112 protein-coding genes and 1 pseudogene are annotated in these 112286 nt (G+C 60.1%); 65 read left to right on the top strand and 48 right to left on the bottom strand.

Translation table 11 applies throughout. The annotated features are described in order from the left end of the window. Nucleotides 1-182 precede the first annotated feature (182 nt). The 6 genes from KGB29_RS23700 to KGB29_RS23675 all read left to right on the top strand — a co-directional run bounded on the left by KGB29_RS23700 (nucleotide 183) and on the right by KGB29_RS23675 (nucleotide 8026). Complete coding sequence (locus tag KGB29_RS23700; RefSeq protein WP_178081865.1) at nucleotides 183-932, top strand: FadR/GntR family transcriptional regulator; 750 nt, start codon at nucleotides 183-185, stop codon at nucleotides 930-932. Between the two features lie 432 nt (nucleotides 933-1364). Then, nucleotides 1365-2276, top strand: a complete 912-nt coding sequence (gene kdgD / locus KGB29_RS23695; protein WP_057716441.1) for a 5-dehydro-4-deoxyglucarate dehydratase — start codon at nucleotides 1365-1367, stop codon at nucleotides 2274-2276. Between the two features lie 61 nt (nucleotides 2277-2337). Further along, entirely contained in the window at nucleotides 2338-3783 is a 1446-nt protein-coding gene (locus tag KGB29_RS23690; RefSeq protein ID WP_150812819.1) for an aldehyde dehydrogenase family protein, read from the top strand. Nucleotides 3784-3971: 188 nt separating this feature from the next. Next, nucleotides 3972-5333, top strand: coding sequence for an MFS transporter (locus KGB29_RS23685; protein ID WP_102669068.1), 1362 nt, complete (start codon nucleotides 3972-3974; stop codon nucleotides 5331-5333). An 11-nt stretch (nucleotides 5334-5344) separates the two neighbouring features. Then, nucleotides 5345-6898 carry a galactarate dehydratase gene (gene garD, locus KGB29_RS23680; protein WP_057716438.1) on the top strand — a complete coding sequence of 518 codons (1554 nt, stop codon included), beginning with the start codon at nucleotides 5345-5347 and terminating at the stop codon, nucleotides 6896-6898. A gap of 186 nt (nucleotides 6899-7084) precedes the next feature. Then, a complete protein-coding gene (locus tag KGB29_RS23675; protein WP_150812817.1) occupies nucleotides 7085-8026 on the top strand; it encodes an AEC family transporter in 942 nt (313 codons plus the stop codon). 157 nt (nucleotides 8027-8183) lie between these two features. On the opposite strand, the gene KGB29_RS23670 is transcribed toward KGB29_RS23675, so the two are convergent. From KGB29_RS23670 to gatC, 6 genes are all read right to left on the bottom strand, one after another. Further along, nucleotides 8184-8564, bottom strand: coding sequence for a carboxymuconolactone decarboxylase family protein (locus tag KGB29_RS23670; RefSeq protein WP_046040018.1), 381 nt, complete (start codon nucleotides 8562-8564; stop codon nucleotides 8184-8186). Then, on the bottom strand, nucleotides 8561-9622 hold the full coding sequence (locus KGB29_RS23665) for a calcium/sodium antiporter (RefSeq protein ID WP_150812816.1): 1062 nt from the start codon (nucleotides 9620-9622) through the stop codon (nucleotides 8561-8563). The genes KGB29_RS23670 and KGB29_RS23665 overlap by 4 nt, the downstream gene beginning before the upstream one ends. Nucleotides 9623-9672: 50 nt before the next feature. Continuing rightward, on the bottom strand, nucleotides 9673-10047 hold the full coding sequence (locus KGB29_RS23660; RefSeq protein WP_154861579.1) for a septal ring lytic transglycosylase RlpA family protein: 375 nt from the start codon (nucleotides 10045-10047) through the stop codon (nucleotides 9673-9675). A 149-nt stretch (nucleotides 10048-10196) separates the two neighbouring features. Further along, nucleotides 10197-11642 (bottom strand): Asp-tRNA(Asn)/Glu-tRNA(Gln) amidotransferase subunit GatB, encoded by a 1446-nt coding sequence (gene gatB, locus KGB29_RS23655; protein ID WP_090453075.1) that lies wholly within the window; start codon nucleotides 11640-11642, stop codon nucleotides 10197-10199. A 10-nt stretch (nucleotides 11643-11652) separates the two neighbouring features. After that, complete coding sequence (gatA, locus tag KGB29_RS23650; protein ID WP_057398872.1) at nucleotides 11653-13104, bottom strand: Asp-tRNA(Asn)/Glu-tRNA(Gln) amidotransferase subunit GatA; 1452 nt, start codon at nucleotides 13102-13104, stop codon at nucleotides 11653-11655. 17 nt (nucleotides 13105-13121) lie between these two features. Beyond that, nucleotides 13122-13409, bottom strand: coding sequence for an Asp-tRNA(Asn)/Glu-tRNA(Gln) amidotransferase subunit GatC (gene gatC / locus KGB29_RS23645; RefSeq protein WP_007901429.1), 288 nt, complete (start codon nucleotides 13407-13409; stop codon nucleotides 13122-13124). 211 nt (nucleotides 13410-13620) lie between these two features. Here gatC and mreB point away from each other — a divergent pair, with 211 nt between their 5' ends. The 8 genes from mreB (at nucleotide 13621) to tldD (ending at nucleotide 24930) form a co-directional block, all read left to right on the top strand. Then, nucleotides 13621-14658 carry a rod shape-determining protein MreB gene (gene mreB, locus KGB29_RS23640; RefSeq protein ID WP_002555108.1) on the top strand — a complete coding sequence of 346 codons (1038 nt, stop codon included), beginning with the start codon at nucleotides 13621-13623 and terminating at the stop codon, nucleotides 14656-14658. 143 nt (nucleotides 14659-14801) lie between these two features. Then, on the top strand, nucleotides 14802-15923 hold the full coding sequence (gene mreC / locus KGB29_RS23635) for a rod shape-determining protein MreC (protein ID WP_154910436.1): 1122 nt from the start codon (nucleotides 14802-14804) through the stop codon (nucleotides 15921-15923). Then, the gene (gene mreD, locus KGB29_RS23630; protein ID WP_007970244.1) at nucleotides 15923-16414 is read left to right on the top strand and encodes a rod shape-determining protein MreD; all 492 of its coding nucleotides are present in this window, start codon (nucleotides 15923-15925) and stop codon (nucleotides 16412-16414) included. Before mreC ends, mreD begins: the two co-directional genes overlap by 1 nt. A 32-nt stretch (nucleotides 16415-16446) precedes the next feature. Then, a complete protein-coding gene (locus KGB29_RS23625) occupies nucleotides 16447-17055 on the top strand; it encodes a Maf family protein (RefSeq protein ID WP_150812812.1) in 609 nt (202 codons plus the stop codon). Nucleotides 17056-17100: 45 nt separating this feature from the next. Then, nucleotides 17101-18558, top strand: coding sequence for a ribonuclease G (gene rng, locus KGB29_RS23620; RefSeq protein ID WP_090453080.1), 1458 nt, complete (start codon nucleotides 17101-17103; stop codon nucleotides 18556-18558). A gap of 75 nt (nucleotides 18559-18633) precedes the next feature. Then, the gene (locus tag KGB29_RS23615; protein ID WP_154910435.1) at nucleotides 18634-22437 is read left to right on the top strand and encodes a YhdP family protein; all 3804 of its coding nucleotides are present in this window, start codon (nucleotides 18634-18636) and stop codon (nucleotides 22435-22437) included. A 183-nt stretch (nucleotides 22438-22620) separates the two neighbouring features. Continuing rightward, nucleotides 22621-23475, top strand: a complete 855-nt coding sequence (locus KGB29_RS23610; protein WP_154910434.1) for a carbon-nitrogen hydrolase family protein — start codon at nucleotides 22621-22623, stop codon at nucleotides 23473-23475. A gap of 12 nt (nucleotides 23476-23487) precedes the next feature. Beyond that, complete coding sequence (tldD, locus tag KGB29_RS23605; RefSeq protein WP_102669080.1) at nucleotides 23488-24930, top strand: metalloprotease TldD; 1443 nt, start codon at nucleotides 23488-23490, stop codon at nucleotides 24928-24930. A 48-nt stretch (nucleotides 24931-24978) separates the two neighbouring features. Here tldD and yjgA read toward each other — a convergent pair whose 3' ends face one another. Further along, complete coding sequence (gene yjgA, locus KGB29_RS23600) at nucleotides 24979-25503, bottom strand: ribosome biogenesis factor YjgA (protein WP_057716427.1); 525 nt, start codon at nucleotides 25501-25503, stop codon at nucleotides 24979-24981. A 108-nt stretch (nucleotides 25504-25611) separates the two neighbouring features. Here yjgA and pmbA point away from each other — a divergent pair, with 108 nt between their 5' ends. The 6 genes from pmbA to KGB29_RS23570 all read left to right on the top strand — a co-directional run bounded on the left by pmbA (nucleotide 25612) and on the right by KGB29_RS23570 (nucleotide 30965). Further along, nucleotides 25612-26958, top strand: a complete 1347-nt coding sequence (gene pmbA, locus KGB29_RS23595; protein WP_057716426.1) for a metalloprotease PmbA — start codon at nucleotides 25612-25614, stop codon at nucleotides 26956-26958. Nucleotides 26959-27205: 247 nt separating this feature from the next. Then, the gene (locus KGB29_RS23590) at nucleotides 27206-27601 is read left to right on the top strand and encodes a FagA protein (protein ID WP_090453084.1); all 396 of its coding nucleotides are present in this window, start codon (nucleotides 27206-27208) and stop codon (nucleotides 27599-27601) included. Next, nucleotides 27594-28970 carry a class II fumarate hydratase gene (locus KGB29_RS23585; protein WP_150812808.1) on the top strand — a complete coding sequence of 459 codons (1377 nt, stop codon included), beginning with the start codon at nucleotides 27594-27596 and terminating at the stop codon, nucleotides 28968-28970. Before KGB29_RS23590 ends, KGB29_RS23585 begins: the two co-directional genes overlap by 8 nt. A 27-nt stretch (nucleotides 28971-28997) precedes the next feature. Next, the gene (locus tag KGB29_RS23580) at nucleotides 28998-29426 is read left to right on the top strand and encodes a hypothetical protein (RefSeq protein ID WP_154861584.1); all 429 of its coding nucleotides are present in this window, start codon (nucleotides 28998-29000) and stop codon (nucleotides 29424-29426) included. Between the two features lie 2 nt (nucleotides 29427-29428). Next, nucleotides 29429-30040 carry a superoxide dismutase gene (locus KGB29_RS23575; protein WP_154861585.1) on the top strand — a complete coding sequence of 204 codons (612 nt, stop codon included), beginning with the start codon at nucleotides 29429-29431 and terminating at the stop codon, nucleotides 30038-30040. A gap of 31 nt (nucleotides 30041-30071) precedes the next feature. Next, nucleotides 30072-30965 carry a ZIP family metal transporter gene (locus KGB29_RS23570; RefSeq protein WP_154861586.1) on the top strand — a complete coding sequence of 298 codons (894 nt, stop codon included), beginning with the start codon at nucleotides 30072-30074 and terminating at the stop codon, nucleotides 30963-30965. 28 nt (nucleotides 30966-30993) lie between these two features. Here KGB29_RS23570 and KGB29_RS23565 read toward each other — a convergent pair whose 3' ends face one another. The 10 genes from KGB29_RS23565 to KGB29_RS23520 all read right to left on the bottom strand — a co-directional run bounded on the left by KGB29_RS23565 (nucleotide 30994) and on the right by KGB29_RS23520 (nucleotide 38080). Next, nucleotides 30994-31266, bottom strand: a complete 273-nt coding sequence (locus tag KGB29_RS23565; RefSeq protein ID WP_057716420.1) for an HPr family phosphocarrier protein — start codon at nucleotides 31264-31266, stop codon at nucleotides 30994-30996. 15 nt (nucleotides 31267-31281) lie between these two features. Further along, nucleotides 31282-32139: an RNase adapter RapZ gene (gene rapZ / locus KGB29_RS23560; protein WP_057716419.1), complete on the bottom strand. Its 858-nt coding sequence runs from the start codon at nucleotides 32137-32139 to the stop codon at nucleotides 31282-31284. A gap of 2 nt (nucleotides 32140-32141) precedes the next feature. Then, a complete protein-coding gene (gene ptsN / locus KGB29_RS23555; RefSeq protein ID WP_008046148.1) occupies nucleotides 32142-32606 on the bottom strand; it encodes a PTS IIA-like nitrogen regulatory protein PtsN in 465 nt (154 codons plus the stop codon). 12 nt (nucleotides 32607-32618) lie between these two features. Then, nucleotides 32619-32927 (bottom strand): ribosome hibernation-promoting factor, HPF/YfiA family, encoded by a 309-nt coding sequence (gene hpf, locus KGB29_RS23550; protein ID WP_007941242.1) that lies wholly within the window; start codon nucleotides 32925-32927, stop codon nucleotides 32619-32621. Nucleotides 32928-33001: 74 nt separating this feature from the next. Beyond that, nucleotides 33002-34495: an RNA polymerase factor sigma-54 gene (locus KGB29_RS23545; protein ID WP_015093497.1), complete on the bottom strand. Its 1494-nt coding sequence runs from the start codon at nucleotides 34493-34495 to the stop codon at nucleotides 33002-33004. 246 nt (nucleotides 34496-34741) lie between these two features. After that, the gene (lptB, locus tag KGB29_RS23540) at nucleotides 34742-35467 is read right to left on the bottom strand and encodes an LPS export ABC transporter ATP-binding protein (protein WP_008054366.1); all 726 of its coding nucleotides are present in this window, start codon (nucleotides 35465-35467) and stop codon (nucleotides 34742-34744) included. Continuing rightward, nucleotides 35467-36015: a lipopolysaccharide transport periplasmic protein LptA gene (lptA, locus tag KGB29_RS23535; RefSeq protein WP_057716418.1), complete on the bottom strand. Its 549-nt coding sequence runs from the start codon at nucleotides 36013-36015 to the stop codon at nucleotides 35467-35469. The genes lptB and lptA overlap by 1 nt, the downstream gene beginning before the upstream one ends. Next, complete coding sequence (gene lptC / locus KGB29_RS23530; RefSeq protein ID WP_154910433.1) at nucleotides 36002-36574, bottom strand: LPS export ABC transporter periplasmic protein LptC; 573 nt, start codon at nucleotides 36572-36574, stop codon at nucleotides 36002-36004. The genes lptA and lptC overlap by 14 nt, the downstream gene beginning before the upstream one ends. Nucleotides 36575-36581: 7 nt before the next feature. Continuing rightward, on the bottom strand, nucleotides 36582-37106 hold the full coding sequence (locus KGB29_RS23525; RefSeq protein ID WP_008018712.1) for a KdsC family phosphatase: 525 nt from the start codon (nucleotides 37104-37106) through the stop codon (nucleotides 36582-36584). Further along, a complete protein-coding gene (locus tag KGB29_RS23520) occupies nucleotides 37106-38080 on the bottom strand; it encodes a KpsF/GutQ family sugar-phosphate isomerase (protein WP_057716416.1) in 975 nt (324 codons plus the stop codon). Before KGB29_RS23520 ends, KGB29_RS23525 begins: the two co-directional genes overlap by 1 nt. Before the next feature lie 275 nt (nucleotides 38081-38355). On the opposite strand from KGB29_RS23520, the gene KGB29_RS23515 reads away from it, so the two are divergent. The 10 genes from KGB29_RS23515 (at nucleotide 38356) to hisC (ending at nucleotide 46317) form a co-directional block, all read left to right on the top strand. Next, the gene (locus tag KGB29_RS23515; protein ID WP_007986707.1) at nucleotides 38356-39165 is read left to right on the top strand and encodes an ATP-binding cassette domain-containing protein; all 810 of its coding nucleotides are present in this window, start codon (nucleotides 38356-38358) and stop codon (nucleotides 39163-39165) included. Then, the gene (gene mlaE / locus KGB29_RS23510; RefSeq protein ID WP_223616493.1) at nucleotides 39165-39962 is read left to right on the top strand and encodes a lipid asymmetry maintenance ABC transporter permease subunit MlaE; all 798 of its coding nucleotides are present in this window, start codon (nucleotides 39165-39167) and stop codon (nucleotides 39960-39962) included. Before KGB29_RS23515 ends, mlaE begins: the two co-directional genes overlap by 1 nt. After that, nucleotides 39962-40429 (top strand): outer membrane lipid asymmetry maintenance protein MlaD, encoded by a 468-nt coding sequence (gene mlaD / locus KGB29_RS23505; RefSeq protein ID WP_007970271.1) that lies wholly within the window; start codon nucleotides 39962-39964, stop codon nucleotides 40427-40429. Before mlaE ends, mlaD begins: the two co-directional genes overlap by 1 nt. 11 nt (nucleotides 40430-40440) lie before the next feature. Beyond that, on the top strand, nucleotides 40441-41094 hold the full coding sequence (locus KGB29_RS23500) for a phospholipid-binding protein MlaC (RefSeq protein ID WP_150812804.1): 654 nt from the start codon (nucleotides 40441-40443) through the stop codon (nucleotides 41092-41094). Further along, entirely contained in the window at nucleotides 41091-41396 is a 306-nt protein-coding gene (locus tag KGB29_RS23495) for a lipid asymmetry maintenance protein MlaB (protein WP_057716413.1), read from the top strand. The genes KGB29_RS23500 and KGB29_RS23495 overlap by 4 nt, the downstream gene beginning before the upstream one ends. Before the next feature lie 114 nt (nucleotides 41397-41510). Further along, on the top strand, nucleotides 41511-41750 hold the full coding sequence (locus KGB29_RS23490) for a BolA family protein (RefSeq protein ID WP_020796650.1): 240 nt from the start codon (nucleotides 41511-41513) through the stop codon (nucleotides 41748-41750). Between the two features lie 22 nt (nucleotides 41751-41772). Next, entirely contained in the window at nucleotides 41773-43038 is a 1266-nt protein-coding gene (murA, locus tag KGB29_RS23485) for a UDP-N-acetylglucosamine 1-carboxyvinyltransferase (protein ID WP_056728381.1), read from the top strand. 125 nt (nucleotides 43039-43163) lie between these two features. Next, nucleotides 43164-43799 carry an ATP phosphoribosyltransferase gene (gene hisG / locus KGB29_RS23480; protein WP_008018703.1) on the top strand — a complete coding sequence of 212 codons (636 nt, stop codon included), beginning with the start codon at nucleotides 43164-43166 and terminating at the stop codon, nucleotides 43797-43799. A 125-nt stretch (nucleotides 43800-43924) separates the two neighbouring features. Continuing rightward, entirely contained in the window at nucleotides 43925-45262 is a 1338-nt protein-coding gene (hisD, locus tag KGB29_RS23475) for a histidinol dehydrogenase (protein WP_057716412.1), read from the top strand. Between the two features lie 2 nt (nucleotides 45263-45264). Then, nucleotides 45265-46317, top strand: a complete 1053-nt coding sequence (hisC, locus tag KGB29_RS23470) for a histidinol-phosphate transaminase (RefSeq protein WP_154861588.1) — start codon at nucleotides 45265-45267, stop codon at nucleotides 46315-46317. Nucleotides 46318-46454: 137 nt separating this feature from the next. On the opposite strand, the gene algW is transcribed toward hisC, so the two are convergent. Beyond that, complete coding sequence (gene algW / locus KGB29_RS23465; RefSeq protein WP_150812803.1) at nucleotides 46455-47615, bottom strand: Do family serine endopeptidase AlgW; 1161 nt, start codon at nucleotides 47613-47615, stop codon at nucleotides 46455-46457. A 103-nt stretch (nucleotides 47616-47718) separates the two neighbouring features. Here algW and KGB29_RS23460 point away from each other — a divergent pair, with 103 nt between their 5' ends. The 3 genes from KGB29_RS23460 (at nucleotide 47719) to cysN (ending at nucleotide 51562) form a co-directional block, all read left to right on the top strand. Further along, nucleotides 47719-48477: a Nif3-like dinuclear metal center hexameric protein gene (locus KGB29_RS23460; RefSeq protein WP_102669093.1), complete on the top strand. Its 759-nt coding sequence runs from the start codon at nucleotides 47719-47721 to the stop codon at nucleotides 48475-48477. 259 nt (nucleotides 48478-48736) lie between these two features. After that, a complete protein-coding gene (cysD, locus tag KGB29_RS23455) occupies nucleotides 48737-49654 on the top strand; it encodes a sulfate adenylyltransferase subunit CysD (RefSeq protein WP_008046199.1) in 918 nt (305 codons plus the stop codon). Between the two features lie 9 nt (nucleotides 49655-49663). Further along, the gene (gene cysN / locus KGB29_RS23450) at nucleotides 49664-51562 is read left to right on the top strand and encodes a sulfate adenylyltransferase subunit CysN (RefSeq protein ID WP_102669094.1); all 1899 of its coding nucleotides are present in this window, start codon (nucleotides 49664-49666) and stop codon (nucleotides 51560-51562) included. Nucleotides 51563-51728: 166 nt separating this feature from the next. Here the strand turns inward: cysN and KGB29_RS23445 are convergent, their stop codons facing one another. Genes KGB29_RS23445 through KGB29_RS23435 form a run of 3 tightly spaced genes read right to left on the bottom strand, consistent with a single transcriptional unit; the run spans nucleotide 51729 to nucleotide 55121 of the window. After that, nucleotides 51729-52634, bottom strand: a complete 906-nt coding sequence (locus tag KGB29_RS23445; protein ID WP_150812802.1) for an acyltransferase — start codon at nucleotides 52632-52634, stop codon at nucleotides 51729-51731. Then, complete coding sequence (pta, locus tag KGB29_RS23440; RefSeq protein WP_154861596.1) at nucleotides 52635-54734, bottom strand: phosphate acetyltransferase; 2100 nt, start codon at nucleotides 54732-54734, stop codon at nucleotides 52635-52637. A 60-nt stretch (nucleotides 54735-54794) separates the two neighbouring features. Further along, nucleotides 54795-55121, bottom strand: a complete 327-nt coding sequence (locus tag KGB29_RS23435) for a DUF3565 domain-containing protein (RefSeq protein ID WP_057716672.1) — start codon at nucleotides 55119-55121, stop codon at nucleotides 54795-54797. On the opposite strand from KGB29_RS23435, the gene KGB29_RS23430 reads away from it, so the two are divergent. The 3 genes from KGB29_RS23430 (at nucleotide 55090) to KGB29_RS23420 (ending at nucleotide 57475) form a co-directional block, all read left to right on the top strand. Continuing rightward, nucleotides 55090-55575 carry a peptidylprolyl isomerase gene (locus KGB29_RS23430; protein WP_007942189.1) on the top strand — a complete coding sequence of 162 codons (486 nt, stop codon included), beginning with the start codon at nucleotides 55090-55092 and terminating at the stop codon, nucleotides 55573-55575. The genes KGB29_RS23435 and KGB29_RS23430 overlap by 32 nt on opposite strands. A gap of 122 nt (nucleotides 55576-55697) precedes the next feature. Continuing rightward, nucleotides 55698-56180 carry a glutathione peroxidase gene (locus KGB29_RS23425; RefSeq protein ID WP_150812800.1) on the top strand — a complete coding sequence of 161 codons (483 nt, stop codon included), beginning with the start codon at nucleotides 55698-55700 and terminating at the stop codon, nucleotides 56178-56180. A gap of 191 nt (nucleotides 56181-56371) precedes the next feature. Continuing rightward, on the top strand, nucleotides 56372-57475 hold the full coding sequence (locus KGB29_RS23420) for an NADH:flavin oxidoreductase (RefSeq protein ID WP_223616492.1): 1104 nt from the start codon (nucleotides 56372-56374) through the stop codon (nucleotides 57473-57475). A 119-nt stretch (nucleotides 57476-57594) separates the two neighbouring features. Here KGB29_RS23420 and KGB29_RS23415 read toward each other — a convergent pair whose 3' ends face one another. Both KGB29_RS23415 and cysZ read right to left on the bottom strand, forming a co-directional pair. After that, nucleotides 57595-58794, bottom strand: a complete 1200-nt coding sequence (locus KGB29_RS23415) for a glycosyltransferase family 4 protein (RefSeq protein ID WP_150812798.1) — start codon at nucleotides 58792-58794, stop codon at nucleotides 57595-57597. Nucleotides 58795-58830: 36 nt separating this feature from the next. Then, the gene (cysZ, locus tag KGB29_RS23410; RefSeq protein ID WP_102669099.1) at nucleotides 58831-59583 is read right to left on the bottom strand and encodes a sulfate transporter CysZ; all 753 of its coding nucleotides are present in this window, start codon (nucleotides 59581-59583) and stop codon (nucleotides 58831-58833) included. A gap of 314 nt (nucleotides 59584-59897) precedes the next feature. Between cysZ and trxB the strand changes: the two genes are divergently transcribed. Continuing rightward, the gene (gene trxB, locus KGB29_RS23405; RefSeq protein WP_057716403.1) at nucleotides 59898-60854 is read left to right on the top strand and encodes a thioredoxin-disulfide reductase; all 957 of its coding nucleotides are present in this window, start codon (nucleotides 59898-59900) and stop codon (nucleotides 60852-60854) included. Nucleotides 60855-61036: 182 nt separating this feature from the next. On the opposite strand, the gene KGB29_RS23400 is transcribed toward trxB, so the two are convergent. The 7 genes from KGB29_RS23400 to KGB29_RS23365 form a co-directional block, all read right to left on the bottom strand. Continuing rightward, the gene (locus KGB29_RS23400) at nucleotides 61037-62287 is read right to left on the bottom strand and encodes an aspartate aminotransferase family protein (RefSeq protein WP_150812797.1); all 1251 of its coding nucleotides are present in this window, start codon (nucleotides 62285-62287) and stop codon (nucleotides 61037-61039) included. A 248-nt stretch (nucleotides 62288-62535) separates the two neighbouring features. Continuing rightward, on the bottom strand, nucleotides 62536-62874 hold the full coding sequence (locus KGB29_RS23390) for a HopJ type III effector protein (RefSeq protein WP_150812796.1): 339 nt from the start codon (nucleotides 62872-62874) through the stop codon (nucleotides 62536-62538). After that, entirely contained in the window at nucleotides 62867-63163 is a 297-nt protein-coding gene (locus KGB29_RS23385; protein WP_046040093.1) for a DUF1244 domain-containing protein, read from the bottom strand. Before KGB29_RS23385 ends, KGB29_RS23390 begins: the two co-directional genes overlap by 8 nt. A 97-nt stretch (nucleotides 63164-63260) precedes the next feature. Continuing rightward, the gene (gene folX / locus KGB29_RS23380) at nucleotides 63261-63632 is read right to left on the bottom strand and encodes a dihydroneopterin triphosphate 2'-epimerase (protein ID WP_007970304.1); all 372 of its coding nucleotides are present in this window, start codon (nucleotides 63630-63632) and stop codon (nucleotides 63261-63263) included. Nucleotides 63633-63634: 2 nt separating this feature from the next. Beyond that, on the bottom strand, nucleotides 63635-64195 hold the full coding sequence (folE, locus tag KGB29_RS23375) for a GTP cyclohydrolase I FolE (protein WP_154910431.1): 561 nt from the start codon (nucleotides 64193-64195) through the stop codon (nucleotides 63635-63637). Between the two features lie 19 nt (nucleotides 64196-64214). Further along, nucleotides 64215-64925 carry a dihydromonapterin reductase gene (gene folM, locus KGB29_RS23370; protein ID WP_154861603.1) on the bottom strand — a complete coding sequence of 237 codons (711 nt, stop codon included), beginning with the start codon at nucleotides 64923-64925 and terminating at the stop codon, nucleotides 64215-64217. A gap of 174 nt (nucleotides 64926-65099) precedes the next feature. After that, nucleotides 65100-65669, bottom strand: coding sequence for an antibiotic biosynthesis monooxygenase (locus KGB29_RS23365; protein WP_154910429.1), 570 nt, complete (start codon nucleotides 65667-65669; stop codon nucleotides 65100-65102). Between the two features lie 223 nt (nucleotides 65670-65892). On the opposite strand from KGB29_RS23365, the gene KGB29_RS23360 reads away from it, so the two are divergent. Beyond that, nucleotides 65893-66852, top strand: a complete 960-nt coding sequence (locus tag KGB29_RS23360; protein ID WP_154910428.1) for a MerR family transcriptional regulator — start codon at nucleotides 65893-65895, stop codon at nucleotides 66850-66852. A gap of 3 nt (nucleotides 66853-66855) precedes the next feature. On the opposite strand, the gene KGB29_RS23355 is transcribed toward KGB29_RS23360, so the two are convergent. After that, nucleotides 66856-67461 (bottom strand): hypothetical protein, encoded by a 606-nt coding sequence (locus KGB29_RS23355; RefSeq protein ID WP_150812791.1) that lies wholly within the window; start codon nucleotides 67459-67461, stop codon nucleotides 66856-66858. 54 nt (nucleotides 67462-67515) lie between these two features. Further along, nucleotides 67516-67992, bottom strand: a complete 477-nt coding sequence (locus KGB29_RS23350; protein WP_150812790.1) for a PAS domain-containing protein — start codon at nucleotides 67990-67992, stop codon at nucleotides 67516-67518. 101 nt (nucleotides 67993-68093) lie between these two features. Here KGB29_RS23350 and KGB29_RS23345 point away from each other — a divergent pair, with 101 nt between their 5' ends. The 4 genes from KGB29_RS23345 to KGB29_RS23330 all read left to right on the top strand — a co-directional run bounded on the left by KGB29_RS23345 (nucleotide 68094) and on the right by KGB29_RS23330 (nucleotide 71637). Continuing rightward, nucleotides 68094-68549, top strand: coding sequence for a flavodoxin (locus tag KGB29_RS23345; RefSeq protein ID WP_150812789.1), 456 nt, complete (start codon nucleotides 68094-68096; stop codon nucleotides 68547-68549). Nucleotides 68550-68740: 191 nt separating this feature from the next. Next, nucleotides 68741-69523 carry a class II aldolase/adducin family protein gene (locus tag KGB29_RS23340; RefSeq protein ID WP_150812788.1) on the top strand — a complete coding sequence of 261 codons (783 nt, stop codon included), beginning with the start codon at nucleotides 68741-68743 and terminating at the stop codon, nucleotides 69521-69523. Next, entirely contained in the window at nucleotides 69523-70425 is a 903-nt protein-coding gene (locus KGB29_RS23335; RefSeq protein ID WP_057716393.1) for an alpha/beta fold hydrolase, read from the top strand. The genes KGB29_RS23340 and KGB29_RS23335 overlap by 1 nt, the downstream gene beginning before the upstream one ends. Before the next feature lie 300 nt (nucleotides 70426-70725). Next, complete coding sequence (locus KGB29_RS23330) at nucleotides 70726-71637, top strand: SDR family oxidoreductase (RefSeq protein WP_057716392.1); 912 nt, start codon at nucleotides 70726-70728, stop codon at nucleotides 71635-71637. A gap of 74 nt (nucleotides 71638-71711) precedes the next feature. On the opposite strand, the gene KGB29_RS23325 is transcribed toward KGB29_RS23330, so the two are convergent. Further along, nucleotides 71712-72482: an N-acetylmuramoyl-L-alanine amidase gene (locus KGB29_RS23325; protein ID WP_154910426.1), complete on the bottom strand. Its 771-nt coding sequence runs from the start codon at nucleotides 72480-72482 to the stop codon at nucleotides 71712-71714. A gap of 582 nt (nucleotides 72483-73064) precedes the next feature. Between KGB29_RS23325 and KGB29_RS23320 the strand changes: the two genes are divergently transcribed. The 4 genes from KGB29_RS23320 to KGB29_RS23305 all read left to right on the top strand — a co-directional run bounded on the left by KGB29_RS23320 (nucleotide 73065) and on the right by KGB29_RS23305 (nucleotide 79801). Next, on the top strand, nucleotides 73065-74858 hold the full coding sequence (locus KGB29_RS23320; protein ID WP_102669112.1) for a DUF1302 domain-containing protein: 1794 nt from the start codon (nucleotides 73065-73067) through the stop codon (nucleotides 74856-74858). 23 nt (nucleotides 74859-74881) lie between these two features. Next, nucleotides 74882-76252 (top strand): DUF1329 domain-containing protein, encoded by a 1371-nt coding sequence (locus KGB29_RS23315; protein WP_154910425.1) that lies wholly within the window; start codon nucleotides 74882-74884, stop codon nucleotides 76250-76252. A 141-nt stretch (nucleotides 76253-76393) separates the two neighbouring features. Continuing rightward, entirely contained in the window at nucleotides 76394-78940 is a 2547-nt protein-coding gene (locus tag KGB29_RS23310) for a LuxR C-terminal-related transcriptional regulator (RefSeq protein WP_154861611.1), read from the top strand. Between the two features lie 171 nt (nucleotides 78941-79111). Beyond that, nucleotides 79112-79801: a hypothetical protein gene (locus KGB29_RS23305; RefSeq protein WP_154910424.1), complete on the top strand. Its 690-nt coding sequence runs from the start codon at nucleotides 79112-79114 to the stop codon at nucleotides 79799-79801. 3 nt (nucleotides 79802-79804) lie between these two features. Here the strand turns inward: KGB29_RS23305 and KGB29_RS23300 are convergent, their stop codons facing one another. Further along, nucleotides 79805-80590 (bottom strand): IclR family transcriptional regulator, encoded by a 786-nt coding sequence (locus KGB29_RS23300; protein ID WP_090453134.1) that lies wholly within the window; start codon nucleotides 80588-80590, stop codon nucleotides 79805-79807. Nucleotides 80591-80755: 165 nt separating this feature from the next. Here KGB29_RS23300 and hmgA point away from each other — a divergent pair, with 165 nt between their 5' ends. The 3 genes from hmgA to maiA are packed head-to-tail and all read left to right on the top strand — an operon-like array spanning nucleotide 80756 to nucleotide 84016. After that, nucleotides 80756-82060, top strand: coding sequence for a homogentisate 1,2-dioxygenase (hmgA, locus tag KGB29_RS23295; protein WP_150812784.1), 1305 nt, complete (start codon nucleotides 80756-80758; stop codon nucleotides 82058-82060). 3 nt (nucleotides 82061-82063) lie between these two features. Beyond that, nucleotides 82064-83368 (top strand): fumarylacetoacetase, encoded by a 1305-nt coding sequence (fahA, locus tag KGB29_RS23290; protein ID WP_154861614.1) that lies wholly within the window; start codon nucleotides 82064-82066, stop codon nucleotides 83366-83368. A gap of 12 nt (nucleotides 83369-83380) precedes the next feature. Further along, nucleotides 83381-84016 carry a maleylacetoacetate isomerase gene (gene maiA, locus KGB29_RS23285; protein WP_150812782.1) on the top strand — a complete coding sequence of 212 codons (636 nt, stop codon included), beginning with the start codon at nucleotides 83381-83383 and terminating at the stop codon, nucleotides 84014-84016. Between the two features lie 120 nt (nucleotides 84017-84136). Here maiA and KGB29_RS23280 read toward each other — a convergent pair whose 3' ends face one another. Then, nucleotides 84137-84940, bottom strand: coding sequence for a SirB1 family protein (locus KGB29_RS23280; protein WP_150812781.1), 804 nt, complete (start codon nucleotides 84938-84940; stop codon nucleotides 84137-84139). 183 nt (nucleotides 84941-85123) lie between these two features. Between KGB29_RS23280 and KGB29_RS23275 the strand changes: the two genes are divergently transcribed. Continuing rightward, the gene (locus tag KGB29_RS23275) at nucleotides 85124-86143 is read left to right on the top strand and encodes a Glu/Leu/Phe/Val dehydrogenase family protein (RefSeq protein ID WP_057716381.1); all 1020 of its coding nucleotides are present in this window, start codon (nucleotides 85124-85126) and stop codon (nucleotides 86141-86143) included. Nucleotides 86144-86331: 188 nt separating this feature from the next. Here the strand turns inward: KGB29_RS23275 and KGB29_RS23270 are convergent. Further along, nucleotides 86332-86571 (bottom strand): annotated as a pseudogene (locus KGB29_RS23270) (YebG family protein); the annotation flags it as partial. Between the two features lie 276 nt (nucleotides 86572-86847). Between KGB29_RS23270 and KGB29_RS23265 the strand changes: the two are divergent. Then, entirely contained in the window at nucleotides 86848-87348 is a 501-nt protein-coding gene (locus KGB29_RS23265; protein ID WP_150812780.1) for a phosphate-starvation-inducible protein PsiE, read from the top strand. Here the strand turns inward: KGB29_RS23265 and KGB29_RS23260 are convergent. Together KGB29_RS23260 and KGB29_RS23255 are read right to left on the bottom strand one after the other, a co-directional pair. After that, nucleotides 87345-87659, bottom strand: a complete 315-nt coding sequence (locus KGB29_RS23260; RefSeq protein WP_102669120.1) for a DUF3509 domain-containing protein — start codon at nucleotides 87657-87659, stop codon at nucleotides 87345-87347. The two genes, KGB29_RS23265 and KGB29_RS23260, sit on opposite strands and share 4 nt — an antisense overlap. Nucleotides 87660-87969: 310 nt before the next feature. Continuing rightward, entirely contained in the window at nucleotides 87970-89346 is a 1377-nt protein-coding gene (locus tag KGB29_RS23255; protein WP_057716377.1) for an L-serine ammonia-lyase, read from the bottom strand. Nucleotides 89347-89481: 135 nt separating this feature from the next. Here KGB29_RS23255 and KGB29_RS23250 point away from each other — a divergent pair, with 135 nt between their 5' ends. From KGB29_RS23250 to KGB29_RS23230, 5 genes are all read left to right on the top strand, one after another. Continuing rightward, complete coding sequence (locus KGB29_RS23250) at nucleotides 89482-90429, top strand: LysR substrate-binding domain-containing protein (protein ID WP_057716376.1); 948 nt, start codon at nucleotides 89482-89484, stop codon at nucleotides 90427-90429. Between the two features lie 214 nt (nucleotides 90430-90643). After that, nucleotides 90644-91051 carry an HPF/RaiA family ribosome-associated protein gene (locus tag KGB29_RS23245; protein WP_057716375.1) on the top strand — a complete coding sequence of 136 codons (408 nt, stop codon included), beginning with the start codon at nucleotides 90644-90646 and terminating at the stop codon, nucleotides 91049-91051. 223 nt (nucleotides 91052-91274) lie between these two features. Then, a complete protein-coding gene (locus KGB29_RS23240) occupies nucleotides 91275-91853 on the top strand; it encodes an RNA polymerase sigma factor (RefSeq protein ID WP_154861615.1) in 579 nt (192 codons plus the stop codon). Further along, entirely contained in the window at nucleotides 91850-92839 is a 990-nt protein-coding gene (locus KGB29_RS23235) for a FecR family protein (RefSeq protein WP_154861617.1), read from the top strand. Before KGB29_RS23240 ends, KGB29_RS23235 begins: the two co-directional genes overlap by 4 nt. 238 nt (nucleotides 92840-93077) lie before the next feature. Beyond that, the gene (locus KGB29_RS23230) at nucleotides 93078-95507 is read left to right on the top strand and encodes a TonB-dependent siderophore receptor (RefSeq protein ID WP_154946584.1); all 2430 of its coding nucleotides are present in this window, start codon (nucleotides 93078-93080) and stop codon (nucleotides 95505-95507) included. Between the two features lie 142 nt (nucleotides 95508-95649). On the opposite strand, the gene KGB29_RS23225 is transcribed toward KGB29_RS23230, so the two are convergent. Next, nucleotides 95650-96525, bottom strand: coding sequence for a helix-turn-helix domain-containing protein (locus tag KGB29_RS23225; protein ID WP_154861621.1), 876 nt, complete (start codon nucleotides 96523-96525; stop codon nucleotides 95650-95652). A 151-nt stretch (nucleotides 96526-96676) separates the two neighbouring features. On the opposite strand from KGB29_RS23225, the gene KGB29_RS23220 reads away from it, so the two are divergent. Then, entirely contained in the window at nucleotides 96677-97579 is a 903-nt protein-coding gene (locus KGB29_RS23220; protein WP_057716370.1) for a DMT family transporter, read from the top strand. Nucleotides 97580-97606: 27 nt separating this feature from the next. On the opposite strand, the gene KGB29_RS23215 is transcribed toward KGB29_RS23220, so the two are convergent. Continuing rightward, the gene (locus KGB29_RS23215; protein ID WP_150815342.1) at nucleotides 97607-98116 is read right to left on the bottom strand and encodes a DUF2165 domain-containing protein; all 510 of its coding nucleotides are present in this window, start codon (nucleotides 98114-98116) and stop codon (nucleotides 97607-97609) included. Nucleotides 98117-98303: 187 nt separating this feature from the next. Next, nucleotides 98304-99278, bottom strand: a complete 975-nt coding sequence (locus tag KGB29_RS23210) for a 2-hydroxyacid dehydrogenase (RefSeq protein ID WP_102669128.1) — start codon at nucleotides 99276-99278, stop codon at nucleotides 98304-98306. A gap of 195 nt (nucleotides 99279-99473) precedes the next feature. On the opposite strand from KGB29_RS23210, the gene KGB29_RS23205 reads away from it, so the two are divergent. After that, complete coding sequence (locus tag KGB29_RS23205; protein ID WP_090453154.1) at nucleotides 99474-99731, top strand: hypothetical protein; 258 nt, start codon at nucleotides 99474-99476, stop codon at nucleotides 99729-99731. Between the two features lie 128 nt (nucleotides 99732-99859). On the opposite strand, the gene KGB29_RS23200 is transcribed toward KGB29_RS23205, so the two are convergent. From KGB29_RS23200 to norR, 5 genes are all read right to left on the bottom strand, one after another. Beyond that, a complete protein-coding gene (locus KGB29_RS23200) occupies nucleotides 99860-100609 on the bottom strand; it encodes a YkgJ family cysteine cluster protein (protein WP_150815343.1) in 750 nt (249 codons plus the stop codon). A gap of 83 nt (nucleotides 100610-100692) precedes the next feature. Next, complete coding sequence (locus tag KGB29_RS23195) at nucleotides 100693-101019, bottom strand: hypothetical protein (protein ID WP_150815344.1); 327 nt, start codon at nucleotides 101017-101019, stop codon at nucleotides 100693-100695. A gap of 139 nt (nucleotides 101020-101158) precedes the next feature. Beyond that, nucleotides 101159-101617, bottom strand: coding sequence for a GNAT family N-acetyltransferase (locus KGB29_RS23190; protein ID WP_174245533.1), 459 nt, complete (start codon nucleotides 101615-101617; stop codon nucleotides 101159-101161). Between the two features lie 27 nt (nucleotides 101618-101644). Then, nucleotides 101645-102547: a chemotaxis protein CheV gene (locus KGB29_RS23185; RefSeq protein WP_150815168.1), complete on the bottom strand. Its 903-nt coding sequence runs from the start codon at nucleotides 102545-102547 to the stop codon at nucleotides 101645-101647. 196 nt (nucleotides 102548-102743) lie between these two features. Further along, complete coding sequence (gene norR / locus KGB29_RS23180; RefSeq protein WP_150815167.1) at nucleotides 102744-104294, bottom strand: nitric oxide reductase transcriptional regulator NorR; 1551 nt, start codon at nucleotides 104292-104294, stop codon at nucleotides 102744-102746. 156 nt (nucleotides 104295-104450) lie between these two features. On the opposite strand from norR, the gene hmpA reads away from it, so the two are divergent. Together hmpA and KGB29_RS23170 are read left to right on the top strand one after the other, a co-directional pair. After that, nucleotides 104451-105632 (top strand): NO-inducible flavohemoprotein, encoded by a 1182-nt coding sequence (gene hmpA, locus KGB29_RS23175; RefSeq protein ID WP_150815166.1) that lies wholly within the window; start codon nucleotides 104451-104453, stop codon nucleotides 105630-105632. Nucleotides 105633-105917: 285 nt separating this feature from the next. After that, nucleotides 105918-106427: a disulfide bond formation protein B gene (locus KGB29_RS23170; protein ID WP_102669134.1), complete on the top strand. Its 510-nt coding sequence runs from the start codon at nucleotides 105918-105920 to the stop codon at nucleotides 106425-106427. Between the two features lie 551 nt (nucleotides 106428-106978). Here the strand turns inward: KGB29_RS23170 and KGB29_RS23165 are convergent. After that, on the bottom strand, nucleotides 106979-107239 hold the full coding sequence (locus tag KGB29_RS23165) for a hypothetical protein (protein ID WP_102669135.1): 261 nt from the start codon (nucleotides 107237-107239) through the stop codon (nucleotides 106979-106981). Nucleotides 107240-107266: 27 nt separating this feature from the next. Here KGB29_RS23165 and cyoA point away from each other — a divergent pair, with 27 nt between their 5' ends. From cyoA to cyoE, 5 genes are read left to right on the top strand one after another with little or no spacing between them, the layout of a single operon-like run. Continuing rightward, entirely contained in the window at nucleotides 107267-108211 is a 945-nt protein-coding gene (gene cyoA / locus KGB29_RS23160; RefSeq protein ID WP_057716359.1) for a ubiquinol oxidase subunit II, read from the top strand. A 3-nt stretch (nucleotides 108212-108214) separates the two neighbouring features. After that, nucleotides 108215-110245 (top strand): cytochrome o ubiquinol oxidase subunit I, encoded by a 2031-nt coding sequence (cyoB, locus tag KGB29_RS23155; RefSeq protein ID WP_015093557.1) that lies wholly within the window; start codon nucleotides 108215-108217, stop codon nucleotides 110243-110245. Between the two features lie 3 nt (nucleotides 110246-110248). Further along, nucleotides 110249-110869 carry a cytochrome o ubiquinol oxidase subunit III gene (locus KGB29_RS23150; protein WP_030128695.1) on the top strand — a complete coding sequence of 207 codons (621 nt, stop codon included), beginning with the start codon at nucleotides 110249-110251 and terminating at the stop codon, nucleotides 110867-110869. Continuing rightward, on the top strand, nucleotides 110870-111211 hold the full coding sequence (gene cyoD / locus KGB29_RS23145) for a cytochrome o ubiquinol oxidase subunit IV (protein WP_090453161.1): 342 nt from the start codon (nucleotides 110870-110872) through the stop codon (nucleotides 111209-111211). An 11-nt stretch (nucleotides 111212-111222) separates the two neighbouring features. Beyond that, nucleotides 111223-112110, top strand: coding sequence for a heme o synthase (cyoE, locus tag KGB29_RS23140; RefSeq protein ID WP_057716357.1), 888 nt, complete (start codon nucleotides 111223-111225; stop codon nucleotides 112108-112110). Here the strand turns inward: cyoE and KGB29_RS23135 are convergent. Further along, nucleotides 112107-112286 (bottom strand): hypothetical protein (locus tag KGB29_RS23135; protein ID WP_223473837.1); only part of this gene is annotated, 180 nt, incomplete at its 5' end. The two genes, cyoE and KGB29_RS23135, sit on opposite strands and share 4 nt — an antisense overlap.

Genomic DNA, 112286 nt, shown 5'->3' with positions numbered 1-112286 from the left:
ATTCCTTGTAGGAGCGAACTCGCTCGCGATGGACTTGAAAACGCCGCGTTGATCCAGGAAGCACGCGTTATCGTTAACCTCCATCGCGAGCAGGCTCGCTCCTACAGGGTAAGGTGATCGTACAACCGCGTTGCGCTATGATGCGCTTTCAGCCGCCGATTTTTTCGAGACAGATGTTCACCATGGAAAACCCGAACGACGTACCACGCCTCCCACGCAAGCGCCGCAGCCTCGCTCAGGAACTGGTGACGGTGCTGTCGGAGCAGATCCGCGACGGTCATCTCAAGCGTGGCGACAAGTTGCCCACCGAGTCGGCCATCATGGATGCCCATGGTGTCAGCCGCACGGTGGTGCGCGAGGCGATTTCCCGTTTGCAGGCGGCAGGGCAAGTGGAAACCCGCCACGGTATCGGCACCTTCGTGCTCGACACGCCGAGCCCGAGCGGTTTCCGTATCGACCCGGCGACTGTGGTAACCCTGCGAGATGTGCTGGCGATCCTGGAACTGCGCATCAGTCTGGAAGTGGAGTCTGCCGGGCTGGCGGCGCAACGTCGCAGTCCGGAACAACTGGCCAACATGCGCGCCGCCCTCGATGCGTTGAATGAAAGTGCCGCTCACGCCAGTGACGCCGTGGCTTCGGACTTCGCCTTCCACCTCGAAATCGCGCTGTCCACCGGCAACCGCTACTTCACCGACATCATGACCCACCTGGGTACCAGCATCATTCCGCGCACACGGCTGAACTCCGCGCGCCTGGCCCATGACGACCAGCAGCACTACATGAGTCGCCTGAGCCGTGAGCACGAAGAAATCTACGACGCCATTGCCCGTCAGGATTCCGATGCGGCGCGGGCCGCCATGCGTTTGCACCTGACCAACAGCCGTGAGCGGTTGCGTCATGCCCATGAAGAGGCTGAGGCGCAGCGGGGCTGAGTGTTCTGATTCCAGTCCTGTATTGGCTGACAGATTGCCTTCGCGAGCAAGCCCGCTCCCACAATTGATCTGCGTCGTTCACAAATAGTGAGTTCGCAGAAATTCGAATGTGGGAGCGGGCTTGCTCGCGAAGGGGCCGCAAGCCGTTCCACAAAACCTTCAGTTAGCCTCTCTTTTACTTATCCCCCCCCACCCGCTTATATCTTCCGACAACGTATCTCCTGAGCACCTGTTTTTCGAGGTGTGATCCTCCCTGTTCTCCTCCACGGAAACTCAATCAAACAAGGTCTAAACACATTCTTGTCCAACAATTTTCACCCCCAGCGATGAAATGCAGTTGACGGTTGTATTTTAAGTTGTACGATGACCTACAACTTCAGCGCAGGCTGAACGGTTTTCTCACACAACGTCGCAATCCAGGGTGTTCGAATAATGAATCCACAAGAACTGAAGTCCATCCTCTCTTCCGGTCTGCTGTCTTTCCCGGTTACCGATTTCAATGCTCAGGGCGACTTCAATCGCGCGGGTTACATCAAGCGCCTGGAATGGCTGGCCCCATACGGCGCCTCGGCTCTGTTCGCCGCAGGCGGCACCGGTGAGTTCTTCTCTCTGGCGGCCAGCGAATATTCGCAAATCATCAAGACTGCGGTCGACACTTGCGCCACCAGCGTGCCAATCCTGGCCGGTGTCGGCGGTTCGACCCGCCAGGCTATCGAATACGCACAGGAAGCCGAGCGTCTGGGCGCCAAAGGTCTGCTGCTGCTGCCGCACTACCTGACCGAAGCCAGCCAAGACGGCGTTGCCGCCCACGTTGAAGCCGTGTGCAAGTCGGTCAACATCGGCGTGGTGGTCTACAACCGTAACGTCTGCCGCCTGACCGCGCCGCTGCTGGAACGTCTGGCCGAGCGCTGCCCGAACCTGATCGGCTACAAGGATGGCCTGGGTGATATCGAGTTGATGGTGTCGATCCGTCGCCGCCTCGGTGATCGCTTCAGCTACCTGGGTGGCTTGCCGACCGCCGAAGTCTACGCCGCGGCCTACAAGGCACTGGGCGTGCCGGTCTACTCCTCGGCGGTGTTCAACTTCATTCCGAAAACCGCGATGGACTTCTACCACGCGATCGCTCGCGAAGATCACGCCACCGTCGGCAAGATCATCGACGACTTCTTCCTGCCGTACCTGGACATCCGTAACCGCAAAGCCGGTTATGCCGTAAGCATCGTCAAGGCCGGGGCAAAAATTGCCGGCTACGACGCAGGTCCTGTGCGTGCACCGCTGACCGATCTGACCGGCGAAGAGTACGAAATGCTCGCCGCGCTGATCGACAAGCAGGGTGCGCAGTAACACATCCGTTCAAGTAAGGCCGCTGAGCAATCAGCGGCCTTTTGCGTGAGGAGATCTCAAAGTGGCAGATGCAAAGCGTTTCGATAACTACATCAACGGCGAATGGGTTGCCGGTGGCGATTATTCGACCAACATCAACCCGTCCGAACTGACCGACGCCATTGGCGACTACGCCAAGGCTGATCTGGCTCAGGTCCACGCTGCCATCGACGCCGCCCGTGCCGCGTTCCCGGCCTGGTCCACGTCCGGCATTCAGGCGCGTCACGATTCCCTGGATAAAGTCGGCACTGAGATCCTCGCCCGTCGCGAAGAACTCGGCACCCTGCTGGCCCGGGAAGAGGGCAAGACCCTGCCTGAAGCCATCGGCGAAGTGACCCGCGCCGGCAATATCTTCAAGTTCTTCGCCGGCGAGTGCCTGCGCCTGTCCGGCGACTACCTGCCGTCGGTGCGTCCGGGCGTCAACGTTGAAGTCACTCGCGAAGCTTTGGGCGTGGTCGGTCTGATCACCCCGTGGAACTTCCCGATCGCCATCCCGGCATGGAAAATCGCCCCGGCCCTGGCCTACGGCAACTGCGTCGTGCTGAAACCCGCAGACCTGGTTCCAGGTTGCGCCTGGGCCCTGGCCGAAATCATCTCCCGCGCAGGCTTCCCGGCCGGTGTATTCAACCTGGTGATGGGCAGCGGTCGCGTGGTGGGCGATGCGCTGGTTCACAGTCCGAAAGTCGACGGCATCAGCTTCACAGGTTCCGTGGGCGTGGGTCGTCAGATCGCTGTCAGCTGTGTATCGCGCCAGGCCAAAGTCCAGTTGGAAATGGGCGGCAAGAACCCGCAGATCATTCTCGACGACGCCGACCTCAAGCAAGCGGTCGAGTTGTCAGTGCAGAGCGCGTTCTACTCCACCGGCCAGCGTTGCACGGCTTCCAGCCGCTTTATCGTCACCGCCGGGATTCACGACCAGTTCGTCGAAGCCATGGCCGAGCGCATGAAGTCGATCAAGGTCGGCCATGCATTGAAGGCGGGTACCGATATCGGTCCGGTGGTCTCGCAAGCGCAACTCGAGCAGGACATGAAGTACATCGACATCGGCCAGTCCGAAGGTGCGCGTCTGGTCAGCGGCGGTGGTCTGGTGACGTGCGACACCGAGGGTTACTTCCTTGCGCCAACCCTGTTTGCCGACAGCGAAGCTTCGATGCGCATCAGCCAGGAAGAGATCTTCGGCCCAGTGGCCAACATCGTCCGCGTCGCCGATTACGAAGCCGCGCTGGCCATGGCCAACGACACCGAGTTCGGGCTGTCGGCGGGCATTGCCACCACCTCGCTGAAGTACGCCAACCACTTCAAACGCCACTCCCAGGCCGGGATGGTGATGGTCAACCTGCCGACCGCCGGTGTGGATTACCACGTTCCGTTCGGTGGGCGTAAAGGTTCATCCTATGGATCACGTGAGCAAGGTCGCTATGCGCAAGAGTTCTACACGGTCGTGAAGACCAGCTACATCGGTTCGTAACAAGAAACACCGCGGCATTGGCAACGATACCGCGCCCCCTGTAGGAGCGAGCTCTGCTCGCGATGGTCTCGAGATCGCGAAGTTCAGCCTGATGCCCAGCGTCATCGTTGACGACCATCGCGAGCAGGCTCGCTCCTACAGAACACCGTTATTACCCGCATAAAAATAATCAGTGGGAGTACATCTACATGCAACCGACCCAGAAGCCGACTCACGTCCGCTATTTGATCCTGCTCATGCTGTTTCTGGTGACCACAATCAACTACGCCGACCGGGCTACCATCGCAATCGCTGGCTCCAGCCTGCAAAAAGACCTCGGCATCGACGCCGTGACCCTCGGCTACATCTTCTCCGCATTCGGTTGGGCCTATGTGGCCGGGCAAATCCCCGGCGGCTGGCTACTGGACCGTTTCGGCTCGAAAAAAATCTACGCATTGAGCATCTTCACCTGGTCGCTGTTCACCGTGCTGCAAGGCTTCGTCGGTGAGTTCGGCATGTCCACGGCGGTGGTTGCGCTGTTCATGCTGCGCTTCCTGGTGGGCCTGGCTGAAGCGCCGTCCTTCCCTGGTAACGCCCGAATCGTTGCGGCGTGGTTCCCGACTGCTGAACGCGGTACGGCCTCGGCGATCTTCAACTCGGCGCAATACTTCGCCACCGTGCTGTTCGCTCCGCTGATGGGCTGGATCGTCTATTCCTTCGGCTGGGAGCACGTGTTCATCGTCATGGGTATCCTGGGCATCATCTTCTCGCTGGTCTGGCTGAAAGTGATCTACAGCCCGCGCGAACACCCACGGATCAACGATGCTGAGTTCAAGCACATCTCCGAAAACGGCGGCATGGTCGACATGGACCAGAAGGGCAAGAAGTCCGACGGTCCGAAGTGGGATTACATCCGCCAGTTACTGACCAACCGCATGATGCTCGGCGTGTACCTGGGCCAGTACTGCATCAACGGCATCACTTACTTCTTCCTGACCTGGTTCCCGGTGTACTTGGTGCAGGAGCGCGGCATGACCATCCTCAAGGCCGGTTTCATCGCGTCCTTGCCGGCAATCTGCGGCTTCATCGGTGGTGTGCTCGGCGGGGTGATTTCCGATTACCTGTTGCGCAAGGGCCATTCCCTGACCTTCGCCCGCAAGGCACCGATCATCGCTGGCCTGCTGGTTTCCAGCAGCATCGTGGCGTGCAACTACGTGGACGTAGAATGGATGGTCGTCGGCTTCATGGCCCTGGCGTTCTTCGGCAAAGGCGTCGGCGCACTGGGCTGGGCCGTGGTGTCCGACACGTCGCCGAAGCAGATCGCCGGTCTGAGCGGTGGCCTGTTCAACACCTTCGGTAACATTGCTTCGATCACCACTCCAATCGTGATCGGTTACATCATCAGCTCCACCGGTTCATTCAAGTGGGCGTTGGTGTTCGTCGGTTGCAACGCACTGGTTGCGGTGTTCAGCTACCTGGTGATCGTGGGCCCGATCAAGCGCGTGGTGCTCAAAGAGCCACCAGCGAACGGTACTGAAGCCCCAGGCAAATTGTCTCAAGCGCATTCCTGAGGAGCGGCGTCATGCAGTTGATTGAACATTCCGACTCGCCGCGCTACATCCGCCTGCACGAGCGGGACAACGTAGTGATTGTGGTCAATGATCAGGGCGTACCGGCCGGCACCGAGTTTGCGGACGGTCTGGTTACCGTGGATTTCGTGCCGCAGAGCCACAAGGTCACCCTGGAAGACATTCCCGAAGGTGGCCAGGTGATTCGTTATGGCCAGGTCATTGGTTATGCCTTGCAGCCGATTCCCCGAGGCAGTTGGGTCAAGGAAGATCAACTGCGCATGCCGACCGCGCCACCGCTGGACAGCCTGCCGCTGTCCACCGACGTGCCGGCCGCGCAGGCACCGCTGGAGGGCTTCACTTTCGAGGGTTATCGCAACGCCGACGGCACCGTCGGCACGCGCAACATTCTCGGCATCACTACCACCGTGCAGTGCGTGACCGGAGTACTGGATCATGCGGTCAAGCGCATCAAGGACGAGTTGCTGCCCAAGTACCCGCACGTCGATGATGTGGTGGCGCTGACCCACAGCTACGGCTGTGGCGTGGCCATCACCGCCACCGACGCGTACATCCCGATCCGCACCGTGCGCAACCTGGCACGCAACCCGAACCTGGGTGGCGAAGCCTTGGTGATCAGCCTGGGCTGCGAGAAATTGCAGGCCGGGCAAGTGATGCACGAGAACGACAGCTCGGTGGATTTGAGCGAGCCATGGCTGTACCGCTTGCAGGATTCCAGTCACGGCTTCACCGAGATGATCGAGCAGATCATGGAACTGGCCGAGACGCGCTTGAAGAAGCTCGATCAACGTCGTCGGGAAACCGTGCCGGCATCCGAGTTGATCCTGGGCATGCAATGCGGTGGCAGTGATGCGTTCTCCGGCATCACCGCCAACCCGGCGCTCGGATATGCCTCGGACCTGCTGCTGCGGGCCGGTGCGACGGTGATGTTCTCCGAAGTCACCGAAGTGCGCGATGCGATTTATCTGCTGACCTCCCGCGCGGAAAACCAGGACGTCGCTCAGGAACTGGTGCGGGAAATGGACTGGTACGACCGCTACCTGGCCAAGGGCGAGGCGGATCGCAGCGCCAACACCACGCCGGGCAACAAGAAGGGCGGGTTGTCGAACATTGTCGAGAAATCCCTGGGATCGATCGTCAAGTCCGGCAGCAGCGCGATCAACGGCGTGCTTGGCCCTGGCGAGCGATTCAAGCGCAAAGGCCTGATCTTCTGCGCGACCCCGGCCAGCGACTTTGTCTGCGGGACCTTGCAGTTGGCGGCGGGGATGAACCTGCACGTGTTCACCACCGGTCGTGGCACGCCTTACGGTCTGGCCATGGCGCCGGTGGTGAAGGTCTCTACCCGGACCGAACTGGCGCAACGCTGGCCGGACCTGATCGACATCGACGCAGGGCGCATTGCCACCGGCCGCGCGTCCATCGAAGATCTTGGCTGGGAGTTGTTCCACTACTATCTGGACGTGGCGAGCGGCAAGAAGCAGACGTGGGCCGAGCAGCACAAACTGCATAACGACATCACCCTGTTCAATCCGGCGCCGATCACTTAAGACCGAGTCGCCTGCTTCGCGAGCAAGCCCGCTCCCACACTGGATTTTCGCCGTGCACAGGTTTTGTGTTCGACACTGATCAAATGTGGGAGCGGGCTTGCTCACGAAGGCGATCCAGCAGGCGCCGAAGTCTTCAGTGGCTTATCATTAGCCCCCTAACGACGCCCACCCCAAGGTCCTCCCGGCATGCTGGCAATTTTCCTCGAAACCCTGAACATCACCGCGCCGGTGTTCGTCATGCTGTTTCTGGGGGTGCTGCTCAAGCGCATCGACTGGATCAACGACAATTTCATCCACACCGCGTCAGCATTGGTGTTCAACGTCACCATGCCGGCGTTGCTGTTTTTGGGCATCCTGCATGCCGACTTGCACGCGGCGTTGCAGCCTGCGCTGCTGATCTATTTTTCCCTTGCGACCCTGGTGTGTTTTGCCATCGCCTGGGTTTGGGCGATCTGGAAGTGCCCGCGGGAAGATCGGGGGATCTACACCCAAGGTGCCTTTCGCGGTAACAACGGGGTCATTGGCCTGGCGCTAGCGGCAAGCATGTACGGCGACTACGGGATTTCCCTCGGAGCGATCCTGGCGGCGCTGGTGATCTTGTTCTACAACACCCTTTCGACCATTGTGCTGGCGGTGTACAGCCCGGTGATCAAGTCCGATCCGTGGAGCATCTGCAAAAGCGTGTTCAGCAATCCGCTGATCATCAGCGTGATTGCGGCTGCACCATTCGCCTATTTCAAGATCGGCTTGCCCGGCTGGCTGGAAACCTCCGGCCAGTACCTGGCGCAAACCACGTTGCCGCTGGCGCTGATCTGCATCGGCGGCACGCTGTCGCTGGCGGCGCTGCGCAAAAGCGGTTCGATGGCGTTCAGTTCGAGCCTGGTGAAAATGCTCGGTCTGCCGATCCTGGCGACACTCGGTGCGTGGCTCTGGGGCTTCCGTGGTGCGGAGCTGGGGATTCTGTTTTTGTACTTCGGCAGCCCGACAGCGGCGGCCAGTTTCGTCATGGCCCGGGCGGCGGATGGCAATCATGAACTCGCGGCCGCCATCATCGTGATCACCACGTTGATGGCGGCGGTGACCACCAATATCGGGATCTTTTTGTTGCAGTGGGGTGGGTGGATTTAGCTTCCGGATTGTCGCTGCGCTTTAGGGCCTCATCGCGAGCAAGCTCGCTCCCACAGGTTTCTTTGTTGTTGATCAAATTCTATTCACACCGAAGACCCCCTGTGGGAGCGAGCTTGCTCGCGATGGCGCCAGATCAGGCAGCCTGAATTTCTTTGATTCACTCTGGCTTCTGGTAACTGTCGATCACTTCCTGCGCCGCCCGAAACGCATCGATCGCCGCCGGCACACCGGCATACACCGCGCAATGCAGCAGCGCTTCGCGAATTTCATCCACAGTGCAGCCGTTGTTCAGCGCACCGCGTACGTGACCTTTCAGCTCCTGCGGGCACTTGAGTGCGGTCAGGGCGGCAAGGGTGATCAGGCTGCGGGTTTTCAGCGGCAGACCTTCGCGATTCCACACGCCGCCCCAGGCGTGTTCATTGACGAAGTCCTGCAGCGGCTGGGTGAACTCGGTGGCGTTGCCCAGTGCGCGGTCGACGAAGGCGTCGCCCATCACTTGGCGGCGGACTTCAACGCCGGGTTTTTTATTCTCGGTCATGGGGCTTCCTTCTTATGGTGTTGGCGACGCCAGGCGCGTAGTGACGTGAACAGCAAAAACGCTACCAGCGCCGGCAGGACGAATAACAGCATCAAGTGTTCCAGCTTGCCGGCCAGTGGCATGCCGGTGGTGAACGACACCACGTGCAGCCCATACGCCAGGTACAAACCCAGAAACAGCAGACCTTCGGCGCGGGTCACCCGATAGCCGGAGTAGAACACCGGCAGGCACAGCGCCGCGATGCCGAGCATCACCGGCAGGTCGAAATCCAGGGCGTTGGGCGACACCGACAGCGGTGACGGTGCCACGAGCGCCGTAAAGCCGAGCACGCCCAAGAGGTTGAACAGGTTGCTGCCAATCACGTTGCCCACGGCAATATCGCGTTCGCCGCGTATAGCCGCGATCAACGAAGTGGCGAGCTCAGGCAGTGAGGTGCTGACGGCGACGATGGTCAGGCCGATGATCCGCTCCGACAGCCCAAGGTCGGTAGCGACCGCAACGGCTGCCCCCAGCAGCAAGTGTCCGGCGTACACCAGCATCGCCAGTCCGGCGACGATCATCAGCAGGCTGCTCAGCCATGACGCCTGGCCGTTGTGATCATGGCTCGATACCGGGCGTGCCGAGTGTCGCGACTGACGCAGTAACAAGCCCAGGTAAATCGCCAGCGCCGTCAGCAACATCACGCCGTCGGCCCGGGTCAGTTCTTCATTCCAGGCGAGTACGAACACCAACAGGCTGGCGCCGATCATCAACGGAATATCCAGGCGCACCAATTGTCGGGAAACCCGCAGCGGAATGATCAGCGCAGACAACCCGAGGGTGACGAGGATGTTGAAAATGCTGCTGCCGATCACACTGCCGACGGCGATGTCGGCATTGTGCGCCAGGGTCGCTTGCAGGCTGACCGCCATCTGCGGTGCGCTGCTGCCGAGGGCGACGATGGTCAGGCCGATGATCAGCGGTCGTACGTGCAACCGCGCGGCGATGCGTACGGCGGCGCGCACCATCAATTCGGCGCCGACAATCAGCAGGAGCAATCCGCTGAGCAATTCGATCACGCTGATCAGGGGTAAATCGGCTAATCCGAAAATGGTCGGGGCTCCATCGGTCAGTCGTCGAGGGCTTGCACGCGAACCCGCGCGGTGCCGCTGCGCAGCATGCCCAGGCGCTCGGCGGCTTCCTTGGACAGGTCGATCAGGCGGCCCCGGGTGTGCGGCCCGCGATCATTGATGCGCACCACGCAGGATTTGTCGTTATTCAGATTGGTGACCTTCACCCGTGTACCGAAGGGTAGCTGGCGATGGGCGGCGGTCATGGAATTCATGTTGAAACGCTCGCCGTTGGCGGTGCGTTTGCCTTGGTGTTTGGCGCCGTAGTACGAAGCCACGCCGGTTTTGTCGTAGCCATGCGGATCGACGGTGTCGGTGCTGGCGCAACCGGCCAGGAACGAGAGGAGGGCGCAGGCGCCGAGCAGACGTTTCATTTGGGTGTTCCAAAAAACAAATGTGGGAGCGGGCTTGCTCGCGAATGCATTCTGACAGTCAACATTGAATTGAGTGCCGAACCGCATTCGCGAGCAAGCCCGCTCCCACAGGGGAATGGAGCCAGTGAGTCGGGCTGGCTCCATTCTCATCAGCCTTCGAGCTTGCTTTTGAGCAGTTCGTTGACCTGTTGCGGGTTGGCCTTGCCTTTGGAGGCTTTCATGGCCTGACCGACGAAGAAGCCGAACATCTTGCCGCGCTTGGCTTCGTCTGCCGCGCGGTATTGTTCGACCTGCTCGGCGTTGGCCGCGAGCATTTCGTCCAGCACCGCCGAGATGGCGCCGGTGTCGGTCACTTGCTTGAGGCCGCGCTTGTCGATGATCTCGTCTGCGCTGCCTTCGCCGTTGGCCATCGCTTCAAACACCACTTTGGCGATCTTGCCGGAGATAGTGTTGTCCTTGATGCGCAGCAGCATGCCGCCCAGAAGCTCGGCGGAAACCGGCGACTCTTCGATGTCCAGGCCTTGCTTGTTGAGCAGGCTGCCCAACTCGACCATCACCCAGTTCGCCGCCAGTTTGGCGTCGCCGCCGATGCTCGCGACTTTCTCGAAGTAATCGGCTTGCTCGCGGCTGGTGGCCAGTACGCTGGCGTCGTAGACCGACAGACCGAACTGCTCCTGGAAGCGCTCGCGCTTTTGCGGTGGCAATTCCGGCAGGGTGGCGCGCACGTCGTCGAGGAACGAGTTTTCGATGACCACCGGCAACAGGTCCGGATCGGGGAAGTAACGGTAGTCGTTGGCTTCCTCTTTGCTGCGCATTGGACGGGTCTCGTCCTTGTTCGGGTCGTACAGGCGGGTCTGCTGGATCACCTTGCCGCCGTCTTCGATCAATTCGATCTGACGCTGGATTTCGCTGTTGATCGCCTTCTCGATGAAGCGGAACGAGTTGACGTTCTTGATCTCGCAGCGGGTGCCGAACTCGGCCTGGCCTTTCGGACGGATCGAGACGTTGCAGTCGCAACGCAGCGAACCTTCGGCCATGTTGCCGTCGCAAATCCCTAAGTAACGCACCAGGGCGTGGATCGCCTTGACGTAGGCCACGGCTTCCTTGGCGCTGCGCATGTCCGGCTCGGAGACGATTTCCAGCAGCGGTGTGCCGGCACGGTTCAGGTCGATGCCGGTGGCGCCGCTGAATTCTTCGTGCAGGCTCTTGCCGGCGTCTTCTTCCAGGTGCGCGCGGGTGATGCCGACACGTTTGACCGTGCCGTCCTCGAGGGCGATGTCCAGGTGGCCCTTGCCGACGATCGGCAGCTCCATCTGGCTGATCTGGTAGCCCTTGGGCAAATCCGGGTAGAAGTAGTTTTTACGGGCGAACACGTTGTGCTGGCCGATCTCGGCGTCAATCGCCAGACCGAACATCACCGCCATGCGTACCGCTTCCTGGTTCAGCACCGGCAATACGCCCGGCATGCCCAGGTCTACCAGGCTGGCCTGGGTGTTCGGCTCGGAACCGAAGGTGGTGGAACTACCGGAAAAGATTTTCGACCGGGTGGTGAGCTGGGTATGAATCTCCAGCCCGATCACGACTTCCCATTGCATGTGTGTCTCCTCAGAAGCCGGTTGGGGTGCGGGTGTGCCAGTCAGTGTTCAACTGATACTGGTGGGCAACGTTCAACAGGCGACCTTCCTGGAAATACGGAGCGAGCAATTGCACGCCGACCGGCAGGCCGTCGACAAAACCGGCCGGCATCGACAGGCCGGGCAGGCCTGCGAGGTTGGCGGTGATGGTGTAGACGTCTTCCAGGTACGCAGCGACCGGGTCGCTGTTCTTGGCGCCAAGCTTCCAGGCCGGGTTCGGCGTGGTTGGGCCGAGGATGATGTCGACCTCATTGAAGGCGGCCATGAAGTCGTTCTTGATCAGGCGACGAATCTTCTGCGCCTTCAGGTAGTAGGCGTCGTAGTAACCGGCGGACAGGGCGTAGGCACCGACCATGATCCGGCGTTGCACTTCTGTCCCGAAACCTTCGCCACGGGAGCGCTTGTACAGGTCTTCCAGGTTTTTCGGGTCTGCGCAACGGTAGCCGAAACGTACGCCGTCGAAACGCGACAGGTTGGAGGACGCTTCCGCCGGGGCGATCACGTAGTACGCAGGAATCGCGTGCTGCATGTTCGGCAGACTGATTTCCTTGACCACGGCGCCGAGCTTTTTCAGCTCTTCGACGCTGGCCATGACCAGGTCGGCAATGCGCGGGTCGAGACCGGCGCTGAAGTACTCTTTCGGCACACCGATACGCAGGCCTTGCAGCGAGCCGTTGAGGCTGGCGCTGTAGTCCGGCACGGGCTCATCGATGCTGGTGGAGTCGTTCGGATCGAAGCCGGCCATACCTTGCAACAAAATCGCGCAGTCTTCGGCAGTGCGCGCCAACGGGCCACCCTGATCGAGGCTGGAGGCGTAGGCAATCATGCCCCAGCGCGATACGCGACCGTACGTCGGTTTCAGGCCAGTGAGGTTGGTCAATGCGGCCGGCTGACGAATGGAGCCGCCAGTGTCGGTGCCGGTGGCCGCAGGCAACAGACGAGCGGCAACCGCCGCCGCCGAACCGCCGGACGAACCGCCCGGTACGTGTTCCAGGTTCCACGGGTTCTTCACCGCGCCGTAGTAGCTCGACTCGTTGGCCGAACCCATGGCGAATTCGTCCATGTTGGTCTTGCCCAGGGTCACGGCGCCGGCAGCGGCCAGCTTGGCGACGACAGTGGCGTCGTACGGCGCCTTGAAGTTGTCGAGCATCTTCGAGCCGCAGCTGGTGCGAATGCCCTGGGTGCAGAACAGGTCCTTGTGGGCGATCGGCGCGCCGAGCAGGGCGCCGCTCTCACCATTGGCGCGGCGTGCATCAGCGGCTTTCGCCTGCGTGAGCGCCAGGTCCTCGGTGAGGCTGATGAAACTGTTGAGCTGCGGATCAAGCTGGGCGATGCGCGCCAGCAGGACCTTGGTCAGCTCTTCGGAGGAAAACTTTTTATCGGCGAGTCCGCGGGCGATCTCGGCCAGAGTCAATTGATGCATTGCAGGCTCTTTCCCTATTAGTCGATGACTTTCGGAACCAGGTACAGGCCGTTTTCGACCGCTGGTGCGATGGACTGGTAGGCCTCGCGGTGATTGGTCTCGGTCACGACGTCTGCGCGCAGGCGCTGGCTGGCTTCCAGTGGGTGGGCCAGCGGTTCGATACCATCGGTATTGACCGCCTGCATTTCGTCGACCAGCCCGAGAATGCTGTTAAGGGCCGAAGTGATGTGTGGAAGATCGGCATCATTGAGGCCAAGGCAGGCCAGATGAGCGATTTTTTCCACGTCGGAGCGTTCAAGCGCCATTGGGATTCTCCAGTGGAAAACAAAACGGACGGCGTCCGTGTGTTAGATTGTCGGAACACTACCGCACTTCTACGGTCATAAGGCCGCGATTGTGGGGCTTGGTGCACAGAAAAGCGGCCAATTTAACATATTGGCGCCTTGCCCAAAATCCCTGTCGTTGTTAGAGTTTGCCGCACTTTTTTACCCACGCGTTGCCTAGGGTCCCTTTCCCATGTTCAAGAAACTGCGTGGCATGTTTTCCAGCGATCTTTCCATTGACCTGGGCACTGCCAACACCCTTATTTACGTGCGCGAGCGCGGTATCGTCCTGAATGAGCCCTCCGTTGTGGCCATTCGGACACACGGTAACCAGAAAAGTGTCGTTGCTGTCGGCACCGAAGCCAAGCGCATGCTGGGTCGTACGCCGGGCAACATTGCTGCCATTCGTCCGATGAAAGACGGTGTGATCGCCGACTTCAGCGTGTGCGAAAAAATGCTGCAGTACTTCATCAACAAGGTTCACGAAAACAGCTTCCTGCAGCCTAGCCCACGCGTGTTGATCTGCGTTCCATGCAAATCCACCCAGGTTGAGCGTCGTGCCATCCGTGAGTCGGCCCTTGGCGCCGGTGCCCGTGAAGTGTTCCTGATCGAAGAGCCAATGGCCGCTGCGATCGGTGCCGGCCTGCCGGTTGAAGAAGCTCGCGGTTCGATGGTCGTGGATATCGGTGGCGGTACCACTGAAATCGCGCTGATCTCCCTGAACGGTGTGGTTTACGCCGAATCCGTACGTGTGGGCGGCGACCGCTTCGACGAAGCGATCATCACCTACGTACGTCGCAACTACGGCAGCCTGATCGGTGAATCCACCGCCGAGCGCATCAAGCAGGAAATCGGTACCGCGTATCCGGGCGGCGAAGTTCGCGAAGTCGACGTTCGCGGCCGTAACCTGGCCGAAGGCGTTCCACGCGCATTCACCCTGAACTCCAACGAAGTGCTGGAAGCTCTGCAAGAGTCCCTGGCAACCATCGTTCAGGCCGTGAAAAGCGCCCTGGAGCAATCGCCTCCGGAGCTGGCTTCCGATATCGCCGAACGTGGCCTGGTACTGACCGGTGGTGGCGCCTTGCTGCGTGACCTGGACAAATTGCTGGCCCAGGAAACCGGTCTGCCGGTGATCGTTGCCGAAGACCCGCTGACCTGCGTTGCTCGCGGCGGTGGCCGTGCATTGGAAATGATGGATAAACACACCATGGACCTGCTTTCCAGCGAATAAGTCGCCGGGTTGCCTCTATGCTGTTGAGCGCGCAGGCGGCACTTTGCAGTGCTGCCTGTTCGCGTTTATCTTCTGTCAGTCTGCATCCAGGCCGGATTGCTGCCGTATGAATAAACAGAACATTTGCCTGGGAGGAGCGGCTTATTAAACCGCTTTTCACCAAGGGCCCTTCACTTGGCGTGCGCCTGTTGGTGCTGGTCGTGCTATCGGTCGCGCTGATGGTGGTCGATGCCCGTTTCAGTCTGCTCAAGCCTGCACGCAGCCAGATGTCGCTGGTGCTGATGGACGCCTACTGGATCACCGACCTGCCCGGACGGCTGTGGGAAGGCGTTGCCAGTCAGTTTGGCAGCCGGACCGAGCTCGTCGCCGAAAACGAAAAACTCAAGACCGAGAACCTGCTGTTGCAGGGGCGCATGCAGAAGCTTGCCGCCCTGACCGAGCAGAACGTCCGGCTGCGCGAGTTGCTCAACTCTTCGGCCCTGGTCAACGAGAAGGTCGAAGTGGCCGAGTTGATCGGCATGGACCCCAACCCCTTCACCCATCGCATCATCATCAATAAAGGTGAGCGCGATGGCGTGGTCCTCGGTCAGCCGGTACTCGATGCCCGTGGCCTGATGGGGCAGGTGGTCGAGTTGATGCCCTACACCTCCCGCGTCTTGCTGCTGACCGATACCACCCACAGCATTCCAGTGCAGGTGAACCGTAACGGTTTGCGGGCGATTGCCAGCGGCACCGGTAACCCGGAACGTCTCGAGTTGCGGCATGTGGCCGATACCGCCGACATCAAGGAGGGCGACCTGCTGGTCAGCTCCGGCCTCGGTCAGCGTTTCCCGGCGGGTTATCCGGTGGCGACGGTCAAGGAAGTGATTCACGATTCCGGCCAACCGTTTGCCATTGTCCGCGCCGTTCCGACCGCCGCCTTGAACCGTAGCCGTTACCTGTTGCTGGTGTTCAGCGACAACCGGACTGCCGAAGAGCGCGTCAACGCTGCCGCCCAGGCCCAGGAAAGTCTGGATGCGCAGGGCGGTGGGCCGATCATTCCGTCGACGGTTCCGAAACCGGTCAGCCCCGCGGTCCCCGCTGCACCGGCCGCCGCACCGGCGATTCCTGCGACGGCGGCGCCTGCGGCCACCGCGCCAGCCAAGCCAACCACCACGCCAGCCAAGCCTGCGGTGGCTAAACCGGCGACGGCGCAACCCGCTGCCGCGAAGCCTGCCGCCAAACCGCCAGTGTCCGCGCCGGCCACTCCAGTGGGGAGAGAATAATGGGTGGTGTGAAAGCATCCCGAAACGGCTGGATAGTCTGGCTGACGTTCGCCGTCGGTCTGCTGTTGAGCGTTTCGCCTCTGCCGCAATTCATGGAAATCCTGCGCCCGCTGTGGCTGGCCTTGTTGCTGGCATTCTGGGCGTTGAACCTGCCGCAGACCGTCGGGATGGTGACGGCGTTTTGCCTGGGGCTGGCTGAAGACGTGCTCTACGGTACCTTGCTGGGTCAGAATGCCTTGATCCTGACGCTCATCACCTATCTGGTGCTGGCGCTGCAGCAACGCCTGCGGATGTTCCCGATGTGGCAGCAGAGCCTGGTGATCCTGGTGATCTTCGGACTCGCCCAGCTAGTACAGCTATGGCTCAGTGCCTTGACCGGCAATCGTCAGCCGACGTTGGCGCTGGTGCTGCCGGCACTGGTCAGTGCGCTGCTCTGGCCCTGGATCAGTTTCGGTTTGCGCGGACTGCGTCGACGCTACAAAATCAATTAATTCGTTCAGGCATTGGACAGGGAGAGGTCTTGATGAAACGGTTGTACCTCGCCTCTGGTTCGCCGCGTCGACGTGAATTGCTCACGCAGATCGGCGTTGCGTTCCGCGCCGTCAATGCGGACATCGATGAAACCCCTTTAGCTCAAGAATCCCCATCGGCCTACGTCGAGCGCCTGGCACGCGGCAAGGCCGAGGCCGGGCGCGGCGGCGTCGTGTCTGATGAACCATTTTGTGTGCTCGGTGCCGATACCGCCGTGGTGCTCGATGGGAAAATTCTCGGCAAACCGGTTGATCAAGCGGATGCGTGCGCCATGCTGACGATGCTGTCTGGGTGTGAACATGAAGTCCTGACCGCGATTGCCGTGCTCGATGGCGAACGTTGCGAATCCCGGGTTGTCACCAGCCGGGTGCGTTTTCGAGATATCAGTCGTGAGGAAGCCGCAGCCTACTGGGCCAGCGGCGAACCACGGGACAAGGCGGGCGGTTATGGCATTCAAGGACTGGGTGCGGTGTTTGTCGCCGGGCTCGATGGAAGTTATTCAGCGGTGGTCGGACTACCGCTTTGCGAAACCGCGGAACTGCTCGGCCATTTCGGCATACCCTGTTGGCAACCCCGGAACGCACACCAAGCAACGTTCTGAACAGATGCGGCCATTATCGTGAACATGCCTGAACGAGACCCTGCCATGAGTGAAGAGATTCTGATCAACATCACGCCGATGGAGTCGCGCGTGGCGGTGGTCGAAAACGGTGTCCTGCAAGAGGTCCACGTCGAGCGTACGCAAAAGCGCGGGATCGTCGGCAACATCTATAAAGGCAAAGTCGTGCGGGTATTGCCTGGAATGCAGGCGGCATTCGTCGATATCGGCCTGGACCGTGCCGCGTTCATTCATGCGTCGGAAATTTCCGTGCGAGAAGGCCCGGCGGTCGAGAGCATCAGTGCACTGGTGCACGAGGGCCAGAGCCTGGTGGTGCAGGTGACCAAGGATCCGATCGGTTCCAAAGGCGCACGCCTGACTACCCAGCTTTCGATTCCTTCACGTTATCTGGTGTACATGCCGCGCACGGCCCATGTCGGTATTTCTCTGAAGATCGAAGACGAAGCCGAGCGCGAACGCCTCAAACAGGTGGTCACTGATTGCGTGGCCAAGGAAGGTATCAAGGAGGCTGGCGGTTTCATCCTGCGCACGGCAGCCGAAGGTGCCGGCGCGGATGAAATCCTTATGGACATCCGTTATCTGCGCCGTCTTTGGGATCAGATCAACGCCCAGATCAAAACCATCAGTGCGCCTAGCGTAATCTACGAAGACCTCGGTCTGGCGCTGCGCACCCTGCGTGACCTGGTGAGCCCGAAAATCGAGAAGATCCGCATCGACTCCCGGGAAACCTTTCAGAAAACCACGCAATTCGTCGCCGAACTGATGCCCGAGATCGCTGACCGCCTGGAGCACTACCCGGGCGAGCGGCCGATTTTCGACCTGTATGGCGTCGAAGACGAAATCCAGAAGGCACTCGAACGCAAGGTCCCGCTCAAGTCCGGCGGTTATCTGGTGGTCGATCCGGCGGAAGCCATGAGCACCATCGACGTCAATACCGGGGCGTTTGTCGGCCACCGCAATCTCGAAGAGACCATCTTCAAGACCAACCTCGAAGCCGCGACGGCCATCGCCCGTCAATTGCGCCTGCGTAATCTGGGCGGAATCATCATCATCGACTTCATCGACATGGAAGATGAAGAGCACCAGCGCCAGGTGTTGCGCACGCTCGAAAAGCAACTGGAGCGCGATCACGCCAAGACCAACATCATCGGTATCACCGAGCTGGGCCTGGTGCAGATGACCCGCAAGCGCACCCGCGAAAGCCTTGAACAGGTGTTGTGCGAGCCGTGCAATGCCTGTCAGGGACGGGGCAAGCTCAAGACCCCGGAAACCGTTTGCTACGAAATCTTCCGTGAAATCCTGCGCGAGGCTCGCGCCTATCAGGCGGAAGGCTATCGTGTATTGGCAAACCAGAAAGTGGTGGACCGCCTGCTCGACGAAGAGTCGGGCAACGTTGCCGAACTGGAAGGGTTTATCGGGCGCACCATCCGCTTTCAGGTCGAAACCATGTATTCCCAGGAACAATACGACGTGGTGCTGCTCTGAAGCGTTTTGTTTTGATTGTTCGAGAATGGCTGGCCTCAGCTTTTTGCAAAACTTTTGCCATGGGAGCCACCTGACATGGACCGTCTGACACGCATATTGGCCGCACTGACCCGCTGGGGTCTGGGCCTGTGCGCGTTGGTTTTGGTGTTGATGGCGCTCTACGTCAGCCTTGGCCGGGAGCTGACGCCGTTAGTCGCCGAGTACCGCCCCGACATCGAAACCAAAGCCAGCGATGCCTTGGGCATGCCGTTGCAGATCGGCGAGCTCGAAGGCAACTGGAGTGGATTCGCCCCTATATTGATGGCCCGCGACGTGACGGTCGGCGACGGCGCCAATGCCTTGCACCTGGATCAGGTGCGCGCGGTGCCGGACCTTTGGGCCAGCTTGATGGCCCGCCAGGTACGCATCGCTCATCTGGAGTTCAGCGGCCTCAAGATCAACCTCAGGCAAGGTGAGGACGGTCAGTGGGCTCTGGAAGGTCTGCCGATGCGCCAGGACCAGCCCACCGATCCAGAGCAACTGCTCAATCAGATGCAGATGATCCAGCAACTGTCGGTGCTCGACAGCCAGGTGACCTTGCAGCCGTTTGGCGAATCGCCGCTGACCCTGACTTATGTCGGCCTGAATCTGAAAACCGGGGCGTCACGGCAGCGGCTCGACGCACGGCTGACCCTGCCTGACGGGCAACCAGTGGCCATGAGCCTGCGTACCCGTATTCGAGCCAGCCAATGGAAGGACGGTGAAGCCGAGGTCTACCTGAGCCTGCCGCAAAGCGACTGGTCGAAGTGGTTGCCTGAACGTCTGACCCAACAGTGGAATTTTTCCGAGATCAAGGCCGGCGGCGAGCTGTGGGTGACTTGGGGCAAAGGCACCTTGCAAAGCGCTGCGGTGCGCGTGAACGCGCCACAACTCAAGGGTGCCTACGCCGAGCGCAAGCCGGTCCAGATCAATAACCTGGCGCTCAATGGTTACTTCCAGCGCAGTGCCAAAGGTGCGTCAGTGACTCTGGACTCCCTGGCGATGAACTTCGGCGAGACCCGCTGGGAAACGCATCTGCAGCTCACGCAAAACGCCGCCACCGATAAAACCGAAGAACTCTGGCACCTGCAAGCCGACCGGGTTGATCTCACGCCGCTGACTCCGCTGCTCAACGCCCTGGCGCCGTTACCAGAGGGTTTTGCCACGGTCGTCGAGCGGCTCAAGGTCACGGGCGGCCTGCGCAACGTGCTGGTCGACTTCCGCCCCAATGCCACTGACGACAGCAAGTTCGGGTTTGCCGCCAACCTCGACCAGGTGGGCTTCGACGCCTATCACGGTGCGCCGGCGGCGCGAAATGTCAGCGGCAGCATCAGCGGTGACCTGGGGCGCGGCGAACTGCGCATGGACAGCAAGGATTTCATGCTGCACCTGGACCCGATTTTCGCCAAGCCATGGCAGTACATTCAGGCCAATGCGCGGCTGACCTGGAAACTCGATAAAGAAGGTTTCACCCTGATCGCGCCGTATCTGAAAGTGCTGGGCGAGGAAGGCAAGATCGCCGGCGACTTCCTGATTCGCCTGTATTTCGATCACACCCAGGAAGACTACATGGACCTGCGGGTCGGCCTGGTGGACGGTGACGGTCGCTACACCGCCAAGTACTTGCCGACGGTCCTCAGCCCGGCACTGGACGAATGGCTGCGCACGGCGATTCTCAAGGGCGCGGTGGATCAAGGCTTCTTCCAGTATCAAGGGTCGCTCAGCCACGGTGCCGCGGACGTCGATCGCAGCATCAGCCTGTACTTCAAGGTTCACGATGCCGAACTGGCCTTCCAGCCGGGCTGGCCCCATGTCAGCAAGGTCAGCGGCGATGTGTTTGTCGAAGACAGCGGCGTGCGGATTCTGGCCAGCACGGGCCAATTGCTCGACACCCAGGTCAACGATATCTACGTCGACATTCCCCATGTGCCGGCCGGACAGAACGTTCATTTGTTCCTCGATGGCGGATTTGCCGGCGGTTTGGGTGATGGCCTGAAAATCCTCCAGGAAGCACCGATCGGCACCGGAGCAACCTTTGCCGGCTGGGAAGGCGAGGGCGACCTGCAAGGCAAGTTGAAGCTCGATATTCCCCTGGCAAAAGGCGAGGAGCCGAAAATCCTCGTCGATTTCAAGACCGCCAAGGCGCGCTTGAAACTGGCCGAACCTGCGCTGGAACTGACCCAACTCAAAGGTGATTTCCGTTTTGACAGCGGCAAAGGCCTGACCGGGCAGAACATCAGCGCCCGGGCGTTCGACAAACCGGTCACCGCACAGATATTTGCCGATGGCAGCCCAGGCAAGCACAGTACCCGGGTGGCTGCGTCAGGGCAGGTCGAGGTCAAGAAACTGACTGACTGGCTGAAGGTCACCCAGCCTCTACCGGTGAGCGGTGTGATCCCGTATCAACTGCAACTGACCCTGGACGGCGCCGACAGCCAGTTGATGGTCAATTCCAGCCTCAAGGGCGTGGCCGTCGATTTGCCTGCACCGTTCGGCATAACCTCCGAGGCCGGGCGCGACACCACGTTCCGCATGACCTTGCAGGGCGACGAGCGGCGTTATTGGGTCAACTACGGGGGCTTGGCGAGTTTCACGTTCGCGGCCCCGGCCAGTAGTTTCGCCGACGGTCGCGGGGAGTTGTTCCTCGGTGGCGGCGAGTCCGTCTTGCCTGGCACCAAAGGCTTGCGGATACGGGGCGTGCTGTCGGAGCTGGACGTTGGCCCGTGGAAGGATCTGGTGGACAGATACGCCGGACAAGACCCCGGCGGCAGCGCCAGGCAACTGCTCAGCGGCGCGGATTTCAAGGTGGGCAAACTCAGCGGTATCGGCACCACCCTCGATCAGGCCTCGATCCAGCTGGCGCGCAAGCCTTCCGCCTGGGCGCTACAACTGGACAGCCAGCAGATCAATGGCAGCGCCAGCCTTCCCGATGCGAAAGCCACGCCGATCACGATCAATCTGCAAACTGTGCGCCTGCCCGCACCGGACCCGACCGTGCTGGCCGATGAAAATTCGCCGGATCCGCTGGCGTCGGTGGACCCGACAAAAATCCCCGCGATGGACATCACCATCAATCAGCTATTCCAGGGGCAGGATCTGGTGGGGGGCTGGTCGCTGAAAATTCGTCCGACGCCCAAGGGCATAGAGTTCAACTCCCTGGACCTGGGCCTCAAGGGCATGCTGTTGGTGGGCAGCGGTGGTTGGGAAGGCGTGCCTGGCGCCAGCAACAGCTGGTACAAGGGTCGTATCAGCGGCAAGAACCTCGCCGATGTGCTCAAGGGCTGGGGGTTTGCGCCGAGCGTCACCAGCCAGGACTTCTATATGGATGTCGATGGCCGCTGGCCCGGCTCACCGGCCTGGGTGGCGACCAAGCGTTTCTCCGGCACGCTTGATGCGACCCTCAATCAGGGTCAGTTCGTCGAGGTTGAGGGCAGTGCCCAGGCGCTGCGGGTATTTGGCTTGCTCAACTTCAACTCCATCGGCCGGCGCCTGCGCCTGGATTTCTCCGACCTGTTCGGCAAAGGACTGAGTTATGACCGGGTCAAGGGGCTGCTGGTCGGGACCAATGGTGTGTATGTCACCCGTAAGCCGATCCAGCTGACGGGCCCGTCGAGCACCATTGAACTCGACGGCACCCTGAACATGGTGGCCGATCAGATCGATGCGAAACTGATGGTGACCTTGCCGGTGACCAATAACCTGCCGATTGCCGCATTGATCGTCGGTGCACCCGCGGTCGGCGGGGCGCTGTTCCTGATCGACAAGCTGATCGGAGACCGGGTCGCCCGTTTCGCCAGTGTGAAGTACACCGTCAAAGGGCCTTGGAAAGAACCAAAGATTGCCTTCGACAAGGCTTTTTGAAACGCCATCCTTCGGGCCTATGGAGTAGCATGGCCATTGCGGCTCGCCCCCTGTAGGAGCGAGCCCGCTCGCGATGGACGTGAACGATGACGCAGGCTGTCTGAAAAAACGCGTCGCATTCAAACTCATCGCGAGCAAGCTCGCTCCTACAAGGTCTGTGTTGGTTTCAATAAGGAAAAGGCCATGTCTATAGCGGTGATTCAAATGGTCAGCCAGAGCGATGTGCTGGCCAATCTGGCCCAGGCCCGTCGGCTGCTCGAGCAAGCGGCCGCCGGTGGCGCGAAGCTCGCGGTATTGCCGGAGAACTTCGCCGCCATGGGCCGGCGCGACATTGCCGACATCGGGCGCGCCGAAGCACTGGGCGAAGGCCCGATCCTGCCCTGGTTGAAACAGACCGCACGCGACCTCAAGTTATGGATTGTGGCCGGCACGTTGCCGTTGCCGCCGGTGGATCAACCGGCGGCCAAGGTGCATGCCTGTTCGTTGCTGGTCGATGACCAGGGTGAAACGGTGGCGCGCTACGACAAGCTGCACCTGTTCGACGTCGATGTGGCTGACAATCGCGGCCGTTATCGTGAATCCGATGACTATGCTTATGGCAGTGGGGTCGTGGTGGCGGACACACCGGTTGGGCGGGTTGGCCTGACGGTCTGTTACGACTTGCGCTTCCCGGAGCTGTACAGCGAATTGCGCGCAGCCGGCGCGGAACTGATTACCGCCCCTTCGGCCTTCACGGCGGTGACCGGCGCGGCGCATTGGGATGTGCTGATTCGCGCACGGGCCATCGAGACACAATGTTATGTGCTCGCGGCTGCCCAGGGTGGGACGCATCCGGGGCCGCGGGAAACTTTCGGTCATGCTGCCATCATCGACCCGTGGGGGCGTGTGCTGGCACAACAGGATCAAGGCGAGGCCGTGCTGCTGGCCGAACGCGACAGCAGCGAACAGGCGTCCATCCGGGCGCGCATGCCGGTGTCCAGTCACCGGCGCTTTTTCTCGCAGGGCGCCCAGCGACCTGCATCAGAACGACGAATTTAAGGCGTAAAGCATATGAGCGAGTTGTTGTCCTCAGTCAGTGAACACCTGCTGGCGCCCGGTGGCGTCACGATCGAGAGCCTGCAAGGCGTGCTCGGCGACCTGGCCGGGCCGGGCATCGATGCGGCCGACCTGTATTTCCAGGGGCAGATCTCCGAGTCCTGGGCGCTGGAAGACGGCATCGTCAAGGAAGGCAGCTTCAACCTTGACCAAGGTGTGGGCGTGCGCGCGCAATCGGGTGAAAAAACCGGTTTTGCCTACAGCAATGCCATCACCCTGGAAGCCCTTGGCGCGGCGGCGCGGGCCGCCCGTTCGATTTCCCGCGCTGGCCAGAATGGCACCGTGCAGGCATTCACCAGCCAGGATGTCGCGCAGTTGTATGCGCCGGACAATCCCCTGGAAGTGCTGACCCGTGCCGAGAAAGTCGATTTGCTCAAGCGAGTCGATGCCGCGACCCGCGCCCTCGACCCACGCATCCAGCAAGTCACCGTGAGCATGGCCGGTGTCTGGGAGCGGATTCTGGTGGCTTCCACCGACGGCGGTCTGGCGGCGGATGTACGGCCGCTGGTGCGCTTCAACGTCAGCGTGATCGTCGAGCAGAACGGTCGCCGCGAGCGCGGTGGTCATGGCGGTGGCGGTCGGACCGATTACCGTTATTTCCTCGGCGAAGACCGCGCCATGGGCTATGCCCGTGAAGCGTTGCGCCAGGCGCTGGTCAACCTCGAAGCCATTCCGGCACCGGCCGGTACCTTGCCGGTGGTGCTCGGTTCCGGCTGGTCGGGCGTGTTGCTGCACGAAGCGGTCGGTCATGGTCTGGAAGGCGACTTCAACCGCAAGGGCAGTTCGGCCTACAGCGGTCGCATGGGCGAGATGGTTGCGTCGAAGCTGTGCACCATTGTCGATGACGGCACGCTGGCCGGTCGCCGTGGCTCGTTGAGTGTCGACGACGAAGGCACGCCGACCGAGTGCACCACGCTGATCGAAAACGGCGTACTCAAGGGCTACATGCAGGACAAGCTCAACGCCCGCCTGATGGGCGTGGCACGCACCGGTAACGGCCGTCGCGAATCCTACGCGCACCTGCCGATGCCGCGCATGACCAACACCTACATGCTCGCCGGCGAAAGCGACCCGGCGGAAATCATCGCTTCGGTGAAGCGCGGCATTTACTGCGCCAACCTGGGTGGCGGTCAGGTGGACATCACCAGCGGCAAGTTCGTGTTCTCCACCAGCGAGGCGTACCTGATCGAGGACGGCAAGATTACCGCTCCGGTCAAGGGCGCGACCCTGATCGGCAACGGGCCGGAAGCCATGAGCAAGGTGTCGATGGTCGGTAATGATCTGTCGCTGGACAGCGGCGTGGGTACGTGTGGCAAGGATGGGCAGTCGGTGCCGGTGGGTGTCGGCCAGCCAACGCTGAAGATTGATGCGATCACCGTGGGTGGCACGGGGTCGTAAGAAGTGAGGCTGCGGGTGAGCTGCGAGGCAGCTCACCCGCTTCGAGAATTAACGCAGACCGCGTTGAGTCTCGTCCAGCTCACGGATGTACTTGAAGATTTTACGGCTGGAAGCAGGAGGTTTGTTTTGCGCAACCTCATGCTGGGCCTGACGGATCAGGGAACGCAATTGCTGGCGGTCCGCGTCCGGGTAGTCGACGACGAATTTTTCCAGTACGGCATCGTCGCCGGCAATCAGACGATCGCGCCAGCGTTCCAGGTTATGGAAGCGTTCGTTGTATTGACGGGTGGAGGCATCGAGTTGATCGAGCAGAACCAGAATGGCGGTAGTGTCCTGATCGCGCATCAGTTTGCCGATGAACTGGAGGTGCCGTTTTCGCGCGATGTTCGCGGTGTGCTTGGGCGCATCGGCCAGAGCCCGACGCATTCCGTCGGTCAAGGGCAGTTTTGCCAGCAAGTCAGGCTTGAGTGTTGTAAGGCGCTCGCCAAGGTCAACCAGAGCATGCAGCTCGCGTTTGACCTGGGATTTGCTTTTTTCTCCCGTATCGAGGGAGTCGTCGTAAGAATCAACCATGGTGGCCGTCCGCAAAGAAACGCCGCCATGATAACCAGTCGGGGGCCGCTTGTCCGGCCCGGTCGCTCGATGACCGTTACCGAAAGCAGAATTTGAGTGGAGAACAGCATGAGTGCAGTTGAAAGCGTCGGCCCACAAGCGTTGCCGGCACTGCAGGAACAAGTCGAGCAGATCATCGCTGAAGCCAAGCGCCAGGGGGCCAGCGCCTGTGAAGTGGCGGTGTCGCTGGAGCAGGGGTTGTCGACTTCGGTGCGCCAGCGTGAAGTCGAAACCGTTGAGTTCAACCGCGACCAGGGGTTTGGCATCACCTTGTACGTGGGGCAACGCAAAGGCTCGGCCAGCACTTCGGCCAGCGGTCCTGATGCGATTCGCGAAACCGTCGCCGCTGCACTGGCCATTGCCAAACACACTTCGGAAGACGAAGCCTCGGGCCTTGCGGATGCCGCGCTGATGGCGCGCGATATTCCGGATTTCGACCTGTTCCACCAATGGGACATCACTCCGGAACAAGCCATCGAACAGGCTCTGGCCTGCGAAGCCGCGGCGTTTGCCGCCGACAGCCGGATCAAGAACGCCGACGGCACCACCCTCAGTACCCATCAGGGCTGCCGCGTTTATGGCAATAGCCACGGCTTTATCGGCGGTTACGCATCGACTCGGCACAGCCTGAGCTGCGTGATGATCGCCGAGGCCGATGGCCAGATGCAGCGCGATTACTGGTACGACGTAAACCGCCAGGGCAATCTGCTCGCCGACCCGGTAAGCATCGGTCAGCGCGCTGCACAACGAGCGGCGAGTCGTCTGGGCGCGCGTCCGGTGCCGACTTGCGAGGTGCCGGTGCTGTTTTCCGCAGAGTTGGCTGGGGGGCTGTTCGGCAGCTTCCTGTCGGCGATTTCCGGCGGCAGCCTGTATCGCAAGTCGTCCTTCCTTGAGGGTACCCTCGGGCAGAAGCTGTTTCCGGAGTGGCTGACCATCGACGAACGTCCGCATCTGATGCGTGCCATGGGCAGCGCAGCGTTCGACGGTGATGGTTTGGCAACCTACGCCAAACCGTTCGTCGAAAAGGGCGAGTTGGTGTCTTACATCCTTGGCACCTATTCCGGCCGCAAGCTCGGTATGCCGAGCACGGCCAACGCCGGCGGCGTGCACAACCTGTTCGTCACCCATGGCGACGAAGACCAGGCGGCGTTGCTGCGGCGCATGGGGCGTGGCTTGCTGGTGACTGAATTGATGGGGCAGGGCCTCAACATGGTCACCGGCGATTACTCCCGTGGTGCAGCGGGTTATTGGGTCGAGAACGGTGAAATCCAGTTCGCGGTCCAGGAAGTGACCATCGCCGGCAATATGCGCGACATGTTCAAGCAGATCGTTGCCGTGGGTAATGATCTGGAGCTGCGCAGCAACATTCGCACCGGCTCGGTGTTGATCGAGCGGATGACGGTGGCGGGTAGCTAAGCCTCGGCCGCTTCACCAAAAGGCGCGCCACCCATTGGGTGGCGCGCCTTTTTTTTGACTTGCACGCGCCCCCTGTGGGAGCGGGCTTGCTCGCGAATACGGTGTGTCAGTCGATGCTTAGGGTGGCTGACACTCCGCATTCGCGAGCAAGCCCGCTCCCACATTGAGTGTGTACCAAAGCCTTGAGCTTGTTTTGGTTCTCATTATCATACAATAATAAATCTCATTATCGAATGAGCCCCGGATCATGAGTTCTGCCTTGCACGAGCAGCCTTACCTCGAAAGCTGGCGCTGGATGAGTCGCCAGATCCGTTGCGCGATGAACCCCGACGAGCCTCGCCTGATCGACCACTACCTGGCCGAAGGCCGGTACCTGGCTTGTTGCACGGCCACCTCACCCTGGACCGTCGCCGAAACTTCCTTCCGATTGTTGCTCGATACCGCCGCCGATGTCGCGCTGCCGTGGCACTGGCGCACTTACTGTCTCGACCAGGCCTGGCGCCCGCTGCGCGAACTGGAACGCCTCTCGTTGTGCAAATGCCGCCTCAAGCGCTGGCAGAGCTACACCTGGCAACTCGCTACCTGTGAGTTGCAACCCTCGATTCCTCTCATAGAACTGATGCAAGGATCTCCCGATGAGTAATACCCGTATCGAACGCGACAGTATGGGCGAGCTTCAGGTCCCGGAAGACGCCCTCTACGGCGCACAGACCCAGCGTGCGGTGGATAACTTCCCGATCAGCGGCAAACCGATGCCGGTTCAGTTCATCCGCGCGTTGATCCTGGCCAAGGCCGCGGCCGCCCGCGCCAACGTCGAGCTCAAGCAGATCGGCGAAGCCCAGGGCAAAGCCATCGTCGACGCAGCCCAAGGCTTGCTCGAAGGCGATTTCATGCAGCACTTCCCGGTGGATGTGTTCCAGACCGGTTCCGGTACCAGCTCGAACATGAACGCCAACGAAGTGATCGCCACGCTGGCCAGCCGCTTGCTGGGCGAGGCGGTGAACCCCAACGATCACGTCAACTGCGGGCAGAGCAGCAACGACATCATCCCGACCACCATTCACGTCAGCGCAGCACTGGCGCTCCATGAGCAACTGCTGCCGGCGCTGACGCATCTGGTGCAGGTCATCGAGCACAAGGCCGAGCAGGTTCATCACCACGTCAAAACCGGGCGTACGCATCTGATGGACGCCATGCCGGTGCGCATGAGCCAAGTGCTCAACGGTTGGGCGCAGCAGCTCAAGGCCAACATCGGCCATCTGCAGGACTTGCAGCCAAGCCTGCAATCCCTGGCTCAAGGCGGCACGGCGGTGGGCACGGGTGTCAACGCCCACCCCGAATTCGCGACGCGTTTCAGCCAGCAGCTAAGCAAATTGACCCGGGTCGAGTTCCAGCCAGGCAAGGACCTGTTCGCGCTGATCGGCTCCCAGGACACTGCTGTTGCCGTCTCCGGACAGCTAAAGGCCACCGCCGTATCGCTGATGAAAATCGCCAACGATCTGCGCTGGATGAACTCCGGCCCACTGGCCGGCCTTGGCGAGATCGAACTGCAAGCCTTGCAGCCGGGCTCTTCGATCATGCCGGGCAAGGTCAACCCGGTCATTCCAGAGGCCACCGCGATGGTCGCGGCTCAGGTCATCGGCAACGACAGTGTTATCACCATCGCCGGTCAGTCGGGCAATTTCGAACTGAACGTGATGCTGCCGATCATCGCCCAGAACCTGCTGAGCAGTATCGAGTTGCTGGCCAATTCCAGTCGTCTGCTGGCAGACAAGGCCATCGCCAGCTTCAAGGTCAACGAAGGCCGGATCAAGGAAGCACTGTCACGCAACCCGATTCTGGTCACCGCGCTCAACCCGATCATCGGTTACCAGAAAGCTGCCGAGATTGCCAAGAAGGCCTATCAGCAAGGTCGGCCGGTGATTGACGTCGCGCTGGAACACACCGACCTGTCGCGCAGCCAGCTGGAAGAATTGCTCAACCCGGAAAAACTCACAGCGGGCGGCGTCTAAGCCCCGTTACCGCTTTGGAGGCGCACCATGGAGCACTGGAAACGCACGATCGAAAGAGCCAATCGCTTTTTCATGCTGGGTGAACTGGTCGATGCCCGCGAGGCGTACCTGCAGGCATTGGCTCTGGCCCAGGTGCTGTTCGAGCGCTGGGCGGATGCCGACGAAGCGGTAGCGGCCTGCGTGATTTCCCATCACAACCTGGCGGACCTGCACTTGCGTCTGAATCAGCCGGAGGAGAGCGCCGAATACTTGTGTGCCATCCACCAACGGCTCTTGCAGACCATGCAGGATCCGCGGCTACCTCAAACATTGCGAGAAGCCGCGTTGCGCCAGAGCAGCAAGACCTACGTCGAACTGCTGAATTTCATCAGTGAGCACGGCGAGTATCCGCGTACCCATCGGCTGCTGCACATCGATGTCGCTTCGCCTGCGCCTCATCATCATGGAGTCCATTGAACATGGCTTTTACCTTGCCTGCCTTGCCGTACGCCTACGATGCCCTGGAGCCGCACATCGATGCGCAGACCATGGAGATCCACTACACCAAGCATCACCAGACCTACATCAATAACCTGAACGTGGCTGTTGAAGGCACCGAGTATGCCGAGTGGCCCGTGGAGAAGCTGGTGTCCGCCGTTCAGCAACTGCCGGAAAAACTGCGGACGGCGGTGATCAACCAAGGCGGCGGCCACGCCAATCATTCGTTGTTCTGGGAAGTCATGGCGCCCGACGGTGGTGGCGAGCCCGAAGGCGTGCTGGCCAAGGCCATCGATGAACAACTGGGCGGTCTCGACAGCTTCAAGGAAGCCTTTACCAAGGCCGCGTTGACCCGCTTCGGCAGCGGCTGGGCCTGGCTGAGCGTGACCCCGCAAAAGACCTTGGTGGTGGAAAGCAGCGGTAACCAGGACAGCCCGTTGATGAACGGCAATACCCCGATTCTGGGCCTCGACGTCTGGGAGCACGCCTATTACCTGCGTTATCAGAACCGTCGTCCGGAATACATCAGCGCGTTCTACCGCGTGATCAATTGGCCGCAAGTCTCTGCGCGCTATCAGGCCGCACTGGTTTAAGTCTTCCATAAAAACAATCCAAGGCTGGACTATGGGCACTGAAACACTGGCGATCGGAAATGGACGGATGTTTCGTTACGCGTTCGGATCGCTGTTGCTGCTGGCGGGAATGAGCCTTTTGGTTGCCCATGGGCTGGCATGGCTCGACCTTGAGCCGAAGTTGCTGCGCGCACTGCAGGGCGGTGCGATCTGCGCCTTGGGTACCGCGCTGGGCGCTGTGCCGGTGTTGGTGATTCGGCGGATGCCGCAGAGGCTCAGCGACACTTTGCTTGGCTTTGGCGCTGGCGTGATGCTGGCTGCGACGGCATTTTCGCTGATCGTTCCGGGCATCTCTGCCGCCGAAGGGCTTGGACTGTCACCTTGGGCGTCCAGTGGGTTGATCAGCTTCGGCATTATGCTCGGCGCCTTCCTGTTGTTCCTGGTGGATCGGAAGGTCTCTGGCGCCAGCCCGGACATGCTGGTCGGCACGCTGGAACGACCGGGCATTGCTCCGCGGATCTGGCTGTTCGTATTTGCCATCATCGCCCACAACATTCCGGAAGGCATGGCGGTAGGTGTTTCGGCCGGTGGCGCAATGCCTGACGCCGACAGCCTGGCCATGGGCATTGCCTTGCAGGATGTACCGGAGGGATTGGTCATCGCTTTGGTGCTGGTCGGGGCAGGGATGTCCCGGGGCAAGGCGTTCCTGATCGGTGCGGCGTCAGGTTTGGTAGAACCGGTGTTCGCACTGCTATGCGCGTGGCTGGTGAGCCTGGCCGAACTGCTGCTGCCTTTGGGATTGGCGCTGGCGGCGGGTGCGATGCTGCTGGTGGTGACCCACGAAGTCATTCCCGAGTCGCGCCGCAATGGTCATGACAAGCTTGCCAGCCTCGGGCTGCTGATGGGATTTTGTTTGATGATGGTGATGGATACAGCCCTCGCTTGATTTGTGGTGAGGGGCTTTTGTGGTTGTATTACTCGCCTTCGTCGAAGAAGTTGTTGATCAACGCCACCAGAGCATCCAGCGCTTCCTGTTCCTGCTCGCCTTCTGTGCTCAAGTGGATCGTGGTGCCTTTGCCGGCGGCCAGCATCATCATCGCCATGATGCTTTTGCCATCGACCATGGACTGTGGCGTACGTCCGGCCCTGATCTGGCACGGGAACTGACCTGCTACCCCAACGAATTTTGCAGAAGCGCGAGCGTGCAGACCCAGTTTATTGATGATTTCGATTTCCAGAGCAGGCATCGCGATGTGAATCCTTTAGCTGAGGTCGCGGTGGCGGACCTGGACGTTCTTCAGGGATTGTTGCAGCGTTTGCCCCAGACGCTCGGTCAGGTAGACGGAACGGTGATGTCCGCCAGTGCAGCCAATGGCAATGGTGACGTAGGCGCGGTTGCTGGCGGCAAAACGAGGCAGCCACTTTAGCAGGTATGTGGAAATGTCCTGGAACATCTCTTCGACATCCGGCTGGGCCGCCAGGTATTCGGCAACCGGTTGATCGAGCCCGGACTGTTCGCGCAACTCCGGTTTCCAGTAAGGGTTGGGCAGGCAGCGCACATCGAACACCAGGTCGGCGTCCACCGGCATGCCGCGCTTGAAGCCGAAGGATTCCACCAGGAACGCAGTCCCCGGCTCCGGCTGATTCAACAGACGCAGTTTGATGGCATCGCGCAGTTGATACAGGTTCAGGCTGGTAGTGTTGATCTTGAGATCGGCGAGGTCGGCAATCGGCCCGAGCAGGACGCTCTCGACGCTGATGGCTTCGGCCAGCGAGCGGTTGGCGTTGGTCAGGGGGTGACGTCGGCGGGTTTCCGAGAAACGCTTGAGCAGGGTTTCTTCGTCGGCGTCCAGGTACAGCACATCGCACTGGATGTGGCGGGCACGGACTTCCTCGAGCAGGTCGGGGAAGCGTGACAGGTGGCTGGGCAGATTGCGCGCGTCAATGGAAACGGCGACCAGCGGCTGCAGCATCTCGGTATGAACCAGGGCGCGTTCGGCCAGCTCCGGCAGCAGACCGGCTGGCAGGTTGTCGATGCAGTAGTAGCCGCTGTCCTCAAGAACGTCGAGGGCGGTACTTTTACCTGAGCCGGAACGGCCACTGACGATGATCAAGCGCATGATTACTGACCGTTTTGCTCGTCAAGGACAACCTGATACAGGGCTTCGTTGCTTGCAGCACTACGTAGCTTTTCGCGAACTTCCTTGCGGTCGAGCATGCTGGCGATCTGTCGCAGCAGCTCAAGGTGCGCATCGGTGGCGGCTTCCGGGACCAACAGCACGAACAGCAGGTCAACCGGCGCGCCGTCGATGGCGTCGAAATCGATAGGGGCGTCCAGGTGCATCAATGCACTGATGGGCGAAACACAGCCCTTGAGACGGCAATGTGGAATAGCGATGCCATTGCCAAACCCGGTGGAGCCGAGTTTTTCACGGGCGATCAGCGCCTCGAAGACATCTTGCATCTCCAGGGCCGGCACTTCGCGGGCGATAAGATTGGCAATTTGTTCGAGGGCTTTCTTTTTACTGCCTCCCGGCACGTTCACCAGGGAACGGCCGGGGGTCAGGATACTTTCAAGTCGGATCATGGGTTGGGAGTGTTAACGACCGGTTGCGCCCTGGAGGAGGCTCTGGGTCTTTTCCTTATGCTTTTTGAGTTGTTTATCCAGCTTGTCGGTGAGTGCGTCGATCGCGGCATACATATCGGTATGTTCCGCGTTGGCGACCACTTCATTCCCGGGAATATGCAGCGTGGCTTCGATTTTCTGCTTCAGTTTTTCGACGGTCATCGTGACCTGCACATTAGTGATCTTGTCGAAATGTCGCTCCAATCGTTCGAGTTTTTCGCCGATGTAGGTGCGAAGAGGTTCGGTCACTTCCAGTTGGTGTCCACTGATGTTGACTTGCATACAGCTTCTCCTTCGTTGCCAGTGCATAAAGCGGTAGATCAGATGATCTACCACTGGAACGCTGTGGCGTGGCCCTACATCAACCGCTTGCGTTCGCTCGAAGGCGCGATCCCGAGGGATTCGCGGTACTTGGCGACGGTGCGGCGAGCCACCTGAATGCCTTGTGCCTCCAGTAAACCAGCGATCTTGCTGTCACTCAACGGCTTTTTCTGATTTTCCGCTGCAACCAGTTTTTTGATGATCGCCCGGATCGCCGTGGACGAGCATTCGCCGCCTTCGGAGGTGCTTACGTGACTGGAAAAAAAGTACTTCAGTTCATAAATGCCCCGGGGGGTGTGCATGAACTTCTGGGTGGTCACCCGTGAAATCGTCGATTCATGCATGCCGACCGCTTCGGCGATGTCATGCAGGACCAGCGGCTTCATGGCTTCGTCGCCGTACTCCAGAAAGCCGCGCTGATGCTCGACGATCTGGGTGGCAACCTTCATCAGGGTTTCATTGCGGCTTTGCAGGCTCTTGATGAACCAGCGGGCCTCCTGCAACTGATTGCGCATGAAGGTATTGTCGGCGCTGGTGTCGGCGCGGCGCACGAAACCGGCGTACTGGGCATTGACCCGCAGCCGTGGCACCGACTCCTGATTGAGCTCCACCAGCCAGCGCTCGTTGTCCTTGCGCACGATGACGTCAGGGACGACGTACTCGGCTTCGGTGGACTCGATCTGCGAGCCCGGGCGCGGGTTGAGGCTCTGGACCAGCTCGATGACCTGGCGCAGCTCATCTTCCTTGAGCTTCATGCGACGCATCAACTGGCTGTAGTCGCGGCTGCCAAGCAGGTCGATGTAATCGGTGACCAGGCGCTTGGCCTCGGCCAGCCAAGGGGTCTTGGCAGGCAGCTGGCGCAATTGCAGCAGCAGGCATTCGCCCAGGTTGCGGGCGCCGATGCCGGCGGGCTCGAATTGCTGGATGCGGTGCAGGACGGCTTCGATTTCGTCCAGTTCGATGTCCAGTTCCGGGTCGAACGCTTCGAGGATTTCCTCGAGGGTTTCGTCCAGGTAGCCCTGATTGTTGATGCAGTCGATCAGGGTCACGGCGATCAGGCGATCGGTGTCGGACATCGGGGCCAGGTTCAGTTGCCACAGCAAGTGGCTCTGCAGGCTTTCGCCGGCCGAGGTGCGGGTGGTGAAGTCCCACTCGTCATCATCATTGCTGGGCAGGCTGCTGGCGCTGGTCTGGTAAACGTCTTCCCACGCGGTGTCGACGGGGAGTTCGTTGGGGATACGCTCGTTCCAGTCACCCTCATCGAGGTTATCAACCGTCGGGGCGCTTTCCTGGTAGGAGGGCTCCTGGATGTCGGTGTTGGGCTTTTGTTCGGCGTTATCGGCCAGGGGGTCGGAATTGTCGAAGTCGTCGCCTTCTTCCTGGCGTTCGAGCATCGGATTGGACTCCAGGGCCTCCTGGATTTCCTGTTGCAGGTCCAGGGTCGACAATTGGAGCAGGCGGATGGCCTGTTGCAGCTGCGGTGTCATCGTCAGCTGCTGGCCCATTCTCAAGACTAGCGATGGTTTCATGGCAGGGGCTTAACACCTTATTCGCCGGCGCACATGCGCCATCCACTACAGGGCGCCGGGGCGCCAAACTTAAGCAAATTATATGCCTGAAACTAAAGGGTTTGCCTAGAGCGCTGTAACAATAAAAAACTATAAAGCGGTGTTGCTGCGCTGCCCTTGTCGAGGGCTGACCACGCTTGTCGGCACGGAGGCGCTGGTGAGTGGCTGCTCAGGTGCCCGGGCAACTGCCTGGGCACGGCTCAGCGCTTACAGGCGGAACTCATGGCCCAGATACACTTCCTTGACCAGGTCGTTGGCCAGGATGGTCTCTGCGTCGCCTTCGGCAATCAGTTGGCCGTCATTGACGATATAGGCGGTTTCACAGATATCCAGGGTTTCACGAACGTTGTGGTCCGTGATCAGCACGCCAATGCCCTTGGCCTTGAGGTGGTGAATGATCTGCTTGATGTCGCCGACCGAAATCGGGTCCACGCCGGCGAAGGGCTCGTCGAGGAGGATGAATTTCGGGTTGGTGGCCAGGGCGCGGGCGATTTCCACGCGACGGCGCTCACCACCGGACAGGCTCATGCCCAGGTTGTCGCGGATGTGGCTGATGTGGAATTCCTGCAGCAGGCTTTCCAGCTCCTTGCGTCGACCGGCCTTGTCGAGTTCCTTGCGGGTCTCGAGGATGGCCATGATGTTGTCGGCCACCGACAGTTTGCGGAAGATCGATGCTTCTTGCGGCAAGTAGCCGATACCAGCCTTTGCGCGGCCGTGCATCGGTTGGTGGCTGACGTCCAGGTCATCGATCAGGACGCGGCCCTGGTCGGCTTGCACCAGGCCGACGATCATGTAGAAGCAGGTGGTCTTGCCGGCGCCGTTCGGGCCAAGCAGGCCGACGATCTGGCCGCTGTCGATGGACAGGCTGACGTCACGCACGACCTGGCGGCTCTTGTAGCTCTTGGCCAGATGCTGAGCTTTCAGAGTTGCCATTACTGGGCCTTTTTCTCGTCGGTTTTCTTCTTCGGCTGGATCACCATGTCGATACGCGGACGCGCCTCGGTGACTTTGCTGCCTGTGGCGCGACCGGCGCTGGCGAGTTTCTTGTCCGTGTCGTAGACAATTTTCTCACCTTGGGTGACGTTGTTGTCCTTGTCGACAACTTTGGCCTTGTCGATCAGTACGACGCGATTTTGCGAAGCGTGATACTGGATCGTCACGCCCCAACCCTGGACAGGCTTGGTGTCGCCAGCCGTTTGCAATTGCTCGAAGTACGCCAGGTTGCCCACCGAGGTCACTACGTCAATGTCGCCAGCCGGGGTGCGGGTGATGGTAACGGTGTTGCCTGTCACCTTCATCGAGCCTTGGGTGATGATCACGTCACCTTTATAGGTGGCAATACCTTGCTTGTCGTCCAGTTGGGCATCGTCGGCCTGAATACGGATAGGCTGCTGTTGGTCTTCCGGCAGAGCCCAGGCGCTCACGCTTCCCAGTGCTGCGCCCAGACTGAGCAAAATCGGGAGGGTTTTAACGAGCCTCATACTGTCCTCTTACGTTCGATAGCAGGTGTATCCTGCTTTCTTTCAAATACGCTTTCATTCCCTTGCCAGTCGATACACCGCCAGCGCCGTCGATTCTAACGTCTTGCTCGGTCTGCGCATATTGCTGCTGCGGGAACACGGTCATGCGGGTGCTGGTGATCAGGGTTCTACGGTTTTTCTCGTCGAAGCGCGTGATGCGCACGTCATCGATCAGTTCGACCTGTGTGCCATCAGGGTTGACCTCGCCGCGCAGGCTCTGGACGTGCCACGGGAATTCAGTGCCGCGGAAAACATTCAGGTCGGGGTTGGTCAGCAATGTCACCTCGGTCGCTTTCACGTGCTCGACCTTGTCGGACACCAGATCATATTGCAGCTTGCCGTCGGGCAGGTACTGCACGCTGTGGGCGTTGATGGCGTAATAGTCGATCGCGCTTTCATCGACCGGCATTACCGGCTTGTCGAGGAAGCGTTCCGGGCTGATGTTCCAGTAGCCAACCGCAGCGAATATCGCCGCGATGCAACTGAACATCAGGGTGTTGCGAAATTTTTTGCTCAGCATAGTGGGCTCACAGGTACGCCGCATTGGCCGCGTCGAGGCGGTCCTGGGCGCGCAGGATCAATTCGCAGAATTCGCGAGCGGCACCTTCGCCGCCACGGGCGAGGGTGATGCCGTGGGCGTGTTCACGCACGAAGCTGGCGGCATTGGCCACCGCCATGCCCAGGCCGACGCGGCGAATCACCGGCAGGTCCGGCAGGTCGTCGCCGAGGTAGGCCACCTGTTCATAGCTCAGGTTGAGTTGGGCCAGCAGTTCGTCGAGTACCACCAGTTTATCCTCGCGACCCTGATAGAGGTGCGGGATGCCGAGATTTTTGGCCCGCCGCTCGACCACCGGGGTCTTGCGGCCACTGATGATGGCGGTCTGCACGCCGGCGGCCATCAGCATCTTGATGCCCTGGCCGTCGAGGGTGTTGAACGTCTTGAACTCGCTGCCGTCTTCGAGGAAGTACAGGCGCCCATCGGTCAGCACGCCATCGACATCGAACACTGCCAGCTTGATCTGTTTGCCGCGTTGCAGCAGGTCCGCACTCATCACATTACTCCTGCACGCAGCAAGTCGTGCATGTTCAAGGCGCCGACCGGGCGGTCTTCACTGTCGACTACGACCAGCGCGTTGATTTTATGGTCTTCCATGATTTTCAGCGCTTCGGCGGCGAGCATCTCGGCGCGGGCAGTCTTGCCGTGTGCTGTCATGACCTGGTCGATGGTAGCGCTATGGATGTCGATGCTACGGTCCAGCGTGCGACGCAAGTCACCGTCAGTAAAGATCCCGGCCAGCTTTCCGTCGGCTTCCAGAATCACGGTCATGCCCAGGCCTTTGCGGGTCATTTCCATTAGTGCGTCCTTCAGCAGGGTGCCGCGCTGTACTTGCGGTAACTCTTGCCCGGCGTGCATGACATTTTCCACTTTCAGCAGCAGGCGTCGGCCCAGGGCGCCGCCGGGATGGGAAAAGGCGAAGTCTTCGGCGGTAAAGCCACGGGCTTCCAGCAGCGCGACTGCCAAGGCATCGCCCATGACCAGGGCGGCGGTGGTCGACGAGGTGGGGGCCAGGTTCAACGGACAGGCTTCGTGCTCGACGTGAACATTCAGGTTGACCTCGGCGGCCTTGGCTAGCGGCGAGTCAGGCTTGCCGGTCACGCTGATCAACTGAATGCCCAGGCGCTTGATCAGTGGCAGCAGGGTCACGATTTCATTGGTGGAGCCGGAATTCGAGAGCGCCAGAATGATGTCGTCGCGGGTAATCATGCCCATGTCACCGTGGCTGGCTTCAGCCGGGTGCACAAAAAACGCCGTGGTGCCGGTGCTGGCCAAGGTCGCGGCAATCTTGTTGCCGATGTGTCCCGACTTGCCCATGCCGACCACGACCACGCGGCCTTTGCTGGCCAGAATCATCTCGCAAGCGCGTACGAAATCTGCGTCGATATGGGGTAGCAGGCCTTGCACTGCTTCTACCTCGAGGCGGATGGTGCGTTGTGCAGATTGAATCAGGTCGCTGGATTGGCTCATGTCAGAAATCGTATAGCCTGATGAAAAGGCGGCGATTATAACGGTTATGATCGAAACCCTCACGCTAGTTCGTCGCGCATTGCCATCCTTGTTGCCGGAAACCTTCTAAACGGGGCCTTCAACCTGTCATGCAGTTGAACATGACCTGGCTTTGGCCTTGGGCGCGCAGCCGTTGCAGTGATATAGTTCGCCGCCAGTTCGGCCTGCCCGGGAGGTATGTGCTTTTGTCAGAAAGCCAGGCGTCCGAGTGAGAGGCTGCATCGCAAGGAGTTTAGATGAGTGCCGATAACGCCTACGCGGTCGAGCTGAAGGGACTGTCCTTCAAGCGCGGTGCGCGCAGCATTTTCAATAATGTCGATATCCGTATCCCGCGCGGCAAGGTCACCGGCATCATGGGGCCTTCCGGGTGTGGCAAGACCACGCTCTTGCGTCTGATGGGCGCCCAGTTGCGGCCCACCAAGGGCGAAGTCTGGGTCAACGGTCAGAACCTGCCAAAACTGTCGCGCAGTGACCTGTTCGACGCGCGCAAGCATATGGGCGTGCTGTTTCAGAGCGGCGCGCTGTTTACCGACCTCGATGTCTTCGAGAACGTCGCTTTTCCGTTGCGTGTTCATACCCAACTGCCGGATGAAATGATCCGCGACATTGTCCTGCTCAAATTGCAGGCCGTGGGCTTGCGCGGTGCCATCGAGCTGATGCCCGATGAGCTTTCCGGCGGCATGAAGCGCCGTGTTGCGCTGGCCCGGGCGATTGCGCTCGACCCGCAGATCCTCATGTACGACGAGCCCTTTGTCGGCCAGGACCCCATCGCAATGGGCGTTCTGGTGCGCCTCATCCGGTTGCTCAACGATGCGCTGGGCATCACCAGCATCGTGGTATCCCACGACCTGGCCGAGACCGCGAGCATTGCCGATTACATTTATGTGGTGGGCGATGGTCAGGTGTTGGGGCAGGGGACGCCGGACGAGTTGATGAATTCGGATGAACCGCGCATTCGTCAGTTCATGACCGGCGAACCCGATGGCCCGGTTCCGTACCACTTTCCAGCGACGGATTACCGCGCAGATCTTCTGGGGAAGCGCTGATGCGCAGAATTTCATTGATGGAGCGCGTTCGCCGCTTCGGCCAGGCCGGCATCGATGTGCTGGCGGTGTTCGGGCGTTCGAGCCTGTTCCTGTTCCATGCCTTGCTCGGCCGGGGCGGTATCGGTGGCGGCTTCGGGCTGCTGGTCAAGCAGTTGCATTCGGTGGGCGTGATGTCCCTGGTGATCATCGTGGTCTCCGGGGGGTTCATCGGCATGGTGCTGGCGCTGCAGGGCTTCAACATTCTTTCCAGCTATGGTTCAGAGCAGGCTGTCGGGCAGATGGTGGCGCTGACGCTGCTGCGTGAGCTGGGGCCGGTGGTGACCGCCTTGCTGTTCGCCGGGCGCGCAGGTTCGGCGTTGACCGCCGAAATCGGCAACATGAAGTCCACCGAGCAGTTGTCCAGCCTGGAAATGATCGGGGTCGACCCGCTCAAGTACATCATCGCGCCACGCCTGTGGGCCGGTTTCATTTCCCTGCCGGTGCTGGCGATGATTTTCAGCGTGGTGGGTATCTGGGGTGGCTCGTGGGTAGCGGTCGACTGGCTGGGGGTCTATGAGGGCTCCTACTGGTCGAACATGCAGAACAGCGTGACGTTCGCCGACGATGTGCTCAACGGGATCATCAAAAGTATCGTCTTTGCCTTTGTCGTGACCTGGATCGCCGTATTCCAAGGCTATGACTGCGAACCCACTTCCGAGGGGATCAGTCGTGCCACTACCAAGACCGTTGTATATGCCTCGTTGGCAGTACTCGGCCTGGACTTTATTCTGACCGCCTTGATGTTTGGAGATTTCTGATGCAAAACCGCACCCTGGAAATCGGTGTCGGCCTTTTCTTGCTGGCTGGCATCCTGGCTTTGCTCTTGTTGGCGTTGCGGGTCAGCGGCCTGTCTCCGACTCCGAGCACCGACACGTATAAACTTTACGCCTACTTCGACAATATCGCCGGTTTGACGGTCAGAGCAAAGGTGACCATGGCCGGTGTGACCATCGGCAAGGTCACGGCCATCGATCTGGATCGCGACAGTTTCACCGGTCGGGTGACCATGCAGCTGGAAAAACGCATCGATAATCTGCCGGCGGACTCCACTGCATCTATCCTGACTGCTGGCCTGTTGGGCGAGAAGTACATCGGTATCAGCGTGGGCGGGGAAGACACCCTGCTCAAGGATGGTGGAACCATCCATGACACGCAGTCATCGCTGGTGCTCGAAGACCTGATCGGTAAATTCCTGCTCAATACCGTTAGCAAAGAAGCTAAATGAGGAACTGTTAAATGATCTCTATCTTGCGACGTGGCCTGTTGGTAATGCTCGCGGTGTTTCCGTTGGTGTCCCACGCCGTAGCGGCGACTTCGGCGCACGATCTGGTGCAGGACACAACCAACCGTATGCTCGCGGACCTGGCGGCAAACAAAGAGAAGTACAAGCAGGATCCGCAAGACTTTTATGCGGCGCTGAACACCATCGTCGGGCCGGTCGTGGATGCCGAGGGTATTTCCAAGAGCATCATGACGGTCAAGTACTCGCGTAAAGCTACGCCTGCACAGATGAAGACCTTCGAAGAAAACTTCAAGAAGGGTCTGTTCCAGTTCTATGGCAATGCCTTGCTGGAGTACAACAACCAGGGCATCACCGTTGAACCGGCCAAAGACGAGTCGGGCGACCGTACCAGTGTAGGCATGACTGTCAAAGGCAGCAGCGGCTCGATCTATCCAGTGTCCTACACGCTGGAAAAGATCAACGGCGAGTGGAAACTGCGCAACGTCATCATCAATGGCATCAATATCGGCAAGCTGTTCCGCGATCAGTTCGCCGATGCGATGCAGCGCAATGGCAACGACCTGGACAAGACCATCAATAGTTGGGCCGGGGAAGTCGCCAAGGCCAAGGAAGCCACCGACAAGAAACCAGAGCAGTCAGCCCAATGAGTGAGTCGGCAGTCCAGATGGACGAAGCGGGCGAGCTGCGACTCAGTGGCGTGCTGGATTACCGCACCGGCCCTGGCCTGCGCGAGCAGGGCAAGGCGCTGATCAAGGCCAGCAACGCTGCAGCGCTGGTGGTCGATTGCTCGGCGGTAACCAAGTCCAGCAGTGTCGGTTTGTCGTTGCTGCTGTGCTTTATCCGTGATGCGCAGGAGGCCGGCAAGGCCCTGAGCATCCGTGGGATGCCGGAAGACATGCGTGAAATCGCTCAGGTCAGCGAGTTGACCGAGCTGTTGGCGCGTCCCTAACCCGCATCTATGAAGAAGCCCCCCGTCTGAGTCCTGCTTGGCGGGGTTCGCAGGCGCGGGGCTTTTTTGTATGATGTCCGACCCGCGCGCACAGGGCGCCGATTGAGGTTGAGCATGCAGGCCAACGAAGTTAAGAGCTTTCTTGAAGGAAAGCTGCCCGGAACGAAAGTAGAAGTCGAGGGCGAAGGCTGCAATTTCCAGCTGAACGTGATTAGCGATGAACTGGCGGCGTTGAGCCCGGTCAAGCGTCAGCAGCAGGTCTATGCCCATTTGAACCCATGGATCACCGATGGCAGCATCCATGCGGTCACTATGAAATTTTTCAGCAGCGCGGCCTGGGCCGAGCGCACCTGAGCCCAAGGGCGTCGAGATTCTTATGGATAAATTGATTATTACTGGCGGTGCTCGTCTTGACGGCGAGATCCGCATCTCCGGGGCAAAGAACTCTGCCCTGCCGATCCTGGCGGCTACCCTGCTGTGCGATGGCCCGGTGACTGTGGCCAACCTGCCGCACCTGCACGACATCACCACCATGATCGAGCTGTTCGGGCGCATGGGTATCGAACCTGTGATCGACGAGAAGCTGGCCGTCGAAATCGACCCGCGCACCATCAAGACCCTGGTCGCACCTTACGAACTGGTTAAAACCATGCGTGCGTCGATTCTGGTGCTCGGTCCGATGGTTGCTCGTTTCGGTGAAGCCGAAGTCGCCTTGCCTGGCGGTTGCGCTATCGGTTCGCGTCCGGTTGACCTGCACATCCGTGGCCTGGAAGCCATGGGCGCCGTCATCGACGTCGAAGGCGGCTACATCAAGGCCAAGGCGCCTGAAGGCGGCCTGCGCGGTGCGCACTTCTTCTTCGATACCGTCAGTGTGACCGGTACCGAAAACATCATGATGGCCGCAGCCTTGGCCAAGGGCCGTAGCGTCTTGCAAAACGCCGCTCGCGAGCCTGAAGTGGTCGACCTGGCGAACTTCCTGAACGCCATGGGCGCCAAGGTTTCCGGCGCCGGTACCGATACCATCACCATCGATGGCGTCGAGCGTCTGCACACCACCACTTATAAAGTAATGCCTGACCGCATCGAAACCGGCACCTATCTGGTGGCGGCGGCGGTGACCGGTGGTCGTGTGAAGGTCAAGGATACGGATCCGACCATCCTCGAAGCCGTTCTGGAAAAACTCCGTGAGTCCGGTGCCGAAATCACCTGTGGCGAAGACTGGATCGAGCTGAACATGCACGGTAAGCGTCCGAAAGCCGTCAACGTGCGGACCGCTCCGTACCCGGCGTTCCCGACCGACATGCAGGCGCAGTTCATCTCCCTCAACGCCATTGCCGAAGGCACCGGCGCTGTGATCGAGACGATCTTCGAAAACCGCTTCATGCACGTCTACGAGCTGCACCGCATGGGCGCCAAGATCCAGGTCGAAGGCAACACCGCCATCGTCACCGGCACCGAAAAGCTCAAGGGCGCGCCAGTAATGGCGACCGACCTGCGTGCTTCGGCCAGCCTGGTGATCTCGGCCCTGATCGCCGAAGGCGACACGCTGATCGACCGCATCTACCACATAGACCGTGGCTACGAGTGCATCGAAGAAAAACTGCAGATGCTGGGCGCCAAGATCCGTCGCGTTCCGGGCTAGTCCCTGCTGTATGGGCATAAGGACATGCCCGTTGATTTGTTGAAGTCGAGCCGTTTTCGGCTCGATGTGTGTCCGGCGCCATTTGCGACCGGGCATGAGTACCTTGATAAGGACTGACGTTTCCCATGTTGACCATCGCACTGTCCAAGGGCCGCATCCTTGACGACACCCTGCCGCTTCTGGCTGAAGCGGGCATCGTGCCGACCGAGAATCCGGACAAGAGCCGCAAGCTGATCATTCCCACGACCCAGGAAGATGTACGCCTGCTGATCGTGCGTGCCACCGATGTGCCGACTTACGTCGAGCATGGTGCCGCCGACCTCGGTGTCGCCGGTAAAGATGTGCTGATGGAGTACGGCGGCCAGGGCCTGTACGAGCCGCTGGACCTGCAAATTGCCCAGTGCAAGCTGATGACCGCCGGCAAGGTCGGCGCGGTCGAGCCCAAGGGCCGCCTGCGTATCGCCACCAAGTTCGTCAACGTTGCCAAGCGCTACTACGCCGAGCAGGGCCGTCAGGTCGACATCATCAAGCTCTACGGTTCGATGGAGCTGGCGCCGCTGATCGGCCTGGCGGACAAGATCATCGACGTGGTCGACACGGGTAACACGCTGCGGGCCAACGGTCTGGAGCCACAGGATTTCATTGCTGCCATCAGCTCCCGGCTGATCGTCAACAAAGCTTCGATGAAGATGCAGCACGCCCGTATCCAGGCGTTGATCGACACCCTGCGCAAGGCAGTGGAGTCTCGACACCGCGGCTGATTCACCTGCGCGACGTTAAGTCGCGCCCGTCTATCCGCCTCATAGCCAGAATTCTCAGGTGCCCAAGCGGATGGAGTGCTAGCTTCGGGCGCCTGAGTTTTTGCCATTCCTATGAGGCTCTCGCTATGACCGCACCGACTGCAATTCGCCGACTCAACGCTGCTGACCCGGATTTCGCGCATCATCTGGATCATCTGCTGAGCTGGGAAAGTGTGTCTGACGACTCGGTCAATCAGCGGGTGCTGGACATCATCAAGGCTGTGCGTGAACGTGGTGACGCAGCACTGGTGGACTTTACCCGCCAGTTCGACGGCCTGGACGTGAAGTCCATGGCCGACCTGATCCTGCCGCGTGAGCGTCTGGAATTGGCACTGACGCGCATTACCGTGGCTCAGCGCGAAGCGCTGGAAGTCGCCGCCGCCCGTGTGCGCAGCTACCACGAAAAACAGAAGCAGGACTCCTGGAGCTACACCGAGGCCGACGGCACCGTGCTGGGCCAGAAAGTCACGCCGCTGGACCGTGCCGGCCTGTACGTACCCGGTGGTAAGGCGTCGTACCCGTCGTCGGTGTTGATGAACGCGATTCCGGCCAAGGTCGCCGGCGTCACCGAAGTGGTCATGGTCGTACCGACCCCGCGCGGTGAAATCAATGAACTGGTGCTGGCCGCTGCCTGCATCGCCGGCGTCGACCGTGTGTTCACCATCGGTGGTGCTCAAGCCGTTGCCGCATTGGCTTACGGCACCGAAAGCGTGCCGAAGGTCGATAAAGTGGTCGGCCCGGGCAACATCTATGTCGCCACCGCCAAGCGCCACGTGTTCGGCCAGGTCGGAATCGACATGATCGCCGGTCCCTCCGAGATCCTCGTGGTGTGCGACGGCCAGACCGATCCGGACTGGATCGCCATGGACCTGTTCTCCCAGGCCGAGCACGACGAAGACGCCCAGGCGATTCTGGTCAGCCCCGACGCCGAATTCCTCGACAAGGTCGCCGCCAGCATCGCCAAGCTGATGCCGACCATGGAGCGCGCCGCGATCATCGAAACCTCGATCAATGGCCGTGGTGCACTGATCAAGGTGCGCGACATGGAGCAAGCCATCGAAGTGGCCAACCGCATCGCGCCGGAGCACCTCGAATTGTCCGTTGCCGATCCACAAGCCTGGCTGCCGCAGATCCGCCACGCCGGCGCGATCTTCATGGGCCGCCACACCTCTGAAGCCTTGGGCGACTACTGCGCAGGTCCCAACCACGTGTTGCCGACCTCCGGCACCGCGCGTTTCTCCTCGCCGCTGGGTGTGTACGACTTCCAGAAACGCTCGTCGATCATCTTCTGTTCCGAGCAGGGCGCTTCCGAGTTGGGCAAAACCGCTTCCGTGCTGGCCCGTGGCGAATCGCTGACCGCCCACGCGCGTAGCGCCGAGTACCGCATCGTCGACGAAGACTTTCCACAAGGGCAGGGGAACTGAACATGAGTAAATTCTGGAGCCCGTTCGTCAAGAATCTGGTGCCTTACGTCCCGGGCGAGCAGCCGAAGCTGGCAAAACTGGTGAAGCTCAACACCAATGAAAATCCGTACGGTCCATCGCCCAAAGCCTTGGCCGCGATGCAAACCGAACTGAACGACAACCTGCGTCTGTACCCGGACCCGAACAGCGATCTGCTGAAGAACGCGGTCGCCAGGTACTACGGTGTGCAAAGCAATCAAGTGTTCCTCGGCAACGGTTCCGATGAAGTGCTGGCGCACATCTTCCACGGTTTGCTGCAGCACGATCAGCCGCTGTTGTTCCCGGACATCAGCTACAGCTTCTACCCGGTCTACTGCGGTTTGTACGGCATCAAGTTCGACGCGGTGCCGCTGGACGAGCAGTTCCAGATCAACCCGGCGGACTATGCCAGGCCGAACGGCGGGATCATCTTCCCCAACCCGAACGCGCCGACCGGCTGCCTGTTGGCGCTGGAAGCGGTCGAGCAGATTCTCAAGGCAAGCCCGGATTCGGTGGTGGTGGTCGACGAGGCCTACATCGACTTCGGTGGCGAGACGGCAATCACCCTAGTGGACCGTTATCCGAACCTGCTGGTGACCCAGACCCTGTCCAAGTCCCGTTCCCTGGCGGGCCTGCGGGTTGGATTGGCGGTCGGCCATCCGGACCTGATCGAGGCGCTGGAGCGGATCAAGAACAGCTTCAACTCCTATCCGCTGGATCGCATGGCGAATGTCGGCGCTGCCGCCGCGTTCGAGGATCGCGAGTATTTCGACAAGACCTGCCGGTTGGTGATCGAGAATCGCGAGAAGGTCGTTGCACAGCTGGAGGAGAAGGGTTTTGAAGTGCTGCCATCGGCGGCGAACTTCATTTTTGCCCGTCACCCCCGGCACGATGCGGCGGGGCTTGCGGCGAAGCTGCGCGAGCAAGGCGTGATCGTTCGGCACTTCAAGCAGGAGCGGATTGCCCAGTTCCTGCGGATCTCCATTGGCACGCCAGAGCAGAATCAGGCGCTGATCGACGGTTTAGGCGATCTCTAAACCAACCCCCGAACCTGTGGGAGCGAGCTTGCTCGCGATAGCGGATTTACAGTCAACGAGTATGTTGAATGTTATTGCCTCATCGTCGGAGCGCCGCCCGGAGCAAGCTCGCTCCCACAGGTTTTTGGGTTGTCCGCTTACTCTTCTTCTTTTTCCTTGATCGGAGCCGGCGGCGGACGCAGGCCGATTTCAGCCATCAGCTTGAGCTCCTTGCCGTTGCGCATCACCTCGATCGCGACCTTGTCGGTCGGCTTGATCCGCGCTACCTGATTCATCGAGCGACGGCCATCACCGGCCGGTTCGCCATCGATGGCAAGAATCACATCACCCAGTTGCAGACCGGCCTTCTGTGCCGGGCCATCGCGGAAAATTCCCGCCACGACAATGCCTGGGCGACCGGACAAGCCGAACGACTCGGCCAGTTCCTGGGTCAGCGGCTGCACCTCGATACCCAGCCAGCCACGAATCACCTGGCCGTGCTCGATGATCGACTTCATCACTTCCATCGCCAGCTTCACGGGGATTGCGAACCCAATGCCCTGGGAGCCCCCGGACTTGGAAAAGATCGCCGTGTTGATACCGGTCAGGTTGCCGATGGCATCCACCAGCGCACCGCCTGAGTTGCCCGGGTTGATCGCCGCATCTGTCTGGATGAAGTCTTCGTAGTTGTTCAGGCCCAATTGATTGCGCCCGGTGGCGCTGATGATGCCCATGGTTACGGTCTGGCCGACGCCGAACGGGTTGCCGATGGCCAGCGCGACATCGCCGATGCGGATGTTGTCGGAACGCCCCACGGTGATCGCCGGCAAGTTTTTCAAGTCGATTTTCAGAACCGCGAGGTCAGTCTCCGGGTCGCTGCCGATCACTCGCGCCAGGGTTTCCCGGCCGTCCTTGAGCGCCACCACGATCTGGTCGGCACCGCTGGTCACGTGGTTGTTGGTCAGGATGTAGCCTTCCGGGCTCATGATCACGCCGGAACCGAGGCTCGACTCCATGCGTTTCTGCTTGGGCGAGTTATCGCCGAAGAAGCGACGAAACTGCGGATCTTCGAACAGCGGATGGTTGGGTTTGTTGATGACTTTGGTGGTGTACAGGTTCACCACCGATGGCGCGGCGGTGGATACCGCTTCGGCATAAGACACCGGACCCTGCTGCATGCTGGTGGTTTGCGGCGCTTGTTGCAGATTGACGTCGAGGCTCGGGAGCCCGACCCACTGCGGGTAACGCTGGATTATCAAAAGAGCGACAAGCACGCCGGCCAACAGCGGCCAGCCGGAAAAACGCAGCGCCTTGAGCATTAAGCAGTTCCTGAGAGAGTTGCAGGCGGTCTGAGACCGCTCATAATGACGCGCATTATACGAGGCCGCGCGCGCCTCTGAACGGGATATTTAGGAGTCTTTTATGGCCGTCGCCCTGAGCACCCTGGTCGAAGAAGCTGACCGCTACCTCAACAGCGCCAAAATCGCCGATTATTGCCCCAACGGCCTGCAGGTCGAGGGGCGGCCACAAGTGATGCGCATTGTCAGTGGCGTCACCGCCAGCCAGGCCCTGCTCGATGCGGCCGTGGAGGCCAACGCAGACCTGGTGCTGGTGCATCATGGCTACTTCTGGAAGGGTGAAAACCCGTGCATCACCGGCATGAAGCAGCGTCGCTTGAAGACCCTGCTCAAGCACGATATCAGCCTGTTGTCCTATCACCTGCCGCTGGACCTGCACCCGGACGTCGGTAATAACGCGCAGCTCGCGCGACAGCTCGACATCACCGTCGAAGGACCGCTGGATCCGGACAACCTGAAGATTGTCGGCCTGGTCGGCTCGCTGAACGAGCCAATGATGCCCCGGGATTTCGCCCGCCGCGTCCAGGAAGTGATGGGGCGTGAGCCACTGTTGATCGAAGGCAGCGCCATGATCCGCCGCGTCGGCTGGTGCACCGGTGGTGGCCAGGGTTACATCGATCAAGCCATTCTGGCGGGTGTCGATCTGTACCTCAGCGGTGAGGCTTCCGAGCAAACCTTCCACAGCGCCAGGGAAAACGACATCAGCTTCATCGCCGCCGGTCACCATGCGACCGAGCGCTACGGCGTTCAGGCGCTGGGGGATTATCTGGCCCGTCGGTTTGCGCTGGAGCACATCTTCATCGATTGCCCGAATCCGATCTGACGAAACGCTATCCCTGTAGGAGCGAGCCTTGCTCGCGATGTACCCGAGAACACCGCGGGGTGTCAGACTCCCAGCGTTATCGTTGACGCCCATCGCGAGCAGGCTCGCTCCTACAGAGCGCCGTTCTGCCCAAACGGGCAGGCATATTCATATGCTCTTTCGATCTAGTTGGCGTCCTGATTAGAAGGGGGCGCTGTGCTAGGATCCCCGCTCGAACACGGCCCGGTGGCCGTTCATAAGAAAGTTTTCGTGAGTAGCCATGGTCGACAAACTGACGCATCTGAAACAGCTGGAGGCGGAAAGCATCCACATCATCCGCGAGGTGGCCGCCGAGTTCGATAACCCGGTGATGCTGTACTCCATCGGTAAAGACTCCGCCGTGATGCTGCATCTGGCACGCAAGGCGTTCTTCCCGGGCAAGCTGCCGTTTCCGGTGATGCACGTCGACACTCGCTGGAAATTCAAGGAGATGTACAGCTTCCGCGACAAGATGGTCGCCGAGCTGGGCCTCGACCTGATCACCCACGTCAACCCGGACGGCGTGGCGCAGGACATCAACCCGTTCACCCACGGCAGCGCCAAGCACACCGACATCATGAAGACCGAGGGCCTCAAGCAGGCACTCGACAAGTATGGTTTCGACGCAGCATTCGGCGGCGCCCGTCGCGATGAAGAGAAATCCCGCGCCAAAGAGCGCGTGTACTCGTTCCGCGACAGCAAGCACCGCTGGGATCCGAAAAACCAGCGCCCCGAGCTGTGGAACGTCTACAACGGCAAGGTCAACAAGGGCGAGTCGATCCGCGTCTTCCCGCTGTCGAACTGGACCGAGCTGGACATCTGGCAGTACATCTACCTGGAAGGCATTCCGATCGTTCCGCTGTATTTCGCCGCCGAGCGTGAAGTCATCGAGAAGAACGGCACGCTGATCATGATCGACGACGAGCGCATCCTCGAACACCTGAGCGACGAAGACAAAGCGCGCATCGTCAAAAAGAAAGTGCGTTTCCGTACCCTTGGTTGCTACCCGTTGACGGGCGCGGTGGAGTCCGAGGCCGAAAGCCTCACGGACATCATTCAGGAAATGCTCCTGACGCGAACTTCCGAGCGCCAGGGCCGTGTCATCGACCACGATGGCGCAGGCTCGATGGAAGACAAAAAACGTCAGGGTTATTTCTAAGGGGTTGTCATGTCGCACGCATCTGATTTGATCAGCGAGGACATCCTCGCCTACCTGGGCCAGCACGAACGTAAAGAGCTGCTGCGCTTTCTGACCTGCGGTAACGTCGACGACGGCAAGAGCACCCTGATCGGGCGCCTGCTGCACGACTCCAAGATGATCTACGAAGATCACCTGGAAGCCATTACCCGCGATTCGAAAAAAGTCGGCACCACCGGCGAAGACATCGACCTGGCGCTGCTGGTCGACGGCCTGCAGGCCGAGCGTGAACAAGGCATCACCATCGATGTCGCGTACCGCTACTTCTCCACCGCCAAGCGCAAATTCATCATCGCCGACACCCCAGGCCACGAGCAGTACACCCGCAACATGGCCACCGGTGCCTCCACCTGTGACCTGGCGATCATCCTGGTCGACGCCCGTTACGGCGTGCAGACCCAGACCCGTCGCCACAGCTTCATCGCCTCGTTGCTGGGCATCAAGCACATAGTCGTGGCCATCAACAAGATGGACCTCAAGGACTTCGACCAGGGTGTGTTCGAGTCGATCAAGGCCGACTACCTGCAGTTCGCCGAAGGCTTGAAGATGAAGCCCACCACGATGCACTTCGTGCCGATGTCTGCGCTGAAAGGCGACAACGTGGTGAACAAATCCGAGCGCTCTCCGTGGTACACCGGCCAGTCGCTGATGGAGATCCTCGAGACCGTGGAAGTGGCGGGCGATCGCAACTTCACCGACCTGCGTTTCCCGGTGCAGTACGTCAACCGTCCGAACCTGAACTTCCGTGGCTTCGCCGGCACCCTGGCCAGCGGCATCGTCAAGAAAGGCGACGAAGTCGTGGTCCTGCCGTCGGGCAAGAGCAGCCGCGTGAAATCCATCGTCACCTTCGAAGGTGAGCTGGAGCACGCAGGTCCTGGTCAGGCTGTAACGCTGACCATGGAAGACGAAATCGATATTTCCCGTGGCGACCTGTTGGTGCATGCCGACAACGTGCCACCAGTCACCGACAGCTTCGAAGCGATGCTGGTGTGGATGGCTGAGGAACCGATGCTGCCGGGCAAGAAGTACGACATCAAACGCGCCACCAGTTACGTGCCGGGCTCCATCGCCAGCATCGTCAACAAGGTCGACGTGAACACCCTGGAAGAAGGTCCGGCCAGCGCGTTGCAGCTGAACGAAATCGGCAAGGTCAAGATCGCGCTCGATGCGCCGATTGCCCTTGACGGTTACGACAGCAACCGCACCACCGGCGCCTTCATCATCATCGACCGCTTGACCAACGGCACCGTTGGCGCGGGCATGATCGTCGCCCAGCCTTTGGCCCATGGCACCAGCACGCACCACGGCAAACTGGCCCACGTTGCCACCGAAGAACGCGCACAGCGCTTCGGCCAGCAACCGGCCACCGTGTTGTTCAGCGGCTTGTCGGGCGCAGGCAAAAGCACCCTGGCGTATGCGGTTGAACGCAAGCTGTTCGACATGGGCCGTGCGGTGTTCGTGCTCGATGGCCAGAACCTGCGTCACGACCTGAACAAAGGTCTGCCACAGGATCGCGCCGGGCGTACCGAGAACTGGCGTCGTGCCGCGCACGTGGCGCGTCAGTTCAACGAGGCTGGCCTGCTGACCCTCGCTGCGTTCGTTGCCCCTAGTGCCGAAGGGCGCGAACAGGCCCGGGAACTGATCGGCAAGGAGCGTCTGCTGACGGTCTACGTCCAGGCTTCGCCAACGGTCTGCGCCGAGCGTGATCCGCAAGGTTTGTACGCGGCGGCCGGGGATAACATCCCGGGCGAGTCCTTCCCGTACGATGTGCCGCTGGATGCCGACCTGGTGATCGACACCCAGTCCGTGTCGCTGGAGGAAGGCGTCAAGCAAGTGCTGGGTCTGCTGCGTGAGCGTGGCGCGATCTAAGCCTTAGCCAGAAAAAAGAAACCCGCCGATGAGTGATCATCGGCGGGTTTTTTTTGGTCAACTCGGTCAAATGTGGGAGCGGGCTTGCTCGCGAAAGCGGTGGATCAGTCAGCATCCATGTTGAATGTCAGTCCGTATTCGCGAGCAAGCCCGCTCCCACATTGGTTCAGCGGCGGTCTGGGAATTCGTGGTGCATCTGGTCCAGCAACGCATCCTTGTCCTGCCACAACTGATTGATCCAGCCCTGAAACTGCAGGCGGTACTCACCATCCTGGTCGTAGTTCTTGCCGATGAACTGCGGCGGGATCTTCAGCTCCTCAAAGTGCACCACCACGTCCGCAACGTTCCCGCACAGCAAATCCCAGAAACCCGGGCGCCCGGCGGGGTAGTGGATGGTCACGTTGACGAGGGATTCAAGCTGCTCACCCATCGCATCCAGCACAAAGGCAATGCCGCCGGCCTTGGCCTTGAGCAGGTACTTGAAGGGTGACTGCTGTTGCTTGTGCTTGCCCTCGGTGAAGCGCGTGCCTTCGACGAAGTTGAAAATGCCCACCGGGTTGTCGCGGAATTTCGCACAGGTCTTACGGGTGGTTTCCAGGTCCTTGCCTTTCTTCTCCGGGTGCTTTTCCAGATAGGCCTTGGAGTAACGCTTCATGAACGGAAAGCCCAGCGCCCACCAGGCCAGACCGATCACCGGAACCCAGATCAGCTCCTGCTTGAGAAAGAACTTCAGCGGCTGAATGCGCCGGTTTAGCACGTATTGCAGCACCAGGATGTCGACCCAGCTCTGGTGGTTGCTGGTGATCAGGTACGAATGCTGATAGTCGAGGCCTTGCAGGCCGCTGACGTGCCAGCGTGTGCGGCGCACCAGGTTCATCCAGCCTTTGTTGATGCTGATCCAGGCTTCGTGGGTATGGCTCATCAGCCAGCCCGCGAGGCGCTGGGTGAGGGCGAACGGCAATACCTTGACGAGTGCCACGCAGAACAGGAACGAGCAGAGCAGAATCGTGTTCAATGCCAACAGCAGCGAGGCGATCACGCCCCGCAGCGCAGCAGGTAAGAAATCCAGCATTTACACATCCATAGGTCGGTTGGCGGCTTGAATCGCGGTCAGGGCGATGGTGTAGACGATGTCATCGACCTGCGCGCCGCGCGGCAAATCGTTCACCGGTTTGCGCAGGCCTTGCAGCATCGGCCCGAGGCTGACGCAGTCGGCGCTGCGCTGTACGGCCTTGTGCGTGGTATTGCCGGTGTTGAGGTCGGGGAATACGTAAACCGTGGCACGACCGGCCACCTGACTGTTCGGCGCCAGTTGCCGGGCCACGCTTTCGTTGGCGGCGGCGTCGTACTGCAAGGGGCCGTCGATCAGCAGCGAGTGCTGTTGTTCGTGGGCGAGCAGGGTTGCTTCGCGGACCTTCTCGACTTCTTCACCGCTGGCCGACTCGCCGCTGGAGTAGCTGATCATCGCCACCCGTGGCGTGATGCCGAACGCGGCGGCCGAATCAGCGCTTTGCAGGGCGATCTCGGCCAGTTCACTGGCGCTCGGGTGCGGGTTCATCACGCAGTCGCCGTAGACCAGCACCTCTTCCGGAAACAGCATGAAGAACACCGACGACACCAGGGTGCAGCCTGGCGCGGTTTTAATCAGCTGCAGGGCCGGGCGGATGGTGTTGGCGGTGGTGTTGATCACGCCCGATACGAGGCCGTCGACTTCATCCAGGGCCAGCATCATGGTGCCGATCACCACGGTGTCTTCCAGTTGTTGCTCGGCCATCGGCGCATTGAGGCTTTTGCTTTTGCGCAGCGCGACCATCGGCTCGACATAGCGTTCGCGGATCGAGTCCGGATCAATGATTTCCAGGCCCGGTGGCAGCTCGATGCCCTGGGCACGGGCGACGGCCTGCACGTCCTCGGGCTTGGCCAGCAACACACAGCGAGCGATGCCACGGGCCTGGCAGATCGCGGCGGCCTGCACGGTCAGCGGCTCGCTGCCTTCGGGCAGTACGATGCGCTTGTTGGCCGCCTGGGCGCGCTGGATCAATTGATAGCGGAAAACCGCTGGCGACAGGCGCATTTCCCGTGGCGTACCGCAGCGCTGGTGCAGCCAGTTGGCATCGAGATGGCCGGCGATGAAATCGGTGATGATTTCGGCGCGCTCGCGGTCATCGATGGGGATTTCCTTGTTCAGGCCATTGAGCAGGTTGGCGGTGTCGTAGGAGCCGGTACTCACCGACAGCACCGGCAAACCAGCCTGCAGGGCGCCACGGCACAGGTCCATGATGCGTGGGTCGGGCAGGGTGTCGCTGGTCAGCAGCAGGCCGGCGAGCGGCACGCCGTTCAAGGCCGCGAGGCTGACGGCGAGGATGATGTCGTCGCGGTCGCCGGGGGTCACCACCAGCACGCCGGGCTTGAGCAACTCCACGGTGTTGCGCATGGTGCGGGCGCAAATGATGATCTTGGTCATGCGCCGGGTTTCGTAATCACCGGCGTTGAGCACTTGCGCGCCCATCAGGTCGGCGACGTCGCGGGTGCGCGGGGCGTTCAGTTCCGGCTGGAACGGAATGCAGCCGAGCAAGCGGAAATCACCGCTGCGCAGCAACGGCGAATGCTCTTTCAGGCGCGTGGCGAAGGCCTCCATGCTTTCTTCGGTCTTGACCTTGTTGAGGATCACACCGAGGACTTTCGGGTCTTTCGGGCCGCCGAACAACTGCGCCTGCAACTCGACGCGACCGGAGAGCTCGATCAGCACTTCGTTTTCCGGTGCCGAGACCAGGATCACCTCGGCATCGAGGCTCTTGGCCAGGTGCAGGTTGACCCGCGCGGCATAACTGGCGCTGCGGGTCGGCACCATGCCTTCGACGATCAGCACGTCCTTGCCGATGGCAGCCTGCTGATAAAGGGTGATGATTTCTTCGAGCAACTCATCGAGCTGGCCGTCGCCGAGCATGCGCTCGACATGGGCCAGGCCCAGAGGCTGCGGCGGTTTCAAGCCGTGGGTACGCGCCACCAGTTCGGTGGAGCGTTCCGGGCCCGTGTCGCCCGGATGCGGCTGGGCAATCGGTTTGAAAAAACCGACCTTGAGCCCGGCCCGCTCAAGGGTGCGCACCAGCCCGAGGCTGATGGAGGTCAGACCCACACCAAAATCGGTGGGTGCGATAAAAAAAGTTTGCATGCGGATTCTCTGAAGGAGCATGGCAAAGGTGATCATCTATATCTGACGATCTACCGAAATTCAGTCGCCAAGGTTATCGCTAACCGAGCCCTGTGCGCACCAACCGCAAGCAAAGGGCTGGCCTATTTTTTCAAGGCGTTGCACAGGGTCCATGACCCAGGCGCGGGATTGCCAGGGGGGCTGGTGCCGCAGGTGCTGGGTGTGGCCGCAGGAAAGCTCGGCCACCCAGTGTCCGTCCTCGTCCTGATGGAAGCCTGTGATCGTCGAATCCCGTCTGTCCGGGTTGTGTTCGCTTTCGGACGATTGCTTCGCTAAACTTGGCCTTTCAATTTTCCTATGCAAAAGGTCTCGCCCCATGCTGATCGCCGCCAATAAGGCTGTCTCCATCGACTATACCCTGACCAACGACGCTGGTGAGGTCATCGACAGCTCCGCCGGCGGCGCGCCGCTGGTCTACCTGCAAGGTGCAGGCAACATCATCCCGGGCTTGGAAAAGGCTCTGGAAGGCAAGGCTGTCGGCGACGAGCTGACCGTAGCCGTTGAACCGGAAGACGCTTACGGCGAATACGCCGCCGAACTGGTCAGCACCCTGAGCCGCAGCATGTTCGAAGGCGTCGACGAGCTGGAAGTGGGCATGCAGTTCCACGCTTCCGCTCCGGACGGCCAGATGCAGATCGTGACCATCCGTGATCTGGACGGCGACGACGTCACCGTTGACGGCAACCACCCGTTGGCCGGTCAGCGCCTGAATTTCCAGGTCAAGATCGTTGCCATCCGTGACGCCAGCCAGGAAGAAATCGCTCATGGTCACGTCCATGGCGAAGGTGGCCATCACCACTGATTTCTGCGCTAAGCTCAGATAACTGGAGAGGCGCCTTGTGGGCGCCTTTTTAGTCTGCGGCCGTCCCTGATGACACCGCCAAGTGGCTGTTTCGAGAAGAACACGGGAATCTGGAGTACGCCATGAGTGCTTTTCACGACCTTAAATTGACAGCCCTGGATGGACAGGAGCTACCTCTGGCGCCTTTCAAAGGCCAAGTCGTACTGGTGGTCAACGTCGCCTCCAAATGCGGCCTGACCCCGCAGTACGCGGCGCTGGAAAACCTCCATCAGCAATTCAAGGCCAAGGGCTTCAGCGTCCTGGGCTTGCCGTGCAACCAGTTTGCCGGGCAGGAACCGGGGACCGAGCAGGAAATCAAGGATTTCTGCAGCCTCAACTATGGCGTGACCTTTCCGTTGTCCAGCAAGCTGGAAGTCAACGGGCATGAACGTCATCAGTTGTATCGCCTGCTGGCGGGAGAGGGCGCGGAGTTTCCCGGCGACATCACCTGGAACTTCGAGAAGTTCCTGCTGGGCAAGGACGGGCGTGTGCTGGCTCGGTTCTCGCCACGCACGGCGCCGGATGATCCGACCATCGTTCACGCGATTGAAAAAGCCCTGAGCTGATATCCCCCCCTATAAGAGCGAGCTCGCTCGCGATGGTTGTAGCAACACCGCGGGGCATCAGACCGCCAGCGTTATCGTTGACCACCATCGCGAGCAAGCTCGCTCCTACATCACCCAAATCAATAGTGCTGTTCAGTACGCGCGAACCTCCATATTATCGCCGTCATAAAGTCATTCCTGTGGAGCGTCCCATGCCCGTCAAAGCCCTGTTCAAACCGTTCCACCTCGGCACCCTCGAACTGCCGACCCGCGTCGTCATGGCGCCGATGACTCGCTCCTTTTCCCCAGGCGGCGTGCCTAATTCCAAAGTGATCGAGTACTACCGTCGCCGCGCCGCAGCCGGCGTCGGCCTGATCATCACCGAAGGCACTACCGTCGGTCACAAGGCTTCCAACGGCTACCCGAACGTTCCGCATTTCTATGGCGAAGCAGCCCTGGCCGGTTGGAAGAAAGTCGTCGACGCCGTTCACGCCGAAGGCGGCAAGATTGTTCCGCAGTTGTGGCACGTGGGCAGCGTGCGCCGTATCGGCACCGAGCCGGACGCCAGCGTGCCGGGTTATGGTCCGTCTGAAAAAGTGAAGGAAGGCCAGGTCGTGGTTCACGGCATGACCAAACAGGATATCCAGGACGTGATCTCCGCGTTCGCCCAGGCTGCCAGGGATGCCCAGAGCATCGGTATGGACGGCGTGGAAATCCACGGTGCCCACGGTTATCTGGTGGACCAGTTCTTCTGGGAAGGCAGCAACGAGCGTACCGACGAATACGGCGGCAGCCTGGCCAACCGTTCGCGCTTCGCCATTGAATTGATTCAGGCCGTGCGTGCCGCGGTCGGTGAAGGTTTCCCGATCATCTTCCGTTTCTCCCAGTGGAAGCAGCAGGACTACACCGCACGTCTGGTGCAAACCCCTGAAGCCTTGGGCGAGTTCCTCAAGCCGTTGGCCGACGCGGGCGTGGACATTTTCCACTGTTCGACCCGCCGCTTCTGGGAGCCGGAGTTCGACGGTTCCGAGCTGAACCTGGCTGGCTGGACCCGCCAACTCACCGGCAAGCCGACCATCACCGTGGGCAGCGTCGGCCTGGACGGCGAGTTCCTGCAGTTCATGGTCAATACCGACAAGGTCGCACAGCCGGCCAGCCTGGAAAAACTGCTGGAGCGCCTGAACAACGATGAGTTCGACCTGGTGGCGGTCGGTCGTGCCTTGCTGGTGGACCCGGACTGGGCGCAGAAAGTGCGTGACGGCCGCGAGGAAGACATTCTGCCGTTCAGCCGTGAGGCGTTGATGACGCTGGTTTAAGCGGCGACCGGGAAGGCCTCATCGCGAGCAAGCTCGCTCCCACAGGGGATTTGTGTACGACACAGAACCAATGTAGGAGCGGGCTTGCTCGCGAAGACTGACTAAAGAGCACTGCAAAATCAGGGAACAGTCGGCGCATTCGGCACCACCATCTCCCCGGCACAGGCCCCGCGCAACTGTCCCTCGAACTGCTCGATAATCGTCGCCCAACCCTGGCGACTGGCATGCTGGCGCGCATTGAGCCTGACATTGCGCAAGGCTTCCCTTTCCTCCAGCAGCCATGCCGCTGCATCGCAGAACGCTTCTTCATCCCCCGGCATCGCCAATACGCCGTTGTAGCCATGACGAATATGCTGGGCGGCCGCCGCCTGGTCGTAGGCCACCACGCCGAGCCCGGAGGCAAGTGCTTCAAGCACCACATTGCCAAAGGTTTCGGTCAGACTGGGGAACAGAAACACGTCGCCCGACGCGTAATGACACGCCAGGGCTTCACCCCGTTGGGTGCCGCAGAAAACCGCCTCGGGCATTTCGTTTTCCAGTTCCTGGCGCTGCGGGCCATCGCCGACCACGATCAGTTTCAGCGTGCGCTGGGGATAACTCGCCTTGAGGGTATTGAAGGTGCGCTTGAGCAGGCCAAGGTTTTTTTCCGGGGCCAGGCGTCCGACATGAATGACGGCGATGTCTGCCTCGGCCAGCCCCCATTGCTCGCGCAGGGCATTCAAGCGTTTGGCCGGGTGAAACAATTCGCTGTCGACCCCTCGGGACAGCAGCGCCAGGCGCTCGAAATGCCGCCGCTCAAGTTCCATGCGTTGGCTGACGCTGGGCACCAGGGTCATGGTCGAGCGGTTGTGGAACCAGCGCAGGTAGTGAGTCAGCAGGCGCGTGAGCAAACCAAGCCCGTACTGGTTGGAGTACTGCTGGAAATTGGTGTGGAAACCGCTGACCACGGAAATTCCCAGTCGCCGTGCCGCACGCAACGCAGAGAGACCCAGCGGGCCCTCGGTGGCGATGTAGAGCACATCCGGGCGGTGACGCGTCCAGCGCCGCAGCAGCTTGTGCATCGACGACTGACCCCATTGCAGGCCGGGATAGCCCGGCAGTGGCCAGCCGCGGCACAGCAGCAATTCATCGTCGCTGCCCAGTTGCTGGTCGCAGCCCTGACGCGGCCGCACCAGTTCCACTTGATGCCCGCGCGCGCGCAAACCGTCGCACAAGCGACCAAGGGTATTGGCCACGCCGTTGATTTCCGGTGGGAAGGTTTCGGTGATCAGGGTGATATGCAGAGCTGTCGTCATGACCCCAGTGTCGGCTGGGGCCATGTCGTCAGTGTGACGTCGGGATGATGGATTTGTGACTCAGCGCTGGGTTACCAGGTTTTCTGCCCCGCGTTCACGCACCCAGAACAGCGTCGCCCCGGCCACGGCCGCCGGCATCATCAGGATGTTCACCACCGGGATCAGCAGCACCAGGTACACGCTGCCGCCGAAGCTCATGCTCTGCCAGCGCTTCTCGCGCAGCCAGGCGAGCATCTCGTTCCAGCCCAGCTTGTGGTTGTCCGCCGGGTAGTCGATGTACTGGATCGCCATCATCCACACCCCGAACAACAGCCACAGCGGCGCGGCGATGATGTTCACCACCGGGATGAACGAGAGGATGAACAGCCCGATCGCCCGGGGCAGAAAATAGCCGAGCTTGCGCATTTCCCGGGCCAGGGTACGCGGAATCATGGCGATCAACTCGCCCCAACTGAAGGCCGGGAAGTCGTCGGTGCCGCGCACCACCACTTCGACTTTCTCCGCGAGGAAGCCGTTGAACGGCGCGGCAATGACGTTGGCGAGCATGGTGAAGGAGAAGAACACCATCAACACCACCAGCACCACGAACAATGGCCAGAGGATGTAGCTGAGAAAACTCAGCCAGTCGGGCAGCGATGGCATCAAGGTGTCGACCCACAGGCTGAATTGATGGCTGGCCAGGTAGATCAATCCGACGAACAGCACCAGGTTGATTGCCAACGGCAACAGCACAAACAAACGCAGGCTGGGGCTCAACACCAGCTTGAGGCCTTCGCGCAGGTATTGCGGGCCGGACAGTACAGGGGCGGGCATAAAGTGCTCCGAGCAGAGGGAAAACGCGCCGACCTTACCGGCTTTGCTTCGCAGACGAAAGCGCGGTGGCGGTATCGACATTCACTGTAACAAAGACGTCGATATCGTCGGTCAGATGCCATAGAGACCACCTATGAGCTGGATTGTTAAACCGTATTTCCTTAATCTTCGCCCCCTCGATACGCTGCACCCAATCTTTTTACAGGACGGTCGGGTCAAGCCTTCCCCAAGTGCTTTCAACCGTTCTTTTTTATTCCAGCCGGCAATCCGGCGTTCCGTGCCAGGTATTCCGGGCCGGTCAACAGGAGCAGGTCATGTCTGAAGTCCGTCATTCGCGAGTGATTATTCTCGGTTCCGGCCCTGCCGGTTACAGCGCTGCGGTCTATGCCGCCCGTGCCAACCTCAAGCCACTGCTGATCACCGGCATGCAGGCCGGCGGTCAACTGACCACCACCACCGAAGTCGACAACTGGCCGGGCGACGTCCACGGCCTGACCGGCCCGGCGCTGATGGAGCGGATGCGTGAGCACGCCGAGCGCTTTGAAACCGAGATCGTTTTCGATCACATCAATGCCGTCGACTTCGCCGCCAAGCCATACACCCTGACCGGCGACAGCGCGACTTACACCTGTGACGCCCTGATCATCGCCACCGGCGCCAGCGCTCGTTACCTGGGCCTGCCATCGGAAGAAACCTTCATGGGCAAAGGCGTTTCGGCCTGTGCGACCTGCGACGGTTTCTTCTATCGCAACAAGCCGGTGGCCGTGGTCGGCGGCGGCAACACCGCTGTTGAGGAAGCCCTGTATCTGGCCAACATCGCCAGCAAAGTCACCCTGATCCACCGTCGTGAAACCTTCCGCGCCGAGAAGATCCTGATCGACAAGCTGAACGCCCGTGTCGCCGAAGGCAAGATCGAGCTGAAGCTGAACGCGACCCTGGACGAAGTGCTGGGCGACAACATGGGCGTGACCGGTGCCCGCCTGAAGAACAACGACGGCAGCTTCGACGAAGTGAAAGTCGACGGCGTGTTCATCGCCATCGGCCATACCCCGAACACTTCGCTGTTCGAAGGCCAGTTGACCCTCAAAGACGGCTACCTGGTTGTGCAGGGCGGCCGTGACGGCAACGCCACTGCCACCAGCCTCGAAGGTATCTTCGCCGCTGGTGACGTGGCTGACCACGTGTACCGTCAGGCCATCACCTCGGCTGGCGCAGGTTGCATGGCGGCACTGGATGCCGAGCGTTACCTCGACAATCTGCAGAACGCTTGATTCTGTTTTCGTCGAAATGAAAAAACCGGCTTCGGCCGGTTTTTTTGTGCCCGCGATTTAATGCCGAACACATTCCAATGTGGGAGCGGGCTTGCTCGCGAATGCGGTGTGTCATTCAGTTTTTATGTCGACTGACACTACGCTTTCGCGAGCAAGCCCGCTCCCGCAGGGGGGGCGTAGGTTCAGGCCAATTTCTTCAGGCACGCCTCCAGGATATCCAAACCTTCTTCAAGCACCGCCGCCTCGATGGTCAGCGGCGCCAGCAAGCGAATGATGTGCCGCGACTTGCCGCTGGGCATCAGCAGCAAACCGGCGTCGCGCGCCAGTGCCAGCAGTTGGGTCAATTGTGTCGGTGCGGGCGAGCCATCGGCGTTGATCAGCTCGATACCACGCATGGCGCCGACGCCGGTCAGGCGTCCCAGGTACGGCGTCAGGTTGTTCGCGCGCCAGGTCGCGTGGCGACCGACAATCGCTTCTTCCTGTTGGGTGCCCCAGGCATGCAGGTTGGCATCGGTCATTTCGTCCAGGGTTGCCAGTGCCGCTGCACAGGCGATGGGATTGCCGGAGTAAGTGCCACCGAGTCCGCCCTTGGGCAAATTGTCGAGCAGCGACTTGCGCCCGACCACCGCACCCAGCGGCACGCCGCCGGCGATGCTTTTGCCGAGCAGGATCAGATCGGGCTCGATGCCCAACCGCGAGAAGGCGAAACGCTCCCCGGTACGGCCGAAACCGGACTGGATTTCATCGGCGATCAGCACAATGCCCTTGTCGTCGCAGAACTTGCGCAGCGCCTGGGCGAACTCGACGTCCATGGCCAGGAAACCCGCTTCACCCTGCACCGGTTCGACGATAAAGCAGGCGACGTCTTCGACATCGATCTCGACGCTGAACAGGCGCTCCATGGCTTTGAGGGCCTCGGCACAGGTGACGCCGTTGTCCTGGCTGGGGAAGGGCAGGTGAAACACCGGCCCCGGCAACACGCCGACTTTTTGTTTGTACGGCGCGACTTTGCCATTGAGGTTGAGGGTGGCCAGTGTGCGGCCGTGGAAAGCGCCGTCGAAGGCGATGACCGCGCTGCGGCCGGTGGCGCCACGGACGATCTTCAGGGCGTTTTCCGCCGCTTCCGCGCCGCTGTTGGTGAGCATGCCGCTGACCGGGTAACCCACAGGCATGAATGCGCTGAGGCAATCCATCAGTTCGAGGTAAGGCTCATGGGGCGCAGCGTTGAACGCGTAGTGGGTCAGACGGGTGGCTTGTTCGCGAATGGCTTCGACGATGCGCGGATGGCAATGGCCGAGGTTCAACACACCGATGCCGCCGACAAAGTCGATGTAGCGTTTGCCATCGGTGTCCCAGACCTCGGCATTCTTGCCGTGGCTGAGCGTGACAGGGTGAACGATGTTGATCGACTGGCTGATGGTTTCGCTGCGCATGAATGACCGGCTCGGAAGAAGAAGGACTTCTTTTTATCTAAGCCGTGAGCGGTGGTACGGGGCAAACGAAATAAAGTTGCCGGGTCAATCTTAAAAGTCGGGTTGTGCTTGTGATCAATTGCGCGCCATGAACGCAAAACCTGTAGGAGCGAGCTTGCTCGCGATGGTGGTGAACGATGACGCTGGGAGCCTGACACCCCGTGGCGTTCTTCAGTCCATCGCGAGCGGGCTCGCTCCTACAAATCAAATCAGCGGCGTGTCAGCGGCTGTTGAGCGAACTTCACCCCGGCCAGACCATGGGCAATCAACGCGCGGATATTGCCGTGATCGCTGCCTTCAGGCGTCGCCAGCACCGAGCGGTAATGCTCGCCGAACGCCAGCAGGGCTTCTTCATCGCTCAAGCCTTCGAGCTGCGCCAGGCCCAGGGTCTTGCACGAGCCTTCGTTCTGCCCGGCCGCGTTTTCCACACCACCGTTGTTGAAGGCCTGAGGCTGGTAGTCGTAACCGGCGGCAATGAACGCAAGGGTGTCGGCGAAGGCGTGTTCGCCGGTCTTGAGGCTGGCGCGCAGGGTGTTCAAATCACTCATTGGGTTTTCCTTTGGCGAACGCCGCTTGCTGGTCGGCGCTGGCTTCTTGCTGATATTGGGCTTTCCATTCGGCGTACGGCATGCCGTAAACCACTTCGCGGGCTTCGTCGAGGCTGACCTCGATCTGGCGGTCGTCGGCCGCGGCCTTGTACCACTTGGACAGGCAGTTGCGGCAAAAGCCCGAGAGGTTCATCAGGTCGATGTTCTGCACATCCTTGCGGCTGTCCAGGTGGGCCACCAGCCGACGAAAGGCGGCGGCTTCGAGTTCCAGGCGTTGTTGATCGGTCATGGCGGTCTCTGCGAGACAGCTTCAAGCGGCACGCTTGAAGCTGCAAGTTGGATGGCGGTGGCTTGAAGTCTACCGCTTGCGGCTTGAAGCTTGAAGCTCAGCGGCTTGCCGCGAGTGTTATCGACACCGACTCGGCGAATCGCAGTGCGTGGGGCTTGTCGACCTCGACCTCGGCGTACAGCACCGATGCGTTGGCCATCACCAGGTCGAGAATTTCCTGGGTCAGGCGTTCGAGCAGCGCAAAGCGGTTGCCTTCCACATGGGCGATGATTGCCTTGGTAATGGTCCGGTAGTTCAACGCGTGATCGATGTCGTTGTCCCGTACCGCTTCCTGGGCTGCGTACAGAATGGTGAGGTTGATCAGCACATCCTGCTTGTTGAGGATTTCATCCTCGTTGATGCCGATGAAGGTACGCAGGCACAGGTCTTTGACCCGGATGCGTGCCATGCCTGGCTGAAGTTGTGGCATTGCTACTTGCTCCGTCCAATCAATTGCAGGAACTCCTGGCGGGTATTGCTCGACTCGCGGAAGGCACCGAGCATCACCGAGGTGTTCATGGTCGAATTCTGTTTCTCGACGCCGCGCATCATCATGCACATGTGCTGCGCCTCGATGACCACTGCGACGCCTGCCGCGCCGGTCACTTGCTGCACCGCGTCGGCGATTTGCCGGGTGAGGTTTTCCTGGATTTGCAGGCGCCGGGCGAACATGTCCACCAGCCGCGCGATCTTCGACAGGCCCAGCACCTTGCCGGTTGGAATATAAGCCACATGCGCCTTGCCGATGAAGGGCAGTATGTGGTGTTCGCACAGCGAGTACAGCTCGATGTTGTCGACGATGACCATTTCATCATTGTCGGAGGCGAACAGCGCGCCATTGACGATATCTTCGACACTTTGCTCATAGCCATGGCAAAGGTACTGCATGGCTTTGGCTGCACGCGTCGGCGTATCGAGCAAACCCTCGCGGTCGGGGTTTTCACCGAGACCGATGAGGATCTCACGATAATTCTGGGGCAGGGATAACGTCATGGAAAATCCTCGCGGGACACTATTTGATGTGCCTTCCGCCATTGACGGTCAGGGTGGTGCCGGTGACATAAGGGTTGTCGAGCAGATAGCGCAGGCTCTGGTAGATCACTTCACAACCGGGTTCGATGCCCAGCGCGGACTTGGCCAGCGCCTTGGCGCGGTAGGCCGCGTCGTCTTCAGGGTTGAACAGTAGCAGGGCCGGTGCGATCCCGTTGACCTTGATGGCCGGCGCGTACCGGGCGGCGAAGGACAGGGTCAGGCTGTCGAGCCCGGCTTTGCTGGCGCAATAACCGATGTGCCTGCTGCTGCCCTTGCGGGTCACGTCATCGCTGATGTGCACGATATCGGCGGGGCTCGAGCGATGCAGCAGGTCGGCGCAATGCAGGTTGATCAGGTAGGGCGCCAGCATGTGCACGCTGAACATGCGGGTGAATGCCGCGGCGTCGGTGTCCGGTGTTTCAGCCAGCCATTCGGAGGCATTGTGGACGATTGCCCGCAGGCTGTCGGTATGGGTTTTCAACTCGTTGATGAAGGCGAAGATCCCGGCCTCGCTGGCGAAGTCCGCGAACACCGCGGTGGCCCCCAGGTCGCGCAGGGCTTGTACGCCGGGACGCTCGCTGCGGTAGCTGAAAATCACCCGATGGCCATCTTCCAGCAATCGTCGGGCGCAGTGCAGGCCGACACGCTGGCCGGCGCCGGTAATGAGGACAGGGGCTGCGGAAGAAGTCATGAACGGCTCGCATCGCGGTGAGAGCAAAACTATACCAGCGACGGGAGCGCTCTACCTATTGTGCAAAACGGGCCTGTGTGGGAGCGGGCTTGCTCGCGAAAGCGTGGTGTCAGACAGTACAAGTGTTGACTGATATGCCACCTTCGCGAGCAAGCCCGCTCCCACAGGAGATCATCAGCGATTTTGGACGGTGGGTTCGACGGGCAATGGTCGTGCCGGTGTGCTGTTCAGCCAATTGGCCAGCAAACGGGTCGACAATGGAATGAACAGGTAAACCATCAGCGGCGTCAGGCACAGGGTGCTGATGAACACCCGCGGCAGCAGGCTCATGTCACTCAACAGCGGCCCCAGCACAAAGTTGAACAGCAGCGAAACCGGAAAGAACGCCAGCCAGATCGCCACGGCCTGTTTCCAGCGTGGCGGGCGTTGACCGACGGCACCGAACCAGCCCTCGATGCCGCTGACCCGGTGTTCTGTCGGGTGGGCGAACAGGTCGCCGCCACGTCCGAGCCAGGCGCTGCGCGAAGCGGAATGTTCCCAGGCGTGCAGGGTCTGCTCGTTGGCGAAGCGGAAAATGATCTGGAATTCGTCATCGCCGGGCGGCGGAGCAAGCACACCGGAGCCGAGATAACCGGGAAAATCGGTGGCCAGTTGTTCGCCTTCGCGCAGCCAGGCGATCAGGTCCTGGTAGCGTCCATTGGCAACGCGGCGCGCAACCATCAGCGTGACGGGAGGGGTAGACATTGTGTATCTCCGTAAGGCATTTGCGTCGCTCCGGATAGGAACTTCGCCAGGCGCAGCGCCGGGGTGGTGGGCTGCGACTCGAAACAAGCAAGGATTATTCCTGATTCCGCCCGTGGCGTCTGTGACGTTTATCCGTTCATTCGCGGTATCGATTTTTTACGGAAACTTTACGGGGCAGGGGCGTTAGAATACGCCTTGGACGATACAAGGATGTTTCAACAGGATGCCCATATTTACAGACGTCGCTTCAGGCTCCACGCAGGCTGTCGCTCTCGAACAGGAAGAGCTCTTTCCCATTCGCGAGGTGGCGCGACTGACAGGTGTCAACCCGGTCACGCTTCGAGCCTGGGAGCGACGATATGGCCTGATTGTTCCAACACGCACCGACAGTGGGCATCGACTGTATTCGATGTCCGATATTGAGCGTGTCCATAGCATTCTCGGCTGGATCGAGCGCGGGGTTGCCGTCAGCAGGATCGGCAAGATCCTGGCCAGGACCGAGCCACTTCAGGCGTTGTCGCATATCATCCCCAACAACCTCGTGGAAGCCGATTACGCGCAGTGGCGGCAGCAGATTCATGTTGCGGTCAACGGGTTTGACGAGCTTCGGCTGGAGGAGCTCTACGGGCAAGTCTTTTCCAGCTACTCCCTGCCGGTGGTGTTCCAGGGCATTCTGATGCCCGTCTGGAAGCGGTTGTTGCAACGCCAGGACCAGTTCGGCGGCACCAGCGAGTGGCTGTTCCTGGATGGTTTTTTGCGTTCCCGGGTGTTGCAGCGTCTGTTGTTGATGCGCGAAAAACAGCCGCGTCGCGTGGTCATCTGTGCCCTGGATGGCAATTGCCGGGAACTGGAACTGTTGGTCGCCGCCCTGTTCCTGAGTTCCGGGCCATTGGCCGTTCGCGTACTGAACATGGGCCAGCCATTCGAGGAACTGGCGCTGATGTGTGAAAGGATCAAGCCCCTGGCTCTGGTGCTGTTTTCCAATCATGTGCCGGCTCCCGAGTTGCCGCGGCGTCTGAATCGCCTGGCCATGAGTCTGGAGTGCCGATTGTTGTTGGCCGGCGATGCTTCTGACCTGGCACAGGAAAGCCTGGCCGGGTCATCGATCGGTTGCCTGGGCAATGAAGGGGAGGTCATGAGCCAGCGTCTGAAGCAGTTCCTGGCGGATACTCTGGATACTTGACGTTCAGAGATGCAGCGCGGGATGAGTCAAACGATGCTGTTGCAGGATGAACTGGCGCAGACGCTCGGCTTCATCGGTATCGCTCAGGCTCAGTTGATAGGCGTAGAAGCCCTGTTCGTTTTCTTTCTCGAAAGTACCGCGCAAGGCAATCCGCTCGTAGCCTGAGGGGCTGAACCACAAGGCGAAATGCTTCGGTGGTTTGGTCTTGTTGCGAGCTTCCAGCAAAACCCCTTTGCACGACACTTCGTGTACCCACAGGGTGCCGGGTTGACCCTTGGCGTTTTCCAGCGCTACCGGTTCATCCAGTACCAGGCGCCAAGGCCGCACCATCGGCCCGCCTTCATAGATGCTGGGCACGCCGAGGCGCAAATGCAGCGCATGGAACTCGTCTTCCACCAAGTGCAGGGGGAAGGTCATTTGCTGGTTTTCGAAGCTGGCTTGAATGGTGACCTGCTCATGGGCCGCCAGGCGGGTGAGCAGGTCACGGATTTGCGACCCACCGTTGACGAGCAGGCTCGACGTCGCGTCCCGCACATTGAGTTGCGGGTTGTGTTGCATGGTCTGGATGAAATCCAGCTCATCCTGGGTCAGGAGCGCGTCGCGTTGCATGGCCAGCTCGAAAGATGTAGTTACAAAGTCATTGGTGATTGTAATTACTGACCATTAATTCCGGGTTTCGTTTGCACCGTTCGTCGCCTTGAGCGCAGCAAGCTCGGCCTGGAGTTCAGCCAACTGCCTCTCCAGCTGTGCCACGCGCTGTTGCGCCTTGACCTGCACGGTGACGTCTTTCTGCACGCCGACAAAATAGGTCTGCCCGTCCGCTGGATTTTTCACCGTTGAAAGGGACAGCTCGTTCCAGAACGGCGTGCCGTCCTTGCGGTAGTTGCGCAGTATTTCCCGGCAGGTTCCTTCACGGTTCAATGCATCGCGAATCAGCGGCAGCGCTTGCTGATCGCGGTCCCCCGACTGCAGGAAGCGACAATCCTGATAGAGGATTTCTTCACTGGAGTACCCCGTCAGGCGTTCGAACGCGGGGTTGACGTAAATGAGGATCTTGTCCTGATCGCCTTCCTTTTCGGCAATCACGATACCGTCGTTGGAGGCGTTGATCACCATTTGCAGCAGTTGTGCATTAATCATCGGAGTATCCTTTCCTGATTGATTGTCAATTGCATTCTAAAAGATAATCACAACCGTGGTGTTAATATCCGGGTCTTTCACTCGGATTCAGGATCAGATCGATGAAAGTCGCCATCATTTCCGGCTCGGTGTACGGCACGGCCGAAGAAGTTGCCCGCCACGCCGCCAGCCTGTTGAACGCCGCCGGTTTCGAAACCTGGCACAACCCGCGTGCGACCCTCGCCGACATCCAGGCGTTTGGCCCTGAAGCCTTTCTGGCTGTGACCTCGACCACCGGCATGGGTGAGCTGCCGGACAACCTGCAGCCGCTGTACTCGACCATTCGTGACCAATTGCCAGCAGCCTGGCGCGGTTTGCCGGGCGCGGTGATCGGATTGGGCGATGCGAGTTATGGCGATACTTTTTGTGGCGGCGGCGAGCAGTTGCGCGAATTGTTCGCTGAACTTGGCATTCGCGAAGTGCTGCCGATGCTGCGCCTGGATGCCAGCGAAACGGTGACCCCAGAGACGGACGCCGAGCCTTGGCTGGCGGACCTGATCAGCGCACTGCGCGGCTGAGCGTTGCCCTGGCCCCATGCCTGTCAGACCCTTGCTGGCGCCGGTCATTTGACATGGATCCAGGACAGCGGGGCGGCTGACTCGCTGGGCCATCAAGCTGGCTGCCAATGCAACTACACGAACCTCAAGGGCTGACTAGACTCGGTGAACATAGGAAACACTCCATAATAAAAACACCGAGGCTCCTTGCCGTGACTGTCGCTCCCGTCCAATCGCCACCCAGTGTCAAAGACCAGGTCAGTGCTGCCGAGTGGCAGACCCGCATCGACCTGGCAGCCTGTTATCGCCTGGTCGCCCAACATGGCTGGGATGACCTGATCTTCACCCATATCTCCGCCAAGGTGCCCGGCACCGAAGATTTCCTGATCAACCCGTTCGGGTTGATGTTTCACGAAATTACCGCGTCGAGCCTGGTCAAGGTGGATCAGGCCGGCAACAAGTTGATGGACAGTCCTCACGAGATCAATCCGGCGGGTTACACCATCCACAGTGCTGTGCATGAAGCCCGTCACGATGTCGTCTGCGTGCTCCACACCCACACGGCTTCGGGGGTGGCGGTGTCGGCGCAGAAGCAGGGTGTTTTGCCGATCAGCCAACAGTCGTTGTTCGTGCTTTCCAGTCTGGCCTACCACGCCTATGAAGGCGTGGCGCTCAACCATGAAGAGAAAGTGCGGCTACAGGCCGACCTCGGTGAAAACAATTTCCTGATGTTGCATAACCACGGTCTGCTGACCTGCGGCAGCACCATCGCCGATACGTTCCTGATGATGTTCACCTTTCAGCGTGCCTGCGACATTCAGGTCATGGCGCAAAACGGTGCCGCTGAACTGATCGCCATCGAACCGCAGATTCTGGCCGGCGCCAAAGCCATGATCGCGGGTGTCACCCGAAGTGCTCAAGGAATGGGCGGAGCGCTGGCCTGGCCGGCACTGCTGCGCAAACTCGATAAACTGGACCCGGGTTATAAACTCTGATGGAGCTCGCCGAGATCCCCTTGTGTGTCTGGCGCAAACGCAGCCAGACGTTCGTATTCCGTGGCCAGAGCATCCGCTACTGGGCAGCAGGCCAGGGTGAGCCGCTGTTGCTCATTCACGGCTTTCCATCCGCCAGTTGGGACTGGCATTACCTGTGGCAGCCATTGGCCCAGCGCTTTCGCGTGATCGCTTGCGACATGCTGGGCTTCGGCGATTCGGCCAAACCGGCGAATCACGAATACAGCCTGCTGGAGCAAGCGGATCTGCAACAGGCACTGCTTGAACACCTGAATGTCGAGCAGCCAGTGCACTTGCTCGCCCACGATTACGGCGACAGCGTGGCTCAGGAACTGCTGGCCCGGCATTACGAGTCGCGGGTGGAACTGGCCAGTTGCGTGTTTCTCAATGGCGGGTTGTTTCCGGAAACCCACCGCCCGGTACTGATGCAAAAACTCTTGCTCAGCCCTTTGGGCTGGATGATAGGCCGCGCCTTCAGCCGTGATGGCCTGGTAAGAAGCTTTCGGCAGATTTTCGGTCCGCAAACCCGTCCCAGTGAAAGCCAGATGGATGATTTCTGGAGCCTGGTCGAAAGCCATCAGGGGCCACGGATCATGCACAAATTGATCGGCTACATCCCGGAGCGACGCGTCTGGCGCGACCGCTGGGTGAGCGCGATGCAACGCGGTGAAGTGCCGCTGCGAGTGATCGATGGCGGGGTCGATCCGGTCTCCGGAGTGCACATGGTCGAGCGTTACCGGGAGTTGATCCCGGAGGCGGACACGGTAGTGTTGCCCGACATTGGCCACTACCCGCAGATCGAGGCGCCCTGCGAGGTGCTCAAGCACTACCTGGCGTTTCGCGATCAATTGCTCTTGCCGCCGCGCAAGGTGGCGTGTTCCTGAACCTTAAGGTGAACTGTTGTGGCGAGGGGGCTTGCCCCCGTTGGGCTGCGCAGCGGCCCCAAACCATACGGCGCAGTGATTCAGGTATAACGCGTTTAGCCGGTTTACGACTGCTTCGCAGCCGAACGGGGCGATGCGGCGATCCGACAAGCCCCCTCGCCACAGGGTTCATGCCTGTTTCGCTTTCAATCATCCCCCTGCCTTATCGCGCACCATTCAGCCTCTCCCGTGTTCATTGTGACCTGCTGCGCCGTGCCTGAAACTCGGACTCACTGTCCCTTGGCCTGCTGGAGTCCCCCCATGAATGAGTCTGTGCGCTTCGAAGATAAAGTCGTGATCATCACCGGAGCCGGTGGCGGCCTGGGACGGACGCATGCACTGTTGTTCGCCAAACAGGGCGCCAGGGTGCTGGTCAACGATCTTGGCGGCTCGGCCCAGGGCGAAGGCGCCAATGCCTCGGCCGCCGACCGCGTGGTCGCGGAGATTCGCGAGGCCGGCGGCATTGCCGAAGCCAACCACGACTCGGTCACTGACGGTGACAAACTGGTCCAGCACGCCCTGGACGTCTTCGGTCGCGTCGACGTGGTGGTCAACAATGCCGGGATCCTGCGGGACAAGACCTTCCACAAAATGGATGACGCCGACTGGGACCTGGTTTACCGCGTCCACGTCGAAGGTGCCTACAAAGTCACCCGCGCCGCCTGGCCGCACATGCGCGAGCAGAATTACGGCCGGGTGATTTTCACCGCGTCGACCTCGGGCATCTATGGCAACTTCGGCCAGTCCAACTACGGCATGGCCAAGCTCGGTCTCTATGGCCTGACCCGCACCCTGGCCATCGAAGGCCGCAAGAACAACATCCTGGTCAACGCCATCGCCCCCACCGGCGGCACGCGCATGACCGAAGGCCTGATCCCGCCGCAAGTCTTCGAACAGCTCAAACCCGAACTGGTCAGCCCGCTGGTGGTGTACCTGGCAAGCGAGAACTGTCAGGAAACCTCCGGTCTGTTCGAAGTCGGCGGCGGCTGGATGGGCAAGGTCCGTTGGGAGCGCAGCCTCGGCATCGGTTTCGATCCACGGGCCGGCTTCTCCCCGGAAGACGTGGCGGCGCACTGGCAGCAGATCTGCGACTTCGAGGGTGCGGCGCATCCGAAGGACAACATCGAAGCACTGAAGGAAATGATGGGGAATTTGCAGAAATATACGCTTTGATACCACCGGCAAGGTCACATTGACTGACCTTGCCGGTTGTTGCATTTGTCGGCTGCAAAGCCGTTTGCCAATGGTCAGCCGGGAAAGTATTTGACGACCAGCGCTTTCAGGTTGGCGGCTGTTTGCGCGTCCATTTTTCCATCGAAGTTTTCCGGGCGAAAATGCATCTGGAATGCCCGCACCAATTGTTGAATACCGCCTTCCGTAGACGCTCCCGAAACATCGTACCCATAGGATTTGAACAGCCCCAGCAATTCGCTTCGGGCTGGAACCCCCGATGTGTTGTATTGGCGCAGATACTCGTCCCGAGTGGTTTCATCGAACCAGGCGCCGACGCCTTTCAAGTACAGTTCCCGCCAGGGAAACATCGGCCCCGGGTCACTTTTGCGGCCGATCGAAACATCGGAGTGGCCCAGAACCTGCGTCGGCGTGATATCCGGGTAGCGCATGAGGATATTCAGCGCCAGTTGTTCAATCGCAGCAATCTGCTCGGGGTGATACGGCGGAAAGGTGAATTCGCCCTTGTTGTCGGTCGCCAGGTTGACGATTTCAATGCCGATGGACGTATCGTTCAGATTGCTGTGGCTACCCCACTGACTGACACCTGCGTGCCACGCGCGATAGGTTTCATCCACCAGGCTGAAAACTTCCTGCCCGGTATGGCCGGCCTTCAGGTAACTGGGGTCCGTGATATCTGGAACCAGATAATGCGCGCTGACATTGGGGCCAGTCAGGGCACTGACAGAACTTGAAAAGTCAGCGGCCGTGTAGTGAAGAATCAGAAAGCGTATTCGACTGTTGAAACTTCTGGTTGAGCGATACCGGTTGTAGTTGATGGGTTTCATGGTTGCACTCGCAATAAGTAGGTTTGAAGTCGGACGAAGATAAAAAAGGCGTTCGCCGACTTGCTGTTCAACTTAAAGACTCGAGTGCTTTTGGTGTTTACCTATGCTTGTAGGTACTTTCTGAAAGAAATGTAGGCATGCGAAGTTTTACCTGGATGCTCCGGGGGGCACTGACTGGCAGCTGTTAATTATCAAAAACCATCGCCCATAAAAAAGGCCGCTGCAAACGCAGCGGCCAAAGTAAGACGTTGGATCAGGAGCTACAAATCAACGTCAGTGAACACAGGGTGACGAACCGAATCCTCGATTCATCTGAAATCTTTCAGTCACGGCGCAGGCCGGTACAGGGTGCCTGCGGTGGTTTACTGTGACAGTGAGGTAAGAGTAAGCCCTCGGCGCTGTAGGAAAAATACCAATTCCCGACATGCACTGTTGCAGCCCCGGCAACAGTCGGGATTCGGGTGCTCGTCGTCTGTGCCAGTCATCCTTAAGAGGTACACCACGAATACCTCCTTGGTGCGCTTATCGACCCCGGTGCCCGGCAGTAGGGTGTGGCCTTCTGTCACTCACCGGGGAAGACGCATGACAAAAACAACAATGCGCGCCATCTTCACACCGCAGGCGCTGGCGGTTGCGGTCGCATTAGGCTGTTGCGCCCAGGCGCAGGCCCTTTCATTCAACATCGGGGAGATCGAGGGGACGTTCGACTCCTCGTTGTCGGTCGGCGCGAGCTGGGGCATGCGTGATGCGGATAAATCCCTGGTGGGCATCGTCAACGGCGGCTCCGGCCAGTCTTCGACCGGTGACGACGGGCGATTGAATTTCAAGAAGGGTGAAACCTTCTCGAAGATCTTCAAGGGTATTCACGACCTCGAACTGAAGTACGGCGACACCGGTGCGTTTGTGCGTGGCAAGTACTGGTACGACTTTGAACTCAAGGATGAAAGCCGCCCCTTCAAGGACATCAGTGATCACAATCGCAAAGAAGGCGCCAAGTCTTCAGGCGGACAAATCCTCGACGCTTTCGTCTATCACAACTACTCCCTCGCCGATTTGCCGGGCACGGTCCGCGCTGGCAAGCAGGTGGTCAGTTGGGGGGAGAGCACGTTCATCGGCAACTCGATCAACAGCATCAATCCGGTCGACGTGTCCGCGTTCCGTCGTCCTGGCGCCGAGATCAAGGAAGGCCTGATCCCGGTCAACATGTTGTTCGCCTCCCAGGGGCTGACGGAAAAGCTGACCGTGGAAGGCTTCTATCAACTGGAGTGGGACCAGACGGTCGTCGATAACTGCGGCACTTTCTTTGGTGTCGACGTGGTGGCGGACGGCTGCAACAAGGGCTACACCGTTGCCAACCCGGCCATTGCACCCTTGCAGCCGATTGCAGCTGCCTTTGGCCAGGGCTTCGAGGTCAGCAAGGAGGGGGTGATCGTTCCCCGTGGCGGTGACCGCGATGCCCGGGATTCCGGGCAGTGGGGTACGGCGCTGCGCTGGCTGGGGGACGACACCGAGTACGGCCTGTACTTCATGAACTACCACAGTCGTTCACCGAATGTCGGGACCACCACCGCCGGCCCCGGTACGCTGGCAAGCATTCCGGGAATCGTTGCCACCGCCAACCGCATCGCGCCCGGCACCGGTTCAGGCCTGGCCCAAAGTGTGATGCTCGGTCGCGGCCAGTATTACCTCGAATACCCGGAGGACATCCGCCTCTACGGCGCCAGCTTCGCCACCACGTTATCCACCGGCACCGCGTGGAGCGGGGAAATCAGCTACCGTCCCAACGCCCCGGTGCAGGTCAACACCAATGACCTGACCCTGGCCTTGCTCAACCCTATCGCGGGCGGAGCAGCATCGCCCATTGCCACGTCACCGGGGGCCGACAACAAAGGCTACCGCCGCAAGGAGGTGACGCAGATCCAGAGCACCCTGACGCACTTCATCGATCAGGTCGCGGGTGCAGATCGCCTGACCCTGGTAGGCGAGGCGGCGGTGGTTCGGGTCGGTGGTCTGGAAGCACGCACCAAACTGCGCTACGGCCGCGACTCGGTGTATGGCCAGTATGGATTCGGTGGCGATACCGACGGCTTCGTGACTTCGACTTCATGGGGTTATCGCGCCCGGGCCATCCTCGACTACAACAACCTCATGGCCGGGATCAACTTCAGGCCCAACCTCTCGTGGTCCCACGACGTCGCAGGCTTTGGTCCCAACGGTCTGTTCAACGAAGGCGCCAAGGCCATCAGCCTCGGTGTCGATGCGGACTATCGCAACACCTATACCGCCAGCCTCAGTTACACCGACTTTTTCGGCGGCGACTACAACGTCCTCACCGACCGTGACTTCGTGGCGTTGAGCTTTGGTGTGAACTTCTGATCTGGCTGAAAAGGATGAATTCAATGCGCAAGATGATTCTGCAATTGGGCACCGTTCTGGCCCTGAGTCTGCTGGCCGCCAACGTGATGGCGGCGGTGTCGCCGCAAGAAGCCGGCCTTCTCGGCACCAGCCTTACACCGCTCGGTGCCGAGAAGGCCGGCAATGCCGATGGCTCGATTCCGGCCTGGACCGGCGGCATCCCGAAAAACGCTGGCGCGGTGGACAGTAAAGGTTTCCTGGCCGACCCGTTCGCCAACGAAAAGCCGTTGTTCGTGATCACCGCGGCGACTGTCGACAAGTACAAGGACAAACTCTCCGACGGCCAGATCGCAATGTTCAAGCGCTACCCAGAGACCTACAGGATTCCGGTCTACCCGAGCCATCGCACCGTGGCGTTACCGGCAGAAATCTATGAGTCGGCCAAGCGCAGTGCGCTGAACGTAACACCGATCAACGAGGGTAACGGTCTGGCCAACTTCACTGGCAATCGCTACTACGCATTCCCGATTCCGAAGAATGGCGTGGAAGTGATCTGGAACCATGTCACTCGTTACCACGGCGGCAATCTGCGCCGCACCATCACCCAGGCAACACCGCAGTCCAATGGCGACTTCACGGTGATCCGCTTCAAGGACGAAGTCGCCGTGCCGTCGTTGCTCAGCGATCTGAAACCGGGCAGCGACGATAACGTCCTCAACTACTTCAAGCAGGAAGTGACCGCGCCGGCTCGGTTGGCGGGCAACGTGTTGCTGGTCCACGAGACCCTCGACCAGGTCAAGGAACCGCGCAAGGCCTGGATCTACAACGCTGGCCAGCGCCGGGTACGGCGTGCGCCGCAGGTCGCTTATGACGGTGTCGGCACCTCATCCGACGGCCTGCGCACTACCGATAACTTCGACATGTTTTCCGGCGCGCCGGATCGCTACGATTGGAAACTGATCGGCAAGAAGGAGATGTACATTCCCTACAACAGCTACAAGCTCGACTCGCCCAACCTCAAGTACACCGATGTGATCAAGGCCGGGCACATCAATCAGGACCTGACCCGCTACGAGTTGCACCGTGTCTGGGAAGTCGTCGCCACGGTCAAGCCGAGCGAGCGTCACGTGTACGCCAAGCGCCACATGTACATCGACGAAGACAGCTGGCAAGTGGCGCTGGCCGACCACTACGACGGGCGTGGGCAACTCTGGCGCGTCGCTGAAGGGCATGCCCAGTTCTACTACGATCACCAGGTGCCGGCCTACACCGTCGAAGCGCTCTATGACCTGATCGCCGGTCGCTATATCGCCCTGGGAATGAAGAACGAAGAGAAGCGCAGCTTCGAATTCAACATCGATGCAAAAGCGGGGGACTACACGCCAGCAGCCTTGCGGAGCACGGGAGTCAGGTAGGTTTCCTACAGGGTCTTACACAAAAGGGTGACTTTGCGGTCACCTTTTTTATAGCGGTCGATCAGTGTGTTGAATACTTCTTCAACAAGCGCTCGGGAGGGGGCTAGGGTGGCGCCAGAATTATAAAAAAGGCGCACCACAATGACTGCAATGACGCACTGTCTGGACCGCCCTGGCTTCCTGCCCCGACTGTCGTCCCATCATCTGTCCCGCGAGCGACTGATCGAGCCCATGCTGGTTTCGACCGCGCGGGTGAAGTTGCTTTGCGCACCGGCCGGTAGTGGCAAGAGCGCGCTGCTCACCGAATGCCTGCTGCGGGCGCCGGAGCACGCTCGGATCTGTTGGCTGCCGCTGGCGGGGGCGTCGTTGAGTGCAGCCGATTTACTATTGCGCCTGACGCAAGCGCTGGGTCTGCCTTCGACGGATGAGCCCGGGCTGCTGGCACATCTGGCCCGATTACAGGCACCGACCTGGCTGTTTATCGATGATTACTGTCGAGCACCCAATCCAGAACTCGACCGGATGCTCGATCGCCTGTTGGCCGTCGACAGCCCGGCGCTGACCTGGTGGCTGAGCTCCCGTCGACGACCACCCTGCAACTGGCCGCGGCTGCTGCTCGATGATGAGTTGTACGAGTGCGAAGGCCGGACGCTGGCGTTTACCGAGGCCGAGGTCGGGCAGTTGCTCGGTCATGTCGAGCCGAGCCTGGCGGCACAAACCGCCAAAAGGGTGGCTCAGCGCAGTGGTGGCTGGTGCGCTGGCGTGCGGATCGCATTGCTCAATGGTTGTCCGTGGTCGGGTGAGCAGGGGCGTTCGGCGACATTGCTCGATTATCTGCAACACGAGTTGTTCAACACCTTGCCATCGGAGTTGGTTGAGGTCTGGAAGGTGTTGGTTCATCTGCCACGCTTCAACGCCAGCTTGTGCGAGCATCTTTTCGGCACGGGTGAGGGCGCGCAGTGGTTGCACGCGTTGCAGGACATGGGCTGCTTCATTGAGCCCTGGGAAGACTCCGTCGAGTGGTTGCGGGTCTTCGAGCCACTGGCCCGGGAGATGCGTGAAGAACCGACCCCGGCCGGGCGATCCTGGCATCGCCGCGCGTGCCAATGGTTCAGCGCCGAAGAAGACTGGCAGGGCGCCTTCGAGCAGGCGTTGCTGGCGCAAGAGCACGAGGTCGCGGTCAGCCTGTTGCAACACTTCAGTTTTGAGCATCTGTTCAAGCGTCAGAACGTCAGCTGGTTACTCAAACTGCACGAGCAGCTGGGTGAACAGTTGACCCTGGGCACGCCGCAACGGGTGGGGTTGATCACCGCGGCGTTGCTGTTTGCCGGGCGTTTCGAGCAGGCGGCTGCCTGCATTGGGCAACTGTCCCGATTTGCCCCGCAACCGACGGCATCCTTGCAACGCCAACTGCTGGCGCGTTGGCAGGCGCAACAGGGTTGGTTGCTGCATTTGCAGGGACGCCTGCCGGCGGCACGGGCGCATTTTATCGAGGCGCTGGACGAACTGGCGGCCGAGGCGTGGCCCGCACGGTTGTTGTGTCTGTCCGGGCTGACCCAGCAAGCGCTGCTCAACGCCGACCTCGATGCCGCCCAGGCCTTCAATCGTGATGCCCTGTGCCTGGCGCGGGCGCAAGGCTCGTTGCTGTTTGAAGGCTTGCTCGAACTCGATCATGCGCAGTTGCTGGAGCAGCGTGGCGCACCGCGGCGAGCAGGGCAGTTGCTGGCCGACATCCATGAAATGCTCGGACGGCAGGCTGATCGACCGACGCCGCTGCTGGGACGAATCGCCCTGCGGCGTGGGCGCTTGGCCTTGTGCCAGGGCCAGGATGAATTGGCCGGTGAATGTTTCCAGGCGGGCCTTGATGACTGCCTCCACAGTCAGGACAAGCATGTCCTGTACGGGTTTCTCGGGCAGGCGCAACTGGCGGCCAACCAACGTGATTACGCCCATGCATTTGATCGTCTGCGCGAGGCCGAACGGTTGATGCAGCAACGGCAGATCCCCGACACGGTTTATCGCGGCGTGCTGCTGCAAATCAGCAGTCATTTCTGGCTGCAACAAGGGCGCCCGGAGTTGGCCCGGGAAGCACTGACCCGGGTCTTGCGTCATTATCGTGGGGCCAACGCGCGCCAGGCACCGCCGGCCACGCTGCAACTGATTGCGCGTATCGAATACCAGTTGGTGTTGGCCGAGACTCAACTGCAACTGGTGCAACGTCCACTGGATCGACTCAAGGCGTTACTCGAACACGCGCAACAACACGCCATGCTGGCGCTGGAAACGGAGCTGCAATTGGCAATCTGCGAAGTGGCGGACCTGACGGGTGAGCCGGACACGGCTCACGCAGCACTGGAGGCCGGGCTGGCGTTGGTCAAGCGTTGTCAGGGACAACAGGCATTGCGTGATTTGAACTTGCGACAGCCGAACCTGATCTGTCGTTTGCAAGGAGAGGAGACGGTGACCGCGCTGGCCCTGGATGCCAGCCTGCTAAGTTGTCGGGAGCTGGAAGTGCTCGGCCTGATTGCCCAAGGTAATTCCAATCAGCAAATTGCCGAGCAGCTGTTCATTTCGCTGCATACGGTGAAAACCCATGCCCGGCGCATTCACAGCAAGTTGGGTGTGGAACGGCGTACACAGGCAGTTGCCATGGCGAAGAAGTTGGGATTGATAATGCAGGCCTGGTAGTTGTTGGTTTTTAGTCGGGAAATGAATTAAAACATATGGTCGCGTGCATAAATAACTGTGTTGATTAGTATGGTCGTCGGCGCTGACAAACAAGCAAGTGCTTGCGATGTCAGTATGTTGAACGACAGATCGAGCAGGATGCTCGGTTCTTTAACGTGACAGGAAGTCTGTATGAGTGACAGTTTTTTTACTACCAGTAAAATTGTTCTATTGAAGCGTATTCGTGCGGATTTCGCCGTCGAGGTGCTGTTGGTTGAACGCTTGGGGAAACTCGGGATCAACCCGTTCACGACCTATCTGAATACGCTGGTTGATATTCTTGGTACTGATGTCAGCGAGTCCAGGACGTTATTCGATGAGACGCTGGAATGGGTTGAGAAAGAGTCGCCGCCTAATTATGTTCAGGCTATCAATGGAATCTTCAATCGGCGGTATTCTTTCGAGCCGGAGCATAAGGTTGAAGGGCTGGATCTGATAGAGTTTGAAAAAATAGTAATGGATATCGTCCGTTGGGTGACCGATGCGCCCTCAATCAACCTTTCAAAACGCTCGATCAAGGTTTCTGGTATCGAGCAGGTCCACGCAGCGTTAAAGTATCAGATCCCGGAAATCAATATTGATAATGTGTACTTGACCAGCTTTGTGACTGAGTCGGACGGGCGAAAGATACTTCAGTCCAGAAGTCTGGCCGAAGATATCTTTGCTCATTTTCAACATGATGAAATTCCTTACTATCACGGCGAAGGACTGGGTGTTTACTCGATCGCCTACAGTTCCCGGGAATCTGATTTGCATCCGCAACTCACGATCAAGGACATCAGTGACCTTGTAATCGAAATTGCTCCGGATTTTCTGATCTGATACTCAGGGACTTTCGTAGCCCATTCTCCAACTGACGGCCCGCGTCGCAGCCAGTAACCGCTGCGCCGCCGGGCCGTTTTCATCGGCATGAAACAGTGAGGTCGGCCCGACCACGGTCAGTACTGCCGTGATCCTGCCCATGGCGTTGAACACCGGCGCCGACAAGGCATCCACTCCGGGCATCAAGAGTCCATGCACATGATGCAGGCCCCGATGGCGGATCTGATCGCACATCGTTGCGTAGGCCTGATCATCCGCCAAGGCGTGGGCGGTAACGTTTTGCAGTTCCTGTTCACGCAGATCCACGGTTTCACGCGCAGGCAGGTAGGCGCCAAACACCAGTCCCGTCGAGGAACTGAGCAAGGGCAACACCGAGCCCAGTTGTGTCACCACCGTCACCGCACGCACCGCCGGTTCGATATGCACCACGGTCGCGCCCTGATTGCCCCACACCGCCAGGAAACAGGTTTCGTTCAAGTCATCGCGCAGTTCAGCCAGGGGCAGGGCGGCGACTTTCAGCACGTCCATACTGTTGAGTGCCGCCAACCCTACGCGCAGGGCTTCGCGGCCCAGGCCGTAATGGTTGGTGGCGGCGTTCTGTTCGGCGAATCCGCTGGCGATCAAGGCCTGCAAATAGCGGTGAACCTTGCTCGCCGGCATCTGCACGTGTTCGGCCAGGCGCGACAGCGAAGTCGAAGGCGACAACTCGGCCAGGGCCTTGAGGATGTCGGTGCCAACCTCGGCCGAGCGGACTTTCTGTTTGCCGTTGCTGTCGCTGGTCTTTTCCATGGTGGTGCTGTGATCCCGGGACGAATGGGCGTCTTTATAGCTTGACGGTCAATACCAATCAAATTACGTTATGCGTAATCAAATTACGATAAAAACAACCCAGGCGTGCCTCGACCTCTGCAACAGAGCGAGCGGCCACTGCCGACTCCCTGTTCAGGAGGCTCCATGAACCCCGATTCAACGACGCCAGCGCTGGCCTACCAGTCAGGCTTCGGCAACGAATTCAGCAGCGAAGCGTTGCCCGGCGCACTGCCTGTCGGCCAGAACTCCCCGCAAAAAGCCCCGTACGGCCTTTACACCGAACTGTTCTCCGGCACGGCGTTCACCATGGCGCGCAGCGAAGCGCGGCGGACCTGGATGTACCGCATTCAGCCGTCGGCCAATCACCCGGCATTCGTCAAACTGGACCGGCAACTGGCCGGCGGCCCGCTGGGTGAGGTGACCCCCAACCGCCTGCGCTGGAACCCGCTGGACATTCCCGCCGAGCCGACCGATTTCATCGACGGCCTGGTGAGCATGGCCGCCAACTCGGGCGCAGAAAAACCGGCCGGGATCAGCATCTACAACTATCGCGCCAACCGTTCCATGGAGCGCGCGTTCTTCAATGCTGACGGCGAGATGTTGCTGGTGCCTGAACTGGGGCGCCTGCGCATCGCCACCGAACTGGGCGTGCTTGAACTGGAGCCGCTGGAAATTGCCGTACTGCCTCGCGGCCTTAAATTCCGCATCGAACTGCTCGACCCGCAAGCCCGCGGTTACGTCGCCGAAAACCATGGCGCACCGCTGCGTCTGCCGGACCTGGGACCGATTGGCAGCAATGGCCTGGCCAATCCGAGGGACTTTTTGACCCCGGTGGCGGCCTACGAAAACCTGCAACAACCCACCACGCTGGTGCAGAAATTCCTCGGCCAGTTGTGGGCCTGCGAGCTCAATCATTCGCCGCTCAACGTGGTCGCCTGGCACGGTAACAACGTGCCGTACAAATATGACCTGCGCCGATTCAACACTATCGGCACCGTCAGTTTCGATCACCCCGATCCGTCGATCTTCACCGTGCTGACGTCGCCGACCAGCGTTCACGGCCTGGCCAACCTCGACTTCGTGATCTTCCCGCCGCGCTGGATGGTGGCCGAGAAAACCTTCCGTCCGCCGTGGTTCCATCGCAACCTGATGAACGAATTCATGGGGTTGATCCAGGGCGAATACGACGCCAAGGCCGAAGGCTTTGTGCCCGGCGGTGCTTCGTTGCACAGCTGCATGAGCGCCCACGGTCCGGACGGCGAGACCTGCACCAAAGCGATCAACGCTGAGCTAAAGCCGGCGAAAATCGACAACACCATGGCGTTCATGTTCGAGACCAGCCAGGTGTTGCGCCCAAGCAGTTTCGCCCTTGATTGCCCGCAACTGCAAAACACCTACGACGCCTGCTGGGCTACGCTGCCCGCCACTTTCGACCCGACCCGGAGATAACCCATGACGCAGACTTTCATCACTCGCAGCTGGGTTGCATCCGCCAACGGCCACGCGGACTTCCCCCTGCAAAACCTGCCGCTGGGCGTGTTCAGCCTCAACGGCTCGGCACCGCGCAGTGGCGTGGCGATTGGCGAGCATATCTTTGATCTGCAAGCGGCCCTGGAGGCCGGATTGTTCGATGGCGCCGCGAAGGCTGCCGTCGAGGCCACCTGTGGCGGCCAGTTGAATGCGTTCTTCGAACTGGGCCGCGAGGCTCGCGTCGCGTTGCGCGAGCGTTTGCTGGAACTGTTCGCCGAGGGCAGCACCCTGCACGGCAAGATCGAAGCCCAGGGCGCAAAACTGCTGCCACTGGCGGCGGATTGCGAGATGCACCTGCCGGCGAAAATCAACGATTACACGGACTTCTATGTCGGTATCGAACACGCGCAGAACGTCGGCAAACTGTTCCGCCCGGACAACCCGTTGCTGCCGAACTACAAGTACGTGCCAATCGGCTACCACGGTCGTGCGTCGACCATTCGCCCGTCCGGTACCGATGTGCGCCGCCCGAAAGGCCAGACGCTGCCGGCCGGTCAGAGCGAACCGACGTTCGGCCCTTGCGCGCGCCTGGACTACGAACTGGAACTGGGTATCTGGATCGGCCAGGGTAACGACATGGGCGACTCGATTGCCATTGGCGACGCTGCCGATCACATCGCCGGTTTCTGCCTGCTCAACGACTGGTCGGCACGGGACATCCAGGCCTGGGAATACCAGCCGCTGGGGCCGTTCCTGTCGAAAAGCTTCATCACCAGCATCTCGCCGTGGGTGGTCACCGCCGAAGCGCTGGAGCCGTTCCGTCGTGCCCAGCCTGCACGTCCCCAAGGCGATCCGCAGCCGCTGCCGTACCTGCTCGACAAGCGCGACCAGGCCGCTGGCGCGTTCGACATCGAACTGGAAGTATTGCTGCTCACCGAGGCCATGCGTGAACAGAACCTGCCAGCCCATCGCCTGACCCTGAGCAACACCGGGCACATGTACTGGACCGTGGCACAAATGGTCGCGCACCACAGCGTCAATGGTTGCCAATTGCAGGCGGGTGACTTGTTCGGCTCGGGCACGTTGTCGGGGCCGCAGAGCGGTCAGTTCGGCAGCCTGCTGGAAATCACCGAAGGCGGTAAAAAGCCGATCGAACTGGCCTCGGGCGAAGTGCGTAAATTCCTCGAGGACGGTGACGAAATCATCCTGCGCGGCCGTTGCCGCCGCGACGGTTTTGCTTCCATCGGTTTCGGCGAATGCCGCGGCAAAGTGCTGCCGGCGCGCTAACAGGAGCGGGGCATGGAACTCTATACCTACTACCGTTCGACATCTTCGTACCGGGTGCGTATCGCGTTGGCGCTCAAGGGCCTGGATTATCAATCCTTGCCAGTCAACCTGATTGCACCGCAGGGTGGCGAGCATCGTCAGCCGCCTTATCTGGGCATCAACCCGCAGGGCCGCGTGCCGGCCTTGCGCACCGATGAAGGCGAGTTGCTGATCCAGTCTCCCGCGATCATCGAGTACCTGGAGGAACGTTATCCACAGGTCCCGCTGCTGTCCAAAGACCTGGCTGCCCGTGCTCACGAGCGCGGCGTGGCGGCAGTGATCGGCTGCGATGTGCACCCGCTGCACAACGTCAGCGTGCTCAATCGGCTGCGCCAGTCGGGCCACGACGAACCGCAGGTGGTGGAGTGGATCGGTCACTGGATCGGCCAAGGGCTGGCCACGGTGGAGCAGTTGATCGGTGATGACGGTTACTGCTTCGGCTCCGAACCCGGGCTGGCGGACGTCTACCTGATCCCGCAGCTGTACGCGGCCGAGCGTTTCAATGTTTCTCTTGAGGCTTATCCGCGAATTCGGCGAGTGGCGGCATTGGCGGCCACTCACCCGGCGTTCATCAAGGCGCATCCGGCGAACCAGCCAGACACTCCTTAAAGCCCCTGCACCAGCCCCATGTGGGAGCGGGCTTGTTCGCGAAGGCGTCGTGTCAGCCAACAATGATGTCGACTGACTGTCCGCTTTCGCGAGCAAGCCCGCTCCCACAAGGTTTTGTGATCAGTGAACGATGGAGTTGGGCGGCAAATGCCCCAGCCGCTCCGTCAGGCGAATCCGCTGGATCGGATCGTCGCTGAGCAGCAGCGCATGCTCCAGGTCAAAACGCTCGGCGTTCGGGCAGTCCAGCCGCTGGTACAGGCTGGCCCGGGACAGGTAGTCGGTGGCACTGGAGTTGCCCAGTTCCAGGACGCGATCGGCGTCGATCAAGGCATTGATGACATCGTCGTGGGACAGGTACAACTGGCGCAGGTTGCGCGACAGCCGTTGCAGCATCTGCACCGGCTCGGCGGTTTCCAGGTGCTCGGCGCTGAGCTTGATGTTAGGGCCGTACTGGCGGTGCAACAATTCCCGACAATCGTTGGGGTAAAGGCGACGGCCGCCGCAGGGATCGAGCAAATGATCGGCGCCCGGCACCCGCAGCAGGAAATGCCCGGGGAAGTTGACCCCGACCATGGGAATCTCCAGCCCCCTGGCCAACTCCAGCGCAATCAGCCCCAGCGTCAAGGGTTGTCCACGTCGGCGTTCCAGTACTTTGTCCATCAGTGCCACTTGCGGGCGCAAGGGTGTGAAGTCGTCCTGGGCGAAGCCAAGGTCGTTCATGCGCCGCAACAGCGGCTGGGCCAGTTCACTGACTGGCAGCATCGGCAAGCCACCGCTGACCCGTTGTTGCAACGCCTGGAAATCGGCCAGCAGCGCTTGCGGCTCCACCTCGCTGTCGTGCTCGGCCGCAATCCACAGTGCCGCCTCGAACAGCGCGGGCGGTGAACGTTGCAGGCAGGCGAAGAACGATTGGCGCGGGGTCATCAAAATCTCCGAGCAATGCCTCGTTTTAGCCCCCTCTCCGGCATTCGTCCAGTACCGTACAAGAGCGACCACGGGTTATTTCCGAAAGCCTGCATCGGGGCCGTGCTTATTCCGGTGCGCTTCTGCAATTTTTGGGCGCAAGCCTATACTGGCGTCTACAAGAAGTGATTCGGGAGCCTTACGATGTTCGCTCTCATGCAAAGCACTCGCCTTGAATCGCTGCATCTGAGCGTCGACTCGGTCACCGGGTTGAAGGCGGTCATTGCCATTCATAACAGCCGGCTGGGGCCAGCTCTGGGTGGTTGTCGTTACCTTGCCTATCCCAGCGACGAGTCTGCGGTCGAGGATGCGGTGCGCCTTGCCCAAGGCATGAGTTACAAGGCGGCACTGGCCGGCCTGGCCCAGGGCGGCGGCGTGGCGGTGATCATTCGCCCCGTTCATGTGGCCAACCGCGCCGCGCTGTTCGAAGCCTTCGGGCGCTGTATCAATCAGCTCGACGGGCGCTACATCACAGCCATCGACAGTGGCACCTCAGTGGCGGACATGGATTGCATCGCCCAGCAGACCCAGCATGTCACCAGCACCACCGCGGCGGGTGACCCTGCGCCACACGCGGCGATGGGCGTATTCACCGGCATTCGCGCCACTGCGATGGCGCGACTGGGCAGCGATAACCTCGAAGGCCTGCGCGTTGCCATTCAAGGCTTGGGCAACGTTGGTTATGCCCTGGCAGAACAGTTGCACGCTGCCGGGGCCGAACTGCTGGTCAGCGATATCGATCACGGCAAGGTGCAGCTGGCAATGGAGCAACTCGGGGCTCACCCCATCGCCAACGACGCACTGCTCAGCACGCCTTGCGATATTCTTGCGCCATGCGGTTTGGGCGGGGTGCTCAACAGCCACAGCGTGACGCAACTGCGCTGCTCGGCAGTGGCCGGTTCGGCGAACAATCAGCTGACCCATCTGGATGTTGCCGACCAACTGGAACGTCGCGGCATCCTGTACGCACCGGATTACGTGATTAACGCCGGCGGACTGATTTACGTGTCGCTCAAGCACCGCGGCGAAGAACTGTCGACCATCACCGCGCACCTGTCGAAAATCAGCTCGCGCCTGACTGAAGTGTTCGCCCACGCCCAGGCGGAAAAACGCTCCCCCGCGCGGGTGGCCGACGAGTTGGCGGAGAAGGTGTTGTACCGGTGAAACTGGCATGAGTTTTCCACAGGCATGAAAAAGGCCCTGGGTCATTCGACTCAGGGCCTGTTCAATTCGGGCTTTGCCTATTTGGCGGCTTTTGGGGCCTTGGCAGGCTTGGCCGGGGTGACCGGCTCAGCGGCCTCAACGACCTCGGTTGCCGCAACAGGTTGTGCGACTTCAACCGGTGCGCTGAGCAGTTCGGACAGGGCGTCCGGCTGGCTCTTGAACGCCTTGGCGAACACGTCGCGATTTTTCGCCATGTAGATCCCGGCTTCTTCCACTTGCTGCTCGGTCAGGGACGGAACGGCTTTTTGCAACACTTCAGCCAGCAATTCGGCCAGTTCGAGCATTTTGTCATGACGGTCAGCTTCGGCTTTATCCATGAACAAGCGCTCCAGATCTCGGCTGCTGCGGTATACCACTTCGACGGCCATTCACCACCTCACATGCCTTCACATTGGTTGTCGATTTCGACTACTGTATCTATATACAGCTAAAGGATAAGCGAATCCCTGTCTTTTGGGTAGTGGCTTTTTAATGTAGACCGGATTCGAGATTTGTCAGGCGAGGCGCTGCACAGGTGCGACCAAACGCCACGGCGCACAATCCCGAGTGGCTCGCCATCATGGGCTGGCCTTTTTTCTGCATGCAGAAAAACCGTCACGTCCAACCCGCATCATCCGGTCGAGCCGACCTAAGGAAGCATCATCGTGAAAATCAACTGGGCCGAAAAACTGCGGCAGAACGTGCATGAACTGGCCGAGTCCCTGGGCAATCTGTTTGTCGAAACCTTTCACTACCTGGCGTTGTTCGCCATTGGTGCGGTGACCGCATGGGCGGCGGTGATGGAATTTCTCGGGATGATCGAAGAGGGGCACATCAAGATCGATGACATCTTGCTGCTGTTCATCTATCTGGAACTGGGGGCGATGGTCGGGATTTACTTCAAGACCAACCACATGCCCGTGCGCTTCCTGATCTACGTGGCGATCACCGCGCTGACGCGGCTGCTGATTTCCAACGTATCGCACCACAACCCGCCGGACCTGGGGATCATCTACCTGTGCGGCGGGATTCTGCTGTTGGCGTTTGCGATTCTGGTGGTGCGTTACGCTTCGTCGCAATTTCCTTCGGTGAAGATTGAGAACCCGCACCGCAAAACAGGTACGGGCTCCAGTGAACATCCGGAAGTAGAAAAGGGTGAGCTTTAAAGCCCCATGGCGGGTCGGTGGCGGTCACTGGCTGGTGGGGGCAGGCTGCGCGTGCCGCCGTCGGTCATTGATTCGAGGATGGCCACGGCGCAGTGGCCCTGCTCGATGGCAATGCCGAACTGAATGCTTTGCACCAATCGTTTCAGGCGCTCGGGGTCATTGCGTTGTTCGGCGCTGATCATGCGTTTGGCCACCACGCGGCCACTGTTGGACAGGGTCAGCATGATGCGGCCGTCCAGGCCCTGAATGCTCAGGTTGATCTGGTAATCCGCTGCAAAGGCATCGGTAATGAGCTGGAAAGGGTTGTCCATGATGCGTCACCGCCTGATTGAACGTGCAGTTGTTGACCGGCCATGATCGGGTTGGTTCGCAACGCCAGACCACCGGCCATCTCGCCATCATTGTTCCAGCATGGAAGTAGCAAGGCCCATGCCGGAAAATTGTCGGACAAAAAACATGTTCTGTAGGAGCGAGCCTGCTCGCGATGGTCGTGAACGATAACGCGTCAAACCAGATGGTTCGCGGCACCTGAGGGTTTTTCGCGAGCAAGCTCGCTCCTGCGGGGGGGCCGCGTTTTCTGCACGTTTCAGGGCAATTAACCTCGACGTGCCTCCAAAACGGTCAACATTCCACCCAGTTCACCGCCAGTCCGCCCCGCGACGTCTCTTTGTACTTGTCGTGCATGTCGGCCCCGGTGTCGCGCATGGTGCGGATCACCCGGTCCAGGGAAATGAAGTGTTTGCCGTCGCCGCGCAGGGCCATTTGCGTGGCATTGATGGCCTTGACCGCGGCGATCGCGTTGCGCTCGATACACGGCACTTGCACCAGTCCGCCAACCGGGTCGCAGGTGAGGCCGAGGTTGTGTTCCAGGCCGATTTCGGCGGCGTTTTCCAGCTGCTCCGGGGTGGCGCCAAGCACCTCTGCCAGGCCAGCGGCGGCCATGGCGCAAGCGGAGCCGACTTCGCCCTGGCAGCCAACTTCGGCCCCGGAGATCGAAGCGTTTTTCTTGCACAGGATGCCGACGGCAGCTGCACCCAGGAAAAATGCGACCACGTCATCGTCAGACGCATCGGCATTGAATTTCATGTAGTAATGCAGCACCGCCGGAATGATCCCCGCCGCGCCGTTGGTCGGCGCCGTGACCATGCGCCCGCCGGCCGCGTTTTCTTCGTTCACGGCAAGGGCGTACAGGTTGACCCATTCCATCGCTGACAAGGTGGACGTAATGACATTCGGCTTGCCGATTTCCTGCAGGCTGCGATGCAGTTTCGCCGCTCGACGCGGAACACTCAGGCCACCGGGCAAGATGCCTTCGTGGCGCAAACCCTGCTCGACGCATTCGCGCATCACCGACCAGATATGCAACAGACCCTGGCGGATTTCTGCGTCACTGCGCCATGCCCGTTCGTTGGCCATCATCAGTTCGCCCACCCGCAGCCCGTGCTCGTTGCAGAGTTTGAGCAGTTCGGCGGCGCTGGAGAAATCGTAAGGCAGCACCACGTCGCCGGCCGGCGCGATCCCGGATTCGGCTTCGGCTGCTTCGATGATAAAACCGCCGCCCACCGAGTAGTAGGTCTGCTCGAACAGCTCGCCGGTTTCACCGAAGGCTGTCAGGGACATGGCGTTGGGGTGGTAGGGCAGGCTTTCGTCCAGCAGCAGGAGATCGCGTTGCCAGTCGAAGGCAATTTGCGCAACGCCTGCCAGGCACAATTTGCCGGTTTCGCGCAGGGTGTGAATGCGGCTGTCGATGGTGGTTGGATCGATGCGGTCGGGCCATTCGCCCATCAGGCCCATGACGCAGGCGCGGTCCGTCGCGTGGCCGACGCCGGTCGCTGAAAGAGAACCATAGAGACGGATTTCCACGCGTCGCACGTCGGCCAGAAAACCGTGATCGACCAGCGCTTGGGCAAAGGTTGCGGCAGCGCGCATCGGACCGACGGTATGGGAACTGGACGGGCCGATACCCACTTTGAAGAGATCGAAAACACTGATAGCCATGCTAAAGCCTGTACACGTAATGGAAGGGAAATCGCTGCCATTTCTGTAGGACAAGCGCAATTTGGGCGATACTGCCTGTCACGAGCCTGCGTGACCAACGAAAATTCCTAAGACATCCTTTAGCAGGACTAAACGATGAGCCGTCAATTACACGCCCAGACGTATGTCTGGCTGAACGTGTTTGCCTGTGCCGCGCGGCACCTGTCGTTCACCCGCTGCGCCGAAGAACTGCACATCACACCGGGGGCGGTCAGCCAGCAGATCCGCCAGTTGGAAGAGCGCCTGGGCTTTCGCCTGTTTCACCGCCGCGCCCGCGGAGTGGAGCTGAGCGCAGAGGGCCAGCGCCTGGCCATTACCGTCAACGAGGCCTTTGGCAGCATCGACTCGGAATTGCGGCGACTGGACGCGGGCATGATCAGCGGGATTTTGCGGGTGCGTTCGATTCCGTCGTTCCTGAGCAAATGGCTGACGCCGCGACTGCCGCGTTTGCAGCAGCGTTTTCCGGACATCCAGTTGCGCCTGGTGGCCGAGGACAGCAGCGTGCCGTTGCATGAAGGTGACTTCGACCTGGCGATCGACCTGAACGACGGCAGTTATCCGGGCCTGTTATCCACAGCCTTGCTTGATGAACAGATTTTTCCGGTGTGCGCGCCGAGCCTCTTGCGTGGTCGTCCACCACTGCATGGTCCGGCGGACCTGATGCACTTTCCCTTGCTGCACGACATCACCGCCTGGCGCGGCAGCTACGAGTACGCGGAATGGGAGTTTTACCTCAATGCCATCGGCTTCGAGGGGGCGGATGTGCGACGCGGGCATACCTTCAATCGCAATCACCTGACGATCGAAGCGGCCATCGCCGGGATGGGAGTGGCGATTGCCCGACGGACACTGCTCAACGATGAGCTGGAGCGCGGGGCGTTGATCGTGCCGTTCGGCCTGGCGGTGCCCAATCACAAGCGCTACATGCTGCTTTACGCACCCGGGGCGTTGAGCCATCCGGGTGTGCGCGCGGTGCACGATTGGTTGGTGGAGGAGGCGGGTGCTTTTCGCAGCCTGCACCCGTTGGGGGAGCGGCAAATGTGAGCAATTATTACGTAAGAGCAGGGCGACCCAACTCCCGACCTTAACAGCGCTTTTACCGGTTGTCCGGCTTTTTTTGCGATTGAAAATTTATCTTTTTTAGGGGGTTGAATTGTTCAGCGTACAGACCGATTGTGTAAGCAAGAGGTCACGGTGATGACGCCCAAGGGCTTAGCTGACCGGCCTCTCGCGAGCTAGCTGAAATAAGGGATGAACTATGCAAATCCAAGTCAATAGCGATAACCATATTCAAGGCAGTAAACGACTGGAGGAGTGGGTACGTACGACCATTGAGAGCACGCTCGAACGCTACGAAGAGGACCTGACACGAGTCGAGGTTCACCTGCGGGACGAGAACGGCGACAAGCCGGGTCCCCACGACATGCGCTGCCAGCTGGAGGCGCGGCCAAAAGGCCATCAACCGATTTCCGTCACCCATAAAGCCTCCACCATGGAGCAGGCGATCGACGGAGCGGCTACCAAACTTGAACATGCGCTGGAGCATATGTTCGGCAAATTACGCGGCAAACGAGCCAATGTGGTGCCCATCGAGAGTGCCGCCCATGCCGACCATCTGCTGGAAGAAGAGTTTCTTGAGAACGAACAGGCAGCGCTTAACGGCTGACACCTGATTCACTTTTTTACCTTCCCATGAAAACGGGCCTGCATTGCAGGCCCGTTTTGTTTTCGGTGGCTTTTGGATTCGATGGCTATGCCATTGGTGCAACCAACGGGCGTAATAAAGGGCTGCACCCGATCCTTTTGCATATGAGAATATTTATCATTAATATTGCGACCTTTCCGGTCCCCCGACGCTGTCGTGGCCTCCCCGGTTTTCAGGTCGAATCATGAACGATGATCACTCTGCTCCCGAACCCCGCGATATCGAGCGCGATCCACAGCGCGGGGACCGTGCGCATTTTCTCCAGGTGTTTCTCTCCCAGCGTTCGCAAATGGAAGCACTGGTGAGCCGGCGTGTCGGTTGTCGGGCGACGGCGGCTGACCTGGTACAGGATTTGTTCCTGCGATTCTGGCGGCGGCCGTTGGTGCAAGTCGAGGAACTCAGCACCTACCTGCTGCGCTGCGCCGGCAACATCGCCATCGATCACTTGCGCAGTGAAGGCACGCGGGTCCGGGCCAGCGAAGGTTTGATGGTGGAATCACCAGACAGCCATGGCAGCGGACCGCAAGCGGCGCTGGAGGCGGGCAACGATCTGCGCCATGTCGAAGCCGCGTTGCGCGCCTTGCCGGAGCGTACGCGGCAGATCTTCTTGCTCAATCGCATTCACGGCCGCAAATACGCCGAGATCGCCAAGGCCATGGGCTTGTCCCAAAGTGCCGTGGAAAAACATATGATGCGCGCCCTCGAAGCCTGCAAGGCCAGCCTTCGGGAACCCGAACCGCGTACGCCAGGGACAGCACCGTGAACGACTTCAAACGCGTCACCCCGACGCCGGCGCAGGAGCAGGCCGCGCTGGCCTGGCTGAGCCTGTTGCATGACCAGCCCAACAGCGGTGACCAGGCGACGTTCAGCCAATGGTTGCGGGCCGACCCCGCCCATGCCGAGGCCTATGCCCGGGCGCAGGTCCTGTGGGAATTGAGCGAAGGACCGGCGCGCACACTCGCCGATGAAGACGCTTTTGCCTTGCAGGGCTATCTCAACGCCATGGACAAGCCGCGGCGCAGCACGCTCGGGCGCTGGTCCGGTGCGCTGGCGATGGCCGCGTGTCTGCTGTTGATGATCAGTGTCGGTACAGGCTGGCAGCCTATGCGTTGGATTGATGACCTGGGGGCGGATTACGTCTCGGCACCGGGGGAAATTCGCACCGTTACCCTGGCCGATCAGTCGCAGGTGACACTGGATGCCGACAGCGCCATCGCCGTGGATTTCAGTCGCGGTGAGCGGCATGTGCAATTGCGTCGCGGCGCCGGCTTTTTCAGCGTTACCCACACCGGCGAGCCGTTTGTGGTGGACGCCGAGAAAGGCCAGACGCGGGTCCTGGGCACGCAGTTCGAAGTCCGGTTGCAGCCCCACGGTGCACAGGTCACGGTGCTGTCGGGACGGGTTGGCGTGACGGCGCACCAGAAAGCCGATCAGCAAGTGCTCACCGCCGGCCAGCAAGTGGCCTATGGCGAAGGCTCGGCGCAAACACTCCACTCGGTGGACAGCGAAGCGCAGTTGGCATGGCGCCAGGGCTGGCTCAATTACTACAAGGCGACGTTAGCCGATGTGGTACAGGATTTGGCGCGCTATTACCCCGGACGGATCGTGTTGCTCAATGATGAACTGGCGAGGCGTCGGGTCAGTGGCAGCTTTCCGAGCAGGAACCCGCAGGCGGTGTTGAGTTCGTTGCAGGGGGTGTTGGGGTTTGAGCAGCATCAGGTTTTGGGGCATCTGATTATTTTGCGTTGAGGCGACCGGCCTCATCGCGAGCAAGCTCGCTCCCACGGGGTTATGTGTTGCCCCAATATTGTGGCCGACTCAATACCTGTGGGAGCGAGCTTGCTCGCGAAGACGGCAGATCAGACACCCAACCACTCAAGTAAAAATATTTTAAAGTTTTTGCTGAGGTAAACCCGATTGCCATCCGTGTAGTGACTGAAACTGCGAGTCATTCGCATCCGTTGCGGTTCTACACAGGTCATGAGTCATGAAGTCCAGGGCAAAATCGGGTTCGGTCAAACAATGGTTGGGTGTGTCTGCGTTGAGCTTTTCGGCATTGGCCTTGTTGCCGCTGAGCGTAGCGCTGGCCGCAGAGGCAGGCAGCAGTCAGCCGCGTGGGCAATTCAATTTCGCGCTGGCCGCCAAACCGTTGCCCCAGGCCCTGAGCGATTTCAGCCGAGTGACCGGCATCAGCGTCGTCTACACCGATGAGGCGCCGTACGGTCTCAATGCGCCGGCCATCAATGGCCAGATGAGCGCCGAACAGGCTCTGCAACGTCTGCTCACTGGTTCGGGCTTGACGTTCCGTCGCACCGACGGCCACACCATTGCACTGGAACCACGGCCGACTGAAGGGGCGTTGAACCTGGGTGCGACCACCATCACCTCGGTGATGGATGACTCCATGAGCTATCAACCGCCACCCATCACGTCAGTGATGCGCTCCTCGGCCCCCGTACAGGAGATCCCGCAGACGATCAACGTCGTTCCGGCCCAGGTGATCCGCGACCAGGCGCCGCGCAATCTCGATGACGCGCTGGCCAATGTCAGCGGCATCACCCAGGCCAACACCCTGGGCAGCACCCAGGACTCGGTGATGGTCCGTGGCTTTGGCGACAACCGTAACGGCTCGATCATGCGCGACGGCATGCCGATCGTGCAGGGGCGTGGCCTCAACGCCAGCGTGGACCGGGTCGAAGTGCTCAAGGGCCCGGCCTCGTTGCTCTATGGCATCCAGGATCCGGGTGGCGTGGTCAATATGGTCAGCAAGAAGCCCGAGCTTGAGCGGTACAATGCGCTGACCGCGCGCGGTTCGAGCTATGACGACGGCAAGAACGGCAGCGGTGGCAGCCTCGACAGCACCGGGGCCCTCGGCGATTCCGGACTGGCCTACCGCATGGTGCTGGACTACGAAGACGAAGATTACTGGCGTAACTTCGGTGTGCATCGCGAGAGCCTGATCGCGCCGTCGCTGGCCTGGTACGGCGAAAGCACCAAGTTGCTGTTCTCCTATGAGCACCGCGAATTCCTCACACCGTTCGACCGCGGCACGCTGATCGATCCACGGACCAACCATCCGCTGGACATCTCGCGCAACGAGCGTCTCGACGAACCGTTCAACAACATGGAAGGGCGCTCGGACCTCTATCACTTCGAGGCCGATCACGAACTCAACGACAACTGGAAAGCCCATTTCGGCTACAGCTGGAACCGCGAAACCTACGATGCCAGCCAGGTGCGCGTGACCGCCATCGACACCAAAAAGGGCACCCTGACCCGCAACATGGACGGCACCCAGAATGCGATCAGCACCGACCGGTTCACCACCGCCAGCCTCGAAGGCTACGTGAATGTGCTCGGCATGCAGCATGACCTGCTGTTCGGTATCGATGATGAGTACCGCAAGATCTACCGCGAAGACCTGATCCGCCAGAAAAGCCTGACCACATTCAGTTACGTGAACCCTGTTTATGGTCGGGAAGTGCCGGGCACCACCGTCAGTGCGCCCGACAGCGCACAAACCGATGAACTGCGCAGCAATTCGGTCTTCCTTCAGGACTCCATCCACCTCACCGACCAGTGGATTCTGGTGGCCGGCGCGCGTTTCCAGGCGTACGACCAGTACGCCGGCAAAGGCGTACCGTTCCACGCCAACACCGACAGCAACGGGCAGAAATGGGTACCGCGCGCGGGCCTTGTGTACAAATACACCGATGCCTTGTCGTTCTACGGCAGCTACACCGAGTCGTTCAAACCCAACTCGACCATCGCGCCATTGAGCGGCAGCAGTACCGTGCTTGACGGCGGTATCGCGCCGGAAGAAGCCAAGTCCTGGGAGCTGGGTGCCAAGCTTGATCTGCCGGGCCGCGTTACTGGCAATATCGCACTGTTCGACATCAAGAAGCGCAATGTGCTGGTGGCCAACGCCGAAGGTCCGACCACGATTTACAGTGCCGCCGGTGAAGTGCGTTCCCGTGGCCTGGAGGTGGACCTGAGCGGTCGGCTCACCGATCGCTGGAGCATGATCGGTAGCTACGCCTATACCGATGCCGAAGTCACCGAAGACCCGGATTACAAAGGCAATCAGTTGCAGAACGTGGCGAAGAACAGCGGCTCGTTGTCGGCCGTCTATGACTTCGGCAGCGTCATTGGCGGTGATCAACTGCGGGTCGGCGCCGGGGCGCGTTATGTGGGTGAGCGCGCGGGCAACGCGGTGAACGATTTCGACCTGCCGAGCTACACCGTGGCCGATGCGTTCGCCACCTACGACACCAGGGTCGAAGGGCAGAAGGTCAAGTTCCAGCTCAACGTGAAGAACCTGTTCGATCGCACCTACTACACCTCGGCGGCGAGTCGGTTCTTTGTGTCGATGGGGGATTCGCGGCAGGTGACGTTGTCGAGCACCTTGGAGTTCTGACGATAGACCGTGTCATCGTTCATCGCGAGCAAGCTCGCTCCCACAGGGGAATAGGGTAGCCACAAAACAGGTAAGCACCACCAAACCTTGTGGGAGCGGGCTTGCTCGCGAAGGTGGCAGTACAGGCGATAAAAAATCGGGCCTAGCGCAAAAACGCCTGTCGATATTCACCGGGCGTCCCGCCAAGTGACTGGCGAAACCGGTTGGTGAAATGGCTGGCGCTGGCAAAACCGCAAGCCAGTGCAATCTCCCCCAATGGTTGCGAGGTCGTGCGCAGCAACTCCCGCGCCCGTTCAAGGCGCCGCGCCAGCACATACTGATGGGGTGGCAAGCCGAAGCTTTCGCGGAACATCCGCGCGAAGTGGTATTCGGACAACGCGCACAACGCCGCCAATTGACCGAGGCTGATGGCCTCGTCCAGATGGCTGTCGATGAACTCCACCAGATGCCGGCGCTGGTGCGCGGCCAGCCCGCCTTTAAGGCGCAAGCCCTGACGCACGTTGACCTGGCTGAGCAGGGCATGGCTGAGCAGTTCGTGCGCCAGGCTGCTGGTGAGCAGGCGCTCGCCCGGCTCGCCCCAGTTCAAGGCGACCAACTGCCGAAAGCGCAGCGCCTGCTGCGGATCATCGAGAAAGGTCTGCTCGCGCAGCTGCATTTCCCGGGGCTCGCGATCGAGCAGGGTGACGCAGCCAAGGGCAAATTGTTCGGGGCTGAAATACAGGTGTGCCAGGCGAATATCGCCATTGATCACCCAGCCTGACTGGTGATCGGCGGGGAGGATGCACAGTTTGTCCGGACCACCCTTGTTGCCGGGCTGGTCGCGGCGAAAGGTGCCGGTGCCGCCGGCAAGGTAACAGGACAACGTGTGGTGGCTGGGCGCTTCGTATTCCTGAGCGTCATGGTGATTGCTCCACAAGGCTGCAGACAAGCCGTCACCGAGCTCGGCGCTGTGCTCAAGGCGAGCATTCGGCGAGCGGTTGAGGGCTTGAAAGACTTGTAGGGTATCCAGTGCCGCCATGATCGTTGCTCTCTAACACCTGCATCCAACGCCTCGCATCCTACTCCGTAGACGTGCGCCTGCCAGCCTGTCGCCAGACAAAAGCGCAAGTTTATGCAAGTGCGCCCAGGTGTGGCGCCGGACACTGGGCACCTAGCGAGGAGCCTTAGTCATGAACCTTTCTTTGTACCTGCTGACCGTGCTGATCTGGGGTACCACCTGGATTGCCTTGAAATGGCAACTGGGCGTGGTGGCCATTCCCGTGTCGATCGTGTATCGCTTCGGCCTCGCCGCACTGGTGCTGTTCGTGATCCTGCTGCTCAGCCGACGCCTGCAAGTGATGAACCGTCGCGGGCATCTGATCTGCCTGGCTCAAGGCTTGTGCCTGTTCTGCGTCAACTTCATGTGCTTCCTCACCGCGAGCCAGTGGATCCCCAGCGGTCTGGTGGCCGTGGTGTTTTCCACCGCCACTCTGTGGAATGCCCTTAACGCGCGGGTGTTCTTCGGTCAGAGAATTGCCCGCAATGTGCTGATGGGCGGTGCGTTGGGCCTGCTTGGGCTGGGGCTGCTGTTCTGGCCGGAGCTGGCCGGGCATACCGCCAGCCCGGAAACCTTGCTCGGCCTTGGTCTGGCCCTGTGCGGCACCTTGTGTTTCTCGGCGGGCAACATGCTTTCGAGCCTGCAACAGAAGGCCGGTCTCAAACCGCTGACCACCAATGCCTGGGGCATGGCTTACGGGGCAGCGATGCTAACCGTGTGGTGCCTGGTCAAAGGCATTCCCTTCGACATGGAGATGAGCACGCGTTACATCGGGTCACTGTTGTACCTGGTGATTCCGGGATCGGTGATCGGTTTCACCGCCTACCTGACCCTGGTCGGCCGCATGGGGCCAGAGCGGGCTGCGTACTGCACAGTGCTGTTTCCAGTGGTGGCACTCAACGTGTCGGCGTTCGCCGAGGGGTATCAGTGGACGATGCCGGCGCTGTTGGGGCTGGTATTGGTGATGTCGGGTAACGTACTGGTGTTTCGCAAGCCCAAACCACGCTTGGTACAGGGGAGTAGCAAGCTCGCTTGAGATGACGTTCATCGAGCGCTGAAGTCCTCAGTGCTCGACTTTGATCGCAATATAAATCAGCAGCGGTAGTATGAAATCGACAATATGCCGGGTCCAGTCTTTGTAATTCCAGGCTTGTGACTGGTCCATGTTGAACCATTCCACGCCGATAACTTGAAAGCCGACATAGTAAAGCAAGAGCGCAATGAGCAGTCCAATAATCGCGGGCTTCTTGGCTTCATGGAATTCTTCTGCGCTGCTATTCAGGTTTTTATAAAGATAACAGGTTCCGATCATGAAAAAGAGCGTGTAGATAACCTCGAGTGTAATGATGAGCCAGTAGATACGGTGATGGAGTATGTGCGAGGTAATGGCCCTGTAGCTGTACTTCTCGTCGTCACCCGTGCTCTCCATGCTCAGGATGTTACTGATGTTTTCGTAGTTGGTTGCGTAGTCTGTGAAGTTGCTGTACATCACCAGCAATCCAAAAATGCTTATGAATAACATTAATGTGGCTTTGCTGAAGCGTATGACTTTATTTGTCGTAAGTTGATTCAAGGTGGTGATCTCCTTTATTGTTTCCGTTGTGCCTGGAAAAGTAAGGAGAGTCTAGTGGGTGGTTTTGTTGTTTGTTTGTTGACTGAATTGCAGGGTGTGTATTCAGACAGTTTTTTTACAGGTTTAGAGTGATATTGTTTTTGTTTTTTGTATTTAAGGGCAGGCGCTTTTAACGCCTGCCCTTTTTTCAACCCTTCCAGACTTGCGGGTTGACCAGGTCCTGTGGGCGTTCCCCCAACAGCGCACTGCGCAGGTTGGCCAGGGCACGGTTGGCCATGGCATCGCGGGTCTCATGGGTGGCCGAGCCAATGTGCGGCAAGGTCACGGCATTTTTCAACTGGAACAGTGGGGACTCGGCCAGCGGTTCTTTTTCGTAAACGTCCAGTCCGGCACCACGAATGCGGTTGTTTTGCAGCGCTTCGATCAGTGCCGGCTCATCCACCACCGGGCCGCGGGCAATGTTCACCAGGATGGCGCCTGGTTTCATCAGCGCCAGTTCGCGATGGCTGATCAAGTGTTTGGTTTTCTCGCTGAGCGGCACCACCAGGCACACGAAATCGGCCTCGGCCAGCAGTTGATCAAGGCTGCGGAACTGCGCGCCGAGCTCCTGTTCCAGTTCGGTCTTGCGGCTGTTGCCGCTGTAGATGACCGGCATGTTGAACCCCAGGCGACCGCGTCGGGCGATGGCCGCACCGATGTTGCCCATGCCGACAATGCCCAGCGTCTTGCCATGCACATCGCAACCGAACAGCTGCGCACCGACAGTGGCCTGCCATTGCCCGGCCTTGGTCCAGGCATCCAGTTCGGCGACGCGGCGCGCGCTGCTCATCAACAGGGCAAACGCCAGGTCGGCGGTGCTTTCGGTGAGCACATCCGGCGTGTTGGTCAGCATGATCCCGCGTTCGTTGAAGTAGGCCAGGTCATAGTTGTCGTAGCCCACCGAGACACTGGATACCACTTCCAGCGTGGTGGCGTTTTCCAATTGAGCGCGGCCGAGTTTGCGACCGACGCCGATCAAGCCGTGGGCGTGGGGCAGGGCTTCGTTGAATTGGGCGTTGATGTCGCCGTTTTTCGGATTCGGCACGATGACGTCGAAATCCTGTTGCAGGCGTTCGATCATTGGTGGAGTGACGCGGCTGAATGCAAGGACGGTCTTTTTCATGGGCGGGCGGGCTCGTCGGGCGGTGAAGAATGATGAGCACGCTAACATTCTTCGCGGGATTTGTGCGAGTCGTCAGGCGGTCTATGCAAGCTTGCAGCTTGTCGTGCTCCATCCAGTTATACTGCCGCACTTCTTATACTGTGGCATGCGGCCCGCTCACCGGGCCCGACATTTCATGCACCACCCGGAGCTTTCATGACTTCCCCGAAACAACCGCCGGTCGCCGACGCCCTGAACGACGTGCAGGCAGAGCTGCCAGACAGCGTCGACTCCAGCGCCGACAGCGAATCCAAAGCCGGGATCCCGGCCTTCAAATTCCCGTTCAAGCCGGGTGAGCTGGCGGCCGCCAAGGGTTCCAACCAGCCGTGGTACAAGAACGGCGCCAAGAACGGCCACACCAAAACGCCGGGCATGGCACCGCCAGGGACTCGCCGGTCGATGGGTAAGCGCTGAGTTCTTAAGTCTGCAGTGACTGATCTGCCGTCTTCGCGAGCAAGCCCGCTCCCACATTTGGAATGCATTCCTCCAGTGGGAGCGGGCTTGCTCGCGAAGGGGCCGGTACAAACACTGCAAATTCCGAATCAAGTCGCCCGCAACGAAATAAACGAGTAATTCGTCAGCGCATCCGCCGTCACTTGCGCACCTACGGCCAGCACTTGCCCGGCAATATCATCCCCCGACACATGAAACCGCCATTCGCTGCTCCACTGCGGCAACGTTTGCCCGTCCAGGTCGTCGATGATCGCGGCAAATTCCGCCATATCCGGCAGATAAGCAGTAAACCCGTCGCCCTTCAGGGCCGTCGTGCGAATCCCCAGCAACGCACAAATTGCATCCTTCATCAGAATCTCATCACGATCCGCCTGACGGGAGCGCTGGATCACTTCCGACAATCCCCGGTCGACCAGCTCACCACCAACAATCAGCTCCGGTCCTTTTTCCCACGACTCAGGCGGACATTCCTTCATGGCGGTGTTCAGAGGTATGTGTGGATTGATTTCCATCGGATAGATACGGCACACCAGCGGCCGGCGTTCGTAGATGCGACAGAGGTTGTCTTCGTCAAGATTTCGGCAGGGACCGACATTGTAGGCGGCGAAGGTGATGGCCACGTACGCCTCGGATTCACCGCTGCGCACTGCCGCCGAACGGCGTTCGGCGTGTTCCCGTTGGTGCACCGGCAGACCCAGGCCATTGCCCAGAAACGCTTCCACCAGCACGATCACCTGACCGCCATCGGCTGCCCACATCCGGGCTTCGCCCAGAGTCAGGGGCACATGGTGGTCGTTACAGCATTTGCCGCAGCCTACACAGGAAAACGTTGTATTCATCGAGCGTTCGTTCGCGTCACAGGGCATGAAACGGCGACAGAATGCCGCCGCAAAGGCCGCTGTCGAAGCAAATTATGCGCCACTCAGTGTGCCTTGCCGGCCGGGCGGATGGAGTCCCATTCGGTGACGTATGCGGTTTTGCTCTTTTTGTTGTACAGGCACAACTCGGTGCCTTGTGCGCCTTTCATGTGCTTTTGCGGGTACTGGCCCTGAAGCAGGAGCGCGGTGTAGCCGACCCGGTCATCGAACTGCGCGGCGTTGCCGACCGGTTTGCTGTCCTTCAGGCCGCTGGCCTTGGTGCAACTGGTGAGTACGGCTTTGTCGTAGGTGGCCCAGGCGTCGGGGCTGGAGGCGTGGGCCTGGGAGGTGAGGGCGGTGAGGCAGAATAGAATCAGGGGCGCAGCTTTCATGGTTCAGGCTTCCTTGGGCTCAGTGACCAAGGCAGGAGTATGCCTGAAAGCTAGATGGAGACTTTGCTGGCCTCTTCGCGAGCAAGCCCACCCCTTCAAGTCTAAGCATACAAGCGAGCCTGCTCGCGATGGCGGTGTGTCAGAGCGGAACCGGCTCCCGGCGAACCGCGCGCATCCCGACGCTTTCATACAAGCGCCGCGCCCGAAGGTTGTCTTCACGTACCTTCAGGTCCACGAAACCTTCATGCCGCTGCTGGAACATCTTGAACGCCTGCAACAACAGCGCACGCCCCAACCCCCGACCCTGAAACCGCGGGTGCACCACCAGGTTCTTGATATAGGCACTGGTCCAGCACTGGCAAACGCCGACCACTTCCTCGGCATCCAGGGCAATGAAGCACAGGGCCGGGTCATATTCCGGATCGGTTTCGAACTGCCGTTGCCACATGTCCAGCGCGGCTACGCGACCACCGCCGTCGAGATAACCGAACTCCATCAACCGGTGCACGGCGGCGCCCAGTTCGGGGCGGTATTCGCTCAGTTGCAGGCCGGTTGGCCAATCAGGGGGCGGCACGACGACAGAGAGGTCACGCCGCATCAGCCAGCAGAATTCTTCGGTCAACACTCAATAACCCTGTTCGGCGACAGCCTTGGCCGCGGTGATCAGACACTGGGTCAATTCCGGCGAAGAAAACTTGGTCAGCACAGCGTTCGCCCCCGCCAGTCGTGCTTTCTCGGCGTTCATCGCACTGTCCAGCGAGGTGTGCAGCAGCACATAAAGATGCGCGAAATCCGGGGTTTCCCGCAAGGTGCGGGTGAAGGCGTAACCGTCCATCTCCGACATCTCGATGTCCGAGACGATCAGGTTGATCTGCTGCGCGGTGCCTTGCAGGTCCAGCAGGCAGTCGATGGCTTCCTTGGCGCTGCGGGCCGTATGGCACTGCAGGCCGAGGTTACGCAGGGTGTGCACCGATTGCTGCAAGGCGACCTGGCTGTCATCGACCACCAGGATGCGCGCGTTGCCGAGCAGTTCGGCGTCTTCCATGCTCAGTTCGGTCGGCGCCATTTCGATTTGTGCCGGGGCGATGCCATGGATGACTTTTTCGATGTCCAGCACTTGTACCAGGGTGCCATCGACCGACGTCACGCCAGTGATGTAGGCACGCGAACCACCGGAGCCGAAGGGCGGCGGGCGGATGTCGGTGGTCAGGCAATGGACGATCTTGCTCACGGCCTGTACGTGCAGGCCCTGCTTGGAGCGGCTGACGTCGGTGACGATCAGGCAGCCGCCGTTCGGGTCTTCCAGCGGACGCTCGCCAATGGCTCGGCTGAGGTCGATCACCGACAGCGAGGCACCGCGCAGGGTGGCGATGCCTTTGACGTGGGGATGTGACTCCGGCAGCCTGGTCAGCGGCGGGCAGGGAATGATTTCACTGACCTTGAGCAGGTTGATCGCCATCAGCTTGCCGCTGCGCAAGGTAAACAGCAGAAGCGAAAGTGAGTCTGCGCGGGCTTTGGTGGAGGACATATAAACCTTCTCTGGAAAAAGGTGACGGGCAATCCAGGGATCGCCAATGACTTCGATGCCGGGTTATCGACTTGTTTGGGGCAGGCTTTAACAATTGCGGTGAACAGTAAGACGCCATCGCGAGCAAGCTCGCCCCCACATTAGATCGTCGTCGTTCACTCATCCTGTGGGAGCGAGCTTGCTCGCGATGGGGTCATCACTTCATGCCGAGCCTTTTGGCCATCCGCCCCAGATTCGCCCGATCCAAGCCTAGCTCACGGGCCGCGCTTGCCCAGTTGTTGTTGTGCCGCTCCAGGCAGGCACCGATCAACTGGCGCTGATAGTTTTCGGTCGCCTCGCGCAAATCACCTGCTACCAACGCCACAGCGGCGATGGCGGGTTGCTCGGCAGCGGTTTCAACGCTGGCGCTGGGCAAGTCGAGGTCGGCTGCGCTCAAGCTGAGAATCTTTGGCCGCTCCTTGCAATTGCCCAGGGCTTTCAAGGCGCTGCGGCCGATCAAATGTTCAAGCTCGCGCACATTGCCGGGCCAGTCGTAGGCCAATAACGCGGCCTGGGCGTCGCTGTTCAGGCGCAGGCTGTTGAGTCCCATGCGCGAGCGGTTCTGCTCCAGGAAGTAACCGCTGAGCAGCAGCACATCGCGCCCGCGATCGCGCAGGGCCGGCACCAGCAGCGGATACACGCTGAGGCGATGGTAGAAGTCGGCGCGGTAACGGCCGCTGCGTACTTCTTCGGCGAGGTCGCGGTTGGTCGCCGCGATCAGGCGCACGTCGACCTGATGCTCCTGGTCCGAACCCAGTCGCTGCAGTTGACCGCTTTGCAGCACCCGCAGCAACTTGGCCTGCACGGTCAGCGACAACTCGCCGACTTCATCAAGGAACAGCGTGCCGCCATTGGCCAGTTCGAACTTGCCACGGCGGTCGTTCATCGCCCCGGTGAAGGCGCCGCGAACATGGCCGAACAACTCGCTTTCCACCAGGGTGTCGGGCAGCGCGGCGCAGTTGAGGCTGATGATCGGTTTGTCGGCGCGGGGCGAGGCGGCATGGATGGCTTGGGCCACCAACTCCTTGCCGACCCCGGTTTCGCCGGTGATCAACACGGTCAGGTCGCTGCCGCCCACCAGGCTTATTTCTTCGACCAGGCGCTTGTGGGCCTTGCTCTGGCCAATCATCTCGCGATTCTGCTGGCCGCTGGCCTGGCGGTAGACCTCGGCGCGCTGATGCTCATCTTCGACCCGGTTGTTCAACCGCTCGATGCGCTCGGCGGCGTTGACCGTAGCGGCCGCGAGGCTGGCGAAGGCTTGCAGGGCATCCAGTTCGATCGGTTCGAAGCGCTCCGGGTCGAGGGCATCGAGGGTCAGCAGGCCCCATGGGCGCTCGTCGATGAACAACGGGCAACCCATGCAGTCGTGGACTTCCAGATGATCATCCAGGCCATCGACCAAGCCGTCATAGGGGTCAGGCAAGTCGCTGTCGGCAGCGAACCGGGTCGGGCCGGGGCCGCTGAGCAGCGCTTCGAAACGCGGGTGCTCGCTGACCTTGAAGCGCCGGCCGAGGGTGTCGGTACTCAAGCCGTCGACGGCCAGCGGCACCAGCCATTCACCATCAAGACGCAGCAGGGCGGCGGCGTCGCACGGGAGCAGGGCGCGCATGGCTTCCAGCAGGCGTCGATAACGTTCGCCCTCGGGCAGTTCGCGGGACAGGTCGGCGACCAGGGGCAGCAGAGCAGTGAGCAGGGGTTTTGCAGTCATAGTGACTCCGTGTAGTCGGTATGACTATAAATCAGGCAGTGTCTAAATGACTATTTAGTTATCAAGTTATTGATTTATAACGATTAAATAGTTGGCACGAAAGCTGATAAGCATAGGGTAGTCCGTTAGCAACCCAAGAAGACCAGGAGTCACCTTATGCTGAGCGCTCAAGACCGTGCCATCGTCAAATCCACCGTGCCGCTGCTCGAAAGCGGTGGTGAGGCGCTGATCACGCACTTCTACCGCATGATGCTCTCCGAATACCCGGAAGTCCGCCCGCTGTTCAACCAGGCCCACCAGGCCAGCGGTGATCAGCCGCGTGCCCTGGCCAACGGCGTATTGATGTATGCGCGCCATATCGACCAACTCGACCAGTTGGGCGACCTGGTGGCCAAGATCATCAACAAGCACGTGGCCCTGCAGATCTTGCCGGAACACTATCCGATTGTCGGCAGCTGCCTGCTGCGGGCCATCGCCGAAGTATTGGGCGAAGAGATCGCCACTCCTGAAGTGATCGCGGCCTGGGGCGCGGCCTACGGTCAACTGGCGGACATCCTGATCGGTGCCGAAACCAGCATCTACGACCAGAAGGAACAGGCACCGGGCGGTTGGCGCGGGGCGCGGGAATTCATCGTGGCAGACAAGGTCGAGGAGAGCGCCGAGATCACTTCGTTCTACTTCGAACCCGCGGACAAAGGCCCGATCCTGCTGGCAGAACCCGGCCAGTACATCGGCATGAAACTGATCCTCGACGGTGAAGAGATCCGTCGTAACTACTCGCTGTCGGCGCTGGCAAACAAAGGCCAGTACCGCATCAGCGTCAAGCGCGAGGCCGGTGGCCGCGCTTCCAACTTCCTGCACGACCAGTTGCATGTCGGCGCCAGCATCCAGTTGTTCCCGCCATCGGGCGAGTTCGTCCTGACCGCCAGCGACAAGCCACTGGTACTGATCAGCGGTGGCGTGGGCATCACCCCGACCCTGGCGATGCTCGAAGCGGCGCTGGAAACCCGGCGGCCGGTGCATTTCATCCACTGCGCGCGCAACGGCAGCGTCCATGCCTTCCGCGACTGGATCGATGGCCTGGCTGAGCGTCATCCGCAACTCAAACGCTTTTACTGCTATTCCGAGGACGACGGCGTGAGCCCGGCGGCGCACAAGATGGGGTTGTTGAGCCAGCAGCAGTTGCATCAATGGCTGCCGCAAGAGCGCGATCTGGATGCCTATTTCCTGGGGCCAAAAGGCTTCATGGTCGCGATCAAACGCCACCTCAAGGCATTGGGTGTACCGGAGAAGCAAAGCCGTTATGAGTTCTTCGGGCCGGCGGCGGCGCTGGAGTAAGGGGTTGCGGCGGCTCGGGGGACCGAGTCGCCTGCTTCGCGAGCAAGTCGGATCGCCGCACCGCCGCTCCCACATTGGTCCGTGTCGTTCACAGATCCAATGTGGGAGCGGGCTTGCTCGCGAATGCCACACCTCGGTCCTGAACTGAAAAAAGTCAGAAAGTTAATCCCTTCTTAACCGCCTTATCGTCTATTCCCCCCGAATCCCCCTCACATGCTCCAGACTCTCAAAGGTCCGGGCCAGCGTGTAGACTGACGGGCAATCGAAATATTGAAGGGAAACGCAATGAGCGATGAATCCATGCGGTTGGGGCGTGAACGGCGCTACCTGGTGTTTTTGGGCATCATTTGCCTGGCGCTGATCGGCGGCGCGCTGTACATGCAAATTGTTCTGGGCGAGGCCCCTTGCCCGCTGTGCATCCTGCAACGTTACGCGTTGCTGCTGATCGCGATCTTTGCCTTCATCGGCGCGGCCATGCGCGGCCGTCGCAGCATCACGGTGTTTGAAACCCTGGTGGTGATCTGTGCAGTGGCAGGTGCAGGCGTTGCCGGGCATCACGTCTATACGCAGTTCTATCCGGCGGTCAGCTGCGGCATCGATGTGCTGCAACCGATTGTCGATGACTTGCCGCTGGCGAAGATCTTCCCGCTGGGTTTCCAGGTCGATGGTTTCTGCTCCACGCCATACCCGCCGATCCTTGGTCTGTCGCTGGCACAGTGGGCGCTGGTTGCCTTCGTGCTGATTGTGGTGCTGGTGCCGTTGCTCACCTCGCGTAACCGCAAAGCGCTGCGCTGAGGTCAACTGCCGCCTCCCATTGTCGGACAAAAAAGCCCCGGTCCTCGAAGAGAGGGCCGGGGCTTTTTTTGTCTTGCAGAGCACATTTCAGAGGCTGGGTAAAAAGACTGTGACGGGTGGCAATCAAGGGTGCGACAAGTGTGCGACATGTTGTCACAGAGCGAGTGCCGCAGGGCGTTCGAGAAGGCCGGATTGGTACATGGAAACGTAACGAAATTGGCTTGTTTTGCAGGCTTCCGGTTTTTTCCATTGAGGGCACGAACAGGCAGTTTTAACAGGCTCTGGCGAATGGCCAGAGACCCCGTCATATCGGGCCTTGGGCAAGGTCAAGGGCCGAGAAGAGGGACACGATACTGTCTGAACCGTGGGTGGAAGACCTACTTATTTTGGTGTTTTTGTTGAGAATTAATTTCGATAAGATGCGCCACTTTTGCGAAAACGGTTAATGATTGTTGCCGGTTCGGATAAAAATTATTTCGGGATGAGACATGGTTTATAGAACGTTACATATCTACAATCGCCCGCACTGAATTCCCGGCACTGCTCAAATCTTAACCAGGGGTGAGCAGAAACAGGGTGTCGAGAGGTCTGGTGGCTTCATGCGATTCCCAGGTGTCGGAGCCTCCAACTACCCGCACCAAATGGAATTGGTCTGTAACAAGGCCTTTGACCACGTATTCGAATAAGAACTCACCGCAGGCCCGGGATTTGTCGTACAGCGTCTGACGCACGACGGGCATGCCCTTATTCAATCCAAGAAAAATGCCAACCCTTGGCAGGGTGAAGTGTTGGCGATCAAAACCCAACTGCATTGCGCAAGCTGCTTTAGAGGTCGTGAGATGAGTAAAAACAGGTACCCCAGACTACTAGGCTTATTGCCGCTGATCGGCACGTTGCTGCTGTCAGGCTGCAACATGACCTTGCTCAATCCCAAGGGCCAGGTTGGTCTGGATGAGCGAAACCTGATCATCACCGCAACGCTGCTGATGCTGTTGGTCGTCGTTCCGGTCATCATCATGACCTTCCTGTTCGCCTGGAAATACCGCGCGTCCAACACCAACGCTACCTACACCCCGAAATGGAACCACTCCACCAAGATCGAGATCGCGGTGTGGGCTGTTCCAGTGCTGATCATCATTGCCCTGGGTTACGTCACCTACAAGTCGACCCACGCCCTTGACCCGTACAAGCCGCTGGAATCCGACGTCAAGCCTGTGACCATCGAAGTGGTCGCGCTGGACTGGAAGTGGCTGTTCATCTACCCGGAACAAGGCATCGCCACGGTCAACAAGATCGTGTTCCCGGCGCACACCCCGATCAACTTCAAGATCACTTCCGACGCCGTGATGAACTCGTTCTTCATCCCTGCGCTGGGCGGCCAGATCTACGCGATGGCGGGCATGCAGACCAAGCTGCACCTGATCGCCAACGAGAACGCCGAGATGGACGGTATCTCCGCCAACTACAGCGGCGCGGGTTTCACCGGTATGAAATTCAAAGCGATCGCAACTTCCCAGGAAGATTTCGACGCCTGGGTAAGTGAAGTCAAAAAGGCGCCTAAGCAGCTTGAACAAGCTGAATACGCAGCCCTTGCCAAGCAAAGCCAGAACAACCCAGTCGAGCTCTACTCCTCGGTGACGCCGAACCTGTTCCAGACCATCGTCGACAAGTACGAAGGCATGAAACCGGGTCCGAAAGTGAAGCACGAGAAAGAAGAGAAAGAAGTGGCCGCTACGCAAGGAATGGACATGAACTCGCATTCAGCTGCCGGGGCAGAGGAGTAAACGATGTTTGGTAAATTAAGTTGGGAAGCAGTCCCGTTCCACGAGCCGATCGTAATGGTGACCATCGCCATGATCGCGCTCGGTGGTCTGGCGCTGTTCGCTGCAATCACCTACTTCAAGAAGTGGACCTACCTGTGGACCGAGTGGCTGACGTCGGTCGACCACAAGAAAATCGGCGTGATGTACATCATCGTCGCCATGGTCATGCTGCTGCGCGGCTTTGCCGACGCCATCATGATGCGTACCCAGCTGGCCATGGCCACCGAGGGTTCGCCTGGCTACCTGCCACCTGAACACTATGACCAGATCTTCACCGCCCACGGTGTGATCATGATCATCTTCATGGCGATGCCATTCTTCACCGGCCTGATGAACCTTGCAGTGCCGCTGCAGATCGGCGCGCGTGACGTTGCCTACCCGTTCCTGAACTCCCTGAGCTTCTGGCTGCTGGTTTCCGGCGTGGTGCTGATCAACCTGTCCCTGGGCGTCGGCGAATTCGCCAAGACCGGCTGGGTTGCCTATCCGCCGCTGTCGGGTCTGCAATACAGCCCTGGCGTGGGGATGGATTACTACATCTGGGCGCTACAGCTATCCGGCCTGGGTACGACGCTGACGGGGGTCAACTTCCTGGCCACCGTGCTGAAAATGCGTACCCCTGGCATGAAGCTGATGGACATGCCGATCTTCACCTGGACCTGCACCTGGGCCAACGTCCTGATCGTGGCCTCGTTCCCGATCCTGACCGCTACCCTGGCACTGCTGACGCTTGACCGTTACATGGATTTCCACATTTTCACCAATGAACTTGGTGGCAATCCGATGATGTACGTGAACCTGTTCTGGGCATGGGGTCACCCTGAGGTGTACATCCTGATCCTGCCAGCGTTCGGTATCTTCTCCGAAGTCATCTCGACCTTCACCGGCAAGAAACTGTTCGGCCACCACTCGATGGTCTACGCATCGGGCGCGATCTCGATCCTGGGCTTCATGGTTTGGCTGCACCACTTCTTCACCATGGGTTCGGGTGCCAGCGTCAACGCCTTCTTCGGTCTGGCGACGATGCTGATTTCCATCCCGACGGGTGTGAAGCTGTTCAACTGGCTGTTCACCATCTACCAGGGCCGTCTGCGTTTCACCAGCCAGGTTCTGTGGACCCTGGGCTTCATGGTGACCTTCGCCATCGGCGGCATGACCGGCGTACTGCTGGCCATCCCGGGTGCTGACTTCGTTCTGCACAACAGCCTGTTCGTGATCGCGCACTTCCATAACGTGATCATCGGCGGTGCGGTATTCGGTTACATCGCAGGTTTCGCGTTCTACTTCCCTAAAGCGTTCGGCTTCAAGCTGCACGAAGGCTGGGGCAAGGCAGCGTTCTGGTTCTGGATCTCGGGCTTCTTCGTCGCGTTCATGCCGCTCTACGCGCTGGGCTTCATGGGCATGACCCGTCGTCTGAACGCCACCACCAACCCTGAGTGGGTGCCGTACCTGTACGTCGCCATGTTCGGTGCGGTGATGATCGCCGTGGGTATCGCTTGCCAGCTGATCCAGCTGTACGTCAGCGTGCGTGACCGCAACAAGCCGGAAAACATGTGCGAACACGGCGACCCGTGGAATGCCCACACCCTGGAATGGTCGACCTCGTCGCCACCACCGTTCTACAACTTTGCCGTGCTGCCGAAAGCCGACTGCATCGACCCGTTCACCGAAGCCAAGGAAAACGGCACCGCGTACAAGGCCCCGGCCAAGTACCAGCCGATCCACATGCCTAACAACACCGCCACCGGTGTGGTCATGGGCGCGCTGTTGACGGTGTTCGGTTTCGCGATGATCTGGCACATCTGGTGGCTGGCAATCGCTAGCCTGGCCGGCACCGTGATCTACTTCGTGATCCACGCGGCCCGTGATGATCAAGGCTATATGGTGCCGGTCGACGTGATCGAGCGCATCGAAGCCGAGCAGCACAAGCGCCTGGTAGCGGCAGGGAAAATCCCGGCCACCGCCACCCGTGTTGAAACCTCGTTGGAACAGGCTTAAACCATGTCGAATTTAGTGACCAATGTTGGACACGCCCATGGTGACCATGGGCACGATGACCACCACGACTCGGGCGAGATGACCGTATACGGTTTCTGGCTCTACCTGATGACCGACTGCATTCTGTTTGCGTCGATCTTCGCTGTGTACGCGGTACTGGTTAACAACGTAGCGGGTGGTCCGTCGGGCCACGACATCTTCGAACTGCCATACGTGCTGGGCGAAACCGCTCTGCTGTTGTTCAGTTCGATCACCTACGGCTTCGCCATGCTGGCGTTCTACCGGGGCAACAAGAAGCAGGTCCTGGGCTGGTTGGCCATGACCTTCCTGTTCGGCCTGGGCTTCATCGGCATGGAGATCAACGAGTTCCACATCTTGATCTCCGAAGGCTACGGCCCTAGCCGTTCCGGCTTCCTGTCCGGGTTCTTCACCCTGGTCGGTACCCACGGTCTGCACGTGACCAGCGGTCTGATCTGGATGGCGATCATGATGTATCAGGTCAACAAGCATGGCCTGACCTCGACCAACAAGACTCGCCTGAGCTGCCTGAGCCTGTTCTGGCACTTCCTGGACGTCGTCTGGATCTGCGTATTCACCGTTGTTTATCTGATGGGGACTATGTAAATGGCTAACCCAGCTCATTCCCACCATGGCCACGACGACGCCGGTCACGGCAGCTACAAGTCGTACGTCATCGGCTTCATCCTGTCGGTGATCCTGACCGCCATTCCATTCGGTCTGGTGATGTACCCGACACTGCCGAAGTCGATCACCCTGTTGATCGTCCTGGCGTTCGCGATCGTCCAGGTGCTGGTGCACCTGGTGTACTTCCTGCACCTGGACCGTTCGGCCGCGCAGCGAAACAACGTGATTGCGTTTGTCTTCGCCGCGATCGTGATTGTCCTGCTGGTTGGCCTGTCGCTGTGGATCATGTTCAGCATCCACACGTTCATGATGGCGAAGTGAGGTAAGTCCGCATGTCCCTCAAGCACTTTATCCAAATCACCAAACCGGGGATCATTTTCGGTAACGTGCTTTCTGTGGCAGGCGGATTTTTCCTGGCCTCCAAAGGGCATGTCGATCTGGCCATCTTCCTGGCCGCCATGATCGGCACGTCCCTGGTGGTTGCCTCCGGTTGCGTGTTCAACAACTGCATCGACCGCGACATCGACCTGAAGATGGAACGCACCAAGAACCGGGTGCTGGTCCAGGGCTTGATCTCCCTGAAACTGGCCCTGATCTACGCGACCGTCCTGGGTGTCGCCGGCGTTGCGCTGTTGTACAAGGTGGCCAACCCGTTGGCCGCACTGTTCGCAGTCATCGGCTTCGTGATCTACGTCGGCTTCTACAGCCTGTACCTCAAGCGCAAGTCGGTTCACGGCACGCTGGTGGGCAGTCTGTCGGGCGCCATGCCGCCGGTGATTGGCTACGTCGCAGTCAGCAACACCTTCGACATGGCCGCGCTGACCCTGCTGGTGATGTTCAGCTTGTGGCAGATGCCGCATTCCTACGCCATCGCGATCTTCCGCTTCAACGATTACCTGGCCGCATCGATTCCGGTGCTGCCGGTGAAGCGCGGCATCCAGGTGGCCAAGAAGCACATCCTGCTCTACATCCTGGCGTTCCTCGTGGCGACCTTGATGCTGACCTTCAGCGGCTACGCCGGCATGAGCTACCTCGCCGTCGCCGCGGCCATGGGCATGTACTGGCTGTACATGGCCTGGACCGGCTACAAGGCAGTGGATGACACGGTCTGGGCACGCAAGCTGTTCGTGTTCTCGATCTTCACCATTACCGCGTTGAGCGTGATGATGTCCCTGGACTTCAAAGTGCCGGCGGAGTTGTTGCTGACGTACGCGCCTTAAGGTTTAGATGCTGTAACGAAAAGCCCCGCCTTCGAGAGAAGAGCGGGGCTTAATGAGATGGTCAGCCTGACCGAGAAGCCCTGCAGGTTTACGCTTGCAGGGCTTTTCTCGTTTTCGGCGGAGGATCTCTCATGAACACGATGACGCTTCTCGGTATCGACATTGGCAAACACAGT

This window comes from Pseudomonas sp. BF-B-30, assembly GCF_019956305.1.
In the GTDB taxonomy this organism is placed as follows: Bacteria; Pseudomonadota; Gammaproteobacteria; order Pseudomonadales; family Pseudomonadaceae; genus Aquipseudomonas; species Aquipseudomonas jessenii.
The sequence above is the reverse complement of the archived record's forward strand: the minus strand, read 5'-3'. Positions and strand labels throughout refer to the sequence as shown.

Coding starts and splice junctions, on each gene's coding strand:
- KGB29_RS23500 (WP_150812804.1), top strand. CDS start 40,441: ATGATCTCTATCTTGCGACGTGGCCTGTTGGTAATGCTCGCGGTGTTT.
- KGB29_RS23315 (WP_154910425.1), top strand. CDS start 74,882: ATGCGCAAGATGATTCTGCAATTGGGCACCGTTCTGGCCCTGAGTCTG.
- KGB29_RS23225 (WP_154861621.1), bottom strand. CDS start 96,525: ATGGCGGCACTGGATACCCTACAAGTCTTTCAAGCCCTCAACCGCTCG.
- cyoA (WP_057716359.1), top strand. CDS start 107,267: ATGAGTAAAAACAGGTACCCCAGACTACTAGGCTTATTGCCGCTGATC.
- tldD (WP_102669080.1), top strand. CDS start 23,488: ATGAGCGAGTTGTTGTCCTCAGTCAGTGAACACCTGCTGGCGCCCGGT.
- KGB29_RS23425 (WP_150812800.1), top strand. CDS start 55,698: ATGAGTGCTTTTCACGACCTTAAATTGACAGCCCTGGATGGACAGGAG.
- KGB29_RS23685 (WP_102669068.1), top strand. CDS start 3,972: ATGCAACCGACCCAGAAGCCGACTCACGTCCGCTATTTGATCCTGCTC.
- KGB29_RS23205 (WP_090453154.1), top strand. CDS start 99,474: ATGACTTCCCCGAAACAACCGCCGGTCGCCGACGCCCTGAACGACGTG.
- pta (WP_154861596.1), bottom strand. CDS start 54,734: ATGCAAACTTTTTTTATCGCACCCACCGATTTTGGTGTGGGTCTGACC.
- KGB29_RS23250 (WP_057716376.1), top strand. CDS start 89,482: ATGAGCCGTCAATTACACGCCCAGACGTATGTCTGGCTGAACGTGTTT.
- KGB29_RS23675 (WP_150812817.1), top strand. CDS start 7,085: ATGCTGGCAATTTTCCTCGAAACCCTGAACATCACCGCGCCGGTGTTC.
- fahA (WP_154861614.1), top strand. CDS start 82,064: ATGACGCAGACTTTCATCACTCGCAGCTGGGTTGCATCCGCCAACGGC.
- rapZ (WP_057716419.1), bottom strand. CDS start 32,139: ATGCGCTTGATCATCGTCAGTGGCCGTTCCGGCTCAGGTAAAAGTACC.
- KGB29_RS23240 (WP_154861615.1), top strand. CDS start 91,275: ATGAACGATGATCACTCTGCTCCCGAACCCCGCGATATCGAGCGCGAT.
- KGB29_RS23490 (WP_020796650.1), top strand. CDS start 41,511: ATGCAGGCCAACGAAGTTAAGAGCTTTCTTGAAGGAAAGCTGCCCGGA.
- cysZ (WP_102669099.1), bottom strand. CDS start 59,583: ATGCCCGCCCCTGTACTGTCCGGCCCGCAATACCTGCGCGAAGGCCTC.
- cysD (WP_008046199.1), top strand. CDS start 48,737: ATGGTCGACAAACTGACGCATCTGAAACAGCTGGAGGCGGAAAGCATC.
- gatB (WP_090453075.1), bottom strand. CDS start 11,642: ATGCAATGGGAAGTCGTGATCGGGCTGGAGATTCATACCCAGCTCACC.
- KGB29_RS23580 (WP_154861584.1), top strand. CDS start 28,998: ATGGAGCACTGGAAACGCACGATCGAAAGAGCCAATCGCTTTTTCATG.
- mlaD (WP_007970271.1), top strand. CDS start 39,962: ATGCAAAACCGCACCCTGGAAATCGGTGTCGGCCTTTTCTTGCTGGCT.
- KGB29_RS23165 (WP_102669135.1), bottom strand. CDS start 107,239: ATGCAGTTGGGTTTTGATCGCCAACACTTCACCCTGCCAAGGGTTGGC.
- KGB29_RS23565 (WP_057716420.1), bottom strand. CDS start 31,266: ATGCCTGCTCTGGAAATCGAAATCATCAATAAACTGGGTCTGCACGCT.
- KGB29_RS23660 (WP_154861579.1), bottom strand. CDS start 10,047: ATGAAACGTCTGCTCGGCGCCTGCGCCCTCCTCTCGTTCCTGGCCGGT.
- KGB29_RS23495 (WP_057716413.1), top strand. CDS start 41,091: ATGAGTGAGTCGGCAGTCCAGATGGACGAAGCGGGCGAGCTGCGACTC.
- KGB29_RS23350 (WP_150812790.1), bottom strand. CDS start 67,992: ATGATTAATGCACAACTGCTGCAAATGGTGATCAACGCCTCCAACGAC.
- KGB29_RS23520 (WP_057716416.1), bottom strand. CDS start 38,080: ATGAGCCAATCCAGCGACCTGATTCAATCTGCACAACGCACCATCCGC.
- KGB29_RS23230 (WP_154946584.1), top strand. CDS start 93,078: ATGAAGTCCAGGGCAAAATCGGGTTCGGTCAAACAATGGTTGGGTGTG.
- KGB29_RS23305 (WP_154910424.1), top strand. CDS start 79,112: ATGAGTGACAGTTTTTTTACTACCAGTAAAATTGTTCTATTGAAGCGT.
- KGB29_RS23610 (WP_154910434.1), top strand. CDS start 22,621: ATGTCTATAGCGGTGATTCAAATGGTCAGCCAGAGCGATGTGCTGGCC.
- KGB29_RS23210 (WP_102669128.1), bottom strand. CDS start 99,278: ATGAAAAAGACCGTCCTTGCATTCAGCCGCGTCACTCCACCAATGATC.
- maiA (WP_150812782.1), top strand. CDS start 83,381: ATGGAACTCTATACCTACTACCGTTCGACATCTTCGTACCGGGTGCGT.
- hpf (WP_007941242.1), bottom strand. CDS start 32,927: ATGCAAGTCAACATCAGTGGACACCAACTGGAAGTGACCGAACCTCTT.
- KGB29_RS23360 (WP_154910428.1), top strand. CDS start 65,893: ATGCCCATATTTACAGACGTCGCTTCAGGCTCCACGCAGGCTGTCGCT.
- KGB29_RS23200 (WP_150815343.1), bottom strand. CDS start 100,609: ATGAATACAACGTTTTCCTGTGTAGGCTGCGGCAAATGCTGTAACGAC.
- KGB29_RS23420 (WP_223616492.1), top strand. CDS start 56,372: ATGCCCGTCAAAGCCCTGTTCAAACCGTTCCACCTCGGCACCCTCGAA.
- hisC (WP_154861588.1), top strand. CDS start 45,265: ATGAGTAAATTCTGGAGCCCGTTCGTCAAGAATCTGGTGCCTTACGTC.
- gatC (WP_007901429.1), bottom strand. CDS start 13,409: ATGGCGCTTGAACGCTCCGACGTGGAAAAAATCGCTCATCTGGCCTGC.
- folE (WP_154910431.1), bottom strand. CDS start 64,195: ATGACGTTATCCCTGCCCCAGAATTATCGTGAGATCCTCATCGGTCTC.
- KGB29_RS23585 (WP_150812808.1), top strand. CDS start 27,594: ATGAGTAATACCCGTATCGAACGCGACAGTATGGGCGAGCTTCAGGTC.
- norR (WP_150815167.1), bottom strand. CDS start 104,294: ATGACTGCAAAACCCCTGCTCACTGCTCTGCTGCCCCTGGTCGCCGAC.
- cysN (WP_102669094.1), top strand. CDS start 49,664: ATGTCGCACGCATCTGATTTGATCAGCGAGGACATCCTCGCCTACCTG.
- KGB29_RS23400 (WP_150812797.1), bottom strand. CDS start 62,287: ATGCGCAGCGAAACCATCAGCCAGTCGATCAACATCGTTCACCCTGTC.
- KGB29_RS23515 (WP_007986707.1), top strand. CDS start 38,356: ATGAGTGCCGATAACGCCTACGCGGTCGAGCTGAAGGGACTGTCCTTC.
- cyoE (WP_057716357.1), top strand. CDS start 111,223: ATGTCCCTCAAGCACTTTATCCAAATCACCAAACCGGGGATCATTTTC.
- KGB29_RS23590 (WP_090453084.1), top strand. CDS start 27,206: ATGAGTTCTGCCTTGCACGAGCAGCCTTACCTCGAAAGCTGGCGCTGG.
- KGB29_RS23280 (WP_150812781.1), bottom strand. CDS start 84,940: ATGACCCCGCGCCAATCGTTCTTCGCCTGCCTGCAACGTTCACCGCCC.
- KGB29_RS23430 (WP_007942189.1), top strand. CDS start 55,090: ATGCTGATCGCCGCCAATAAGGCTGTCTCCATCGACTATACCCTGACC.
- ptsN (WP_008046148.1), bottom strand. CDS start 32,606: ATGATCCGACTTGAAAGTATCCTGACCCCCGGCCGTTCCCTGGTGAAC.
- KGB29_RS23435 (WP_057716672.1), bottom strand. CDS start 55,121: ATGGAGACAGCCTTATTGGCGGCGATCAGCATGGGGCGAGACCTTTTG.
- garD (WP_057716438.1), top strand. CDS start 5,345: ATGCAGTTGATTGAACATTCCGACTCGCCGCGCTACATCCGCCTGCAC.
- lptC (WP_154910433.1), bottom strand. CDS start 36,574: ATGCTGAGCAAAAAATTTCGCAACACCCTGATGTTCAGTTGCATCGCG.
- KGB29_RS23300 (WP_090453134.1), bottom strand. CDS start 80,590: ATGGAAAAGACCAGCGACAGCAACGGCAAACAGAAAGTCCGCTCGGCC.
- folM (WP_154861603.1), bottom strand. CDS start 64,925: ATGACTTCTTCCGCAGCCCCTGTCCTCATTACCGGCGCCGGCCAGCGT.
- KGB29_RS23570 (WP_154861586.1), top strand. CDS start 30,072: ATGGGCACTGAAACACTGGCGATCGGAAATGGACGGATGTTTCGTTAC.
- KGB29_RS23385 (WP_046040093.1), bottom strand. CDS start 63,163: ATGACCGATCAACAACGCCTGGAACTCGAAGCCGCCGCCTTTCGTCGG.
- KGB29_RS23150 (WP_030128695.1), top strand. CDS start 110,249: ATGTCGAATTTAGTGACCAATGTTGGACACGCCCATGGTGACCATGGG.
- KGB29_RS23195 (WP_150815344.1), bottom strand. CDS start 101,019: ATGAAAGCTGCGCCCCTGATTCTATTCTGCCTCACCGCCCTCACCTCC.
- KGB29_RS23575 (WP_154861585.1), top strand. CDS start 29,429: ATGGCTTTTACCTTGCCTGCCTTGCCGTACGCCTACGATGCCCTGGAG.
- KGB29_RS23615 (WP_154910435.1), top strand. CDS start 18,634: ATGGACCGTCTGACACGCATATTGGCCGCACTGACCCGCTGGGGTCTG.
- hisD (WP_057716412.1), top strand. CDS start 43,925: ATGACCGCACCGACTGCAATTCGCCGACTCAACGCTGCTGACCCGGAT.
- KGB29_RS23275 (WP_057716381.1), top strand. CDS start 85,124: ATGTTCGCTCTCATGCAAAGCACTCGCCTTGAATCGCTGCATCTGAGC.
- hmgA (WP_150812784.1), top strand. CDS start 80,756: ATGAACCCCGATTCAACGACGCCAGCGCTGGCCTACCAGTCAGGCTTC.
- KGB29_RS23330 (WP_057716392.1), top strand. CDS start 70,726: ATGAATGAGTCTGTGCGCTTCGAAGATAAAGTCGTGATCATCACCGGA.
- KGB29_RS23670 (WP_046040018.1), bottom strand. CDS start 8,564: ATGACCGAGAATAAAAAACCCGGCGTTGAAGTCCGCCGCCAAGTGATG.
- KGB29_RS23170 (WP_102669134.1), top strand. CDS start 105,918: ATGAGCGATGAATCCATGCGGTTGGGGCGTGAACGGCGCTACCTGGTG.
- KGB29_RS23625 (WP_150812812.1), top strand. CDS start 16,447: ATGAAACGGTTGTACCTCGCCTCTGGTTCGCCGCGTCGACGTGAATTG.
- hisG (WP_008018703.1), top strand. CDS start 43,164: ATGTTGACCATCGCACTGTCCAAGGGCCGCATCCTTGACGACACCCTG.
- folX (WP_007970304.1), bottom strand. CDS start 63,632: ATGCCACAACTTCAGCCAGGCATGGCACGCATCCGGGTCAAAGACCTG.
- rng (WP_090453080.1), top strand. CDS start 17,101: ATGAGTGAAGAGATTCTGATCAACATCACGCCGATGGAGTCGCGCGTG.
- KGB29_RS23190 (WP_174245533.1), bottom strand. CDS start 101,617: ATGCGGCGTGACCTCTCTGTCGTCGTGCCGCCCCCTGATTGGCCAACC.
- hmpA (WP_150815166.1), top strand. CDS start 104,451: ATGCTGAGCGCTCAAGACCGTGCCATCGTCAAATCCACCGTGCCGCTG.
- KGB29_RS23415 (WP_150812798.1), bottom strand. CDS start 58,794: ATGGCCCCAGCCGACACTGGGGTCATGACGACAGCTCTGCATATCACC.
- mreB (WP_002555108.1), top strand. CDS start 13,621: ATGTTCAAGAAACTGCGTGGCATGTTTTCCAGCGATCTTTCCATTGAC.
- KGB29_RS23310 (WP_154861611.1), top strand. CDS start 76,394: ATGACTGCAATGACGCACTGTCTGGACCGCCCTGGCTTCCTGCCCCGA.
- KGB29_RS23320 (WP_102669112.1), top strand. CDS start 73,065: ATGACAAAAACAACAATGCGCGCCATCTTCACACCGCAGGCGCTGGCG.
- kdgD (WP_057716441.1), top strand. CDS start 1,365: ATGAATCCACAAGAACTGAAGTCCATCCTCTCTTCCGGTCTGCTGTCT.
- KGB29_RS23335 (WP_057716393.1), top strand. CDS start 69,523: ATGGAGCTCGCCGAGATCCCCTTGTGTGTCTGGCGCAAACGCAGCCAG.
- KGB29_RS23365 (WP_154910429.1), bottom strand. CDS start 65,669: ATGTCTACCCCTCCCGTCACGCTGATGGTTGCGCGCCGCGTTGCCAAT.
- mlaE (WP_223616493.1), top strand. CDS start 39,165: ATGCGCAGAATTTCATTGATGGAGCGCGTTCGCCGCTTCGGCCAGGCC.
- KGB29_RS23445 (WP_150812802.1), bottom strand. CDS start 52,634: ATGCTGGATTTCTTACCTGCTGCGCTGCGGGGCGTGATCGCCTCGCTG.
- pmbA (WP_057716426.1), top strand. CDS start 25,612: ATGAGTGCAGTTGAAAGCGTCGGCCCACAAGCGTTGCCGGCACTGCAG.
- KGB29_RS23525 (WP_008018712.1), bottom strand. CDS start 37,106: ATGAGTGCGGACCTGCTGCAACGCGGCAAACAGATCAAGCTGGCAGTG.
- KGB29_RS23545 (WP_015093497.1), bottom strand. CDS start 34,495: ATGAAACCATCGCTAGTCTTGAGAATGGGCCAGCAGCTGACGATGACA.
- KGB29_RS23185 (WP_150815168.1), bottom strand. CDS start 102,547: ATGTCCTCCACCAAAGCCCGCGCAGACTCACTTTCGCTTCTGCTGTTT.
- lptA (WP_057716418.1), bottom strand. CDS start 36,015: ATGAGGCTCGTTAAAACCCTCCCGATTTTGCTCAGTCTGGGCGCAGCA.
- KGB29_RS23255 (WP_057716377.1), bottom strand. CDS start 89,346: ATGGCTATCAGTGTTTTCGATCTCTTCAAAGTGGGTATCGGCCCGTCC.
- gatA (WP_057398872.1), bottom strand. CDS start 13,104: ATGCATCAATTGACTCTGGCCGAGATCGCCCGCGGACTCGCCGATAAA.
- cyoB (WP_015093557.1), top strand. CDS start 108,215: ATGTTTGGTAAATTAAGTTGGGAAGCAGTCCCGTTCCACGAGCCGATC.
- KGB29_RS23325 (WP_154910426.1), bottom strand. CDS start 72,482: ATGAAACCCATCAACTACAACCGGTATCGCTCAACCAGAAGTTTCAAC.
- cyoD (WP_090453161.1), top strand. CDS start 110,870: ATGGCTAACCCAGCTCATTCCCACCATGGCCACGACGACGCCGGTCAC.
- KGB29_RS23460 (WP_102669093.1), top strand. CDS start 47,719: ATGGCCGTCGCCCTGAGCACCCTGGTCGAAGAAGCTGACCGCTACCTC.
- KGB29_RS23355 (WP_150812791.1), bottom strand. CDS start 67,461: ATGCAACGCGACGCGCTCCTGACCCAGGATGAGCTGGATTTCATCCAG.
- algW (WP_150812803.1), bottom strand. CDS start 47,615: ATGCTCAAGGCGCTGCGTTTTTCCGGCTGGCCGCTGTTGGCCGGCGTG.
- KGB29_RS23700 (WP_178081865.1), top strand. CDS start 183: ATGGAAAACCCGAACGACGTACCACGCCTCCCACGCAAGCGCCGCAGC.
- KGB29_RS23345 (WP_150812789.1), top strand. CDS start 68,094: ATGAAAGTCGCCATCATTTCCGGCTCGGTGTACGGCACGGCCGAAGAA.
- KGB29_RS23245 (WP_057716375.1), top strand. CDS start 90,644: ATGCAAATCCAAGTCAATAGCGATAACCATATTCAAGGCAGTAAACGA.
- KGB29_RS23390 (WP_150812796.1), bottom strand. CDS start 62,874: ATGAGTGATTTGAACACCCTGCGCGCCAGCCTCAAGACCGGCGAACAC.
- yjgA (WP_057716427.1), bottom strand. CDS start 25,503: ATGGTTGATTCTTACGACGACTCCCTCGATACGGGAGAAAAAAGCAAA.
- mreD (WP_007970244.1), top strand. CDS start 15,923: ATGGGTGGTGTGAAAGCATCCCGAAACGGCTGGATAGTCTGGCTGACG.
- KGB29_RS23260 (WP_102669120.1), bottom strand. CDS start 87,659: ATGGACAACCCTTTCCAGCTCATTACCGATGCCTTTGCAGCGGATTAC.
- KGB29_RS23220 (WP_057716370.1), top strand. CDS start 96,677: ATGAACCTTTCTTTGTACCTGCTGACCGTGCTGATCTGGGGTACCACC.
- trxB (WP_057716403.1), top strand. CDS start 59,898: ATGTCTGAAGTCCGTCATTCGCGAGTGATTATTCTCGGTTCCGGCCCT.
- murA (WP_056728381.1), top strand. CDS start 41,773: ATGGATAAATTGATTATTACTGGCGGTGCTCGTCTTGACGGCGAGATC.
- lptB (WP_008054366.1), bottom strand. CDS start 35,467: ATGGCAACTCTGAAAGCTCAGCATCTGGCCAAGAGCTACAAGAGCCGC.